This window comes from Streptomyces sp. NPDC046303, assembly GCF_055588085.1.
Map to the genome: position 1 here is coordinate 1 of NZ_JBVJFA010000014.1, position 112,950 is coordinate 112,950.

The 112,950-nt window shown below is 71.0% G+C and carries 99 protein-coding genes, 4 tRNA genes and 3 pseudogenes (1 of these 106 only partly in view); 48 read left to right on the top strand and 58 right to left on the bottom strand.

Annotation, left to right across the window (positions count from 1 at the left end):
• The coding region (locus ACZ6I1_RS16425; protein ID WP_469287966.1) for an aggregation-promoting factor C-terminal-like domain-containing protein at positions 1-90 on the top strand (90 nt) is incomplete at its 5' end.
• Positions 91-244: 154 nt separating this feature from the next.
• Here ACZ6I1_RS16425 and ACZ6I1_RS16430 read toward each other — a convergent pair.
• Positions 245-1,414 (bottom strand): steroid 3-ketoacyl-CoA thiolase, encoded by a 1,170-nt coding sequence (locus ACZ6I1_RS16430; protein ID WP_469287661.1) that lies wholly within the window; start codon positions 1,412-1,414, stop codon positions 245-247.
• Positions 1,415-1,654: 240 nt separating this feature from the next.
• Between ACZ6I1_RS16430 and ACZ6I1_RS16435 the strand changes: the two genes are divergently transcribed.
• Positions 1,655-2,899: a cytochrome P450 gene (locus tag ACZ6I1_RS16435; RefSeq protein ID WP_469287663.1), complete on the top strand. Its 1,245-nt coding sequence runs from the start codon at positions 1,655-1,657 to the stop codon at positions 2,897-2,899.
• A gap of 244 nt (positions 2,900-3,143) precedes the next feature.
• On the top strand, positions 3,144-4,613 hold the full coding sequence (locus ACZ6I1_RS16440; RefSeq protein ID WP_469287665.1) for an FAD-binding oxidoreductase: 1,470 nt from the start codon (positions 3,144-3,146) through the stop codon (positions 4,611-4,613).
• On the opposite strand, the gene ACZ6I1_RS16445 is transcribed toward ACZ6I1_RS16440, so the two are convergent.
• Positions 4,582-6,615 (bottom strand): bifunctional glycosyltransferase 87/phosphatase PAP2 family protein, encoded by a 2,034-nt coding sequence (locus ACZ6I1_RS16445; protein WP_469287667.1) that lies wholly within the window; start codon positions 6,613-6,615, stop codon positions 4,582-4,584. The two genes, ACZ6I1_RS16440 and ACZ6I1_RS16445, sit on opposite strands and share 32 nt — an antisense overlap.
• 119 nt (positions 6,616-6,734) lie before the next feature.
• Here ACZ6I1_RS16445 and ACZ6I1_RS16450 point away from each other — a divergent pair, with 119 nt between their 5' ends.
• On the top strand, positions 6,735-7,094 hold the full coding sequence (locus ACZ6I1_RS16450) for an antibiotic biosynthesis monooxygenase family protein (protein WP_469287669.1): 360 nt from the start codon (positions 6,735-6,737) through the stop codon (positions 7,092-7,094).
• 116 nt (positions 7,095-7,210) lie between these two features.
• Here the strand turns inward: ACZ6I1_RS16450 and ACZ6I1_RS16455 are convergent, their stop codons facing one another.
• A complete protein-coding gene (locus tag ACZ6I1_RS16455; RefSeq protein ID WP_469287671.1) occupies positions 7,211-7,606 on the bottom strand; it encodes a nuclear transport factor 2 family protein in 396 nt (131 codons plus the stop codon).
• 107 nt (positions 7,607-7,713) lie between these two features.
• Here ACZ6I1_RS16455 and ACZ6I1_RS16460 point away from each other — a divergent pair, with 107 nt between their 5' ends.
• The gene (locus ACZ6I1_RS16460) at positions 7,714-8,220 is read left to right on the top strand and encodes a GNAT family N-acetyltransferase (protein ID WP_469287673.1); all 507 of its coding nucleotides are present in this window, start codon (positions 7,714-7,716) and stop codon (positions 8,218-8,220) included.
• Positions 8,221-8,275: 55 nt separating this feature from the next.
• Here the strand turns inward: ACZ6I1_RS16460 and ACZ6I1_RS16465 are convergent, their stop codons facing one another.
• Positions 8,276-10,360, bottom strand: coding sequence for an MDR family MFS transporter (locus ACZ6I1_RS16465; RefSeq protein WP_469287675.1), 2,085 nt, complete (start codon positions 10,358-10,360; stop codon positions 8,276-8,278).
• Positions 10,361-11,429: 1,069 nt separating this feature from the next.
• On the opposite strand from ACZ6I1_RS16465, the gene ACZ6I1_RS16470 reads away from it, so the two are divergent.
• Both ACZ6I1_RS16470 and ACZ6I1_RS16475 read left to right on the top strand, forming a co-directional pair.
• Positions 11,430-11,603 (top strand): peptidoglycan-binding domain-containing protein, encoded by a 174-nt coding sequence (locus ACZ6I1_RS16470; protein ID WP_469287677.1) that lies wholly within the window; start codon positions 11,430-11,432, stop codon positions 11,601-11,603.
• A gap of 578 nt (positions 11,604-12,181) precedes the next feature.
• A complete protein-coding gene (locus ACZ6I1_RS16475; protein WP_469287679.1) occupies positions 12,182-12,868 on the top strand; it encodes an HAD-IA family hydrolase in 687 nt (228 codons plus the stop codon).
• Positions 12,869-13,530: 662 nt separating this feature from the next.
• Here the strand turns inward: ACZ6I1_RS16475 and ACZ6I1_RS16480 are convergent.
• Positions 13,531-13,632: pseudogene (locus ACZ6I1_RS16480) on the bottom strand (Lsr2 family DNA-binding protein); the annotation flags it as partial.
• A 1,024-nt stretch (positions 13,633-14,656) separates the two neighbouring features.
• Positions 14,657-15,238 (bottom strand): TMEM165/GDT1 family protein, encoded by a 582-nt coding sequence (locus ACZ6I1_RS16485; protein WP_469287681.1) that lies wholly within the window; start codon positions 15,236-15,238, stop codon positions 14,657-14,659.
• A gap of 514 nt (positions 15,239-15,752) precedes the next feature.
• Between ACZ6I1_RS16485 and ACZ6I1_RS16490 the strand changes: the two genes are divergently transcribed.
• The 4 genes from ACZ6I1_RS16490 (at position 15,753) to ACZ6I1_RS16505 (ending at position 19,686) form a co-directional block, all read left to right on the top strand.
• A complete protein-coding gene (locus ACZ6I1_RS16490; RefSeq protein ID WP_469287968.1) occupies positions 15,753-16,397 on the top strand; it encodes an HNH endonuclease family protein in 645 nt (214 codons plus the stop codon).
• Between the two features lie 95 nt (positions 16,398-16,492).
• Positions 16,493-18,151: an alkaline phosphatase D family protein gene (locus ACZ6I1_RS16495; RefSeq protein ID WP_469287683.1), complete on the top strand. Its 1,659-nt coding sequence runs from the start codon at positions 16,493-16,495 to the stop codon at positions 18,149-18,151.
• A 217-nt stretch (positions 18,152-18,368) separates the two neighbouring features.
• Positions 18,369-19,001, top strand: coding sequence for a DedA family protein (locus ACZ6I1_RS16500; protein WP_469287685.1), 633 nt, complete (start codon positions 18,369-18,371; stop codon positions 18,999-19,001).
• A gap of 169 nt (positions 19,002-19,170) precedes the next feature.
• Positions 19,171-19,686, top strand: coding sequence for a hypothetical protein (locus tag ACZ6I1_RS16505; RefSeq protein WP_469287687.1), 516 nt, complete (start codon positions 19,171-19,173; stop codon positions 19,684-19,686).
• A 33-nt stretch (positions 19,687-19,719) separates the two neighbouring features.
• Here ACZ6I1_RS16505 and ACZ6I1_RS16510 read toward each other — a convergent pair whose 3' ends face one another.
• From ACZ6I1_RS16510 to ACZ6I1_RS16520, 3 genes are all read right to left on the bottom strand, one after another.
• On the bottom strand, positions 19,720-19,944 hold the full coding sequence (locus ACZ6I1_RS16510; protein ID WP_469287689.1) for a DUF2277 domain-containing protein: 225 nt from the start codon (positions 19,942-19,944) through the stop codon (positions 19,720-19,722).
• 147 nt (positions 19,945-20,091) lie between these two features.
• A complete protein-coding gene (locus ACZ6I1_RS16515; RefSeq protein ID WP_469287691.1) occupies positions 20,092-20,331 on the bottom strand; it encodes a hypothetical protein in 240 nt (79 codons plus the stop codon).
• A 968-nt stretch (positions 20,332-21,299) separates the two neighbouring features.
• On the bottom strand, positions 21,300-22,361 hold the full coding sequence (locus ACZ6I1_RS16520) for an HNH endonuclease (RefSeq protein WP_469287693.1): 1,062 nt from the start codon (positions 22,359-22,361) through the stop codon (positions 21,300-21,302).
• Between the two features lie 296 nt (positions 22,362-22,657).
• Here ACZ6I1_RS16520 and ACZ6I1_RS16525 point away from each other — a divergent pair, with 296 nt between their 5' ends.
• Entirely contained in the window at positions 22,658-23,131 is a 474-nt protein-coding gene (locus tag ACZ6I1_RS16525) for a hypothetical protein (RefSeq protein ID WP_469287695.1), read from the top strand.
• 815 nt (positions 23,132-23,946) lie between these two features.
• Here ACZ6I1_RS16525 and ACZ6I1_RS16530 read toward each other — a convergent pair.
• Positions 23,947-24,021 (bottom strand) — tRNA-Val (locus tag ACZ6I1_RS16530).
• A 105-nt stretch (positions 24,022-24,126) separates the two neighbouring features.
• Here ACZ6I1_RS16530 and ACZ6I1_RS16535 point away from each other — a divergent pair.
• From ACZ6I1_RS16535 to ACZ6I1_RS16545, 3 genes are all read left to right on the top strand, one after another.
• Positions 24,127-25,371 (top strand): hypothetical protein, encoded by a 1,245-nt coding sequence (locus ACZ6I1_RS16535; RefSeq protein ID WP_469287697.1) that lies wholly within the window; start codon positions 24,127-24,129, stop codon positions 25,369-25,371.
• Positions 25,372-25,538: 167 nt separating this feature from the next.
• Positions 25,539-26,267: a DUF4383 domain-containing protein gene (locus tag ACZ6I1_RS16540; protein WP_469287699.1), complete on the top strand. Its 729-nt coding sequence runs from the start codon at positions 25,539-25,541 to the stop codon at positions 26,265-26,267.
• 72 nt (positions 26,268-26,339) lie between these two features.
• The gene (locus ACZ6I1_RS16545; RefSeq protein WP_469287701.1) at positions 26,340-26,573 is read left to right on the top strand and encodes an FmdB family zinc ribbon protein; all 234 of its coding nucleotides are present in this window, start codon (positions 26,340-26,342) and stop codon (positions 26,571-26,573) included.
• 66 nt (positions 26,574-26,639) lie between these two features.
• Here the strand turns inward: ACZ6I1_RS16545 and ACZ6I1_RS16550 are convergent, their stop codons facing one another.
• Genes ACZ6I1_RS16550 through ACZ6I1_RS16565 form a run of 4 tightly spaced genes read right to left on the bottom strand, consistent with a single transcriptional unit; the run spans position 26,640 to position 31,858 of the window.
• Positions 26,640-27,299 carry an O-methyltransferase gene (locus ACZ6I1_RS16550; RefSeq protein ID WP_469287703.1) on the bottom strand — a complete coding sequence of 220 codons (660 nt, stop codon included), beginning with the start codon at positions 27,297-27,299 and terminating at the stop codon, positions 26,640-26,642.
• Positions 27,300-27,303: 4 nt separating this feature from the next.
• Positions 27,304-28,137 carry an HAD family hydrolase gene (locus ACZ6I1_RS16555; protein WP_469287705.1) on the bottom strand — a complete coding sequence of 278 codons (834 nt, stop codon included), beginning with the start codon at positions 28,135-28,137 and terminating at the stop codon, positions 27,304-27,306.
• Complete coding sequence (locus tag ACZ6I1_RS16560; protein WP_469287970.1) at positions 28,134-30,650, bottom strand: phosphoribosyltransferase; 2,517 nt, start codon at positions 30,648-30,650, stop codon at positions 28,134-28,136. Before ACZ6I1_RS16560 ends, ACZ6I1_RS16555 begins: the two co-directional genes overlap by 4 nt.
• Positions 30,651-30,691: 41 nt before the next feature.
• Positions 30,692-31,858, bottom strand: a complete 1,167-nt coding sequence (locus ACZ6I1_RS16565) for an HpcH/HpaI aldolase/citrate lyase family protein (RefSeq protein WP_469287707.1) — start codon at positions 31,856-31,858, stop codon at positions 30,692-30,694.
• A 194-nt stretch (positions 31,859-32,052) separates the two neighbouring features.
• Here ACZ6I1_RS16565 and ACZ6I1_RS16570 point away from each other — a divergent pair, with 194 nt between their 5' ends.
• On the top strand, positions 32,053-32,814 hold the full coding sequence (locus ACZ6I1_RS16570; RefSeq protein ID WP_469287709.1) for a TerD family protein: 762 nt from the start codon (positions 32,053-32,055) through the stop codon (positions 32,812-32,814).
• Between the two features lie 43 nt (positions 32,815-32,857).
• Here the strand turns inward: ACZ6I1_RS16570 and ACZ6I1_RS16575 are convergent, their stop codons facing one another.
• The 6 genes from ACZ6I1_RS16575 to ACZ6I1_RS16600 all read right to left on the bottom strand — a co-directional run bounded on the left by ACZ6I1_RS16575 (position 32,858) and on the right by ACZ6I1_RS16600 (position 37,384).
• Positions 32,858-33,601, bottom strand: a complete 744-nt coding sequence (locus tag ACZ6I1_RS16575; protein ID WP_469287711.1) for a TerD family protein — start codon at positions 33,599-33,601, stop codon at positions 32,858-32,860.
• Positions 33,602-33,724: 123 nt separating this feature from the next.
• Complete coding sequence (locus ACZ6I1_RS16580) at positions 33,725-34,837, bottom strand: DUF475 domain-containing protein (protein ID WP_469287972.1); 1,113 nt, start codon at positions 34,835-34,837, stop codon at positions 33,725-33,727.
• 34 nt (positions 34,838-34,871) lie between these two features.
• Positions 34,872-35,447, bottom strand: coding sequence for a TerD family protein (locus tag ACZ6I1_RS16585; protein ID WP_469287713.1), 576 nt, complete (start codon positions 35,445-35,447; stop codon positions 34,872-34,874).
• Between the two features lie 211 nt (positions 35,448-35,658).
• Positions 35,659-36,234 carry a TerD family protein gene (locus tag ACZ6I1_RS16590; protein WP_008739115.1) on the bottom strand — a complete coding sequence of 192 codons (576 nt, stop codon included), beginning with the start codon at positions 36,232-36,234 and terminating at the stop codon, positions 35,659-35,661.
• A 102-nt stretch (positions 36,235-36,336) separates the two neighbouring features.
• Complete coding sequence (locus ACZ6I1_RS16595) at positions 36,337-36,795, bottom strand: peroxiredoxin (protein ID WP_469287715.1); 459 nt, start codon at positions 36,793-36,795, stop codon at positions 36,337-36,339.
• A gap of 160 nt (positions 36,796-36,955) precedes the next feature.
• Positions 36,956-37,384 (bottom strand): DUF3052 domain-containing protein, encoded by a 429-nt coding sequence (locus ACZ6I1_RS16600; protein WP_069920150.1) that lies wholly within the window; start codon positions 37,382-37,384, stop codon positions 36,956-36,958.
• A 473-nt stretch (positions 37,385-37,857) separates the two neighbouring features.
• Between ACZ6I1_RS16600 and aceE the strand changes: the two genes are divergently transcribed.
• Positions 37,858-40,590 carry a pyruvate dehydrogenase (acetyl-transferring), homodimeric type gene (gene aceE / locus ACZ6I1_RS16605; RefSeq protein ID WP_469287717.1) on the top strand — a complete coding sequence of 911 codons (2,733 nt, stop codon included), beginning with the start codon at positions 37,858-37,860 and terminating at the stop codon, positions 40,588-40,590.
• Between the two features lie 93 nt (positions 40,591-40,683).
• On the top strand, positions 40,684-41,535 hold the full coding sequence (locus ACZ6I1_RS16610; RefSeq protein ID WP_469287719.1) for an ion channel: 852 nt from the start codon (positions 40,684-40,686) through the stop codon (positions 41,533-41,535).
• Here the strand turns inward: ACZ6I1_RS16610 and ACZ6I1_RS16615 are convergent.
• Positions 41,516-41,896, bottom strand: a complete 381-nt coding sequence (locus tag ACZ6I1_RS16615) for a peptidase inhibitor family I36 protein (protein ID WP_469287721.1) — start codon at positions 41,894-41,896, stop codon at positions 41,516-41,518. The genes ACZ6I1_RS16610 and ACZ6I1_RS16615 overlap by 20 nt on opposite strands.
• A gap of 324 nt (positions 41,897-42,220) precedes the next feature.
• On the opposite strand from ACZ6I1_RS16615, the gene ACZ6I1_RS16620 reads away from it, so the two are divergent.
• The 3 genes from ACZ6I1_RS16620 to ACZ6I1_RS16630 all read left to right on the top strand — a co-directional run bounded on the left by ACZ6I1_RS16620 (position 42,221) and on the right by ACZ6I1_RS16630 (position 45,176).
• Positions 42,221-42,919, top strand: coding sequence for a TetR/AcrR family transcriptional regulator (locus ACZ6I1_RS16620; RefSeq protein WP_469287723.1), 699 nt, complete (start codon positions 42,221-42,223; stop codon positions 42,917-42,919).
• Positions 42,920-43,106: 187 nt separating this feature from the next.
• Complete coding sequence (locus ACZ6I1_RS16625) at positions 43,107-44,246, top strand: alpha/beta hydrolase (RefSeq protein ID WP_469287974.1); 1,140 nt, start codon at positions 43,107-43,109, stop codon at positions 44,244-44,246.
• A gap of 75 nt (positions 44,247-44,321) precedes the next feature.
• On the top strand, positions 44,322-45,176 hold the full coding sequence (locus tag ACZ6I1_RS16630) for a DUF4429 domain-containing protein (RefSeq protein WP_469287725.1): 855 nt from the start codon (positions 44,322-44,324) through the stop codon (positions 45,174-45,176).
• A gap of 44 nt (positions 45,177-45,220) precedes the next feature.
• Here ACZ6I1_RS16630 and ACZ6I1_RS16635 read toward each other — a convergent pair whose 3' ends face one another.
• Positions 45,221-46,246, bottom strand: coding sequence for an aldo/keto reductase (locus ACZ6I1_RS16635; RefSeq protein WP_469287727.1), 1,026 nt, complete (start codon positions 46,244-46,246; stop codon positions 45,221-45,223).
• Positions 46,243-46,635, bottom strand: coding sequence for a MerR family transcriptional regulator (locus ACZ6I1_RS16640; RefSeq protein WP_469287729.1), 393 nt, complete (start codon positions 46,633-46,635; stop codon positions 46,243-46,245). The genes ACZ6I1_RS16635 and ACZ6I1_RS16640 overlap by 4 nt, the downstream gene beginning before the upstream one ends.
• Before the next feature lie 51 nt (positions 46,636-46,686).
• Between ACZ6I1_RS16640 and ACZ6I1_RS16645 the strand changes: the two genes are divergently transcribed.
• Entirely contained in the window at positions 46,687-47,508 is an 822-nt protein-coding gene (locus tag ACZ6I1_RS16645) for a serine hydrolase domain-containing protein (protein ID WP_469287731.1), read from the top strand.
• Here the strand turns inward: ACZ6I1_RS16645 and ACZ6I1_RS16650 are convergent.
• Positions 47,505-48,170, bottom strand: a complete 666-nt coding sequence (locus tag ACZ6I1_RS16650; protein WP_469287733.1) for a pirin family protein — start codon at positions 48,168-48,170, stop codon at positions 47,505-47,507. The two genes, ACZ6I1_RS16645 and ACZ6I1_RS16650, sit on opposite strands and share 4 nt — an antisense overlap.
• Before the next feature lie 133 nt (positions 48,171-48,303).
• On the opposite strand from ACZ6I1_RS16650, the gene ACZ6I1_RS16655 reads away from it, so the two are divergent.
• The 5 genes from ACZ6I1_RS16655 to ACZ6I1_RS16675 all read left to right on the top strand — a co-directional run bounded on the left by ACZ6I1_RS16655 (position 48,304) and on the right by ACZ6I1_RS16675 (position 53,164).
• Positions 48,304-49,470, top strand: a complete 1,167-nt coding sequence (locus ACZ6I1_RS16655; RefSeq protein ID WP_469287735.1) for a PucR family transcriptional regulator — start codon at positions 48,304-48,306, stop codon at positions 49,468-49,470.
• 89 nt (positions 49,471-49,559) lie between these two features.
• The gene (locus ACZ6I1_RS16660; protein ID WP_469287737.1) at positions 49,560-50,477 is read left to right on the top strand and encodes an ACP S-malonyltransferase; all 918 of its coding nucleotides are present in this window, start codon (positions 49,560-49,562) and stop codon (positions 50,475-50,477) included.
• 19 nt (positions 50,478-50,496) lie between these two features.
• Entirely contained in the window at positions 50,497-51,501 is a 1,005-nt protein-coding gene (locus tag ACZ6I1_RS16665; protein ID WP_469287739.1) for a beta-ketoacyl-ACP synthase 3, read from the top strand.
• 57 nt (positions 51,502-51,558) lie between these two features.
• Positions 51,559-51,807 (top strand): acyl carrier protein, encoded by a 249-nt coding sequence (locus ACZ6I1_RS16670; RefSeq protein WP_401243698.1) that lies wholly within the window; start codon positions 51,559-51,561, stop codon positions 51,805-51,807.
• A 79-nt stretch (positions 51,808-51,886) separates the two neighbouring features.
• Positions 51,887-53,164 carry a beta-ketoacyl-[acyl-carrier-protein] synthase family protein gene (locus ACZ6I1_RS16675; RefSeq protein ID WP_469287741.1) on the top strand — a complete coding sequence of 426 codons (1,278 nt, stop codon included), beginning with the start codon at positions 51,887-51,889 and terminating at the stop codon, positions 53,162-53,164.
• Positions 53,165-53,224: 60 nt separating this feature from the next.
• Here the strand turns inward: ACZ6I1_RS16675 and ACZ6I1_RS16680 are convergent, their stop codons facing one another.
• Positions 53,225-53,719 carry a DUF3145 domain-containing protein gene (locus tag ACZ6I1_RS16680; protein ID WP_069920163.1) on the bottom strand — a complete coding sequence of 165 codons (495 nt, stop codon included), beginning with the start codon at positions 53,717-53,719 and terminating at the stop codon, positions 53,225-53,227.
• Positions 53,720-53,968: 249 nt separating this feature from the next.
• Between ACZ6I1_RS16680 and ACZ6I1_RS16685 the strand changes: the two genes are divergently transcribed.
• A complete protein-coding gene (locus ACZ6I1_RS16685; RefSeq protein ID WP_469287744.1) occupies positions 53,969-54,868 on the top strand; it encodes an SGNH/GDSL hydrolase family protein in 900 nt (299 codons plus the stop codon).
• Positions 54,869-54,976: 108 nt separating this feature from the next.
• Here the strand turns inward: ACZ6I1_RS16685 and ACZ6I1_RS16690 are convergent, their stop codons facing one another.
• Positions 54,977-57,418 carry a beta-glucosidase gene (locus ACZ6I1_RS16690; protein WP_469287746.1) on the bottom strand — a complete coding sequence of 814 codons (2,442 nt, stop codon included), beginning with the start codon at positions 57,416-57,418 and terminating at the stop codon, positions 54,977-54,979.
• Between the two features lie 196 nt (positions 57,419-57,614).
• Between ACZ6I1_RS16690 and ACZ6I1_RS16695 the strand changes: the two genes are divergently transcribed.
• Positions 57,615-58,193, top strand: coding sequence for a TetR/AcrR family transcriptional regulator (locus tag ACZ6I1_RS16695; RefSeq protein WP_446587652.1), 579 nt, complete (start codon positions 57,615-57,617; stop codon positions 58,191-58,193).
• A 23-nt stretch (positions 58,194-58,216) separates the two neighbouring features.
• A complete protein-coding gene (locus tag ACZ6I1_RS16700) occupies positions 58,217-58,933 on the top strand; it encodes a carbon-nitrogen hydrolase family protein (protein ID WP_469287748.1) in 717 nt (238 codons plus the stop codon).
• Positions 58,934-58,941: 8 nt separating this feature from the next.
• Here the strand turns inward: ACZ6I1_RS16700 and ACZ6I1_RS16705 are convergent, their stop codons facing one another.
• The 3 genes from ACZ6I1_RS16705 to ACZ6I1_RS16715 all read right to left on the bottom strand — a co-directional run bounded on the left by ACZ6I1_RS16705 (position 58,942) and on the right by ACZ6I1_RS16715 (position 62,736).
• Complete coding sequence (locus ACZ6I1_RS16705) at positions 58,942-60,528, bottom strand: DUF2142 domain-containing protein (protein WP_469287750.1); 1,587 nt, start codon at positions 60,526-60,528, stop codon at positions 58,942-58,944.
• A 13-nt stretch (positions 60,529-60,541) separates the two neighbouring features.
• Positions 60,542-62,197, bottom strand: a complete 1,656-nt coding sequence (locus ACZ6I1_RS16710; protein WP_469287752.1) for a hypothetical protein — start codon at positions 62,195-62,197, stop codon at positions 60,542-60,544.
• Positions 62,198-62,400: 203 nt separating this feature from the next.
• Entirely contained in the window at positions 62,401-62,736 is a 336-nt protein-coding gene (locus ACZ6I1_RS16715; protein WP_469287754.1) for a winged helix-turn-helix transcriptional regulator, read from the bottom strand.
• 96 nt (positions 62,737-62,832) lie between these two features.
• Between ACZ6I1_RS16715 and ACZ6I1_RS16720 the strand changes: the two genes are divergently transcribed.
• Complete coding sequence (locus ACZ6I1_RS16720; protein WP_469287756.1) at positions 62,833-63,726, top strand: NAD(P)-dependent oxidoreductase; 894 nt, start codon at positions 62,833-62,835, stop codon at positions 63,724-63,726.
• A 17-nt stretch (positions 63,727-63,743) separates the two neighbouring features.
• Here ACZ6I1_RS16720 and ACZ6I1_RS16725 read toward each other — a convergent pair whose 3' ends face one another.
• The 3 genes from ACZ6I1_RS16725 to ACZ6I1_RS16735 all read right to left on the bottom strand — a co-directional run bounded on the left by ACZ6I1_RS16725 (position 63,744) and on the right by ACZ6I1_RS16735 (position 66,182).
• On the bottom strand, positions 63,744-64,595 hold the full coding sequence (locus ACZ6I1_RS16725; RefSeq protein WP_469287758.1) for an EI24 domain-containing protein: 852 nt from the start codon (positions 64,593-64,595) through the stop codon (positions 63,744-63,746).
• A gap of 77 nt (positions 64,596-64,672) precedes the next feature.
• A complete protein-coding gene (locus tag ACZ6I1_RS16730) occupies positions 64,673-65,095 on the bottom strand; it encodes an organic hydroperoxide resistance protein (RefSeq protein WP_469287760.1) in 423 nt (140 codons plus the stop codon).
• A 64-nt stretch (positions 65,096-65,159) separates the two neighbouring features.
• Positions 65,160-66,182, bottom strand: a complete 1,023-nt coding sequence (locus ACZ6I1_RS16735; RefSeq protein ID WP_469287762.1) for an NADP-dependent oxidoreductase — start codon at positions 66,180-66,182, stop codon at positions 65,160-65,162.
• A gap of 95 nt (positions 66,183-66,277) precedes the next feature.
• Here ACZ6I1_RS16735 and ACZ6I1_RS16740 point away from each other — a divergent pair, with 95 nt between their 5' ends.
• Complete coding sequence (locus tag ACZ6I1_RS16740) at positions 66,278-66,703, top strand: MarR family winged helix-turn-helix transcriptional regulator (RefSeq protein WP_469287764.1); 426 nt, start codon at positions 66,278-66,280, stop codon at positions 66,701-66,703.
• Here the strand turns inward: ACZ6I1_RS16740 and ACZ6I1_RS16745 are convergent.
• Positions 66,700-67,425, bottom strand: a complete 726-nt coding sequence (locus ACZ6I1_RS16745; RefSeq protein WP_469287766.1) for an SCO2400 family protein — start codon at positions 67,423-67,425, stop codon at positions 66,700-66,702. The two genes, ACZ6I1_RS16740 and ACZ6I1_RS16745, sit on opposite strands and share 4 nt — an antisense overlap.
• A gap of 153 nt (positions 67,426-67,578) precedes the next feature.
• Here ACZ6I1_RS16745 and ACZ6I1_RS16750 point away from each other — a divergent pair, with 153 nt between their 5' ends.
• Entirely contained in the window at positions 67,579-68,097 is a 519-nt protein-coding gene (locus ACZ6I1_RS16750; protein WP_469287976.1) for a hypothetical protein, read from the top strand.
• A 17-nt stretch (positions 68,098-68,114) separates the two neighbouring features.
• Here ACZ6I1_RS16750 and ACZ6I1_RS16755 read toward each other — a convergent pair whose 3' ends face one another.
• Entirely contained in the window at positions 68,115-68,825 is a 711-nt protein-coding gene (locus ACZ6I1_RS16755; RefSeq protein WP_469287768.1) for an esterase/lipase family protein, read from the bottom strand.
• A 221-nt stretch (positions 68,826-69,046) separates the two neighbouring features.
• Between ACZ6I1_RS16755 and ACZ6I1_RS16760 the strand changes: the two genes are divergently transcribed.
• Positions 69,047-70,084 (top strand): rod shape-determining protein, encoded by a 1,038-nt coding sequence (locus tag ACZ6I1_RS16760; RefSeq protein ID WP_446587160.1) that lies wholly within the window; start codon positions 69,047-69,049, stop codon positions 70,082-70,084.
• Complete coding sequence (locus ACZ6I1_RS16765; RefSeq protein WP_469287770.1) at positions 70,081-71,604, top strand: sensor histidine kinase; 1,524 nt, start codon at positions 70,081-70,083, stop codon at positions 71,602-71,604. Before ACZ6I1_RS16760 ends, ACZ6I1_RS16765 begins: the two co-directional genes overlap by 4 nt.
• Before the next feature lie 28 nt (positions 71,605-71,632).
• On the opposite strand, the gene ACZ6I1_RS16770 is transcribed toward ACZ6I1_RS16765, so the two are convergent.
• Positions 71,633-72,094, bottom strand: a complete 462-nt coding sequence (locus ACZ6I1_RS16770; protein ID WP_469287772.1) for an Lrp/AsnC family transcriptional regulator — start codon at positions 72,092-72,094, stop codon at positions 71,633-71,635.
• A 69-nt stretch (positions 72,095-72,163) separates the two neighbouring features.
• Between ACZ6I1_RS16770 and ACZ6I1_RS16775 the strand changes: the two genes are divergently transcribed.
• Both ACZ6I1_RS16775 and ACZ6I1_RS16780 read left to right on the top strand, forming a co-directional pair.
• The gene (locus tag ACZ6I1_RS16775) at positions 72,164-72,877 is read left to right on the top strand and encodes a hypothetical protein (protein WP_469287774.1); all 714 of its coding nucleotides are present in this window, start codon (positions 72,164-72,166) and stop codon (positions 72,875-72,877) included.
• 20 nt (positions 72,878-72,897) lie between these two features.
• Positions 72,898-74,241: a carboxyl transferase domain-containing protein gene (locus tag ACZ6I1_RS16780; RefSeq protein ID WP_469287776.1), complete on the top strand. Its 1,344-nt coding sequence runs from the start codon at positions 72,898-72,900 to the stop codon at positions 74,239-74,241.
• A gap of 202 nt (positions 74,242-74,443) precedes the next feature.
• Here ACZ6I1_RS16780 and ACZ6I1_RS16785 read toward each other — a convergent pair whose 3' ends face one another.
• Positions 74,444-75,697, bottom strand: coding sequence for an MFS transporter (locus tag ACZ6I1_RS16785; RefSeq protein ID WP_469287978.1), 1,254 nt, complete (start codon positions 75,695-75,697; stop codon positions 74,444-74,446).
• A gap of 233 nt (positions 75,698-75,930) precedes the next feature.
• Here ACZ6I1_RS16785 and ACZ6I1_RS16790 point away from each other — a divergent pair, with 233 nt between their 5' ends.
• Complete coding sequence (locus tag ACZ6I1_RS16790) at positions 75,931-77,103, top strand: carboxylate-amine ligase (protein WP_469287778.1); 1,173 nt, start codon at positions 75,931-75,933, stop codon at positions 77,101-77,103.
• A 107-nt stretch (positions 77,104-77,210) separates the two neighbouring features.
• On the opposite strand, the gene ACZ6I1_RS16795 is transcribed toward ACZ6I1_RS16790, so the two are convergent.
• The 12 genes from ACZ6I1_RS16795 to ACZ6I1_RS16850 form a co-directional block, all read right to left on the bottom strand.
• Positions 77,211-78,263, bottom strand: coding sequence for an aspartate-semialdehyde dehydrogenase (locus ACZ6I1_RS16795; protein WP_469287780.1), 1,053 nt, complete (start codon positions 78,261-78,263; stop codon positions 77,211-77,213).
• 245 nt (positions 78,264-78,508) lie between these two features.
• Positions 78,509-79,699: an ATP-grasp domain-containing protein gene (locus ACZ6I1_RS16800; RefSeq protein ID WP_469287782.1), complete on the bottom strand. Its 1,191-nt coding sequence runs from the start codon at positions 79,697-79,699 to the stop codon at positions 78,509-78,511.
• A complete protein-coding gene (locus ACZ6I1_RS16805) occupies positions 79,696-80,253 on the bottom strand; it encodes a flavin reductase family protein (protein WP_469287784.1) in 558 nt (185 codons plus the stop codon). The genes ACZ6I1_RS16800 and ACZ6I1_RS16805 overlap by 4 nt, the downstream gene beginning before the upstream one ends.
• On the bottom strand, positions 80,204-81,478 hold the full coding sequence (locus tag ACZ6I1_RS16810) for a methylaspartate mutase (protein ID WP_469287786.1): 1,275 nt from the start codon (positions 81,476-81,478) through the stop codon (positions 80,204-80,206). Before ACZ6I1_RS16810 ends, ACZ6I1_RS16805 begins: the two co-directional genes overlap by 50 nt.
• A gap of 1 nt (position 81,479) precedes the next feature.
• Positions 81,480-81,980, bottom strand: a complete 501-nt coding sequence (locus ACZ6I1_RS16815; RefSeq protein ID WP_469287788.1) for a cobalamin-dependent protein — start codon at positions 81,978-81,980, stop codon at positions 81,480-81,482.
• A 136-nt stretch (positions 81,981-82,116) separates the two neighbouring features.
• On the bottom strand, positions 82,117-83,367 hold the full coding sequence (locus ACZ6I1_RS16820) for an MFS transporter (protein ID WP_469287790.1): 1,251 nt from the start codon (positions 83,365-83,367) through the stop codon (positions 82,117-82,119).
• An 11-nt stretch (positions 83,368-83,378) separates the two neighbouring features.
• Positions 83,379-84,620, bottom strand: coding sequence for an ATP-grasp domain-containing protein (locus ACZ6I1_RS16825; RefSeq protein ID WP_469287792.1), 1,242 nt, complete (start codon positions 84,618-84,620; stop codon positions 83,379-83,381).
• 48 nt (positions 84,621-84,668) lie between these two features.
• Positions 84,669-85,754: an LLM class flavin-dependent oxidoreductase gene (locus ACZ6I1_RS16830; protein WP_469287794.1), complete on the bottom strand. Its 1,086-nt coding sequence runs from the start codon at positions 85,752-85,754 to the stop codon at positions 84,669-84,671.
• Between the two features lie 11 nt (positions 85,755-85,765).
• Entirely contained in the window at positions 85,766-86,926 is a 1,161-nt protein-coding gene (locus ACZ6I1_RS16835) for an amino acid kinase family protein (protein ID WP_469287797.1), read from the bottom strand.
• Positions 86,916-88,136 carry a hypothetical protein gene (locus ACZ6I1_RS16840; protein WP_469287799.1) on the bottom strand — a complete coding sequence of 407 codons (1,221 nt, stop codon included), beginning with the start codon at positions 88,134-88,136 and terminating at the stop codon, positions 86,916-86,918. The genes ACZ6I1_RS16835 and ACZ6I1_RS16840 overlap by 11 nt, the downstream gene beginning before the upstream one ends.
• Positions 88,133-89,536, bottom strand: a complete 1,404-nt coding sequence (locus ACZ6I1_RS16845; protein ID WP_469287801.1) for a diaminobutyrate--2-oxoglutarate transaminase family protein — start codon at positions 89,534-89,536, stop codon at positions 88,133-88,135. Before ACZ6I1_RS16845 ends, ACZ6I1_RS16840 begins: the two co-directional genes overlap by 4 nt.
• A gap of 130 nt (positions 89,537-89,666) precedes the next feature.
• A complete protein-coding gene (locus ACZ6I1_RS16850) occupies positions 89,667-90,953 on the bottom strand; it encodes an ATP-grasp domain-containing protein (protein WP_469287804.1) in 1,287 nt (428 codons plus the stop codon).
• A 513-nt stretch (positions 90,954-91,466) separates the two neighbouring features.
• Between ACZ6I1_RS16850 and ACZ6I1_RS16855 the strand changes: the two genes are divergently transcribed.
• Complete coding sequence (locus tag ACZ6I1_RS16855) at positions 91,467-94,397, top strand: AfsR/SARP family transcriptional regulator (RefSeq protein WP_469287806.1); 2,931 nt, start codon at positions 91,467-91,469, stop codon at positions 94,395-94,397.
• Between the two features lie 16 nt (positions 94,398-94,413).
• On the opposite strand, the gene ACZ6I1_RS16860 is transcribed toward ACZ6I1_RS16855, so the two are convergent.
• The 3 genes from ACZ6I1_RS16860 to ACZ6I1_RS16870 all read right to left on the bottom strand — a co-directional run bounded on the left by ACZ6I1_RS16860 (position 94,414) and on the right by ACZ6I1_RS16870 (position 96,422).
• On the bottom strand, positions 94,414-94,566 hold the full coding sequence (locus tag ACZ6I1_RS16860; RefSeq protein ID WP_469287808.1) for a hypothetical protein: 153 nt from the start codon (positions 94,564-94,566) through the stop codon (positions 94,414-94,416).
• A 194-nt stretch (positions 94,567-94,760) separates the two neighbouring features.
• Positions 94,761-95,078: a hypothetical protein gene (locus ACZ6I1_RS16865; protein ID WP_469287810.1), complete on the bottom strand. Its 318-nt coding sequence runs from the start codon at positions 95,076-95,078 to the stop codon at positions 94,761-94,763.
• Positions 95,079-95,450: 372 nt separating this feature from the next.
• Positions 95,451-96,422: a quinone oxidoreductase family protein gene (locus tag ACZ6I1_RS16870; RefSeq protein ID WP_469287812.1), complete on the bottom strand. Its 972-nt coding sequence runs from the start codon at positions 96,420-96,422 to the stop codon at positions 95,451-95,453.
• A gap of 465 nt (positions 96,423-96,887) precedes the next feature.
• On the opposite strand from ACZ6I1_RS16870, the pseudogene ACZ6I1_RS16875 reads away from it, so the two are divergent.
• Positions 96,888-97,176 (top strand): annotated as a pseudogene (locus tag ACZ6I1_RS16875) (site-specific integrase); the annotation flags it as partial.
• 136 nt (positions 97,177-97,312) lie between these two features.
• Here ACZ6I1_RS16875 and ACZ6I1_RS16880 read toward each other — a convergent pair.
• The 3 genes from ACZ6I1_RS16880 to ACZ6I1_RS16890 form a co-directional block, all read right to left on the bottom strand.
• Positions 97,313-97,386 (bottom strand) — tRNA-Ile (locus tag ACZ6I1_RS16880).
• A gap of 190 nt (positions 97,387-97,576) precedes the next feature.
• Positions 97,577-97,649 (bottom strand) — tRNA-Asn (locus ACZ6I1_RS16885).
• A gap of 5 nt (positions 97,650-97,654) precedes the next feature.
• Positions 97,655-97,727, bottom strand: a tRNA-Asn gene (locus ACZ6I1_RS16890).
• Positions 97,728-97,872: 145 nt separating this feature from the next.
• On the opposite strand from ACZ6I1_RS16890, the gene ACZ6I1_RS16895 reads away from it, so the two are divergent.
• The 4 genes from ACZ6I1_RS16895 to ACZ6I1_RS16910 all read left to right on the top strand — a co-directional run bounded on the left by ACZ6I1_RS16895 (position 97,873) and on the right by ACZ6I1_RS16910 (position 103,504).
• Positions 97,873-98,175 (top strand): YtxH domain-containing protein, encoded by a 303-nt coding sequence (locus ACZ6I1_RS16895; RefSeq protein ID WP_469287814.1) that lies wholly within the window; start codon positions 97,873-97,875, stop codon positions 98,173-98,175.
• A gap of 76 nt (positions 98,176-98,251) precedes the next feature.
• Positions 98,252-99,700, top strand: coding sequence for an FGGY family carbohydrate kinase (locus tag ACZ6I1_RS16900; RefSeq protein ID WP_469287816.1), 1,449 nt, complete (start codon positions 98,252-98,254; stop codon positions 99,698-99,700).
• 151 nt (positions 99,701-99,851) lie between these two features.
• Positions 99,852-101,585, top strand: coding sequence for an ABC transporter ATP-binding protein (locus tag ACZ6I1_RS16905; RefSeq protein WP_469287817.1), 1,734 nt, complete (start codon positions 99,852-99,854; stop codon positions 101,583-101,585).
• Positions 101,582-103,504, top strand: a complete 1,923-nt coding sequence (locus tag ACZ6I1_RS16910; RefSeq protein WP_469287819.1) for an ABC transporter ATP-binding protein — start codon at positions 101,582-101,584, stop codon at positions 103,502-103,504. The genes ACZ6I1_RS16905 and ACZ6I1_RS16910 overlap by 4 nt, the downstream gene beginning before the upstream one ends.
• Before the next feature lie 66 nt (positions 103,505-103,570).
• On the opposite strand, the gene ACZ6I1_RS16915 is transcribed toward ACZ6I1_RS16910, so the two are convergent.
• The 4 genes and pseudogenes from ACZ6I1_RS16915 to ACZ6I1_RS16930 form a co-directional block, all read right to left on the bottom strand.
• Positions 103,571-104,614 carry an RNA polymerase sigma factor gene (locus tag ACZ6I1_RS16915; RefSeq protein ID WP_469287980.1) on the bottom strand — a complete coding sequence of 348 codons (1,044 nt, stop codon included), beginning with the start codon at positions 104,612-104,614 and terminating at the stop codon, positions 103,571-103,573.
• 221 nt (positions 104,615-104,835) lie between these two features.
• Positions 104,836-106,914: pseudogene (locus ACZ6I1_RS16920) on the bottom strand (molybdopterin oxidoreductase family protein).
• A gap of 152 nt (positions 106,915-107,066) precedes the next feature.
• Entirely contained in the window at positions 107,067-107,831 is a 765-nt protein-coding gene (locus ACZ6I1_RS16925; RefSeq protein WP_469287982.1) for a glucose 1-dehydrogenase, read from the bottom strand.
• Positions 107,832-107,904: 73 nt separating this feature from the next.
• Positions 107,905-108,519, bottom strand: a complete 615-nt coding sequence (locus ACZ6I1_RS16930) for a SanA/YdcF family protein (protein WP_469287984.1) — start codon at positions 108,517-108,519, stop codon at positions 107,905-107,907.
• Between the two features lie 503 nt (positions 108,520-109,022).
• On the opposite strand from ACZ6I1_RS16930, the gene ACZ6I1_RS16935 reads away from it, so the two are divergent.
• The 4 genes from ACZ6I1_RS16935 to dnaG form a co-directional block, all read left to right on the top strand.
• Positions 109,023-109,757 carry a sirohydrochlorin chelatase gene (locus ACZ6I1_RS16935; protein WP_469287821.1) on the top strand — a complete coding sequence of 245 codons (735 nt, stop codon included), beginning with the start codon at positions 109,023-109,025 and terminating at the stop codon, positions 109,755-109,757.
• 36 nt (positions 109,758-109,793) lie between these two features.
• Positions 109,794-111,110 (top strand): deoxyguanosinetriphosphate triphosphohydrolase, encoded by a 1,317-nt coding sequence (locus ACZ6I1_RS16940; RefSeq protein ID WP_469287823.1) that lies wholly within the window; start codon positions 109,794-109,796, stop codon positions 111,108-111,110.
• A 93-nt stretch (positions 111,111-111,203) separates the two neighbouring features.
• Positions 111,204-112,469 (top strand): NAD(P)/FAD-dependent oxidoreductase, encoded by a 1,266-nt coding sequence (locus ACZ6I1_RS16945; RefSeq protein WP_469287825.1) that lies wholly within the window; start codon positions 111,204-111,206, stop codon positions 112,467-112,469.
• Positions 112,470-112,512: 43 nt separating this feature from the next.
• Positions 112,513-112,950, top strand: the start of a protein-coding gene (gene dnaG / locus ACZ6I1_RS16950; protein WP_469287827.1) for a DNA primase. 1,464 nt of this gene lie beyond the right edge of the window; only the first 438 of its 1,902 coding nucleotides appear in the window; it begins with the start codon at positions 112,513-112,515; the stop codon falls past the right edge of the window.

Genomic DNA, 112,950 nt, shown 5'->3' on the forward strand with positions numbered 1-112,950 from the left:
CAGATCAAGTGGGGCCTGGACTACATGAACGAGCGCTACGGCAGCCCGGTCGGCGCCTGGAACTTCTGGTCCGCCAACCACTGGTACTAAGCCGCACCACCGACGGCAGCACAGCAGCACGGCAGCACAGCAGTAGCAGACATACGAAAGCCCCGGCGGCCGGCCTCCCCAGGTCCGGCCGCCGGGGCCTTCTGCATCCCATCCCACGGGTCCGTGTGCGGCGCCCGGCGGCGCCGCGCAGCACCTACAGGCGCTGGATGATCGTGCCGGTCGCGAGCGCGCCGCCCGCGCACATGGTGATCAGCGCGAATTCCTTGTCGCGGCGCTCCAGCTCGTGCAGCGCGGTGGTGATCAGCCGGGCGCCGGTGGCGCCGACGGGGTGGCCGAGCGCGATGCCCCCGCCGTTGACGTTGACCTTCTCCAGGTCCTGGTCGAAGACCTGGGCCCAGCTGAGGACGACGGAGGCGAAGGCCTCGTTGATCTCGACGAGGTCGATGTCCTTGAGGGACATGCCGGCCTTGCCCAGCACGGCCCGGGTCGCGTCGATCGGCCCGTCCAGGTGGTAGTGCGGGTCGGCGCCGACCAGGGTCTGGGCGATGATCCGGGCGCGCGGCCGCAGCTTGAGCGCGCGGGCCATCTTGCGCGAGGCCCACATCACGGCGGCGGCCCCGTCGGAGATCTGCGAGGAGTTCCCGGCGGTGTGCACGGCGGTCGGCATGACCGGCTTGAGCCGGGCCAGCGCCTCCATGGACGTGTCGCGCAGGCCCTCGTCCCGGTCGACCAGGCGCCACATGCCCTGTCCGGCGGCCTGTTCCTCCTCCGTCGTCGGCACCTGCACGGCGAAGGTCTCGCGCTTGAAGCGCTCCTCGGCCCAGGCGGCCGCGGCCCGCTCCTGCGAGAGCAGCCCCAGCGCGTCGACGTCCTGGCGGGTCAGGCCCCGGTGGCGGGCGATCCGCTCGGCGGCCTCGAACTGGTTGGGCAGGTCCACGTTCCACTCGTCCGGGAACGGCTTGCCGGGGCCGTGCTTCGATCCCGACCCCAGCGGTACGCGGCTCATGGCCTCGACCCCGCAGGCGATGCCGATGTCCATGACCCCGCCGGAGATCATGTTGGCGACCATGTGGTTGGCCTGCTGGGAGCTGCCGCACTGGCAGTCCACCGTCGTCGCCGCGGTCTCGTACGGGAGCCCCATGGCCAGCCAGGCGTTGCGGGCCGGATTCATCGACTGCTCGCCGGCGTGGGTGACGGTGCCGCCGACGATCTGCTCGACGCAGTCGGGCTGGATTCCGGTACGGGCGAGGAGCTCCCGGTACGTCTCGCCGAGGAGGTAGGCGGGATGGAGGTTGGCGAGCGCGCCCCCGCGCTTGCCGATGGGGGTGCGTACGGCTTCGACGATGACGGGTTCCGCGGCCATGAGCTCGTCCTCTCCTGCACTGCGACAGCGCGGCGGGCCGTCCCGGCGCCCCGCCCGAACTAGTACGCGTTCTAGTTCTCCCCGCAGTCTTATGACCTGAAGCCCCGGCACGCAAGGGTCTTGCACGCGGCCTGCACGGATTCCCCACGCAACAGTTGATGCGCCGACCCTTGTCACTTCTAGAACTCGTTACTACCTTCAAGCCAACTTCTGATGGGCCGTCAGACTTTGGAGTCGCCCATGTCCTGTCCCGCGCTGCCCGAAGGCTTCGACGCCACCGACCCCGACCTGCTCCAGAGCCGGGTCCCGCTCCCGGAGTTCGCGCAGCTGCGGCAGACCGCCCCCGTGTGGTGGTGCCCGCAGCGGCGCGGCATCACCGGTTTCGACGACGAGGGCTACTGGGTCGTGACCCGGCACGCGGACGTCAAGTACGTCTCCACGCACCCGGAACTGTTCTCCTCCACCACCAATACGGCGATCATCCGCTTCAACGAGCACATCCAGCGCGACCAGATAGATGCCCAGCGCCTGATCATGCTGAACATGGATCCGCCCGAGCACACGCGCGTACGCCAGATCGTGCAGCGCGGATTCACCCCGCGGGCCATCCGCGGACTGGAGGAGGCCCTGCGCGACCGCGCCCGCAAGATCGTCGAGGAGGCGCTGGCCGGGGCGGGCGACGGCAGCTTCGACTTCGTCACGCAAGTGGCCTGCGAGCTCCCGCTCCAGGCCATCGCGGAGCTGATCGGCGTACCGCAGAAGGACCGCGCCAAGATCTTCGACTGGTCGAACAAGATGATCGCCTACGACGACCCGGAGTACGCGATCACCGAGGAGGTCGGCGCCGAGGCGGCGATGGAGCTCATCGGCTACGCCATGAACCTGTCCGCCGAACGCAAGGAGTGCCCGGCCAAGGACATCGTGACGCAGCTGGTGGCGGCCGAGGGCCAGGGCAACCTCGGCTCCGACGAGTTCGGCATGTTCGTCCTGCTCCTGGCGGTGGCGGGCAACGAGACCACCCGCAACGCGATCAGCCACGGCATGCACGCCTTCCTCACCCACCCCGAGCAGTGGGAGCTGTACAAGGCGACCCGGCCGTCCACCGCCGCCGAGGAGATCGTGCGCTGGGCCACGCCCGTGGTGTCCTTCCAGCGCACCGCCACCCAGGACACCGAGCTGGGCGGCCAGAAGATCAAGGCGGGCGACCGGGTCGGGATGTTCTACTCCTCCGCCAACCACGACCCCGAGGTCTTCACCGACCCCGGCGTCTTCGACATCACCCGCGACCCCAACCCGCACTTGGGCTTCGGCGGCGGCGGCCCGCACTTCTGCCTCGGCAAGTCCCTGGCCGTCATGGAGATCGACCTCATCTTCAACGCCCTGGCCGACACGCTGCCCGACCTCCGCCTGACGGGCGAGGACCCGCGCCGCCTGCGCGCGGCCTGGCTCAACGGCATCAAGGAACTCCGGGTCAGCCACGGCTGACCCGCGACCCAGGACGGCAGGGGCCCTTCCTCCCACGCCCCGGCCCCTGCCGTCCGCTGGCGACCGTTCGAGTGGCGGCGCCGCCCGAACGGGGTGATCCTTACGACAGCGGCGATCCAGCCGAAGGGGCGCCGGGGCCATCTGCGCCCCGGCGCTCCTTCGGCCCGGCGCCCCTTCGGCCTGCGCGAAGCGTGCGGGGGGCTGCTCGAGTGCGTCCCGCTCCGCCCGGTGCCAGACTGAAGGCATGGCCACGCTCGGTCAGTCCTTCCGGGGGCGGCTCGTGCAGCCCGGGGACCCCACGTACGACGAGGACCGGCGGATCTGGAACGGCTCCATCGACCGCTCCCCCGCCCTCATCGCCTACTGCACGGGCGTCGCGGACGTCAGGGACGCCGTGGGGTTCGCGGCCGGACCGGCGGCGGGGCTTCCGGTCGCCGTGCGGGGCGGCGGGCACAGCTTCCCCGGGCAGTCCGTGTGCGACGGCGGGATCGTCATCGACCTCTCACCCCTGCGCGGCATCCGGGTGGACCCGGAGGCCCGGACCGTCAGGGCGCAGGCCGGGGTGCTGCTGGGCGAGCTGGACCACGAGACGCAGGCGTTCGGGCTGGCCGTACCGGCCGGGATCGTCACGCACACCGGGCTGGCGGGGCTCACCCTCGGCGGCGGCATCGGCTGGCTGATGCGCAAGTACGGGCTCACCGTCGACCAGCTGCTCTCGGTGGACATGGTCCTCGCCGACGGGTCCTTCGTGAAGGCGAACGAGGACGAGAACCCCGACCTCTTCTGGGGTGTGCGCGGCGGCGGCGGGAACTTCGGGATCGTCACGGAGTTCACGTTCCGGCTCAATCCGCTCGGACCGATCGTGCTGGCCGGCCCGATCGTCTGGCCGATGGCCGAATCGGCGCGGCTGCTGCGCTTCTACCGCGACTGGATCACCGGCGTACCGGACGAGCTGACGACGGCCGTCGTCCACCGCAAGGCGCCCGTGGCCCCGTACATCCCGCCCGACCTGCAGGGGAAGCCCGTCGTGATGGTGGTCTGCTGCTACGCGGGCCCGGTCGAGGAGGGGCAGGAGGTGCTGCGGCCGCTGCGCGAGGACGCCGGGCCCGCGCCCGTACTCGACCTGTGTGCGCCCAAGCCGTTCACCGAACACCAGGCGATGTTCGACCCGTCCTTCCCCCACGGCCGCTGGTACTACTTCAAGTCCTGCGACGTCGAGCGGCTCACCGACGAGATCATCGACCGTACGGCCGAGCACGCGGCCCGGATCGTCTCACCGTTCACCGCCTTCCCGATCTTCCAGCTGGGCGGGGCCATCGCCCGCGTCGGGGAGGACGAGACGGCCTTCGGCGGGCGCGGCGCCGGGCACACCTTCAACATCAACGGGACGACGCTGGACTCCGAGGGCTTCGACGCGGAGCGGACGTGGGCGCGCGGCCTGTGGTCGGCGCTCGCCCCCCACCAGACCGGGGTCTACGCGAACTTCCTGATGGAGGAGGGCGAGGAGCGGATCGAGCAGGCCTACGGGGCGGAGAAGTACCGGCGCCTGCGGGAGCTGAAGCGCCGCTACGACCCCGGGAACCTCTTCCACCTCAACCAGAACATCCCGCCCGCCCCGGTATCCGCCCCGGCATCGGCCCCGGCATCCACGCCGCCGCCCGCCCCGGCGTCCGCGGCGCCGGCTACGACGCCCGCGCCCCCGCCGGGGCCCTGACCTCCGGCTGCTGGTCTTCGCCGCCCGTACGTTGCGCGGGCAGGCTCGCCCGCAGCCGCCGCGGACCGGAGAGCAGGTACACGAGCCCGAATCCGGCGCCCACGACGATCGCGCCGCCCACCGCGTCGAGGACCCAGTGGTTGGCGGTGGCGACGATCGCGCACACCGTGATCAGCGGGTGGAGCGCACCGAGCAGTTTCTGCCAGCCCTTCGGCGCCAGCACGACGATGACGATCCCGCACCACAGCGACCAGCCGAAGTGCAGGGAGGGCATCGCCGCGTACTGGTTGGAGATCGCGGTCATGGCCCCGTACGACGGGTTGGCCAGGTCCTGCGGGCCGTGCACGGTGTCGATGAAGCCGAGGCCGGGCATCAGGCGCGGCGGCGCGAGCGGGTACAGCCAGAAGCCTATGAGCGCCAGGACCGTCGCCAGCCCCAGGGAGGCGCGCGCCCAGCGGTAGTCGCCCGGGCGGCGCCAGTACAGGACGGCCAGGATCGTCAGCGGCACCACGAAGTGGAAGGAGGTGTAGTAGAAGTTGAAGAACGCCTCCAGCCAGGGCGTATTGACGACGGCGAGGTTCACGGCGTGCTCGATGTCCATGCCGAGGGCCCGCTCGAACCCGAGGATCTGGTGGGCATTGCCCTCGGCGAGGTCGCGGCTGGTGGGCGCCGCGGCCCTGATGTGCGAGTAGAGCGAGTACCCGACCCGTATCAGCAGGAGTTCCAGCAGCAGGTTGGGGCGGGACAGCACGCGCCGCCACAGCGGCAGCAGCGGCACCCGCTGCCAGCGGGCGGCCGCGGGCTTCCCGTAGGCCGTCGGGACGGGCTCGCGCCAGTACGGCGAGGAGCGCGGCAGGAACGGTACGGCGCATGCGGCGGCCAGCGCGGCGAGGAGCAGCACGTTGTCGCGTACGGGGGCCAGCGCGGCCAGGTTCGGCAGCAGCACCGCACTGGGCAGGGTCATGATCAGGATCACGGCGACGGGCCACACGGGCCGGTCGGCGGCGCGCCTGCCGACCTTGCCCGCGACCGCGAGCAGCACCCACAGCAGCTGGTGGCGCCAGCCGGCCGGGGACACGGCGATGGCCACGCAGCCGGTGACGGCGACGGCGAGCAGCAGCTGCCCGTCCCGGGCGTAGCGGACGGCGCGGCGCAGGCCGATGAAGGCGATGCCGGCCGCGAGGGCCGCGTAGAGCAGGATCTCGAGCGGTCCGGTCAGGCCGAAGCGCAGCAGGGCGCCGTGCACGGACTGGTTGGCGAGGCTGTCGGGGGCCCCGCCGAGGCCGGTGCCGGCCAGATGCTGGACCCAGTACGTCCACGAGTCGCGCGGCATGGCCGCCCAGGACAGCGCGGTGGCTCCGGCGAACGTGGCGGCGGCGGCCCCGGCGGTGGGGCGGCGGCCGGTGAGCCACAGGAAGGGGGCGAAGAGCAGCAGGGCGGGCTGGAGTGCCGCGGCCAGGCCGATGAGGAAGCCGGCCGGGCGCTCGCCGGGGACGCGGAAGACGGCGAGGAGGACCAGGAGCACGGGCAGCACGGCGGTCCGGCCGGGTGAGGAGGCCTCGCGGACGGGCAGCGAGACCATCATCAGGGCGGTCAGCACGGGCGCGGCCAGCAGTGCGGTGCGGCGCGGCACGGGGTCGGGCAGGGCGCGCGCGGCGACGAGTCCGATCGCGGCGACGAACAGCAGCGTCAGGGAGATCCAGGCGACCTCCAGCGACGGCGCGGCGAGGCCGACGAGCGGTTTGAGGACCAGCCCGGCGAACGGCGTGCCGGTGAACTGCCCGGCGTCGTAGAGCGAGCCGGGCAGGCTGCCGGGGAGCTGGAAACCGCTCAGCCACTGGCCCGGTGGGACGCTCAGCACGACGGCGGCCTGTCTGACGGCGAGTGCGCCCGCCAGCGCCCACAGGAGGAGGCGTGCCGCCCCCAGCCTGCCCCCGCCACCGCTACCGCCTATGACTCCGGCATGTCCGTTCGCACCGCTGTGCTCCGCCGCGTTAGCCACGCCTCGCCGGCCTCCCGCCCTGTTGACCGCAACCCCGACTTCGCCTGGCTGCCGCGTTTCGTGCCCCGTTCCATTACCTGGACGACGATATCCCGCGCGAGATACCTAGGATGGCCTGCATGAGCATCGTGAAGATCAACGCGCTGACCGTGCCGGCCGAGCAGCGGGAGGTTCTGGAGCAGCGGTTCGCCTCGCGGGCGGGAGCGGTGGAGAGCTCGGACGGGTTCGAGTGGTTCGAGCTGCTGCGCCCGGTGGAGGGCACCGACCAGTACCTCGTGTACACGCGGTGGCGGTCCGAGGAGGACTTCCAGGCGTGGATGGAGGGGCCGATGAAGGCCGCTCACCAGGGTGGCGGCGCGGCGGGCGGCGGCGCGGCGGGCGGCGGCGAGGGCGGCGGCGAGCGCCCGAAGCCGGCGGCCACGGGTTCGTCGGTGTGGTCGTTCGAGGTCGTGCAGCAGGCGGCGCCGAAGCAGGCGTGAAGCCACGGGAGGCGGCTCGGGGCGCGCGCTCCGAGCCGCCTCCGGCTGCTCTTACAGGCTTACGGGAGCTGCTCTTCGGGGGGCTGCTCTTCCGGGAGCTGCTCTTCCGGGAGCGCTCAGCTCCAGAAGGCGTCTTCCTCGTCGATGTCGGCGGTGCACTGGTCGATGTCGGTGATCTTGTGGCCGACGATGGTGAAGAACAGGCCCTCGCGGATCTCGATGCCCCGGTCGCCCCGGTCGCCGCGTGCCGTGTGGAAACTCATGACGTGGCCGCGGCCGTCGGCGAGGACCGATTCCAGGTGGACCTGGAAGGTGCCGTTGGTCTCCTCCCCGAGCCTGCGGTAGAAGTCCAGGACGTTCTCCCGCCCCTTGTGGTGGCCGGAGAGCGGGTTGTTGCCGGGCACGTGGTGGATGACGTCGGCCGTCATCAGCGCGCTCAGCGCCTCCATGTCGCCCTTGGCGAAGGCCTCGTAGCCGCGGCGGACCAGGGCACAGTCGGGATGCTCGGACATGGTGTTTCACACCCTCCAGGACGCGCGGTTTGCCCTTTTTCCTATCATCAGCCCGTCCCTGTGGATATTGCACGCCAGAGATCCGCGGCGAACTCCACAATGACCTCATGACCACGCACAGCGAACACCGCACACACACCTGGGCCGTGGCGCCCGAGCCGTTCACCACGCCCGACGCCACCGTTCTGCGCCGCGCCTACTACGCCGAGGTCGCGGGCCGTTACTGGAAACGGTCCGTCACGGAGGCCGAGATCGATCAGGGCCTCCTGGACTTCCCCGACGACGGCCTCGTGCCACCCACGGGCCAGTTCGTCGTCGGCCGGCTCGCCGGAGAGCCCCTGGCGTGCGGCGGGATACGCCTGATCGACCCCGTCACCGCCGAGCTCACGAGGGTGTACGTCGACCAGCGCGCCCGCGGCACCGGCGGCGGCGCGGCGCTGCTCGAGGTCCTGGAGGCGGAGGCCCGCGCGCTGGGCGCCGAGCGGGTCCGGCTGGACACCAGGTCGGACCTCGTGGAGGCCCGGGCGTTGTACGCGCGGCACGGGTATGCGGAGATACCGGCCTACAACTCGGGCCCGTACGCGGAGCACTGGTTCGAAAAGCGCCTGGCCTGACACGCGGCCTGACCCGCGGCCTGACCCCTGGCCTGAGCCGCAGCCGGCCCGCGGATCAGCGCGCGGACCAGCGCGCGGCGTGGTCGCGGCGGGGCGCGACGTCGTAGGGCTCCTCGGCGTCGGACCCGCACAGCTCCGCGTTGATCTCCTGGACCAGCTTGACCAGGTCGGTCGGCCGGTCCGGGCCCCACCAGTCGCCGAGGAGCTCGGCGAGGGACTCCTCGCGCGCGGCGGAGAGCCTGGCCGCCGCAGCTCGCCCCTGATCCGTCAGGACCAGCGCCAGCCCCTCGCGGACGGCGAGGCGACGCTCCTCCACCTGGCGGGCGGCCTCCGTGATGGCCTTCAACGGCACGATGGTGCGCTCGGCCAGCAGGGCGGGCTCCGCCGACCCGTACTTGTTGATCCGCAGCAGCAGCCAGCTCGCTGCGGGCAGCAGGTCGTAGCCCGCCTTCGCGGTGATCTTCTCGTAGACGTGCCGGCGGCCCTCCTTGCTGCCGAGCACCGAGAGCGCCCGGGCGACCTCGTCGCGGGAGGACCGCTCGACCGGGTTGGAGGCGAGGGTCTCGGTCACGTCGGGCGCGGTGACCGAGCCGCGGAGCCTGTCCTCCCTGAGGAACCAGGCGATCACGAACGCGATGAGCACGACGGGCACCGCGTACAGGAAGACGTCGGTGATGGAGGTGGCGTAGGCGTCGAGCACGCGGGGGCGCAGCTCGGCGGGGAGTGCGCCGATGGCCCGCGGGTCGGCCTCCAGCTGCGCGGCGCCCGCGCCGGGCGGCAGCGGGACGCCCGCGAGCGCGGCGGCCAGCTTGTCGTCGAGGCGGTTCGTGAAGATCGTGCCGAAGATCGCGACGCCGAAGGAGGCGCCGATGGAACGGAAGAAGGTCGCACCGGAGGTGGCGACGCCGAGATCCGCGTAGCCGACGGAGTTCTGCACCGCCAGCACGAGTACCTGCATGACCAGGCCGAGTCCCGCGCCGAAGACGAAGAAGTAGGCGCTCATCTCCCAGGTGCTGCTGGTGCGGTGCAGCTGGTGCAGGAGGAGCAGGCCGACGGCGGTGACGGCGGTTCCGGTGATGGGGAACACCTTCCACCGGCCGGTGCGGCTGACGATCTGACCGGAGGCGGTGGAGGAGATCAGCATGCCGAGCACCATCGGCAGCATGTGGACTCCGGACATCGTCGGCGAGACGCCCTGGACGACCTGGAGGAAGGTCGGCAGGTAGACCATCGCGCCGAACATGGCGAAACCCACGACGAAGCTGATCACCGAGCAGAGGGTGAAGGTGCGGATGCGGAACAGTTTCAGCGGCAGGACGGGCTCCGCAGCCCTGCGCTCCACGGAGAGGAAGGCGACGAGCAGCACCGCGCCGAGGACGGCGAGGCCGATGATCTGGGCCGATCCCCAGGCCCAGGTGGTGCCGCCGAGCGAGGCGACCAGGACGAGGCAGGTGGCGACGGAGGCGATGAGGAGGGTGCCGAGGTAGTCGATCGTGTGCTTGGAGGAGCGCGCCGGGATGCGCAGCGCGGCGGCGATGACGGCGAGCGCGACGAGACCGATGGGGAGGTTGATGTAGAAGACCCAGCGCCAGGACAGGTGGTCGACGAACAGGCCGCCCAGCAGCGGTCCCAGCACGCTGGTCGCACCGAAGACACCACCGAACAGGCCCTGGTACTTGCCGCGTTCGCGCGGCGGGACGATGTCGCCGACGATCGCCATGGACAGCACGATCAGCCCGCCGCCGCCGAGGCCCTGGAGGGCACGGAAGCCGATGAGCTGGGCCATGTCCTGGGCGAGGCCGCACAGGGCGGAGCCGATGAGGAAGAGGACGATGGCGTACTGGAACAGCTTCTTGCGTCCGTACTGGTCGCCGAGCTTGCCCCACAGGGGGGTGGCGGCAGTGGAGGCGAGCATGTAGGCGGTGACGACCCAGGACAGGTGCGCCATGCCGCCGAGGTCGCTGACGATGGTCGGCAGGGCGGTGGAGACGATGGTCTGGTCGAGGGCGGCGATCAGCAGGCCCAGGAGCAGGGCACCTATGGAAGCGAGGACCTCGCGGGGAGCATGTTCGGCGGCGGGTCCGAAGTTCTCCGGGCCCGGCCGGGGGTCCACGGCATCCGTGGTCACATCCTGAGCCATCGTTCCTCCTCAGGCCGGATCAACATCTCCATCCTGCGTGGTGTGTCCGGTTATGGCCTGTCGGCGGGACAGGGAAAGGGTTGGGAGCAGCCCGACGGGTCTGCATAATGCCTGGCAGGCCCAGGGAGGGATTCCAGTGAACGGTGAGCACTGTCCAGATTGCGGCGCCCTCGGCGCCGCCTGCCGGTGCGCGCCGGGTACGGGCTACGACCCCCTGCGCGTCCGCCCGTACGTATCGCTTCCCGACCCGGGCGAAGCGGACGACGACGCCCCGCTGCCTCCCCTGCCACCCGCGCCGCCAATAGCCCGCGTGGTGACCCCGCCGCCACCCCAGCACGACACCCCGGCGTACGGAACCCCGCTGCCCCCGCACGGGCAGCCGCATCCGTGGCCGGCGGCCCCGGGCGAACATGACGGCCCGAACGACATGGGCGCGCCGGCCGGCCTGGGGCACGTGGGTGACTCGGGACACGTGGGCGGCCCGGGACACGCGGGCGGCTCGGGACACGTGAGCGGCTCGGGACACGTGAGCGGCTCGGGACACGTGAGCGGCCTGGGGCACGCACATGCGCCGCAAGCGGCCGAGACGGCACAGCTGCGCGCCATCCCGGAGTCCGGGGCCGTCCCCGGCACATTCGGAGGCGGGGGGAGGGGAGGGGGAGGGGGCCCCGAGAAGCGCACCGGCCGCACTTTCCGCCGACTCCTCCCGGTCCTGATCGGCGCCGCCGCAGTGGTGGCCCTCGGGGGGACCGCCGTGGCGCTGTGGGTGCTCCCGAGTTCCGCGGGCAACGACACCGCCCTGATGGACGCAAAGGCATCGGCGCCCGTGACGAGCCTGGCCCCGGCCAGCCCGTCCCCCACCCCGGCCAGCACCGGAACGGCCAGCCCCTCTCCCTCGGCTTCGCCGTCCCCGTCGCCGAGCGCGTCCAAGTCGGCTTCGCCGTCCCCGAGCGCGTCCCGCTCGTCGGCACCCCCATCCCCCAGCGCCTCACCGAGCACGAGCCGTCCTACCACCCCCACGCCGCCTGCGGCGGCACCGACCCTGCGGTACGGGGACTCGGGCGCGGAGGTGGAGAAGCTTCAGCGGCTGCTGGCGGCCAGGGGGCTGTTCACGTACAAGATCAACGGAAAGTTCGACTGGCGGGTGGAGAACGCCGTGTCGACGTTCCAGTACGAGAACAACATCGACGACGAAGAGTGGGGCGTCTACGGCCCGATCACGCGCAAGGCGCTGGAGGGCTAGGAGTACGGGGCGGAGGTGGTAGCGGCCAGACAGGGAGACCCGGCCGCCGCCACCTCCGCCATTACCGCGGCCAGCCCGCGCTTCAGTCGTCACTCCGCCGCTGACGCTGCCTCGGCGCTGCCGCTGCCGCCAGGTAAGCCGTCGCCGCCCCGCGCCGCCGTTCGGAGCTGCCCGCAGTGCCCCGACCCGGTCCGCGCCGCTGGCGGGACTGGTCGTACGCTCTGCCGCCGCCCGCATTCACGCTGCCGCCGCTGTCGCCGCTTCGCCCAGCCCGAGCACCCGCTCTTCGAGCGGTGACGTTGCCGGAGGACCCGAGCCACCGACTCGACGTCGCGCCGCACCCGCGCGTCCTGCCCCCCTCCCCCCACAGCCCGCGAACGATGCGCACCCCATCTCACCCCTGCGCCCGCGCCAATCCATCCGTACGAGGCTGGGCTAGGGACAGGAGTCACACCTTCTGCGGTGGCGCAGAGCGCCAGCATTTTGTATCGTGGAGGAACAAAGTGGTTCCGTCCTCACTCCCTGACCGGTGGACGGAACCACTTGTTCTCTTTTCCCGCCTCGTCTGGAGCCCGCCGATGTCGGCCAGCACCACCTCCACCGCACCTGTCGTCCTCACCGCCAAGGCCCTGCTCCTGGACATGGACGGCACCATCGTCAATTCCGACGCGGTGGTCGAGCGATGCTGGCGCGAGTGGGCGGTGTCGCACGGGCTGGACCCGGAGGAAGCCCTCAAGGTGGTCCACGGCCGCCAGGGCTACGCGACCATGGCCGTCCTGCTGCCGGACCGCCCGATGGAGGTCAATCACGCGGAGAACGCCGTGATGCTGGCCCGCGAGACGGCCGACACCGACGGCGTGGTGCCGGTCGCGGGGGCCCCTGAGTTCATGGCGGCGATCGCCAGACTGCCGCACGCACTGGTCACCTCCGCCGACGCGGCGCTGGCGACGGCCAGGATGACCGCCGCGGCGCTGCCGATGCCTGCGGTACGGGTGACCGCCGAGTCCGTGCAGGCCAGCAAGCCGCACCCCGAGGGCTTCCTCAAGGGCGCCGCCGCGCTGGGAGTGGACCCCGCCGACTGCATCGTGTTCGAGGACTCCGCTGCCGGTATCGCTGCCGGCCAGGCTGCGGGCATGCGCGTGATCGGCATCGGCCCTCGGGCAGCCGCCCACGCCCCGACGACCCACGCCCCCGACCTCACGTCCCTCACCGTGGCGACGACTGCAGACGGCTCGATCCAGATCAGGGTCGAAGCGGCGGTGTAAGGGGCGGGATCCCCACAATCCTGATCAGGGAGGGTTTGGGGGTTTCCCGTCAGTCCCACTGTCTCTCCGGGTCGGGCCGGCCTGTCAAGGGCGCTCCCTTCGGTCGCGTCGCTGCGCGATGGCCTTCGGCCACCCTTGACAGACCGTCCCGCCCCGGAAAGCCAAGGACTGTCGGGAAGCCCCCAAAAGAACGGTCCACTGGTTCCACGAGGACCACCCGGGCCCATCAGCGATCCAGGGCCTGACCACGGGTGGCCCATCCCCACCCGGGCCAGCCGGAAAGCCGGAGCCGAGGCACCGCCTACGCGCCAGATCGCTACGCGCTCCTCACGTCTCAGCGTCCGGCGGCCGTCCGGGGTCCTACCCGCACCAGAAGTCGACGAGAAGCACCTGGGGAGCGGGTTGGCGCGTCAAATCGCTACGCGCTCCTCACGTCTCAGCGTCCGGCGGCCGTCTGGGGTCCAACCCCTACCAGAGGGTGACGAGATGCCCCGGGGAGCGGATACCCTCACCAAACAGCGACGAGAAGCGCGGATGAGATCACTACGCGTCGCCCCTAACGCCTCACTTCACTACGCAGCGAGTGATCTGGCGGCGATCAGCCCGGCAGGCGGCGGAAACCAGCAGCCCCATCGGCCGCTTGGGCGAGGTCTGGATCCATGTCACCGGCCGCCATGCTCCTGCTCGTACGCTTCCCTGATGGCCCATGGGACGCGGCCCCGATTGTTGACCACGTAGCCGTTTTCGCGCGCCCAGGCGCGTATCGGCTCCCACTCGGGGCGTTCGACGGGCAGCTCCGGGCCAGCCGCCTTGCTGACCGAGGACTCACCTGCCGTCGCGTCCACCTGCTGACCCCCACCCACCTGCCGCTGATCCGTCATACCCCGACCGTACGGGCCGCCACTGACATTGATACCTGGCCGCCGAGCACGATCAACTCACGGCTGTTCTGGACGACGTGGTCACCGGACACAATCCAGGTCTGCGGTCCAGCTCCTGATCACCGCTGGCGGCAACCGGGACCGCCTCCGCACCGAGGCATCGTTCGTGGCCCTCTATCGGATACTTCGGCGTCTGGCCCGTCGTCATCTCCTGCATCGAACGCGGCACACGCCACAACGACAACCCCGCCGGCGCCTACCGCAACTGGCGCACCGCCGCTTGACGGCCAACAGGAGCTTCATCCACCCCGCGAGGCCCACGCCGCCTCAACTCGCCACCGAGTAGGCACGAACGACCCGCTGTCGCGCGAGGGGGCATCTGCAGCACCGTGGGCGGCCCGCGTCCAGCCCCAGACGGCCGCCGGACGCCGAGAGGGAGGGAGCGCGTAGCGATCTGGTGCGCCCACCGCTTTCCCAGGGGCTTCTCATCACCCTCCGGTGCGGGTAGGGGCCCAGACGGCCGCCGGACGCTGAAACCTGAGGAGCGCGTAGCGATCGGGCGCGTAGGCAGCGCCTCGCCTTCGCTTTCCGGTCGGGCCGGGTGGGGGTGTGCCACCCGTGCCCAGGCCTTGCATCGCTGATGCCCCCTGCCCGTGATCGTGAACCAGTGGACCGTTCTTTTGGGGGCTTCCCGACAGTCCTTGGCTTTCCGGGGCGGGACGGTCTGTCAAGGGTGGCCGGAGGCCATCGCGCAGCGACGCGACCGAAGGGAGCGCCCTTGACAGGCCGGCCCGACCCGGAGAGACAGTGGGACTGACGGGAAACCCCCAAACCCTCCCTGATGAGCCCCGGGGGCATCAGGCCCCCCGAAGCCCCCGCCCGACCAGCCGGACGCCGCCCCCCCCCATCAGCCCGCGATGGCCTCGTACAAGGAGAACGCCGCCAGGGCTGCCATCACGGCGGCGGCGATCTTGGTGATCAGGCGGAGGGGTACGTACTTCATCAGGGTGCGGCCGCCCAGGATGCCGATGCCGGCGACCGCCCACAGGGCGAGCACGGCGCCGATGCCGACGGAGAGCGGGTTGTCGTACCGTGCGGCCAGGTTGGCGGTCATGATCTGGGTCAGGTCGCCGAACTCCGCCACCAGGATGAGCATGAAGCCGGCCCCGGAGACCTTCCAGAAGGACTGGTCGGCGGGCGGCTTGACCTCTTCCTCTCCGTCGTCCTTCTTCCAGAGCAGCATGGCGGCGCCCGCGAGGAAGAGGACGCCGACGACGGCCTGTACGAGCCGGTGCGGGAGCAGCGTGAGCACGCTTCCCGCGGCGATGGCGAGGGCGACGTGCACGGCGAAGGCGGCGGCGACGCCCGCGAAGACGTACGAGGCGCGGTAGCGGGTGCCGAGCATCAGGCCGGCGAGGGCCGTCTTGTCGGGAAGTTCGGCGAGGAAGACGACGCCGAAGGCGATCGCCGTGACGCTGAAGCTGAACACGGGGGTGGAACCTCAATCGGTCGGGCAGGGAGCCGCCGGTACCGAGAGACCTGGAACGCATGTGTCAGGGGTCGCTTCGGCTCGGCGGCGCCCTGGCTTGCGTATGCGCACAGACGTGTGCGCGAACGCGTGAACAGGACACTGCGGCCGAAGGTCTCGCTGGCCGACCGCTGTGCGCGGCCTGCCTCCGGGCGCCGGCTGGGGTGACCCAGCAGTATGTCGACGGTCCGGCGAAGAGCTACTCCCCTTCTGCTCCGTCCAGGGTACGCGACATCGTCGGGTGCCTGGAATAGGCCCTTGGTCCCGGTCCGTCCGGCGGCCCGGCACCCCACCACACCGGAATCTCAACTTCCGCTTGAGGGAAGACCGTTGCGCGACTTGATCTGACGTGCTCATGTCGCCACGCTGTCATCTGGCGCCCATCCCCGTGAAACCTGGCGCCGCAAGCATGGCCGCGCCCCGCCGGGGCCGCACGGTCACACCCCCCGCACCCAGGGAGCCCCTCATGGCACTCATACCCAACGTCTACGCGCGTCGAATTGGCGTGTTCGCATCAGCCGTCGCCCTCGCGTCCCTTACCTCCCTCATCAACGCCCCCGCCGCCCAGGCAGCCCCGCCCACCCCCATCAGCGCCTCCGCCGCCCGCACCTACCTGGCGACGGTCACGCCGCGCGCGGAAGGCTCCAGCACCGGCTACAGCCGCGATCTCTTCCCGCACTGGAGCACCGTCTCCGGCACCTGCAACACCCGCGAGACCGTCCTCAAGCGGGACGGCGTGAACGTCGTCCAGGACTCCTCCTGCGCGGCCGTGAGCGGCAGCTGGTACTCCGAGTACGACGGCGCCACCTGGACCGCCGCCTCCGACATCGACATCGACCACGTCGTGGCGCTCTCCGAGGCCTGGCGCTCCGGCGCCAGCTCCTGGACCACCTCCAAGCGCCAGCAGTTCGCCAACGACCTCACCCGCCCGCAGCTCATCGCGGTCACCGACAACGTCAACCAGGCCAAGGGCGACCTCGACCCCGCCGAGTGGCTGCCGTCGCGCACCTCCTACCGCTGCACGTACGCGCGGATGTGGGTCCACGTGAAGCAGTACTGGGGCCTGAGCATGGACTCCGCGGAGAAGACCGCCCTGGTGAACGTCCTCAACGGCTGCTGATCCGAGCGGCCGGTCATTTCCCCCGCCAGGGGGAGGCGAGGCTCCCCCTCCCCGTCGTACCGTGATCAAAGGGGCTACGGAGGAGGGGGAGTTACATGGCCGGATTGCGTCTGGGTCCGCTGCTGCGCCACGTCGACTGGGACACGGGCGGGTCCGCCACCATATGGGTCGAGGCGGACCGCCCGTGCACGGCGGAGGTGCGGTGCGCCGACGGGGCCGGCGGCAGTGTGCGCACCTTTCAGATCGCCGGGCACCACTACGCGCTGGTGCCGGTGACCGGGCTGACCCCTGGAACCACGACGGCGTACGAGGTGCTGCTCGACGGGATACGCGTGTGGCCGCTGCCGGACAGCGGCTTCCCGCCCAGCACGATCGCCGCCCCGGCAGGGGCGGGCCGCGATCCCGGGCTGCGCGTCACCTTCGGCTCCTGCCGGCAGGCCGCGCCGCCGGCCGGGAAGCACGGGCCGCACGGGGCGGACGCGCTCGACACCCTCGCGGCGCGGCTGGCAGCCGATCCCGAGGCGGTACGCCCCGATGTCCTGCTGCTGCTCGGGGACCAGGTGTACGCGGACGCCCTGTCGCAGGAGACCCGGCAGTGGCTGGCGGCCCGGCGGGACCTGCGGGATCCTCCCGGCGCGCAGGTCGCGGACTACGAGGAGTACACCCGGCTGTACTACGAGTCCTGGCTCGACCCGGAGATCCGCTGGCTGCTGTCGACCGTGCCGAGCCTGCACATATTCGACGACCACGACGTCATCGACGACTGGAACACGAGCGCGGCGTGGCTGGCGGAGATGAGGGCGACCCCGTGGTGGCAGGAGCGGGTGGTCAGCGGGCTGATGTCGTACTGGGTGTACCAGCACCTGGGCAATCTCTCGCCCTCCGAGCTGGCGGCCGACGGGCTGTACGGGGCGATACGCCAGGTTCCCGACGGCACGGATCTGCTGCGCTCCTTCGCGTCGGCGGCCGACGCCGATCCGGCGACGGTGCGCTGGAGCTACCGGCGTGACTTCGGCCGGACGCGGCTGCTGATGGTGGACACCCGGGCCGCCCGGGTTCTCGCCGAGGACGGGCGGGCGATGCTCGACCCGGCGGAGCAGAAGTGGCTGCGGGAGAACGCGCTGGCCGGGCTCGGAGGGTACGACCATCTGCTGATCGGCTCCTCGCTGCCGTGGCTGATGCCGCCGTTGATCCATGACGCGGAGACGTGGAATGCCGCGTTGTGCCGCGGGGAGCGGGGGTCGCGGTGGGCGCGGATCGGTGAGAACCTGCGCCGGCGCAGCGATCTGGAGCACTGGGCGGCGTTCCCCGCCTCGTTCGCGGCGCTGACCGATCTGATCGAGGAGGTGGGGACGGGGCCGCGGGCGCCGGCGACGGTGTGCGTGCTGTCGGGGGACGTGCACCACGCGTATGTGGCGGAGCCGCGAATACCCAGTACGGCGCGGGTGTTCCAGCTGACGTGCTCACCGGTGCACAACTCCATCCACACGGCGGTGAAGCTGGGCTTCCGGCTGGGCTGGTCGCGGTTCGGGCGGTGGCTGGGGCGCGGCTTCTCCCGGCACGGGCGGACGGGGCGGCCGCCGTTGAGCTGGCGGCGTACGGGCGGGCCGTGGTTCGGGAACCAGTTGATGACGCTGGCGCTGGCGGGTCGGACGGCCCGGCTGCGGCTGGACCAGGCGCACAAGGGTGGCAGAAGGCGGGACGGTGCCCGGCTGGTAACGGTGTTGGACCGGGAACTCGCCGGGGCGGAGTAGGGTGCGGGCCTGGCCTCGGTGTGGCACGGGTGTGGCACGGGTGCGACATCGGGCACCGCATGGGGGTCTGACGAGCGGGGGGTGCGGGGGCGCCCCGGGCATCCGGTGTGCGAACGCCGGGCGTACGCTGTATGGCTGTCAAGCCGCTCCTGCCGCTCCCCCGCGACGTCGCGGCGCTTCGTGCCGCTGAACGTCCACCGGACTGGGGAGTCCCGCCTTGTTTGAGACTCTGGGGTCGCTGACCGCGAGCCCATGGATCTACGCCGTGGTGGCGGTGTCCGTCGTACTGGACGTCTTCCTTCCGGTGCTGCCGAGCGGCGTTCTGGTGATCACCGCTGCGGCGGCGGCCGCGGCTGCCGGGGCGGCGGGGCCGGTTCCCGTACCGGCGCAGGTGCCGGACATCCTGGCCCTGCTCGTGATCGCCACGACCGCCTCGGTGCTGGGGGACATGGCCGCGTACCGGCTGGGCCGGCGCGGCGGGGCCCGCCTGGACCGGGCCATCGCCCGTTCCCGCCGGCTGACCCGGGCGCACGAGCGCCTCGGCACGGCGCTCGCCCGGGGCGGCGGCGCCCTGGTGGTGATCGCACGCTTCGCCCCGGCGGGGCGTTCGGTGGTGTCGCTGGGCGCGGGGAAGACGCACCGCAAGGTGAAGGAGTTCCTGCCCTGGTCGATGCTGGCGGGCATGGCCTGGGCGGGCTACAGCGTGGCTCTGGGCTATTTCGGTACCCAGTGGCTCGGTACCCAGTGGCTCGGTACCGCGGTCTCCGTCATCGCCCTGTTCGCCGCGGGCGCCCTGGCGGCCTTCCTGGTGCGTCGTCCGGCTGCGCCGACGGCGGCACCGGCGGCGTAGGGAACCGCCCCGACGGCTCCCCCGGGCGGAGCAGTGGCTCACCCGTTCACCCGGCCCCGATCGCCGCGCCCGGGTTGGGCTCCTAGCGTCCACAGCACGGTGCGCAACCGAATCCGCGTCACATCCGTGCCCTGGCCGCGCCGTTTCGAGGAGCCGAGGAGTTCTCTCCATGCCCGTCAAAGCGCCCGCCACCCCCCGTGTCCTGCCGTCCGCCGCGCCGCGCCGCCTGCTGGCCGTCGCCGCCGCGACCCTGGCCGTCGCCGCCGCCACTCCCGCCGCGATCGCGTATGCCGCTCCCAGCGCCTCCGTCTCCCCCACCACCGTCGCCCCGGGCGGCCGGGTCGCCCTCAACCTCGCGGGCTGCGGCACGAAGGTCGGCCGGGCCACCTCGAGCGCCTTCGGAGAGGCACGCCTGACCCCCGGGAACCTGGAGGCCACCAACCTCTTCGGCAGCGCCACCGTCTACCGCAACGCCGCCCAGGGCACCCACCGGGTCACGTTCGAGTGCGCCCCGGGCGGTGAGCGCGTCACCGTGTCCCTGTACGTCACGCCGGGCGCCGCGCGCGGCGGTACGGGCGGCAGCATGGACTCGGTGAGCCCAGGTCAGATCGCCGTGGGCGGCACCCTCGTCGCGGGTGCGCTCGGCGCCGGGGTGTGGGTCCTGCGGCGCCGCGCGGCCGCCTGACCCCTCACCCGGTCGGGGCGGCCCCGCCGGGGGTCAGGCGGGGGCGGCCTGGCCCCGTACGTGCATTCCGTCGAGGAGCTGGGCAGTGGCCTCGGCGACGGCGTCCACGGCCGCCTCGAACACCTCGCGGTTGTGCGCGGCGGGCACCCGGAAGCCGGACACCTTGCGTACGTACTGCAGCGCGGCGGCGCGGATCTCCTCCTCGGTGGCCTTGTCGGGGATGGCGGGCGGGCGCAGGGTCTTAATGGAGCGGCACATACCCCTACTATCCCGCCAGTGAGCCGCCTCGGCCCCGAAACTCGGGGTCTGCGCCGCCGGGCCGGCCGGCCGGGCCGCTGACCGGCCCGACCGAGCGGATCACGCGGGCCACTCGCCCGTCCCCCGGGTCTCGACGGCATGCGGGCCCTAATAACCCCAGCGCGGCTGACCGCCGTCGTCGCGGCAGTGGATGATGCGCCCGTTCGCGGCGTGCGTGGACCGCCCGACGTCGGCCTTGCGGCAGAACTGGCCCGCGCTGTAGCAGTTCCCGGCGTTGGAAACGATCTCGCACTCGGCGGCCGCAGGCGCGGTAGGCGCCTTCGTCGGCGCCTGGGTGGGGGCCTTGGTCGTGGGCTTCGGCGCGGGCCTGGTGGTGGCCGGGACCACCGGGGCAACGCTGGGCGCTTTCTGGTCGACGGTGGGGGTGGGCGCGGCCGACGGCGTCGGAGTGGGAGTCGCAGTCGGTGTCGGCGAGCCGCTGGCGGCCGGCGCAGCCGAGGTGATGGTCGCCGGCGCCGACACGGCCGGTCCCCCACCCCCGGCAGGCCCACACGCAACGGCAACACCAGCCACCACAAGCGCAACAGCTGCCCGCCGAACGGCCTCCCCCACCCGTCTCCGCCCTCTTCGCCCCTCACACATGCCACTGCTCATCGCTACCCCCACCCAGAAACGGTTCACGGTTCAAACAGGAGCCACATCCTACGAACACCCTTCCGACTCCACCGGGTTTCACCGAAATCGCCCCGCAGAATCCGAAGGCACTCAGTGACCGGTTACCGACCAGTCACCTCCTCGAATTTCGGAGCCCCTTTCCGACGATCAATCGACTACGCACCCTCCCGGTCACCCTGAGCACCTTGGATACCCGACCCGCAAAATGAACAGATGGCGATGTGCGAAAACGATCGCGGAAGCCTCAACCCATTCCAAAAAAGGGCTGGAGCTCATTTCTCAACGCATCATCGCCGCGTCGGACGGGCGGGCGGGCGGGCGGAGAAAGGAGCCACGCCCCGTCCGACGCGCCGCCCGTGACAGGCGACTTGAGGAAGTGCGGAGACCTCACCGCACGAGCCAGAACATCCAGTGCGAAGCAGCCAGGCACCTGGGCCGGATGCCCGGAACACGGGCGGCGCTCCCGGTTCGCTCCCGCGATGGACACAGAAGGCCCCCCGCCATGTCGGCGGGGGGCCTTTGTGCTGGTGGGCGCGGACGGTTTCGAACCGCCGACATCTGCTTTGTAAGCTCGCCCGATGGCGCCTGAGCACCCGAGCGGCCCTGGTGATGGCTGTCGCCCACAGCCCTCCGGGAACTGTCTCTGTGCACCGACGTTGATGTCAGCTGTGGATGTCAGATCACGGGTTCGGCATCTGCTCGTCAGCCGCCCTGCGTGGCCGTGCAATGGCTTCCGCGGCACGCCTGTCAGCTGCATGCTTTCGCTCGATGGACGTCCGCAGCTCCTCAGGGGTCGGCCAGGGCGCCCGGCGGTGGATCATGCGGTGACAGTTGGCGCATATGAGGGCGAGATCGCTGAGCTTAGTCCGCCCCTCGCCCGCTTCGTGCAACGGCACGACGTGATGGCACTCGATGTACCCAGCACCGCGGTCGCCGTAGACCTGCTCGAAGTCGAACCCACACGCCTCACACGCCAGCCGCCCACCGCGCTGAACCACAGAAGCGATCTTTTTCTTCCGCAGGCTCTTGTTCCGCTCACGGGCCTGGTGCCGGCGCATGAGGAGCCGCCCCTCAGGAGCACTGTAGTCGTCGAACTCCTCGTCCTCGGTCGGCCCAAGGTTCTGCAGCTCGCCGGTCGCGATGCCCTGCCGGATGAGCCGAGCGACCTCGGTCATCTCGTCAGGCCGGGCAAGGAACTCCATCAGCACCGCAACGTCGAGGGCGCCGCCGTTCGTGGGCTTGCCCTGGTACTCCGGATGCCGCGTGGCGATGTCGAACGTCTTGCGCGCCACTCCGTTCGGGTTGCGGAACTTCTCGTTGCGCTCTGCGTCGGCGTGGATGGGAAGCAGCTGGAGCAGGCCTGACAGCTCCACTACCCTGGCATCCTGAGCGTCCAGCCCCTTCCAGCCGTTCTCCATCACGAGCTGACAGGCAAGGATGATCTCGTCCCGGGCCCAGTCAGGATTCTTGACGGCTTTGACCTGGAAGCCTGCCCGCTTCAGCCACGCCGCGGCGTGCTCCTTGCCTCCACTGAACTCATCGGGTCTGAGGGCTCGCCCCTGATCCCAATGGTGCGCCACGCCGACTATGGCTTTGGAGTCGTACTCCCGCCCGTCGTGCACCACAACGTATGAGCGAGCCTCGCCGAAGCCGTACTTCGCCAGGAACGCAGCCTGTCCCAACTCGTCGTACTCCGCGATGGCCTTGAGCACGGATCCCTGTGTGATCGCTCCTCTGTGCATGGCGGCAGCGTACGGCCCACCACTGACGTCCACCTGCCACCCGACGCAACCGATGCCGGACAACGTGCGCCTCGTCATGCGCCGTATGCCCTCTTGCGCGGCTCGCACGCAGCCTGCACGGTTTCGTTGAATGCTGCTCGGCACTCAGGTGCCACAAGGGGGAAGGGCGGTAGGTCATGGCAACCATGCCAGGGTGGGCCGAGAAGACCTTCGGCGACGCCGCAGGCCCATTGGCTGGCCTGATCCCCGCCAGCTTGGTTCGAGCCCATGCCCGAGCCCGTAGCGGACACGAGGGAGTGCAGACCCAGACGCTGGAGGCGTACGGACACGGCTTGTACGCCGCGCAGTACGAGGAACTGGAAGTGGGCCTCGCCTCACTCCCAGCGGCCACGCCCGTGCGCTTACAGGGGCGAACGCTCATGATCCTTAGCGACCATGTGATCTATCCGCTCCGCTACGCGAAGAAAGACGTCCCCGTCACAGCGGCACGACTGCGACGCGCCACAGGCTTCCGAGCCGACCTGATACGCCGGCACGGCCCCGAACCCATGCAACAAGCGTTCGACCTGGGCTTCGACGAGTTTGACGACCAAGAACCCCCTCCCGACCTCGCCCTGCTGTCAGAGGACGTCAAGCTCGTGCTCGTCGCCTACGCCTGCTCCATGACTCAGGGCGTCATGCGCATGGAGTGGGGCTCCGCCGAACTGCGCCGCGAGGACCGTTACCTCATCTGGCACCATCACGAGCCACTTCACCTACCGCCGCGGTGAGAACACCCCCTCCAGGCAGGCTTCCTACCGCGTGACGTGACACAGGGTGCGGGCGTATCAGCATGACCTGCCCCTGCTGTCATCCCGTCTGCCGTCGACCCACACAGAGTGATAGCGGGGCAGGCTTCTGGGGCCCAGGTGGAGCGCCCCACTGGACGAACGACCTGGGCCCCAGAAGCCTGGTCTGCTATGGCTTGCCTGGGTCGACGGCAGGCGGGATGACAGCCCCCACCCCCACCACAAACCGGCCCGCAGTCGCACGGCCAGCCCCGGTCATCCCGGAGCCTGAGCGCCCCCGCCGGAGGCATGTCTTTGAGCGGCTGGTGATGGCGGGCCTTGGGGTACCGGTGCTCGGCTCTCGGTGGCCTGGCGCGTTCCGCTGGGGCCTGCGTCAGGGGTTGGGCCTGGTGGTGCTGGGCGGCGTCGTGGTTTCGCTCGGCTCGGGCGTTTGGTGGGCAGGGGCTGGCTTCGTGGGCTCGGGTGCTCAGCCGTACCGCGGTTGTCCCACCATCGAACCCGTGCCGTCTGGCGCGCGGCCGGCGGCTGGGCTGGAGCGGGGCGTAGACAGGAGGCAGGCCCGGGCGACGGGGCGCGCTCGCCGCGCTGTGCGCGGCGGGTGCGTTGATGGAGTAGGGAAACTCTCACCGCACCGTGAGGAGCTGGCCGCCCGTCATGGCTCCGGACGTGCGGCCCGTTCCCGTCCAGGGCGTCCAGGAGCCTGTTGAGGCAGCGCCCCGGCGCCTCTGACTGCACCCGTTGATGTCAAAAGTTGATGCAAAAGACCCCCCGCCATGATCGGCGGGGGGTCTTTTAGCTGGTGGGCGCGGACGGTTTCGAACCGCCGACATCTGCTTTGTAAGAGCAGCGCTCTACCCCTGAGCTACGCACCCGTGGATGAGTGGACAGCCTACATGGCGGGCACACCCCCCATGCAAACCCGTTCCCGTGGGGGAGAATGGTCCGGGGCATTGCGGACGCGGTACGGGAGAGGGATTGTGACAACGGCATCCCGGCGGTGGTTCGGTGGGCGGGACGAGAGTCGGCGGGCCGATGCGCAGGCGGCGAAGGATGCCGCCGCCGCGGCGTTCTACGAGCTGGACAGTGCGCAGCGGGACCTGCGGATTTCGATCGAGACCATCGTCGCGGCCGATGGGTCTCCGGCCGGGCGGCAGGCGAGCGAGGGGTTCGCCGCGCTGGGGCAGCGGATCGACCAGGTCAGCCATGTGTACATCGCGGCCGTGGACGCGCACGACCTGGACCGGGTCGATCTCGAGGCGTCGGCCGCCTCGCGGGCGCGGGAGGAGCTGACCCGGGCTCGGGAGGAGCTGGTACGGGTCAAGGGGGAGCTCGACCGGTTCGCGCAGGGGTTGCAGCCGCTGCTGGACAGGGCCGAGACGCAGCTCGCCCGGGTCGCGCCGGCGCGGGAGCGGGCGAAGGCCGCGCTGCTGGCGGCGAGCGATGCGCTGGATGCCGTACGGGCCAAGGGGATGCGGGCCGATGACCTGGCAGCGCGGCTGGCGGCGCTGGGCCCGGAGCTGACCAAGCTGAACGAGGGCGCGGGCCGGCACGGGGTGCAGGAGACCGTACAGCGTGCCGACCGGATCCTGCGGGACGCGGAGGGCGTGCGGGCGGAGGCGGCGCGGCTGCCGGAGCGGGCGGCGGAGATCGACCGGCGGCTGGTGAGCCTGCGGACGCGGGCCCAGGCGTTGCGCAACCGGGCGGACCGGGTGGATCCGGTGCTCAGTGAGCTGCGCCGCCGGTTCAGCGCGGCGTGCTGGCAGGACCTCCAGCACGTTCCGGACGAGGCGATACGGGATGTGGCGCGGGCCGAGGAGCAGCTCGAGGAGGCCTCGCGGGCCCGGGACGAGCAGCGCTGGGCCGACGTCGGGGTGCTGATCGACGCGGTGCGGGCTTCGCTGGAGGCCACCGACGAGGCGGTGTCGGCGGCGCAGGACCGGCTGACGCGGCTGGAGGATGTGGCGCGGAACCCGCAGGCGGAGGTCGACCGGACCCGGTTCGCGATCCGGGACGCGCAGCGGCTGGCGATGGCGGGGCGCAGTGTGCCCGATCCGCGGCACGCGCGGCCGCTGGACGAGGCGGTGGCCCGGGTGGACCGGGCGATGTCGGGGCTGGAGGGGCGGCATCCGGATTACTGGGCGTTCCTGCTGGAGATGCAGGACGTACGGGTCGCCGTGAACCGCGTGGTGAACGGGATCCGGGCGGAGCGCGGCCAGGCCTGAGTCGGACCGCCGGAGTCAGGGCGCCGGAGTCAGGGCGCCGGGCCGTATCGGGCCGAGCGCAGCAGCCGGGGCCTGGGCGGGACTGCGCGCCCGAGTTGTTCGGGGTTGTCCGCGGGTGGGCATCGGCGGATGCTGGAGGTGCCCGGAACGGAGCAGAGGAGGGCGGTATGGCTGCCCACACGTCCCACTGGCCCCACAGGCAACGCAGGGCCCGCAGGCCCCGGCAACCCTCCGCGCCGCGTGAGTCCTACGCGCCGCATGCGCTCTATGGGTGCACCGAGCCCCATGAGTCCTATGCGCCGTACGTGCCGCATGAGCCCTATGTGACCGAGGCGCAGTCGGACCCCCACCGGAGGCTGCAACGCCTCCTGCATCCCGTCAACGCCCGGCTCGACGAGCACCTGCCCGCCGATCACAAGCTCAGCAAGGTCTACCGGGTCGGCGCCGGACTGACCGGGCTGCTGCTGGTCGTCTTCGGCATCCTGGGGCTCATCGACCGGATCGGGTTCTTCGACACCGGCGGGGACACGGTGCTCGCGCTGAACACCAACGGCGCGCTGAGCGTCCTGTCGATCTGCATCGGCGCGCTGCTGTTCCTCGGGATGGTGATCGGCGGAACGTTCGCCTCCACCCTGAACATCGTGCTCGGCCTGCTGTTCATCGCCAGCGGGTTCGTGAATCTGGCGCTGCTCGACAGCGAGCTGAACTTCCTGGCGTTCAAGATTCCCAACGTGCTGTTCAGCTTCGTCGTCGGCGTGATGCTGATGTGGTTCGGGATGTACGGCCGGGTGGGCAGCGCGCTGCCGCACGACAATCCGTACTGGCAGGCCCGCCACCCCGAGGAAGCCGCCCGGGAGCAGCGGGCGGCGCGGGCACAGGCCCGAGGGCGGATATAGGCCCGAGGACGGATAGAGGCCCGCGCGCCCGCGCCCTCCCGCCGTACGGCCCTGCGCCGTTAACCTGGCCGCATGCCTCGATACGAGTACCGCTGCCGGACCTGCGACGACACCTTCGAGCTGAGCCGGCCGATGGCCGAGTCCTCCGCGCCCGCCGACTGCCCCGCCGGTCACGCCGACACCGTCAAACTGCTGTCGGCCGTCGCCGTCGGCGGCACCAGCAGTGCCCCCGCGCCCGCTCGCGCCATGAGCGGCGGGGGCGGCGGAGGGGGCGGGGGCTGCTGCGGTGGAGGCAGTTGCGGCTAGGCCGGAGCCGCGGCCGGAGCCGGGCCGGGGCCCAGGACGGCCGACGGCCGGCCCGCCGAGCGGGTGCTACCGCTTCCGGGACAGCGTCAGGCCGTCCGAGATCGCCAGCAGTACGGACTCCATGCGCGGATCCGCCGAGACGTGGTCGTTGAACGCGCGGACACCGGCCGCCGAGCCGGTGGCCGACTCGTCGAGGACCGAGCCGTGGAAGAGCGTGTTGTCCGTGACGATCAGGCCGCCCGGGCGCAGCCTCGGCACGAGCTCCTCCCAGTAGGCGATCTGGCTCTCCTTGTCGGCGTCCACGTAGGCCATGTCGATGTGCGGCTCCGCCGGCATGGCGCGCAGGGTGTCCAGTGCCGGGGCGATCCGCAGGTCGATGCGGTCGGCGACGCCCGCCGCCTCCCAGGCCTCCCTGCCGTACGCCGTCCACTCCTCGGAGATGTCGCAGGCGATGATGCGGCCGCCGGCGGGCAGTGCCTGGGCCATCGACAGGGTCGAGAAGCCGGTGAAGGTGCCCACCTCCACGATGTGGCGGGCGCCGGTCAGCCGGACGAGGAAGGCCAGCAGCGGCCCCTGCTCCTCCGCCGACTGCATCCCGGCGACGTCCGGGAACTTCGCGTACGTCGTCTCCACCAGCCCCCGCTGGAACGCGTCCAGCGGGGGGTTGTGGGCGAGCATGTACCGGTAGAGCTCATCAGTGATCTTGGTGCTGTTGCCCTTGGTCATACGGTCAGTCTCGCAACGGTCCGGCCGCCCGTCCGGCCGCTCGTCCAAATGCGCGGACGATTTCCTCGCCCGCCAGCACGCCCGCCGTGGACAGGGCCGACACGTGCGGCGCGTGCCACTGCGCGTCGGCCAGTTCGCCGTGGCCCGGGCGCCACGCCTCGTCCGCCGCGAGCAGCAGGTCGGCGTCCAGGAGGGAGTCTCCGGCGGCGAGGGTCCGGGTGGCGCCCGTACGGCGGGCCACCTCGTGCATCGCCGCGCTCTTGGTCAGCGGGCGCGGCACGGCGTAGATCTTGCGGCCCTGGAGGGACACGGTCCAGCCGCGGGCCTCCGCCCACTCGGCCAGGGCCTTGAGCCATTCGTCGGGGACGAGGGCGCGTTCCACGACGAGGTACGCGAACAGGTCCTCCGCCACCCGTGCCTTGCGCAGCCACGCCGGGTCGGCCGTCGCCAGCAGGTGGGCGTGGACCTCCTCCAGCGTGGCGCACTCCTGCGCCAGGCGGGCGGCGACCTGCCGCCGCCAGTCCCGGTCGGGCGCCCCGTCGACCAGCAGCTGGCCGCCGTTCGCGCAGATCGCGTACGGGGCGGGGCGGCCGGGGAAGCGGATGCGCTGGTACTGCTTGCGGGTCCGCGTCGTCGTCGGGACGAAGACGACCGAGGGGTCGGCCGTCAGTTCCGCCAGCAGTCCCGCCGCCGTCTCCGTCATGTAGGACAGCGGCTTGCTCTCGTGGACCTCGACGCACAGCAGCCGGGGGGCCGCCGGGTCGGGCATGGTCAGGGCGAGGGCCGCCGTCGAGTAGATGAGCGTACGGTCGAGATCACTGGCTACCAGGACAGTCACTTCGAGGCCACAGCCTTTCCGTCGGCGCCGGTGGCGCCGCGCGTGAATCGGGGGTGGATGAGTCCGACGCAGGTGTAGGGCAGTCCGTCGACTTCCTCCACCGGGACCCCGCGCTGCTCGGCGAGCAGGCGTACGTGGTCCAGGTCGGCGCCCGCGCCGCGCTGGGCGAGGATCTTCCACGGCACCCGGCGCAGCAGCACGCGGGTGGTCTCGCCGACTCCGGGCTTGACCAGGTTCACGTCGTGGATGCCGTACTCCTCACTGATCCGCTCGACGGCCGCCCAGCCCTCCCAGGTCGGGGTGCGGTCCGCGGAGAGGAGTTCCTTGACCTCCTCGTCGACGGCGCCGGCCACCTCCTCGAAGTGGGCGGCGACGGTGTCGACGAACGCCGTGGAGACGTCCGCGCCGGCGAGCTCGCGGTAGAACTTCGCGCCGTGGAAGTCGGCGGGCCCGACCAGGTCGGACCTCAGGACGGTACGCGATATGAGGCCGGAGACGGTGGAGTTGAGGCAGGCGGAGGGGATGAGGAAGTCCTCGCGGGTGCCGTAGGTCTGCACGCACGAGCCGGGGTCGGCGAGGACCACGATCTCCGGGTTGAACCCGGGGTACTCGGCGAGGGCGGCCGTCAGCTCGCGCGTGATGGCGCCCTTGCCGGTCCAGCCGTCGACGAAGACGACGTCGGCCGGGTCGTGCCGGGCGGCCAGCCAGCGCAGGGCGTTGGCGTCGATGCCGCGGCCGCGCACGATGGAGACGGCGTAGTGCGGGAGGTCCAGTCCGTGCCGGGCCTGGGCCCAGCGGCGCATCAGGACGCCGACGGGGGTTCCGGCGCGGGCCAGGGAGACCAGCACCGGGGAGGGTGAGCGTTCGGCGAGGACGGTCTCGGTGACCGTGCCGACGGCGCGGGCGATGCGGGCCGCGGAGGCGGTCAGGGCGTTCTGGTACAGCTCCTGGTACTGGGGGGACGGCTGGTACTCGACGGGCAGGGACTCGGCGTAGTGCGCGCCGCCCGCCTGGATCGCCTCCTCGCGCTCCTCGGTCGGGGCCTCCAGCTCGACGTCGGAGAAGTCCTGGAGCAGCCAGCCGACGTCCTCGGCGGCGTACGAGGAGAAGGCGGGCCCGCGCAGGGGCTCATGCCTGATCGGCTCGTGCGGGGTCGGCTCGTGCGGGGTCGGCTCGGTCATGATCGGCTTCTGCTCCTGCCGGTCGGGTACGTAGGACGGTACGGCGGCCAGCAGGACACGGCCGGTGTGCGGGGCGAGGCTCGCGAGCAGTCCGGCGTGCAGCTCGGGGGTGTCGCCGGCCGAGTCGACGACGGCGACGACGGCGTCGAAACCGGCGCCCGCGACGTTGTAGGCGTACCGGTCGCCGGGGCCGTCGGCCGGGGCATCGTGGGCGGGGAAGACGAGCCGGGTGCGGATGGCGTAGCCGGGGTCGTCCACGGCGAGCACGGGTGAGCGGGTGGTGGTGGAGAAGCGGACTTCGCGGGCCGCGCCCGCCTCCTCCAGGGCCTTCGCGAGGCGCAGGGGGGCGTACATCAGCTCTTCGTTGCCGAGTACGAGGACCCGTCCGGGTTCGTCGCCCAGCGCGGCCGAGATCTGGCCGGTGAGGGTGGGCAGCGCCGCCTCCAGGGCTGCGCGGTGGGCTGCCGTGAAGCCGTGCCGGCCTCCGTCGGGGAGACCGGTGGGCCAGTCCAGGGCGATGCGCGTGATCGGCTGCGGGCCGTCCGCTGGGGCTCCGCCCCAGACCCCGCGCCTCACACGCCGGCGAGGCTGAATGTGCCCGGGTTGGTCAGCGGCCTCGTACTGCTCCACCAGGGCCTGCCCCTTGGCGAGGACTCCCTCCGGGAGGGTGACCGTGCCGGAGGCCAGGGCAATGAGGTCGACCCGGGCGCCGAGCTCCGCGGCGAACGCGGTGAGGCGGTCGCGGTCGGCCGGGGAGCGCATGTCGACGAGGGCGACGACCACGTAGTGCGCGCGGGGGTGGCGGGCGTGCAGGTCGCGGATGGTGTTCAGGACCGTGTTGCCGGTGGAGAACTCGTCGTCGACCAGGACCAGCGGGCCGCTGCCCGCGAGCAGCTCGGGGTCCTCGGGCAGCAGCAGGTGCGAGGTGGCGTGCGAGTGCGCCTCCTCGAAGCCGCCGGCGGGCCGCACTCCGGGTACGGGCCGGCGGGTGGAGTGCAGGTAGGGAGCGGCGCCCAGGCCGTCGGCGACGCAGTGGCCGAGCCCGGTGGCCGTCTCGGCGTAGCCCAGGACCACCGCCGAGGCGGCGCCGTCCGCGCCCAGCAGCGTCCGGACGCGCTCGCCGAGCCCGTATCCGGCGGCGTAGACGGTGGCCGGGGACTGCGGGACGTGTTTGCCCAGCACCTGCGAGACCAGCAGGTGCGCCCGCTTGGGGTTGCGCCGCAGCGCGAGCCCGAGCAGCTCCGCCAGCGGCGGCGAGCCCGGCGCACCGGCCTCCTCCAGGCTGACGCCCAGCCGGTCCGCGACCCAGGTTCCCGACCACACTGCTTCGATCGTCTTGCCTTTCCTCGTCGTCGACGCCGTCACCAGGAGATTCACACCTGGAGTCCGGCCGTGAGCAGGTCGACGAAGCCGACCTCCTCCTTCGCCACACCGAAGACCTCCGCGCGCTGCATGGTGCGCTCGGCCCAGGCCCGGTGGGGCTTCACCTCGTTCATTTTGTTCGTATAGGCGGACCGCATGACTCCGCCGCCGCCGCGCTCGGGGCGCAGGATGTCCTCGGCGTCGCAGAACTCCTCGTGGGAGACCACGGACAGGGCGTGGACGGGCGTGACGTGGGCGGGGTGGATGCAGGTCTTGCCGAGGAGCCCGTTGGCCCGGTCGAGTTCGATCTCGCGCAGCAGCCCGTCCAGGTCGTGTTCGATCAGGGCGGTGCGCAGTTCCTCCACGCCCTCCTCGAGGAAGGGGCTGCGGCGCAGCTGCGGTTTGAAGAGGCGCTGCTGGCTGCGGAAGTACTCCCAGACGGGTCCGGTGACGGTGAAGCCGGTGCCGTCGGCGCGGCTGAGGACGTTGACCACGTCGGCGATGACGCCGGCCACGATCTGGACGTCGTAGGCGGTCATGTCGGGGGTGCGGCGCAGGCCGTACGCGGAGCAGAAGTCGGTGACGCCGAGCCGCAGGGCCAGGACCCGCTCGCGGTGGCTGTTGACGGTGCGGGAGATGCCGGCGAGCGTGTCGACGCGGGTTTCGAGGTGGAGCAGGTCCGGGGTCTCCAGGACGGGCATGGCATACAGACGGGAGTGGCCGCCGACGGCTTCCGCCCGGGCCACGGCCTCGAGGAAGGCGGTGCCACTGCTCTCGTTGAATTTGGGAAGTACGAATCCGGACAGCCGGCGCGCGGAGCCGCCGAGCCGGCGCACCAGGTCGGGTATCTGCTCGGGGGTGCGGACGCGGATGAACAGCAGCGGGAGCTCGTCGGTGTCGGCGTCGAGCTCGGTGAACTGCCGGACGAGGTTCTCCTCGGCCCCGGCCACGTCGCCGTCGCTGATGGAATCCTCCAGGCAGAGGACCATGGAGACGACTCCGCGGCCGGCCTGCTTGCGGATGTCGCGGGCGAGCTGGGGGCGGGTGGCCGGGCTGTACAGCGTGGCCCCGAGGGCCGCGGCGAGGGTGCGGGCGGGCGAGGCTCCGGTGAATTCTGCCGGTTCCTGATGGAAGAGGTCCTTACGGACGGTGGGCGATACGTGCCCAAAGTGACGCATGTGCTTCCCCCGTACTGCCTCGGCGGCCCAACTGGCGTGGCCGGTAATAGTACGTACGAACGTGAGTCAAGAGTTCCTCAAGCACATGAAGTTCAGGTAACCCTCTTGCACCATGCCCAGCTCTCGCGTTCGAGACAAGGCCCTACGGGGGGCCGCATTGTCCCGGTCCACCCGGGGAGGGCAGGATGACGTGCATGACGCACGCGATGCAGAAGGGCTCGAACATCCCGGTGACCGCCGCAGCGGTCCGGGCGGTGCTGCGCTGGTCCACCGGCCCGGAGGTGCCCGACGTGGACGCCTCCGCACTGCTCGTGGGCTCCGACGGCCGGGTGCGTTCGGATGAGGACTTCGTTTTCTACAACCAGCCCCGGCACCCCTCGGGGGCGGTCTGGCGGCTGGGCAAGAAGCAGCTCGGCGAGGCCGTCACGGACGCCGTGCAGGCCGACCTGCGGACGGTGACCCCGGCCGTGGACCGGATCCTGGTCGTCGCCTCCGCCGAGGACGTCCCCTTCGAGCGGGTCCGCGACCTGCGGATCCTGCTGTACGACGCCACGGCCGCCGGCGGCTCCGAGCCGCTGGCCTACTTCGACGTGCGGCCCGAGACCGGCGCCGAGACGGCCCTGATCTGCGGGGAGCTGTACCGCCGCGGCGAGGGGTGGAAGTTCCGCGCGCTGGGCGAGGGCTACTCCAACGGGCTGGTGGGGCTCGCCACCGACCACGGGATCTCGGTCGACGAGAACGCCCCCGACCCCGCCGGAAGCCCGGCGGCCGGCAGCCCGGCGGCCGGACCCACCTCGGAGCAGACGGCCGCCATGGCCCCGCCCACCCAGGCCCCGCCGCCCGTCCAGCCCGCCTACGGGTATCCGCAGCCGGTGTCCCCGGCCCCGCTGCCGGGTCCGGGCGGCGACCCGTCCTTCCGGCTGCCGGTGCAGGGCCCGCAGTTCATCCGGCGCTGACGCCGCAGAGGTACCCGGCCCCCGGCCCCGCCCGGGGCTCCGGTCAGGCCTTGGTGCTCTTGTAGCCGCGCCCCCACTGGAGTCCCCAGCCGTACAGCCGGTCGAGCTCGGCCTGGAACCCGTACACGAACTTCACCTCGCGCCGTACGACGAACTCGCCCTTGACGTGTTCGAGGGAGACCACCGCGCAGGAGCGGGCCTGCGGCTGCCGCTCCTCGAGGGGGATCTCGATGCGCGGCCCGGTGACCGGGAACAGCGTGACCATGGCGTGGGTGCGGTCGAAGGCCGGGGTCTGGTCGTAGATGTAGACGAAGACCAGCATCCGCTTGATCTCTTCGGCGTGGTCGAGGTTGACGTAGAGCGTCTCCCCGGACGCCGAGCCGAACCGGTCGTCCCCGCTGAGCTTCACGTACGGCGGGTCGTTGATGTCGCCCAGCAGGTTGCCGAGCGGCTGGACGACGCCCCGGGTGCCGTCGGTCAGCTCGTACAGGCAGCCCATGTCGAGGTCGACGTTGACCATGCCCTGGGTGTGCGCCTGCACCATGTCGGGCTTGAACAGCTTGAACGGATGCCGCAGGAGCCGTCCGCTCTGCCCGTGGCTGCTGCCGCCTATGTCCGAGGTGCGCATGCGCCAGGACAGGTTGACGCGCAGATTGCCGTGGACCGCCCCCTGTTTGGTGAGCGACACCGTCGGGTGCCGCTTGGTCAGCTCGATCGCGTTCGACGAGGCGCTGCCCGACTGGAACTGCACGGCGCGGCTGCCCATGATGCCGTCGAAGAAGCCCATTCCCCTACCCCCCTGTTCCCCTGGTCCCCTGGTCCCTCAATGCCTACGCGAGCGGGGCGGCCCGCCGGGTCCGTGGACCCCGCAGGCCGCCCCGCCATGGAGCGTTCCGCATTACCGCCGCCGTCATGCCTTGGCGGCGGAATCCTCCAGTTCCAGGCGCTTGTTGCGGCGCACCGAGGACCAGAAGGAGGCGGCGATCAGCACCACGCCGATGAGGCCGGTGATGATCTCGCTGATCTCGTGCTGGATGGTGATCAGCAGGATGACCGCGAGCGCGCCGATGGCGTAGTGCGCGCCGTGCTCCAGGTAGACGTAGTCGTCCAGGGTGCCCTGGCGGACCAGGTACACGGTGAGCGAACGGACGTACATGGCGCCGATGCCGAGGCCGAGCGCCATCCAGAAGATGTGGTTGGTGATGGCGAAGGCGCCGATGACCCCGTCGAAGGAGAACGAGGCGTCGAGGACCTCCAGGTAGAGGAAGAGGAAGAACGCGGCCTTGCCGGCCAGGCCGACGGCGGAGACGGGCTTGCCCGCGGCCTTGGCCTTCTCCTCCTCCTCGTGCTCGCGCTCCTCTTCCTCCTCCAGCTTGTTCTCGAAGTACGAGGACAGGCCGCCGACGATGAGGTACGTGATCAGGCCGGCGACGCCGGCGAGCAGCACGGTGGCGGACTTGTCCGCGTGGCCGGTGCTGGTGTGGGCGTTGACGGCGAAGGTCATCGCCGAGACGAGCAGCGCGATCAGGGCGATGCAGACCGACAGCATGTCAACCTTGCCGAGCTTGGCCAGCGGACGCTCCAGCCAGGCGAGCCACTTGTGCTCGCGCTCGTCGAAGATGAAGTCGAGGAAGATCATCAGCAGGAACATGCCACCGAAGGCGGCGATGGCCGGGTGGGCATCAGTGACGAGGGCCTCGTACTGATCGGGGTTGTCCAGCGCCAGCTGGATGGCCTCGATGGGGCCGACCTTGGCACTGATGGCCACGATCGCCACCGGGAAGACCAGCCGCATTCCGAACACGGCGATCAGGATGCCGACGGTGAGGAAGATCTTCTGCCAGAAGGCGTTCATCTTCTTCAGGATTCCGGCATTGACGACCGCGTTGTCGAAGGACAGCGAGATCTCGAGGATCGACAGGATCAGTACGACCCCGAACGCCTCCCACCCCCACTGCCACGCGGCAAAGGCGAGGCCGAGCGCCGTGATGGCGAACGACCAGCCGAAGGTTTTCAGAACCACTGGCACCTGGCACCCCATGCGTCTTGTTGCGGCTTTACGAAACGTTGACCCCGAAGTCTAGAGCGATGCCCCTGAGACCCGACGCGTACCCCTGCCCCACTGCGCGGAACTTCCATTCACCCCCGTACCGGTAGACCTCTCCGAAGATCATCGCGGTCTCGCTGGAGGCGTCCTCGGAGAGGTCGTAGCGGGCCAGTTCCTGGCCGTCCGCCTGGTTCACCACGCGGATGAAGGCGTTGCTGACCTGGCCGAAGCTCTGCCGGCGGGCGTCCGCCTCGTGGATCGAGACGGGGAAGACGATCTTGTCGACGCGGTCCGGCACCTTGCTGAGGTCGATGATGATCGACTCGTCGTCGCCGTCGCCCTCGCCGGTGAGGTTGTCCCCCGTGTGTTCGACGGAGCCCTCGGGGCTCTTGAGGTTGTTGTAGAAGACGAAGTACTCGTCCCCCAGCACCCGGCCGCTGTTGCACAGCAGCGCGCTGGCGTCGAGGTCGAAGTCCGCGCCCGTGGTCGAGCGCGCGTCCCAGCCGAGGCCGATGAGAACCCGGGTCAGGTTCGGTGCGGCCTTGGAGAGGGAGACATTGCCCCCCTTGGCGAGTGTGACGCCCATGTTGTGGTCCTCCCCGGACGACGGTGTGCCTGCGTGACGGTGTGCTGCGCGTGGTGCGTATGGTGCGCGTGGTGCGCTCTGCGTGACGGTGTGCGGTGCCGTGCGGTGCGGCCCGGACCGGGCCGGCCGTGGGACCGGTCCGTACGGGCCGCAAAGCCGGTCCGGCGCCGTACACACAGTGCACGGCGCCGGACGGGTGACAGCTGGTGGCTCAGACGTTGACGCCGAAGTCCTGCGCGATGCCGCGCAGGCCCGAGGCGTAGCCCTGGCCGATGGCGCGGAACTTCCACTCCGCGCCGTTGCGGTACAGCTCGCCGAAGACCATGGCGGTCTCGGTCGAGGCGTCCTCGGAGAGGTCGTAGCGGGCGAGCTCGGTGTTGTCCGCCTGGTTCACCACGCGGATGTACGCGTTGCGCACCTGGCCGAAGCTCTGCTGGCGGCTCTCGGCCTCGTAGATCGAGACCGGGAAGACGATCTTGGCGACATCGGCCGGGACACCGGCGAGGTTCACCTTGATCGCCTCGTCGTCGCCCTCGCCCTCACCGGTGGTGTTGTCACCGGTGTGCTCGACCGAGCCGTCGGGGCTCTTCAGGTTGTTGAAGAAGACGAAGTTCGCGTCGCTGGCGACCTTGCCCTGGTCGTTGGTCAGGATCGCGCTGGCGTCGAGGTCGAAGTCGACCCCGGTGGTGGTGCGAGCATCCCAGCCCAGACCGACGATGACCGCCGTCAGGTTAGGCGCGGCCTTGGTCAGCGAGACGTTGCCGCCCTTGCTGAGGCTGACTCCCACGGGTCCTCCATTGGGTTCTGTGTGGGGCGGTGCCCCGTCGTGCGATTGCTATCGGATCAACGTTTCGATCCTAGTGACGGGTTCCCGTCCCACAGGGGGTTTTCAGAGGCTGTCGAGCGCCTTGATGTACTCGTTGAGGTCACGCGCGTCGGGCAGTCCGTTGACGACAGTCCAGCGCACGACGCCGTCCTTGTCGATGATGAAGGTGCCGCGGACCGCGCAGCCCTTCTCCTCGTCGAAGACCCCGTACGCGCGGGAGGTCTCCCCGTGCGGCCAGAAGTCGGACAGCAGCGGGTAGTCCAGGCCCTCCTGCTCCCCGAAGACCCGCAGGGTCGGCACGGAGTCGTTGGAGACGGCGAGCAGCTGGACCTCGTCGTTCTGGAAGCGCGGCAGCTGGTCGCGCAGCTCGCACAGCTCGCCGGTGCAGACGCCGGTGAAGGCGAACGGGTAGAAGAGCAGCACCACGGCCTTCTCCCCCCGGAAGTCGGAGAGCCGCACGGTGGCGCCGTGGTTGTCCTTGAGCTCGAAGTCCGGGGCCTTGTCGCCGACCTCGATCGCCATCTCTCGCATCCCTTCGTTCCCGCAATTCCTGGATCGCCCGCAGTGGGCCGTTCGGGTGAGGCACAGCCTAGGCGGGGCGGGGCCGGGAACGCACACACCCCGCCGACCGCGGGTCGACGGGGTGTGTGCGTGATGTCCGCTCGGCAGCGGGGCGCGCGGCTTAGCGCTTGGACTTGACGGCCGTCTTGGGCGTCACCAGCTTGGTGGCGGCCCACTCCTTGCCCACGGGAAGACCCTTGGCCAGCGAGAGGCCGGCCGTCTCTGCGGCTTCCTTGATGTCGCTGGCCTCGACGTAGCCGGGGCGGCCCGTCTTGGGGGTCAGCAGCAGGATCAGTGCGCCGTCCTCGATCAGCTCGGTGGCATCGACCAGGGCGTCCGCCAGGTCGCCGTCGTCCTCACGGAACCACAGCAACACGGCGTCCGCGACGTCGTCGTAGTCCTCGTCGACGAGATCGCCGACGAGCTCATCAACGACATCACGGAATTCCTGATCGACGTCGTCGTCGTAGCCGATCTCCTGGACCACCTGTTCGGACTGGAAACCCAGCCGGGCGGCCAGGTTCTCCGCGTGGTCCGCGGTCGCGCTCACGGGGTGCCTCCTGCTCATGTTCGGTGAATGTCTTCGGCGGCGCGCGTACGCGCAGCATTGGACGTAGTCCACACGGGCGCGGCGGATCGCGCAAGTACCCGGCCGCCGAGACCGTCGAAACGGTGACGATTGCGGCCGTCTCGCCGCAACTTTCAGCCTCCCCGTGCGGGGCTCTGGTGATTCATCCCACACCATTGCGGTTCATTCGGCATCATCGGCAACGCCTTGGGACTTTCCTACCTGTTTGAGGGACGAACGTCCTTACGAGTTCCTCCGCGGGGCCTGACCGACTCGCGCGTAAGGTTGCGATTTGGCCGGGGCGCCCTCGGATGGCCCACCCCTGACTTCCCGCCGCCTCCAGGGATTACCCAGCGGTAAAGATGACGATTTCGGCCGGGCGTAAGACCATGGGAGGCGGCGAACCCAAGGCACGACAACCCAAGGCACGACTCCCCCGACAGCGAAGGAACAGCGTGGTTTCCGCATCCGATCGCAATCCGATCATCATTGGCGGCCTGCCCAGTCAGGTCCCGGACTTCGATCCGGAGGAGACGCAGGAGTGGCTCGACTCCCTGGACGCGGCGGTCGACGAGCGGGGCCGTGAGCGTGCCCGTTACCTGATGCTGCGGCTGATCGAGCGGGCCCGCGAGAAGCGCGTGGCCGTGCCCGAGATGCGCAGCACGGACTACGTCAACACGATCGCCACCAAGGACGAGCCGTTCTTCCCCGGCAACGAGGAGATCGAGCGCAAGGTCCTCAACGCCACCCGGTGGAACGCGGCCGTCATGGTCTCGCGCGCCCAGCGCCCGGGCATCGGGGTCGGCGGCCACATCGCGACGTTCGCCTCCTCCGCCTCCCTCTACGACGTGGGGTTCAACCACTTCTTCCGGGGCAAGGACGAGGGCGACGGCGGGGACCAGATCTTCTTCCAGGGCCACGCCTCCCCCGGTATCTACGCGCGCGCCTACCTCCTGGACCGGCTCTCCGAGCAGCAGCTCGACGCGTTCCGGCAGGAGAAGTCGAAGGCCCCGTACGGCCTTTCGAGCTACCCGCACCCGCGGCTGATGCCGGACTTCTGGGAGTTCCCGACCGTCTCGATGGGCCTGGGCCCGCTCGGTGCGATCTACCAGGCCCGGATGAACCGGTACATGGAGGCGCGCGGGATCGCGGACACCTCCAAGTCCCACGTTTGGGCGTATCTCGGCGACGGCGAGATGGACGAGCCGGAATCGCTCGGCCAGCTGTCGATCGCCGCCCGCGAGGGCCTGGACAACCTGACCTTCGTCGTCAACTGCAACCTGCAGCGCCTCGACGGCCCGGTGCGCGGCAACGGCAAGATCATCCAGGAGCTGGAGTCGCAGTTCCGCGGCGCCGGCTGGAACGTCATCAAGCTGATCTGGGACCGCTCCTGGGACCCGCTGCTGGCCCAGGACCGCGACGGCATCCTGGTCAACAAGATGAACACCACCCCCGACGGGCAGTTCCAGACGTACGCCACCGAATCGGGCGCGTACATCCGCGAGCACTTCTTCGGGGACGACCAGCGGCTGCGGGCGATGGTCGAGAACATGACCGACTACCAGATCCAGCACCTGGGCCGCGGCGGGCACGACCACAAGAAGGTCTACGCGGCGTACGCGGCGGCCAAGGCCCACAAGGGCCAGCCGACGGTGATCCTGGCCCAGACGGTCAAGGGCTGGACGCTGGGCCCGAACTTCGAGGGCCGCAACGCGACGCACCAGATGAAGAAGCTGACGGTCGACGACCTCAAGCGCTTCCGCGACCGCCTGCACATCCCGATCACCGACCAGCAGCTGGAGAACGGCGCTCCGCCGTACTACCACCCCGGCCGCAACTCCCCCGAGATCCAGTACATGCACGACCAGCGCAGCTCCCTGGGCGGCTACGTGCCGACCCGTGTGGTGCGCGCCAAGCCGCTGCAGCTGCCGGACGAGAAGACCTACGCGGCCGCCAAGAAGGGCTCGGGCCAGCAGTCGATCGCGACCACGATGGCCTTCGTCCGCATCCTGAAGGACCTGATGCGGGACAAGGAGATCGGCAAGCGCTTCGTGCTGATCGCGCCCGACGAGTACCGCACCTTCGGCATGGACGCGTTCTTCCCGAGCGCCAAGATCTACAACCCGCTGGGTCAGCAGTACGAGGCGGTCGACCGCGACCTGCTGCTCGCGTACAAGGAGTCGCCGACGGGCCAGATGCTGCACGACGGCATCTCGGAGGCGGGCTGCACGGCCTCGCTGATCGCGGCGGGTTCGGCGTACGCCACGCACGGCGAGCCGCTGATCCCGGTGTACGTCTTCTACTCGATGTTCGGTTTCCAGCGCACGGGTGACCAGTTCTGGCAGATGGCCGACCAGCTGGCGCGCGGTTTCGTACTGGGTGCGACCGCCGGCCGGACCACCCTGACGGGTGAGGGGCTCCAGCACGCCGACGGTCACTCCCAGCTGCTGGCGTCCACGAACCCGGGCTGCGTCGCCTACGACCCGGCGTACGGGTACGAGATCGCGCACATCGTCCAGGACGGTCTGCGGCGCATGTACGGCCCGGACGCGGAGGACGTCTTCTACTACCTGACCGTCTACAACGAGCCGATCCAGCACCCGGCCGAGCCGGCGGACGTGGACGTGGACGGGATCCTCAAGGGCATCCACCGGGTGTCGGAGGGCACCTCGGGCACCATCGGGGCGCAGATCATGGCCTCGGGCGTGGCCGTGCCGTGGGCGCTGGAGGCGCAGCGGATCCTCGCGGCGGAATGGGACGTCCGGGCGGACGTCTGGTCGGCGACCTCCTGGAACGAGCTGCGCCGCGAGGCCGTCGAGGCGGAGGAGCACAACCTGCTGCACCCGGAGGAGGAGCAGCGCGTCCCGTACGTGACGCGCAAGCTGTCGGGTGCGCAGGGGCCGTTCGTGGCGGTCTCCGACTGGATGCGGGCGGTGCCGGACCAGATCTCGCGCTGGGTGCCCGGCCCGTACACCTCGCTGGGCGCTGACGGTTTCGGCTTCGCGGACACCCGTGGTGCGGCCCGGCGGTTCTTCCACATCGACGCCCAGTCGGTGGTGCTGGCCACGCTCACCGAGCTGGCCAAGACGGGGCAGATCGACCGGTCGGCGCTGAAGCAGGCCGTGGACCGGTACCAGCTGCTGGACGTCGCGGCGGCCGACCCCGGCGCGGCGGGCGGCGACGCGTAGCCGGTCGCCGGCCGGCCGGTCCGCGAGGGGGCCGAGGTGCCTCCGGCTCTGCCGGGGGCACCTCCGCTTTACGGGTTCCTTACGATGCTCGGCATGAAGGAACCCTCCCGCCAGCTGCTCTGGGAGCGGCGGAGCCAGACCCCGCTGCTCGTCCTCGCCGTCTGCTTCGCCGTCGCGTACGCCGTGCCGATCATCGCCCCCGACGCGAGTGCCCAGGTGCACCGGGCGTGCACGCTCGCGGAGTGGGCGGTGTGGGGGGCCTTCGCCCTCGACTACCTGGTCCGGCTGGGTCTCGCGAGCGACCGCCGGCACTTCGTACGGACGCACTGGCTGGACCTGTGCGCCGTGGTGCTGCCGCTGGTGCAGCCCCTGCGGCTGCTGCGGCTGTTGTCGACACTGCTGCTGGTGGGCCGGCGGGCCCGGATGGCTCCGCAGGTCCGGCTGACGACCTATGTGGCCGGAGCCGTCGTGGGGCTGCTCATGTTCGGCTCCCTCGCGGTGCTGAGCGTGGAGCGGGACGCCCCGGGCGGCAACATCAAGAACCTGGGCGACGCGGTGTGGTGGTCCTTCACCACCATGACGACGGTCGGGTACGGCGACCACTCCCCCACCACCGGCCTCGGCCGGGTGCTGGCCGTCGGGCTGATGCTGTCCGGGATCGCCCTGCTCGGTGTGGTGACCGCGAACATCGCCGCCTGGTTCATCGCCCGCTTCGAGCGGGACGACCAGGTGGAGCGGCTCCAGCTGGCGGCCGTACGGGAACTCCACGCGGAGGTACGGGCGCTGCGCGCCGAGGTGGCCCGGCTGGGCGGCGCTCAGGCCGGGCAGCCCGGGGCCCCGGCGCCGCGCGAGGCGGTGGCAGGGCCCCCGGACCGGCCGCAGGGCCCGGCCGTGGTGCCCGTAGCGCCCGTAGCGCCCGTGGTGCCTAGTTCTCCCACACCTTGAACGCCCTTACCTGGTAGGGCGACTGGGGCAGCCAGACTCCGTCCCCCGGGTAGGTCTGGAACTCGCCTGTCTCCGCGCAGACGGCCGACTGGTAGGTGGTGACCGGGCGCCCGGTGCGGTTGACGAGCGACTGCGCGCTGGTTCCCTCGGGCAGCGCGGTGCAGCTGTTGATGTCCACGGTGCTCAGTTCGCGGACGTGCCGGGTGCCTTTGAACTCCGGTTTCGCCCACAGGCACAGCTGCCCGGTGGCGCATGGCCCGAGGGTGGCCGGGCCCGCGGCGTGGGCGGAGCCGGCCGTGCTCGGGATGAGGGCGGTCAGGGCCAGGGCGACGGCGGCGAAAGTGGTGCTCCACGTACGCATGACGGGTCAACTCCTTGTGGACGGGCGGCACCCGGACCGTTTCCGGGGCTCCGCTGACACCACGCTGACCTGCGGATACGGGAGGGCGGAAGGGGGCCCGGCCGGGTCCACCCTGATAGGCGACAGCCCCGCCGGAACCGTCCGGCGGGGCTGTCGTACCTGCGGAGTTGACGCCTCCGGCACGGCCCGCCCGGCCCGTTCCCGGGCGGGGGCGTGTCCCCGAACGAGTTGCCGTCGCTTCACCAACGGCTTAACGGGACGGCCGGTGTGAGGGGGGTCACAGGTAGCCTGACCGCCCACTCGGCGTCAGAGAGGAGCCCCGCGGTGAAGACTGACGAGCGGACGGCACCGGCCGGACCGGCGGTGACGGGACTGCGCGAGCGCAAGAAGCGGCGCACCCGGGACGCGCTGCTGCGCGCCGCCCTGCTGCTCTTCGTCTCCCAGGGGTACGAGGCCACCACCGTCGACGAGATCACCGACACCGTGCACGTCTCGCAGCGGACCTTCTTCCGCTACTTCGCGAACAAGGAAGAGGTCGCGTTCGCCGTCCAGGACCTGGTCGAGTCGCGGTTCTTCGCCGAGCTTCAGGCCCGGCCGGCCGCCGAGGGCCCCCTGGAGGCGATGCGCGGCGCGGTGCTCGCCACCTGGGACACCCTCGAGCAAGCCCTCTGCGACGTGGTCCCCGTCGACCTCTACATGCGCAGCTACCGGCTGATCGAGTCCACCCCGGCCCTGCTCGCCGTGCACCTGCGCCGCTGCACCGGTCTGGAGGAACGGATCTCCGCGCTGGTCGCCGCCCGCGAGGGCCTGGACGTGGACGCCGACCCGCGCCCGCGCGTGGCCGCCGCCGCCTTCTGCGGCGTGATGCGGGTCACGGGGCGGCTGTGGGGGCAGGGCGAGGACACCAGCGTGGCCGCGATCCGGCGGATGACCGAGGCCTATCTGGACCAGATCGGCCCTGCTCTGGCCGGAAACTGGCGCCGCGCGCCCACAGGAGAGGGGGCCGGCCCGGCTGACCGTTGATCAGCAACCGCCGCTGCGGCGGCACCCGGACGGCCGTGACACCCGTCACCCTGCGCGCCCCCGCCGGAACCGGTCTCCTAGGCTGGTCCCAGTGAACCTGTCCGGCCATGCCCTTCCCCCCGCCCACGGCGCCGACCCGCGCCCCGCCGCCCTGCGCACCCTGCTCGCGCTCGCGGTGGTCTTCGTCATGCTGGCGACCACCGGCTGGACGGCCGTGCACCGCCCCGAGGGCGGCACCCCGCTGCGCGCCGCCGCCCTCGCCGCCTGGGCCAAGGCCCGCATCGACGGACGGCCGGTTCCGCCCGCGGACGCCCCCGCACGGACGGTGGCCCGCTTCTTCGACGGGCTCGACGCCGCCCAGCGGGCCCGGCTCGCCGACGGCTACCCGCTGGTCGTGGGCAATCTCGACGGGGCGCCCGCCGCCACCCGCTACCGCGCCAACCGGCGCGGCCTGGAGCAGGCCGGGCAGGTCGAGGAAGCCCGCAGCCGCGACGTGGCGCTGGCCCCGGCCGACCGGCTCACGGCCACCCGGCGCTCCCACCGCTTCGCCTCGCTCGCCGAACCCGACCGGCAGATCCTCGCCTTCGACCCCACCGGCGGCGGCCTGGTCGCCGAGGTCTTCGGGGACCTCGACCGGGCCCGCCGGGTGTCGGTGGTCGTCCCCGGCGTCGACACCGACGCGATCACCTTCGAGCGCACGCAGCGCAGGTTCAGCGCCCCGGTCGGCATGGCCCAGTCCCTGTACGACGCCCAGCGCGCGGCCGCCCCGGCCGGCCGGACCGCGGTCATCGCCTGGGCCGGGTACGACGCGCCCACCGGGGTCGGCGTGGACGCCGCGACCGGCCGCATGGCCTTCGACGGCGCCGTCCGGCTGAAGTCGCTGACCACCGCCCTGCCCGGGCGCTCCAGCGTGGCGCTGTTCTGCCACAGCTACGGCTCGGTGGTGTGCGGGGTCGCCGCGCACGAGCTGCCGGACCGGGTGACGGACGTGGTGGTGGCGGGCAGCCCCGGCATGCGTGCTTCGAACGTCGCCGAACTGCGCACCTCGGCCCGGGTGTGGGCCACGCGGGACGAGGGCGACTGGATCGCGGACGTGCCGCACCTGGAGTTCGGCGGGCTGGGCCACGGCGCCGACCCGGTCTCCGCGGAGTTCGGCGCGCGGCTGCTGTCCTCGGCCACCGCCAAGGCCCACACCGGCTATTTCGAGCCAGGGACCGACTCGGTGGACAACTTCGCCAAAATCGGAACCGGCGCATTCGGTTCCGTCGTGTGCGCGACCGGGAACGATGCCTGCCGGGACGGTATTTCGGGCGCGGAGACCGGCTGACGCGCGTAGAGGGCCGGAAACCGGGCCTCGCAGCGAGGGGGACGCGCGAGGGCCCCTCCCTTTACCATGTGGCCCATGGGTGACGTACTGGCCGGAAACCATGCCGTCTGGGAGTTCGACTCGGACTCGGTGCTCATCCGCTTCGCACGGGGGATACGAACGCCGAGGCAGCCGAGGCTCTTCCATGTCCTGGGCTCGCGCCGGATCCCCCTGGAAGCGGTGTCGGGGGTGAGCGTGACCGCCGGGAAGCGGGACACGGTGGTGCTGCGTGTCGTCCCGCGGCCGGGCGCGGATCCGCTGATGGAGGCCGCCGCGGGGCAGCTGAGGGAGGCCTGCGACCCCTACCGGCTGGTGCTGCCGGGCGAACGGGCGCCGTACGCGGCCGCCTTCGCCGACTCGCTGCGCTCCCGGCTCGGTCCGGAGGCCGCCGAGCCCGCCGAGCACTTCCTGGTCGACGTCCCGCAGCCGCCGCTCCAGCTGAAGGCGTACGACGCGCGCGTGGCCTTCGACGGCTCGGCGCTCACCTTCCACTGGTCCCGTACGGGCGCGACCAGCACCAAATGGAAGGCGGGCGACCAGCGTTACCCCCTGGCCGCCCTCACCGGCGTGCAGTGGAGCTCCCCCGACGGCCCCGGCGGGCACCTGCGGCTGCTGCTGCGGGAGCCCCGGCTCACCGGAGCCGACCCCCGCCCCAGCCACGACCTCGCCGCGGCCGTCTTCGGCATGGGGTACGGGGCGGTGCACGAGTCGCTGCCGTTCGCCGCGGCCGTCCTCGCCGCGCTGCGCGGGCGCACGCCGGTCGCGGCCTTCCCCTCGCCCCGGCCGTCCGACGACCGGCTCGAGCACCTGAGCGAGCTGCACTCGGCCGGCCTGCTGACGGACGCGGAGTACGTGACGCTGCGGGACCGGTTCACCGCCGAGCGGCCCTGACCCTGCGGCTCGGCGATCCGCGCTCCGCGCTCCGCTCCCGCGCCTCAGCCCTCCCGGGAGGCCGAGGTGAAGGTCATGTCCGGGTAGCGGTCCCCCGCCACCCGGGAGGCGATCGGCTCCAGCAGCGCCAGCTCCTGCGCCGTCAGCGTGATCCGGGTCGCCGCCACGTTCTCCCGCAGCCGCGCCGCCTTGCGGGTCCCCGGGATCGGGACCACGGTCAGCCCGTGCACCCGCGCCCGCTGCTGCACCCAGGCCAGGGCGATCTGCGCCGGGCTCGCCCCGTGCGCCGCGGCGACCTCCCGGACGGGGGCCAGCAGCGCCGCGTTCGCCCTCGCGTTCTCGCCGGTGAACCGCGGCTGGTGGCGGCGGAAGTCCCCGTCCGCCAAGTCCGTCGACGCGTCGGCGAAGGCCCCCGTCAGGAAACCCCGGCCCAGCGGGGAGTACGGCACGAAGGCCACGCCCAGCTCGGCCGCCGCGCCCACGGCGCTGCGCTCCACGTCCCGGCTGAACAGCGACCACTCCGACTGGAGCGCCGCGATCGGGTGCACGGCGTGCGCCTCGCGCAGCTCCGCGCCGGTGACCTCGCTGAGCCCGAGGTGGCGCACCTTGCCCTCGCGCACCAGCTCCGCCATGGCGCCCACCGACTCGGCGAACGGCACCGCCGGGTCGCGCCGGTGCATGTAGTACAGGTCGATGACGTCCACGCCGAGCCTGCGCAGGCTGCCCTCCACGGCCCGCCGGACGTAGGCGGGGTCGTTGCGGACACCGCGATAGTGCGGGTCCTCGTTGCGCTCTATCGCGAACTTCGTCGCGAGGGTGATCTCCTCGCGGTGCGCGGCCACGAAGGGGGCGAGGAACTCCTCGTTGCGCCCCAGCCCGTAGACGTCGGCCGTGTCGAAGAGGGTGACCCCGGCAGCCAGCGCCGCCTCCAGGGTCTCGCGGGCCGCCGCCTCGTCGGTGTCCCCGTAGAACTCGCTCATGCCCATGCAGCCCAGGCCCTGGACGCCGACCAGCGGACCGCCCTTGCCCAGTTCGACCCGCTCGATGGTGGTGCCGTCGTGCTCCGTCATGGATGCGCCTTCCCCGCGACCGCGTTCATCGCATAAAAATCGATCTTGTAGTCCAGTACGGCGAGCGCGTCCGTCAGCTCCGCGAGCCGCGCCCGCACGTCCCGCCGCGTCGCCTCCAGCAGCTCGCGGCGCTCGTCGAGGGTGTGGTCCCCCTCACGGACCAGCTCCGCGTAGCGGACCATGTCCGCCACCGACATCCCGGTGGCCCGCAGCTTGCCCACGAACGCCAGCCAGTCGAGGTCCTTGTCGCTGAAGCGCCGCTGCCCCGAGTGGGACCGGTCCACGTGCGGCATCAGGCCGATCCGCTCGTACCACCGCAGCGTGTGCCGGCTCAGACCGGTCCGGGCCTCGACCTCGCTGATCGTGTACCGCGTCTGCGTCAGGCTCATGGCCCCACGCTAAAACCCTCGAGTGCACTCCAAGCAAGTAGGCTCGACGCCATGGAGAGCTTGCGGATCATCGAGAACTGGCCGGTGCAGACGGCCGCGGCGGCCGTCGTACGCGCCGACGGCGGAACGGCCGGCTCCCACGGACCCGTCGGCCACCGCTTCGCGCTGGCCTCGGTCACCAAGCCGCTCGCCGCGTACGCGGCCCTCGTCGCGTACGAGGAGGGGGCGATCGAGCTGGACGAGCCGGCCGGGCCCGAAGGGTCGACGGTCCGTCACCTGCTCGCGCACACCAGCGGGCTGGCCTTCGACGAGCACCGGGTGAGCGCCCCGCCCGGGCAGCGCCGGCTGTACTCGAACGCCGGTTTCGAGGTGCTCGGCGACCACATCGCCAAGGCCACCGGCATCCCGTTCGCGCAGTACCTGCACCAGGCGGTGTGCGAGCCGCTGGGCATGACCTCGACCACCCTGGAGGGTTCGCCCGCCAAGGACGGCGTCTCGACCGTTTCCGACCTCGTACGGTTCGCCGCCGAGCTCCAGGCGCCCCGGCTGCTCGACGTCCGCACGGTCGCGGCGGCCACCTCCGTCGTGCACCCCGGCCTCAAGGGCGTCCTGCCGGGCTACGGGCACCAGTCGCCCAACGACTGGGGTCTGGGCATGGAGATCCGCGACGGCAAGGCACCGCACTGGACGGGCACTTCGTCCTCCCCGCGGACCTTCGGGCACTTCGGCCAGTCCGGCACCTTCCTGTGGGTGGACCCGGACGCCGGCGCCGCGTGCGTGGCCCTGACGGACCGCGCGTTCGGCCCGTGGGCGGTGGAGGCGTGGACCCCGTTCACCGACGCGGTCCTCGCCGAGCTCCGCGCACAGCGCTAGGCGGTCTGTGCGGGCAGCTCCCAGATCAGCAGCTCGCCCGGGGATCCGGCGACGACCTCCAGGTCCTTCTCGCCGGTGATCCGCGCCGCGTCCCCGGGGCCGAGCTCCTGCCCGTCCAGGCGCAGGTCCCCGCGCACCACGTGCAGGTACACCCGCTCCGCCGCCGGCAGGGGGACCCGCTCGCCCGCGCCCGGCCGCCGGACGTGCAGCACGGCGCCCGCCGCGGGGACCGGGTAGGGCGCGGCGTCGGCGAGGCCCCGGACCACCTCGTACGAGGGCTCGCCGCCCGGGGTGAGCGGCGCGAGCCACGTCTGCACGAAGCGCAGCCGCCCCTCGCCGTCGTTGCGCTCCACGTGCCGGGCGCCCGATCCGGCGCTGAGCCGCTGTACGTCGCCGGGCCGGACCACGCCCTCCTCGCCGGTGTCGTCGCGGTGGGTGAGCTCGCCCTCGACGACCCAGGTGACGATCTCGGTGTGGCTGTGCGGGTGCTCGTCGAATCCGGCGCCCGGGGCGAGGGTCTCCTCGTTGCAGGCCAGGACCGGGCCGAAGCGCAGGTTGTCCGGGTCGTAGGAGGACCCGAAGGAAAAGGCGTGCCGGGTGGTGATTCCGGCGGCCGGATCCCCGCCCTCGTACCGGTCGGCGCCGCGGCGTACATCAATCATGGGGGCCACCGTAGCCCCCGGGCCGGGGCCGGGCACGGGGACCGGACTCCGCGCTGCCGTCCCGATAAGGCAGTCTTGTCACGTGCCCCAACCCGAACGTGAGCATTCCCCCGCGACACACGCCGCGCATCCCGTGCCCGCCCATCCGCACACCGCGACGCTGCGCCGGCTGGAGAAGTCCTCCGGCCGGCTCGCCGCCAACGCGATCGCGCGGATGGACGAGACCCTGCCGTGGTACCGGGCGATGCCCCCGGAGAACCGGTCCTGGATCGGCCTGGTCGCCCAGGCCGGCATCGCCGCGTTCACCGAGTGGTTCCGGCACCCGGAGACCCCGCAGGCGATCTCCACCGACGTGTTCGGGACGGCTCCGCGGGAGCTGACCCGGGCGATCACCCTGCGCCAGACCGTCGAGATGGTCCGCACCACGATCGAGGTCATGGAGACCGCGATCGAGGAGGTGGCGGCCCCGGGCGACGAGCAGATCCTGCGCGAGGCGCTGCTCGTGTACGCCCGGGAGATCGCCTTCGCGACGGCCCAGGTGTACGCGCAGGCCGCCGAGGCGCGCGGGGCCTGGGACGCGCGGCTGGAGTCGCTGGTCGTCAACGCGGTGCTGTCCGGTGAGGCCGACGAGGGCGCGCTGTCGCGGGCCGCGGCCCTGGGCTGGAACTCCCCGGAGCACGTGTGCGTGGTGCTGGGCACCGCGCCGGAGGGGGACAGCGAGCTGACGGTCGAGGCGATCCGGCGCGCGGCGCGGCACCACAAGCTCCAGGTCCTGACGGGCGTGCTCGGCGACCGGCTGGTCGTCATCGCGGGCGGCAGCGACAACCCGATGCAGGTGGCGAAGTCGCTGATCGGGCCGTTCGCGGCCGGTCCGGTGGTGGCCGGCCCGGTGGTGGCCGATCTGCTGAACGCGACGAAGTCGGCGCAGGCCGCGGCGGCCGGGCTGAAGGCCTGCACGGCGTGGCAGGACGCCCCGCGCCCGGTCCTGGCGGACGATCTGCTGCCGGAGCGGGCGATCGCCTCGGATCCCGCTGCCCGGGAGCAGTTGGTGGAGGAGATCTACAGACCGCTCGAAGAGGCGGGGTCGGCGCTGCTGGAGACGCTGAGCGTCTACCTGGAGCAGGCGAGCAGCCTCGAAGGGGCGGCCCGCATGCTGTTCGTGCACCCGAACACGGTGCGCTACCGGCTGCGACGTGTGACCGACGTCACCGGCTGGTCCCCTTCTGATGTCCGCTCGGCGTTTACGCTGCGGATCGCCCTGATTCTGGGGCGTCTGGCCGACGGTGACGGCCAGTCCTAGACTTTTGTCGGACATCAACAATTACCCCGACGGTTCTTGGTCCCTGTCCCCACGGGCGGCAGGGACCCTCCACAAGAGAGAGTGTGAGGGTGCTCGTACTCGTCGCTCCCGGCCAAGGCGCTCAGACGCCCGGCTTCCTGACTCCCTGGCTCGACCTCCCCGGTGCCGCTGACCGCGTCGCCGCCTGGTCGGACGCCATCGGGCTCGACCTCGCCCACTACGGCACCAAGGCCGACGCGGACGAGATCCGCGATACGGCCGTGGCGCAGCCGCTGCTGGTCGCGGCGGGTCTGCTGTCCGCCGGCGCACTCGGGCCGGCCTCGGCCTTCGGTGCCGTCGCGGGCCACAGCGTCGGCGAGTTCACGGCCGCCGCGTACGCCGGTGTCCTGTCCGACGCCGACGCGCTGTCGCTCGTCCGTACGCGCGGTCTGGCGATGGCCGAAGCCGCCGGCGTCACGGAGACCGGCATGGCCGCGGTGCTCGGCGGTGACCGCGACGTGGTCGTCGCGCACCTGGAGGCGCTGGGTCTGACCCCGGCCAACATCAACGGCGCGGGCCAGATCGTGGCCGCCGGCACCACGGAGCAGATCGCCGCCCTGGTGGCGGAGAAGCCCGAGGGTTCCACGAAGGTCGTCGCCCTCAAGGTCGCGGGCGCCTTCCACACGCACCACATGGCCCCCGCGGTCGATACGCTGGCGAAGGCCGCCGCGGCCCTCTCTCCGGCGGACCCGGCGCTGAAGTACGTCTCGAACAAGGACGGTCTTGTCGTCACCACGGGCGCCGACGTCGTCGCCCGACTGGTCGGCCAGGTCGCGAACCCGGTCCGCTGGGACCTGTGCATGGAGACGTTCGCCGAGCTGGGCGTCACGGGGATCATCGAGCTCTGCCCCGGCGGCACCCTGACGGGTCTGGCCAAGCGTGCGCTGAAGGGCGTACCGAACGTGGCGCTGAAGACCCCGGACGATCTCGACAAGGCCGCGGCGCTCATCGCCGAACAGACGGCCTGAGAGAAGGAGCCCACACAGCATGTCCAAGATCAAGCCGGCCAAGGGCTCCCCCTACGCCCGCATCCTCGGTGTCGGCGGCTACCGCCCGACCCGTGTGGTGCCCAACGAGGTCATCCTCGAGACCATCGACTCGTCCGACGAGTGGATCCGGTCCCGTTCGGGCATCGCGACCCGGCACTGGGCCTCGCCCGAGGAGACCGTCGCCGCGATGTCGGTGGAGGCCTCCGGCAAGGCGCTGGCCGACGCCGGTGTCTCCGCCGAGCAGATCGGTGCCGTGATCGTCTCGACGGTCTCGCACTTCAAGCAGACCCCGGCCGTCGCGACGGAGATCGCGCACCGGATCGGCGCGGTCAAGCCCGCCGCCTTCGACATCTCCGCGGGCTGCGCCGGTTTCGGCTACGGCCTGACGCTGGCCAAGGGCATGGTCGTCGAAGGCTCGGCCCAGCACGTCCTCGTCATCGGCGTGGAGCGGCTCTCGGATCTGACCGACCTGGAGGACCGCGCGACGGCCTTCCTGTTCGGTGACGGCGCCGGCGCCGTGGTCGTGGGCCCTTCGGACGAGCCGGCCATCGGCCCCACGGTGTGGGGTTCGGAGGGCGACAAGTCGGAGACCATCAAGCAGACCGTGCCGTGGGACGAGTTCCGCAGCAAGGACAGCGCCGAGAAGTTTCCGGCCATCACACAGGAGGGCCAGGCGGTGTTCCGCTGGGCCGTCTTCGAGATGGCCAAGGTGGCCCAGCAGGCGCTCGACGCCGCCGGGATCACCGCGGACGACCTGGACGTCTTCATTCCGCACCAGGCAAACATGCGGATCATCGACTCGATGGTGAAGACTCTGAAGCTGCCGGAGCACGTCACGGTCGCCCGTGACGTGGAGACCACCGGCAACACCTCGGCCGCCTCGATCCCGCTCGCGATGGAGCGGCTCCTGGCGACCGGAGCGGCGAAGAGCGGCGACACCGCGCTCGTCATCGGCTTCGGGGCGGGACTCGTCTACGCCGCGACGGTCGTTACCCTCCCCTAGGGCCGGGATCCGATCCCAGCCCTGTTCCACCTCAGTTAGCTATAGAAGGAGCGCCACATGGCCGCCACGCAGGAAGAGATCGTCGCCGGTCTCGCGGAGATCGTCAACGAGATCGCGGGCATCCCGGTCGAGGACGTCGAGATCGACAAGTCCTTCACCGACGACCTGGACGTCGACTCGCTGTCCATGGTCGAGGTCGTCGTCGCCGCCGAAGAGCGCTTCGACGTCAAGATCCCGGACGAGGACGTCAAGAACCTCAAGACGGTCGGCGACGCCGCGAAGTACATCCTGGACAACCAGGCCTGAGCCTGACGAGCGTTTGTCGCCACCTGGCGGTGGCGCCGTGACAATTCAGCACCCCCTGAGACGTGGAGAAAGAATTCCTGTGAGCCCGACCAATCGCACCGTGGTCGTCACCGGTATCGGCGCAACCACTCCGCTGGGTGGCGACAGCGCTTCGACCTGGGAAGGTCTGCTCGCCGGCCGTTCCGGCGTAAAGCCCCTCGAGGGCGAGCGCTTCGCCGAGCTCCCGGTCCGCATCGCCGCACCGGCCGCCGTGGACCCCAGCGAGGTCCTGCCCCGGCCGCTGGCCCGCAAGCTCGACCGCTCGGCGCAGTTCGCCGTCATCGCCGCCCGGGAGGCGTGGGCCGACGCCGGCTACACCGACCCGGCCGGCGCGGAGGACACCACGGGCGCTTCCATCGCGCCCGACCGTCTGGGCACCGTGATCGCCTCCGGCATCGGCGGCGTGACGACCCTGCTCGACCAGTACGACGTGCTGAAGGAGAAGGGTGTGCGCCGGGTCTCCCCGCACACCGTCCCGATGCTCATGCCGAACGGGCCGTCCGCCAACGTCGGCCTGGAGATCAACGCCCAGGCGGGCGTGCACACTCCGGTCAGCGCCTGCGCGTCCGGCGCCGAGGCCATCGGCTACGCCGTCGAGATGATCCGCAGCGGCCGTGCCGACGTGGTCGTCGCGGGCGGCACCGAGGCGGCGATCCACCCGCTGCCGATCGCCGCGTTCGCCAACATGATGGCGATGTCCAAGAACAACGAGAACCCCGAGCAGGCTTCCCGCCCGTACGACAAGGCCCGTGACGGCTTCGTCCTCGGCGAGGGCGCGGGCGTCGTCGTCCTGGAGTCCGCCGAGCACGCCGCCGCGCGCGGTGCCCGGGTCTACTGCGAGGTGCTGGGCCAGGGGCTGTCCGCGGACAGCCACCACATCGCGCAGCCGGAGCCGACCGGCCGCGGTGTCGCGGCCGCGGTGCAGAACCTGCTCGACAACACCGGACTCGACACGGCCGAGCTGGTGCACGTCAACGCGCACGCCACGTCCACCCCGCAGGGTGACACGGCCGAGCTGAAGGCCCTGCGCAAGGTGCTGGGCGACGACCTCGACCACATCGCGATCTCCGCGACCAAGTCGATGACCGGTCACCTGCTGGGCGGTGCGGGCGGCATCGAGACCGTCGCGACCGTACTGGCGCTGTACAACCGGCTGGCCCCGCCGACGATCAACGTCGACGCGCTCGACGACGACATCGACGCGGACATCGTGCGCGGTGAGCCGCGCAAGCTTCCGGCCGACGGCCCGATCTCCGCGATCAACAACTCCTTCGGCTTCGGCGGCCACAACGTCACCCTGGCGTTCCGTACCGTCTGACCCGTACACGCGAAGGGCCCCGCTCGGCATCTGCCGGGCGGGGCCCTTCGCGTGTACGGGTCAGACGACCTGGTGGAGCCAGCGCACCGGGGCGCCTTCGCCCGCGTAGCGGAAGGGCTCCAGTTCGTCGTCCCAGGGTTTGCCGAGCAGCTTGGCGATCTCCGCCTCGAGATCCGTTTCGCCGCGGCCGGAGCGGGCCAGGGCGGCGCGCAGCCGGTCCTCGGGGATCAGGATGTCGCCGTGCATGCCGGTGACGGCGTGGAAGATGCCGAGCTCCGGGGTGGAGCTGTAGCGCTCGCCCTCGGCGGTCGGACAGGGTTCCGCGGTCACCTCGAAGCGCAGCAGGTGCCAGCCGCGCAGTGCGGAGGCGAGCTTCGAGGCGGTGCCCGCCTCGGCCTGCCAGGAGAACTCGGCTCTCCAGGTGCCGGGGGAGGCGGGCTGCCTGATCCAGTCGAGGTTCACCCGCACCCCGAGCACGCCCGCAACAGCCCATTCCACGTGCGGGCAGAGCGCGCGCGGTGCGGAATGCACGTACAGAACTCCACGTGTCGTCACCGGGACCTCCAGTGTGGGACGAGGTCGGGAATAAACTCCAGAAAACGGACAGTATGTGACGTGATGTAATGTAACGGAAATTATTTGACATTGCGCTACGGGACCTGCGGCCGAAACGCCACGGGAAAAAGCTACCGTGCGTCAGGGGTCATGATGTGACGTACGGTCGCTCCGAGGCCGGTAAACACAGAGCTTTCACTCAGCAGGACCCCCCGGACGACGCAGGGGTGTCAAGGAGGGGACCATCCGATGCGCACCACCGCTCCGCGCCGCCGCCGCGCGCGCCGGACCCTCGCGGGCGCGGGAGCGGCGGCCGTCCTGCTGGGCGGGGCGCTGACGGGGTGCGGGCCGGCCGATTCGGGCGGGGAGGGCGAGCGCGGGGCGCAGGCCGCGCCGCGCTGGAACACGGCGCCCGCCTCGATCGCCGCCGTCGGCGACTCCATCACCCGTGGTTTCGACGCCTGTTCGGTGCTGGCCGACTGCCCGGAGGTCTCGTGGGCCACCGGGAACGATCCGGAGGTCCGCTCCCTGGCCGCACGGCTGCTGGGGGACGCCGAGGCGCCTGCCCGCAGCTGGAACCTCGCGGCGACCGGCTCGCGGATGGCCGACCTGCCGGGGCAGCTGTCCCAGGCCGCCGCGTACAAGCCCGACCTGGTCACGGTCATGGTGGGCTCGAACGACGCCTGCCGGCCCACGGCTTCGTCGATGACTCCGGTGGCGGAGTTCCGGGCCGGGTTCGAGGCCGCCCTCGCGGGGCTGCGGGCCGCTTCCCCCACCACCCAGGTGTACGTCTCCAGCGTCCCGGACCTCCAGCGGCTGTGGGAGCAGGGCAAGGACGACCCGATGGTGCGCAAGATCTGGAGCCTGGGCATCTGCCAGTCGATGCTCGCCGATCCGCTGTCGGCGGGCTCGGGGGCGAAGTCCCGGCGCGAGCAGGTGCGGGCGCGGGTGGTCGAGTACAACGAGGTCCTCCGCGAGGTGTGCGCGAAGGACGCGCTGTGCCGCTACGACGGCGGGGCGGTCTTCCAGTACCCCTTCTCGGCAGAGCAGTTGAGCCGCTGGGACTGGTTCCACCCGGGCAAGGACGGGCAGGCGCGGCTGGCGGAACTGGCGCACCGACAGGTGACGGCGGCGCAGCCGCCACGTTGACGCGGCGGACCGGAGGCGGTGTCAGGTCCGCCTCCGGTCCAGTCCGAGAGGACGCGGCAGGGGGTTATTTCCGGCCATTTCGTCCTTGCGGCGTGTCGTGACGCTGTGTCACGCGATGTCGAGCGTGGCCGCCAGCCGCGTGTCACCGTGCGAGTGGCTCGCGCGGACCTCGTAGCTGCCGCCGATCCGCTGCCAGCCGCCGGCCTGCTCGTCCCAGATCTCGAAGGCCCGGGCGGGCAGGGGGATCTCGGCCTCGACGCTCTCGCCGGGGCCCGCCTCGACGCCCGCGAAGGCGGCCAGCCAGCTGGCCGGGCGCTCGACCGTGTCGCCGACGGGGGCCAGGTAGACCTGCACGACCTCGCGGCCGGGCCGGGTACCGGTGTTGGTGAGGCGGACCCGGGCCGTGGTGGCGGTGGCCTCGAGGGACTCGTACGCCCAGTCGGTGTAGCCGAGGCCGTGCCCGAAGGGGAAGGCGGGCGTGACGCCGTGCTTCTCGTACGCCCGGTATCCGATGAAGAGCCCCTCGCGGTACTCCAGGCGCCCCCCGGTGGGCACGACCTCGGTGACGGGCGCGTCGGCGAACCGCGCCGGCCAGGTGGTGGGCAGCCGCCCGCCCGGCTCCACGTCCCCGAGGAGTACGTCGGCCAGCGCGGCCCCGCCCTCCTGTCCGGGGAACCAGGTCAGGAGCACGGCGGCGACGTCCTCGCGCCACGGCAGCTCGACCGGGGAGCCGGCATTGACGACGACCACGGTGTTCGGGTTGGCGGCGGCCACGGCGCGCACCAGGTCGTCCTGACGGCCCGGCAGGGCCAGGTCCTTGCGGTCGAAGCCCTCGGACTCGACACGGTCGGTGGTGGCGACGACCACGACGGCGGTGTCGGCGGCGCGGGCGGCCGCCACGGCCTCGGCGATGAGCTCCTCCGCGTCGCGCCGAGGGCCGAGGTGGAGCAGCGAGAACATGATCGCCTTGAGCGGCATCGCGGTCATGTCGGGGACGTGGAACGTCAGCGAGACCTCGACCGGCTCGCCCTCGGTGAGGTCGATCCGGGCGCGTTCGGCGGGGGCGCCGAAGAAGGCCTCGAAGGGGTCGGCCTCGTCGCCCATCTGCTGGACGCCCTCCCAGAGGGTCCGCCCGCCGACGGCGAGGGTGAAGGCGCCCAGGCCCCGGGTCCCGAAGACGTGCTCGCCGCTCTCGCGCGGCAGGAAGGTGCCGGTGACCTCGATGGTCGCCATCGTCTCGTAGGTGGCGCCCGCGGGCAGGTCGTCGCCGATCCACTGGACCTGGCCGGACGGCAGGCTGCCCTCGCCGAGGACGGCGCCGGAGGCGTCGCGGCAGACGGCGCGGAGCGCGAAGCCCTTGTCGGCGGGGGCGGGTTCGTCGGACGGGTCGGCGCCCAGGCAGTAGGTCAGCGCGCCGTCCGGGAGCGCGGCGGTGAGCCCGTCGAGCGGGGAGACGATCCGTTCGGGGAAGACGGTGGCGGAGCCGCCGCCGAGGACCCGGGCGTCGCGGGCGGCGGCGCCCATGAGGGCGACGGTGCGGCCGTCACCGGCCTGCAGGGGCAGGGCGGCGTTCTCGTTGCGGACGAGGACGAAGCCGCGGGCGGCGAGTTCGCGGGCCAGCGCCTCGCCGTCGACCGGGGCGGGGGCCTCGGGGACGGCGGCGGGGGCGCCCTCCAGGATGCCGACGCGGGCGGCGAGGCGCAGCACGTTGCGTACGGCGTCGTCCACGACGGACTCGGCGACCTCGCCGGCGCGGACGGCCTCGGCGAGTGCGGATCCGTAGACGGTCTGGGGTCCGGGCATGGCCACGTCCAGGCCGCCCTCGATGTCGCCGGTGGTGGAGCGGGCGGCCATCCAGTCGGAGACGTTGTAGCCGTCGAAGCCCCATTCGCCGCGCAGGACCTCGTTGACCAGGTACCGGTGCTCGGTCATCGTCGTGCCGTTGACCTGGTTGTAGGCGGTCATGATGCCCCAGGGGTGGGCGTTCGCGACGATGGCCTCGAAGGGTGCCAGGTACAGCTCGCGCAGCGGCCTGGGGGCGATGACGTTGTCGACGGTGAACCGCTCCGTCTCGGCGTCGTTGCCGGCGAAGTGCTTGACCGTGGTGCCGACCCCGCCGTCCTGGACGCCGGTGACGTACCCGGCTCCGACGGCGCCGGTCAGGTACGGGTCCTCGGAGTAGCACTCGAAGTGGCGGCCGCCGAGCGGTGAGCGGTGCAGGTTGACGGTGGGTGCGAGGAGGACGTGGACGCCCTTGCGGCGGGCCTCCTGGGCGAGGAGCCGGCCGGCGCGGCGGGCGAGGGCGGGGTCCCAGGCGGCGGCGAGCGCGGTCGGGGAGGGCAGCGCGATGGACGGGTCGTCGGCGGTCCAGCGCACGCCGCGGACCCCGATGGGGCCGTCGGACATGACCAGGGACTGCAGCCCGATCTCGGGGACGGCGGGCAGCGACCACATGTCCTGGCCGGCCAGCAGGCGGGTCTTGGTGTCGAGGTCCAGCTTGCCGAGCGCCGCTTCCACGACGTTGTTGCGGACCTGATCGGCATCGGTCACGGCCGTGCCTCCTCGTTGAGTGCGGTGCGAGTGCGGTGCGGATGCGGTGCGAGTTGGTGCGAGTGCGGTGCGGGTGCCCCCATCGTGGACCTGTTGCCTGTAGAGCGGTAGGTCTCGTAATCTTTTCGTGATATTCGAATGCCGTACGGTGCCTACGGTGCTGCCGACGGGCGACAACGGAAGGGGTGCCGGGCCGATGGCCAGGGCGAGGAGCGAGGAGCGGCGCGAGGACATCGTCCGCGCCGCCGTCGAGGTGATCGCGGAGCGCGGGTACCGGGGCGCGTCCCTGGGGGCGGTCGCCGAGCGCGTCGGCCTGACCCAGCAGGGACTGCTGCACTACTTCCCGACCAAGGAGGCCCTGCTGGTCGCGGTGCTGCGGGAACGCGACCGCTGGGACACGGGCGGCGGCTCGCGCGCCTCGGCGGACACCTGGCGCCTGGACCTGCTGGCCTCACTGGTGGAGTACAACGCCATGCGCCCGGGCATCGTGCAGACCTTCTCGGCGCTGCTGGGCGAGAGCGTCACCGACGGGCACCCGGCCCGGGAGTTCTTCACCGAGCGCTACGCGCAGGTGCGCGGCGAGATGGCGGCGGTCCTGCGCGCCGAGTTCGGCGAGCGCCTCCCCTCGGGCCTCACCCCGGAACAGGCGGCCCCGCTCCTGACCGCGGTCATGGACGGCCTCCAGTACCAGTGGCTCCTCGCCCCCGAATCCGTGGACATGCCCGCGGCGTTCCGCTCCTTCCTGACCCTGCTGCGCGGGCCTGCGGAGCGCTGACGGCATGTCCTAGGGTGAGCCGGATGAAGATCGCCGCAGCGCAGCTGACCTGCGTACCCGCCGATGTCCGCGCCAACGCCGCGCAGGCCGCCGCCCTCGCCGTCCGGGCCCGCGAACGGGGCGCCGCGCTCGTGGTGTTCCCCGAGCTCGCGCTCACCGGCTACGAGCTGGACGCGCTGGCCGCCGACCCGGGGCTCATGACCCCCGCCGACGACCCCCGGCTGGATCCGCTGCGCTCCGCCGGCATCGCCACGGCCGTCAACGTCGCACTGCCGGCCGGCGACGGGCGGCCCGCCATCGCGACGCTGGTCCACGACGCGGACGGGGCGCACGTGACCACGTACCTGAAGCAGCACCTCTACCGGCACGAGCAGGACGTGTTCCGGCCCGGAGACCGCGACGGGCGGTTCGAACTCGGCGGGATCCGCTTCTCCTTGGGCATCTGCTACGACAACCACTTCCCCGAGCTGTCCGGCCGGGGCGCCGCCGACGGCTGCCGGGTGCACCTCGCGTCGTCCCTGTACGGGACGGGCGAGGGCGTCCGCGAGCGCGCGGGCGTCCACCCGGGGATCGCGGAGGAGCACGGCCTGTACGTCGTCCTCGCCAACCACGTCGGCGCGGCGGGCCCGTGGACCGGCTGCGGCGGCGCGGCCGTGTGGGCCCCGGGCGGCGCGCTGCTGGCCGAGGCGGACGACCGTACGCCGTCGGTGGTGTGCGCCGAGATCGGCGCCACCACCTGACGAGTGCGTCAGGCGGGCTCGGGGACCCGCGAGTGGCGGCCCGGGCTCGGGGTGTCCAGGTCCGGGGGCAGCGGCGGCGCCGGCTTGCGGTCGGACATCAGGGCCGCCACGACGATGGCGAGGGCCGCCACCGTGTACACGCCGGTCCACAGGACCCACCCGCCGGGCGGTGCCCAGTGCGCGTGGGTCGCCAGCCACGAGCCCTTGGTGCCGACGGCGAAGCGGCGCAGCGTCCAGTAGAACGCGGCCGCGTTGGCCAGCGCGAGGCCGGCGACGGCGAAGCCGACCAGCCGCCGCCACGGGAAGCCCCGTTCGGCGGCGCGCGTGGCGCAGATCAGCACCGTCATCAGCGGCAGGCCGACGGCGAAGGGCAGCAGGTAGCGGCCCTGCCACACCATGCCGATCCGCTCCGCTTCCGAGGCCTGGGCGGCCACCGGGACCAGCACGATGGCCGCGAGCATGCCCAGGACCGCCACCACGTCGCGCGTGCGGCCGTAGACCAGCGCCAGCACGGCGAGGGTCCCGAGCACGGCCATCCACACCACGTACGTGAGGGCCGGGCCCGGCGTGTCCAGCCAGCCGAAGAACCCGATCATCTGCTTGATGTACCACTCGGTGTTGCCCAGGGTGCGCTTCGCCGCCACGCCCGCGGTCAGCGAGTCGGGGATGTCTATCTTCGAGTGGTCGGGGTGCCGCGCCGCCCAGAACAGCGCACCGGCCGTCGCCAGCCCCAGCAGGGCCGCCCACATCCACAGGGCCTTGCGGCGCAGCACGGATCCCAGGACGCCGCGCCGCTGCGTGAGCAGCAGGCAGAAGACCACGGCCCCGGCGAACCAGATCAGTCCGAGCGGCCGGATGTTGATCAGTACCAGTCCGCCGATGCCCAGCCGGGCGAGCCGGCGGTTCAGCAGCCGGGGGTCGGGCGCCAGCACGATCGCCAGCAGGGCCGTCCACACCAGGATCCCGGCGGCGATCTCACCGCCGCTGGGGTTGACCATGCCCCCCATGTACAGGGTCATCGGCGTGGCCGCGGCGAGCACGCCCAGCATCGCCAGGGAGCGCCGCCGCCATTCGGCGGCCGTGACCACCGCGCTGGCCAGCAGCGCCGAGCAGAGCAGCGCCGAGACGAAGCGCATGAGGTACAGCCCCTTGGGGCCGTCGACGAGCAGGCTCGGCCAGCCGGTCGCCAGGTAGTAGGCCGGGTGGTAGCGGCCGGCGGCGGTGGTGGCCTGCGCGATCTTCTCGGAGTTCCCGAGCGGGGGCGCGCAGGACGCGGGCCGTGACTGGTGCCAGGAGTAGCACTCGTGGACCGTGGGCAGGTTCCGGTACCACTCCGGGAGCTGCACCCCGGCCTCCGCGAACTGCCCCTCGATGCCCGCCACCGTGTGCGGGACCATGACCTGGGTCCCGCCGATCTGGCCCCGGGCGACGGCCGCGGCACGGATGAAGTGCGCGTGCTCGTCGGGGGAGCTGCCGAGCGGGCTGGCCGCGGACCAGGAGCCCGCCAGCGCGAAGAACAGTGCGAACGCGATCAGCCAGAGCCGCTTGGGGGTTCTGGCCGACCAGTCGGCCAGCCGCGTCAGTGCGGAGATCATCGGTTCCCTCGAGTCATCGGATGAAGCTCAGCCAGCTCTGGTCGCCGTCCTTGGAGCACGTGCCGCCGGGTGCGTACTTCGGGCAGCTGCCGTCCTGCTCCGTGATGGTGTGCGACACCCAGGGCAGGATGCGGTAGGTGTTCTCCTTGGCCGGCATGTAGCGGTCGGCCATCGAGGAGGACACGGTGCCGAGGAGCAGCAGCAGGGCGCACAGCGCTCCGATCACCGCCCCTTCGCGGGCCGGGAAACCGGTGCCGGCCCCGGCCTCGGCCTTGCGCGCGGCCATCCGCTGCGAGACCAGGTGGGCGACGAGCGCGCACAGCAGCAGCCCGCAGTAGAGCAGCTGGTTGTTGGTCCGGGTGTACAGCTGGACGGTCTGCGTCTCGTACATGTGCGAGGCGATGTACATGCGCATCACCCACGCGCTGATGAACATGGCGGCGATGGTCACGACCATCGGCTTGCGGATGCCCAGCCAGATCGCGGCGCCCAGGCAGACGAAGGTGACCAGCGCGAACAGCCCGACCCCGCCGTACTCGCCGGGCGGCGGCCACTCCCCCACCTTGCCGGGCATGTCGGTGCGCCACATGAGGTAGTACGCCGGGTCGGTGAAGTTGTCGAACCGGAAGTTGTAGTCCTTGGTGGTCTGGCCCTCGGTCAGCATGACCATCAGGTAGCGCCCGGCGACCGCGAGGAAGGCCGCCACGGTGGTGCCGAGGAAGGCCGCGCCCTTGAGCCGGCCGAGCCGGCCGGTCCGCCACGGGAAGTACAGCAGCGCGGCGAAGAACACGCCCGCCGCGCTCCACAGGAACCAGCCCGAGTACGTGAGGAACAGCACGCCGAGCAGCGCGCCGAATCCGGCGGCCTTGACCAGGAGCGGCCGCCAGGCCTGCGCGGCGCTGCGGCTCAGCGACACCACCAGCGCCACCAGGACGGGCACCAGCAGCACGAGGACGGTCTGGCTGTACGGCTTGTACGCGTCGATCAGCGCGAAGGCCGGGGCCACGCCGAAGGCCAGGGCCCGGACCGGGCTGAGCAGCATGCGCCAGCTGAGGTAGACCAGCGGACCGAAGGCGGCGGCCCCCAGGATCTGGAGGTCCTTGAAGGCGTACGCGGTGTTGCCGCCGCGGAACCATTCGGCGTAGTGGCCGAGCGTGTAGAGGGGGGCCGGCGGGTAGACCGGGGAGCCCGAGGGGCGGCCGTCGGCCACGGCGTGGGCCCACTCGACGATGCGGCCGCTGTCGCCGTTGAGGCCGAACATCGGCCAGGGCGTGCCGTGCAGGGCGAGGACCGCGCCGGCGGCGACGAAGCCGCTGGCCAGACCGGCGAGGGCGGCGGACGCGATCCGGGCGGCCAGGTCGAAGTGCCGGCCCTGGCGCAGCCGCAGGGCCAGCGCCGCCGCGGCGATGAACAGCAGCCCGACGAGCGCGAACCGCAGCTGGATCGCGGCCAGGCCGCTGACCTGGGCGATCCGGTCCAGGGGGTCGAGCTTGAAGCCGCGGGCCAGCAGTGGGAGCACGAGCGCCGCCGCGAACGCGACGACGGCTTCGAGCAGCAGGAGCGTGCCGCGGGAGCCCGGCCCGCGCCGGACGGCCGGTATCGGGCGGGCGGACGTGGCCGGCCCGCCCGGGGGCAGCACGGTCGCCGTGCCCTCGGTACTGACTGTCACTGCTCTGTGTCCCTACTGCTGGTCTGGTCCTCGGCCCGACGGCCGGTCGTTGCTCGGCAAGCCGCTGCCCGGCTCCGGACCCGGCGCCGAAGCTCGGGGCCAGGGCGAACTCAAGGGCAGTGAGAGACAGCCTTGGCAGTTGCTGCCATGCATACTACGGGCCCAGTGGGGGTAAAAGGGGGCCCGGAACCGAGGACCGGGACCTACGCGGAATCCGGAAGCAGGTGCTTCGCACCCCATTGCCCCAAGGACTCCAGGGCCTCGTTCAACTCCTGGCCCAGCGGGGTCAAGGAGTACTCGACCCGCGGCGGGACCTCCTCGAAGACCTCGCGGTGCACGATGCCGTCGCTCTCCAGCTCGCGCAGCTGAGCGGCGAGGACCTTTTCCGAGACGCCGGGGACGAGCCGGCGCAGTGCGCCGAAGCGGCGCGGGCACTGCTCCAGCTCCCACAGGAGCGAGACCTTCCACTTGCCGTCGATCACGGACATCGCCGCGGCGATCCCGCAGTGGTCCGCACCGGGCCTCCGTGCCACCGCCATCGCACACCCCTCCCACCTGCTCGCTCACCCCGGGGTAACCACCCACTCCAAGGTGCGTACTTGAGCGCCTCCTGGCCTGCCACCAGGCTAAACGCCATGACCGACACCACACTCCCGCAGAACGCGCTCACCCTGCTCGGCCTCGGCGACATGGGCACCGCCCTGGCCCGTACCTGGCTCGCCGCGGGTCACCACCTCACCGTCTGGAACCGCACCCCCGCCAAGGCCGGACCACTGGCCGCCCTGGGCGCCGTGGTCGCCGGCACCCCCGCCGAGGCGGTGGCCGCGAACCGGCTCGTCGTCGTCTGCCTGCTGGACGACTCCAGCGTGGGCTCCGCCCTGGACGGCATCGACCTGACCGGCAAGGACCTGGTCAACCTCACCACCGGCACCCCGGCCGAGGGCCGCGCCCGGGCCGCCTGGGCCGAGGAGCGCGGGGCCCGGTTCGTCGACGGCGGCATCATGGCCACCCCGGCGATGATCGGGGTCCCGGAGACCGGCGGCTACGTCTTCTACAGCGGCTCGCGCGGGCTCTTCGACTCCCACCGGGCCGTACTGGAGGTCCCGGCCGGCGCCCGCTTCGTCGGCGAGGACCCGGGCCATGCCGCACTGCACGACGTGGCACTGCTCAGCGCGATGTACGGGATGTTCGCGGGCATCTCGCACGCCTACGCCCTCATCGAGGGCGAGGACGTCTCGCCGAAGGACCTGGCCCCGCTGCTGTCCGAGTGGCTCGGCGCGATGGGCTTCTTCGTGGGCGAGGCCGCCGAGCGGCTGAGCTCGCGGGACTTCACCACCGGGGTGGTGTCCAGCCTGGCCATGCAGGTCGCGGCCGGCGGCACCCTGCTGCGGACCGCCGAGCAGCAGGGGGTGAGCACCGAGCTGCTCTCCCCGTACCTGGAGCTGATGGGCCGCCGGCTGGCCGCCGACCCGGCCGTCCACGGGGCGGAGGACACGGCCGGGGCGATCACTCTGCTCAAGCGCCCCTGATCACAGGTGCGCGGTGATCACGAGTACGCGGGCGGCGGCGGGCCGAAACTCCCCGTGCCACCGCTGGGCGGCGCCTCGCCGGCCGTGGTCCCCGGCCCGGCTCCGTCCCCGCTCTGCGCCGCCGGATCCCCGTCGGCCCCCGTCAGGTCGCGTGCCATCAGCGTGGCGCCGGCCACCGCCCCCGGCATCAGGAACACCGCGACCAGCGGGATCAGGAACGCCAGCACCAGCGGCACCCCGAAGCCCAGCACCAGCGCCCGCCGCGACCGCAGCAGCGCCAGCCGCTCCGGCAGGTCCACCTTGCGCCGCTGCAGGGCGACGGCGGTGAGCTCCTGGGCCAGGAAGAACCCGGAGACGCAGAACCCGAGGACCGGGACCGCGGTCTGCCCGATCACCGGGAGGAAACCGAGGGCGAAGAGCGCGATCCCGTACAGGAGCACCCGGCCGAGCACCTTCACGCTGTCGCGGGCCGAGAACCACAGCTCCAGCCACAGCGGGAGCCCGGACTGCGGGACGTCGCCGCCCTGGGTGCGGTCGACGTGCTCGGAGAGGGACTCGTAGAAGGGCTGGCCGATCAGCAGGGTCACGGCCGTGAAGGTGATGACGGAGAGGAAGAGGCCGAGGCAGAAGACCAGCGCGGTCAGGAAGCCCCGGAAGAGTTCGAGCCACGGCGCGGACCAGCCGTCGGCGAACGGGGTGATCCCGTCGGCGAGGTCGTCGGCGCCGTAGCCGAGCCCGATCAGTGCGCCCGCGTACAGGACGAGGGACACCAGCGCGGGCAGCAGCCCGAAGCCCAGCCACCGTCCGTGCCGCAGCACCCACCGCTGCCCGGCCAGCAGATACCGGAATCCCCCCGCAAGATCACGCATGGGGGCAGTTTAGGACCCCTCTCACGGCGAAGGCCGCACCCCCCTCGGGGTGCGGCCTCCGGCGAGCGGGTGCCGGATCAGACGGCGAGCTCGACGGTGATGTTGCCGCGGGTGGCCTTGGAGTACGGGCAGACCTCGTGGGCCTTCTCGATGAGCTCCTTGGCGGTGGCGGCGTCCACGTTCGGGATCACGGCGGAGATCTTGACGATCAGGCCGAAGCCCTCGTCGTTCTTGCCGATGCCGACCTCGGCGGTGACCGTGGAGCCGGAGATGTCGGCGTTCACGTTCTTCGCGACGACACCCAGGGCGCCCTGGAAGCAGGCGCTGTAGCCGGCGGCGAACAGCTGCTCCGGGTTGGTGCCGGCGCCGCTGCCGCCGAGCTCCTTCGGCGGGTTCACGACGACGTCGAGCGAGCCGTCGTTGGTGGCGACGCGGCCGTCGCGGCCGTTCTCGGCGGTGGCGACAGCGGTGTACGCGACGTCGGACTGCGTGATGGACATGAAGAAAATCCTCCAGGTGAATCGCCGTGACTCGCGCCCACGACCACAGCGGTGTGGGGTGAGCCTAACCGGTGAAAGAAACGATCATCTTTCCGGTGTTCTCGCCCCGCAGCATGCCGAGGAAGGCCGAGGCCGCGTTCTCGACCCCTTCGACGACCGTCTCGTCGTACCGGAGCTCGCCGGAACGGAGCCATCCGGCCACGTCCTGGACGAACTGCGGCTGGAGGCCGGCGTGGTCGTTGACGAGGATGCCCTGGAGGCGCAGGCGCTTGCCGATGACCTGCATCAGGTTGCGCGGGCCCGGGGCGGCCTCGGTGTCGTTGTAGTGGGCGATCGCGCCGCACAGGGTGGCACGGCCGTTCACGTTCAGGGAGGAGATCGCGGCCTCCAGGTGGTCCCCGCCGACGTTGTCGAAGTAGACGTCGATGCCCTCGGGGGCGGAGCCGCGCAGCTGCTCGGCGACGGGACCGTCCTTGTAGTTGAAGGCGGCGTCGAAGCCGTACTTCTCCGTGAGGAGCGTCACCTTCTCCTGCGAGCCGGCGGAGCCGATCACCCGGGAGGCGCCCTTGATCTTCGCGAACTGGCCGACGAGGCTGCCGACCGCGCCCGCGGCTCCGGAGACGAAGACGGCGTCGCCCTCCTTGAAGGAGGCGACCTCGAAGAGGCCGGCGTAGGCGGTCAGGCCCGGCATGCCGAGCACGCCCAGGTAGGCGGAGAGCGGGGCGAGCGAGCCGTCCACCTTGGTGGCGTGCTTCGCGTCGAGCTCCGCGTACTCGCGCCAGCCCAGGCCGTGCAGGACGTGGTCGCCGACCGCGAAGCCCTCGGCGGCCGAGGCGACGACCTCGCCGACCGCCCCGCCGTCCATCGGCCGGTCGATCTGGAAGGGCGGGATGTACGACTTCACGTCGTTCATCCGGCCGCGCATGTAGGGGTCCACGGACATGTGGAGGTTGCGCACGAGGATCCGGCCGGGGGCGGGCTCGGCGGATACGGGGACCTCGCGCAGGGCGAAGTCCTCGGCGACGGGCCAGCCCTGCGGGCGACGGACGAGGTGCCACTCACGGCTGACGGCAGGGATCTGGGACATGCGGCGCTCCTGGTAAGAACGAAAATGCTTCACTAGGTGAAACAACCATGCGCCTGGATATTTCATGTTGTCAAGTAAATGGGTACCCTGGTTCCATGCCCAGTCGTCGCGTAGACCCAGTGACCGTCGAGGTCGTCGAACTCATCGGCGACGTCGTGGCCCGCTATCACATGGAGTACGAGCACGCGGCCGCCAGCCACCAGCTCACCGGCGCCCAGGCCCGGGTCCTCAACCTGCTGGCGCTCGAGCCGCTGCCGATGCGCCGGATCGCACAGAAGCTCAGGTGCGAGCCCTCGAACGTGACCGGCATCGTGGACCGGCTGGAGACCCGCGGCCTGGTCGAACGCCGCCCGGACCCCGCCGACCGGCGGGTCAAGCTCGCCGCCCCCACCGAGGAGGGCATGCAGACCGCGGACCGGCTGCGCGAGTCGCTGGACTTCGCGCGCGAACCGCTGGCCGGCCTCTCGGCGGAGGAGCGGACGGCCCTGCGGGACCTGCTCAGGCGGATGCTCGGCGGCTAGTCACCCCAGCACAGCACGCCGAGGAAGCCGCAGTCCTTGGTCGGCGAGGGCTTCGGCGGAGCCGGAGGCGGAGGCTGCGCGCTCCCGGAAGCGGTCGGTGAGGGCTGTCCCGACGAAGTCGGCTGTACGGAACCCCCCGGACCGGGAGTACCGGAGGCCGGTCCCGATGTCGCCGGCGCGGGGGCGGACGCCGAGGGCCCCGGCTGCGTGGCGTCCGCGGAGGCCACCGCGGGCCCGCCCGTCTTCGAAGCGGTCCCGGTGGCCTTCGCGGCCCCGGGGGCCTTGCCCGTCCCGGCCGGCGCCGGGGCGCGCGGAGTCGAGGCGTTCGGCAGTGGCGCCGGCTGTTGCGGGCCGTCGTCGGTCAGCACCACCGTGGCGGCCCGGTCGGTGCGCTGCCCGTCGGTGGCCATGTTCGCCACCGCCAGCGTGCCCGCGGTCGCGAGCAGCAGCCCGAGCCCCGTGGTCACCACGGTCCGGCGGCGCCTGCGGTGGGTGGCGCGGCGGCGCGCCCCGGCCCGCCGCTCGTTCGGCGCGGACAGCACGACGAGCGAGTCCGCGTACACATCGGCCAGGGTGGACTGCGGCGCGGGTTCGGCCACCATGGCAGGCGGTGCCACGGGCGCGGCGGGCGGCGCGGGCATCAGGTATTCGGCCGGGGTTCCGCACCCGGCGCACGCCAGTGCGCCGTTGAGGTGCCTCCGACAAGCGGGGCAGTAGTTCATAGCGCCCGCAGGCTACGTGGTCCCCGGCAACATCCGGATCCCGGGAACGTAAGGATCCTGTGTGGAATTGTTGACTCCGTGACGTCGAACCGCCCTCCGGCATCCCGGGGACCCTTCGGGCCGGCCGCCTTCCAACTGGTGCTGCTGCGCCGGATGGCGGACTTCCAGCCGGACCTCGCCGACGAGGCCCGGCGGCGGCTCGGCGCCTCGCTCGCCGAGCAGCGGGAGGCCAACAAGCGCTGGCAGGCGATGGTCCGCTCACCCCGCGCACGCGGGGCCCTGGCCCGCTACCGCTCGGTGCTCGGCCCGCCGGAGTCCGCCGGCCCCCGCCGGATCGGGGACCTGGAGTGCGAGGCGCTGCTGTGGCCGCTGCCGCTCTGGCCGGACCTGCGCTTCGAGGTGCTGGCCGCGCCGGACGGGGCCGTGTGGAACGAGTGGCTGGTACGGGCCCCCGGCGCGGAGGGACCCGTACTGGAGTCGGCGGACGATCTGCGGCCCTGGTCGGCGACGGTGGACGAGGTGGCGCGGGCCTTCGCTCCGGTGCGGCCGATGGAGGGCACCGCGCCGACCCGCTGGCGCCTCGCGTTCACCGACCGGGGCAGGCCCTGCGTGGCGGAGTTCACGTACGGGCTGCTCCAGCGGGTCGCCGTGGCCGACGCCCCGACCCGGTGAACCTTCCGGCCACCCCGCTAGGAGGCGAGGAAGGCCCGGACGCCCGCCGAGGTGGCGTCGTCGCCGAGCAGGTCGTTGTGCTTGAGGCAGCCGACCGGCGTGTTGGCGGCTCCGGTCAGCGGGACGCTGTCGTCCGGGTTGACGACCTCGTCGCAGTTCGACCAGAAGGTGGCGTACCGGACCGCGCCCGGGGTCTCATCGCCGCCGTTCAGGTTCTTGACCACGTACGAGCCGGGGGTCATGTCCCTGCACGCCTGGTCCCACAGGGCGCAGGCCCAGGCGGTGGAGGTGCCGCGGTTGGGTCCGGCCAGGGAGGCCCAGTGGTCCACGGTGGCCGCGCCGCCGCCGAACTTCACGTACCAGCGGCTCACCAGCGAGCCGAAGGAGTGCGCGACGACGTCGACCTTGGCGGCGCCGGTCTGCCGGCGGACCTCGTCGACGTACGCGCCGAACCGTCCGGCGAGGACCTCGTTGACCGACAGGTGGGTGTCGTAGCCCCAGGAGAAGAGGTCCGAGTCGGCGTACCCGGCGGCCCGCAGGTCCTCGCGCAGGCTTCCCCAGACCCCCGGATCGGCGTTGTAGCCGTGCACGAAGACCACGGGATTGCGCGATGACGCCTGGTCAGAGGCAGACACCGTCCCCCGGTCGGCGGCATGGGCGGAGAGGGGCGCCAACAGCGCCAGGCAGAGCGTCAAGAGGGCCAGGAATCTCTGGCGGGCCGTCAGCATCGGGTCCCCTTTACCTTGTTACGGGTGAGTAGCGCGTGCGGTGCGCGCATGCTGCTGCCTGTCGGTACAGAAATCCACCCCCATGCAGGCGCGAAACGGCACCGCGGCCCCCCCGGCCGGAGCAGCTCAACAGGCGGTAAGTCCGAAAAGCCCGAGATGATATGCAAAGCGACCGGCATCCCGCCGGTCCTCTTGCGTCAGTGCTCTCGGGAGGATCTGCCGTGACCGTCAGTCTTGAGCAGTTGCGCCGCTGCCACGTCGCCGTCGATCTGGGGGCGGCCCGTACCCGCGTGTACGTCAAGGGCGCCGGCCTCGTCGTCGACGAGCCCAGCGTCGCCGCGGTGAACACCCGGACCGGGGCACTCATCGCCGTCGGAACGTTCGCCGAGCGGATGACCGGCCGGACGCCCGACTACATCCGGGTCGTGCGCCCCGTCTCCGGCGGCACCGTCGTCGACATCGAGATGGCCCAGCGGATGCTGCGCCACCTGCTCGGCGAGAAGCTGCGGCGCGCCCTGCGCCGCAAGCCGCGGCTGCGGGCCGCCGCCTGCACCCCGCACGACGCCGATCCGCTGGCCCAGCGGGCAGCCGTGGAGACCCTCGTCGGACTCGGCGCGCGCCGCGTCGAACTGGTCGACACCCTGATCGCGGCTGCCGTCGGCTGCGGACTGCCCGTGGAGCAGCCGACCGCGACGATGATCATGGTGTGCGGGGCCGCGGCGACCCAGGTGGCCGTCCTGTCCCTCGGCTCGATCGTCACCGCCGAGCGGATCCCCGTCGGCGGTGAGGCCATCGACCACGCGGTGGTCCAGCACCTGCGCCACGCGCACGAACTGATGCTGCCCAGCCAGGCCGTGCGGCCGCTCCAGCTGGCCCTGCACGGCAACGGCATCACCGCCGAGGGACCGGCCTCCACCCTCATCCACGGCCGCGACGTGGCCACCGGACTGGCCCGTTCCGTCCAGGTGGACACGGCGGCGGTGCGGGACGCCATCCACACCCCGCTGACCGCCGTCCTCGACGGCATCGGCAAGGTGCTGCGGGACTGCCCGCCGGACCTGGTCGCCGATCTGACGGACAAGGGGATCATGATGGTGGGCGGCAGCGCCCTGCTGCCCGGCCTGGACCAGATGCTCCGCGACGCCACCGGGATGCCGGTCGCCATCGCCGAACGGCCGGACGTGTGCGCCGTGCTCGGTCTCGGCGCGATGCTGGAAGGGAAGATCGCCCCGATGGTCCTCAACCCACTGGCCGAATGACCCGTCCCGAGCCGCAGCGGGCCAGCCTCCCCGTACTGCTGGAGGCGGTGCTCGGCGTCGGCTCCGAGCTGGAGCTCCACTCGACCCTCCAGCACATCGTGGAATCCGCGGCCGAGCTCTGCGAGGCACGCCACGGAGCGCTCGGGGTCGTGGACCCCGAGCGCTCCCGGCTGACCGAGCTGTTCACCACCGGGATGACCGAAGCGGAGCGGGCCGCGATGCCCCGCCGGCCGGACGGGCCCTGCGGCCTCCTCGGCGACCCGGCCGGCGACCCGCGACCGCTGCTGCCCGACGACTCCGCCCAGGACCAGGGCCCGCGCACGTCTCTCGTCGTGCCGATCCGCGTGCACACGGAGGTCTTCGGCAACCTCTGCCTCACCGAGAAGCGCGGCGGCGGCCCCTTCACCGACACCGATCTCTCCCTGCTGCGCGTCCTGGCCTCGCAGGCGGGCATAGCGATCGGCAACTCCCGGCTCTACGAGACCGCGCGCCGCCGCGAGCGCTGGATCGAAGGCGCCGCCGCCGTGACCACGGCCCTGCTGACCGGGCGCCCGGCGGCGGACGCGCTGATGTGCGTGGCCGAACGCGCCCGGCTGCTGGCCGACGCGGCGGCCGGAGTGGTGCTCCAGCCGACCCCCGAGGGCGGCATGGAGATCGTCGCGGCCTCCACGCACGGGGATCCCGGGGACCTGGTGGGGACGGTGATCGCCCCTGGTTCACCCGTGCTCGAGCAACTGCTGGGCGGCGAGCCGGTCTTCATAGAGGACTCGGCCACGGACCCCCGGATGACCACGCACGTCCGGGAGCGGTTCGGGCCCAGCATGATGCTCCCGCTCCAGAGCAGCGGCCGGCTGATCGGCACCCTCGCCCTGCCGCGTGAGCGGGGCGGCCGCCCGTACGACGCCGTGGACCGGCTGCTGGCCTCGCAGTTCGCCTCCCAGGCGGCGCTGGCCCTGGTCCTGGCGGACGCACAGCACGACCGCGAGCAGCTCGCCGTGTACGAGGACCGCGACCGGATCGCCCGGGACCTGCACGACCTGGTCGTCCAGCGGCTGTTCGCGACGGAGATGATGCTGGAGAGCACCCGGCGGCGCTCCTCGAACGCCCCTTCCGGGGACCTGGTGGGTGACGAGCTGAGCCGCGCCGTCGACGAGCTGGACTCCACCATCCAGGAGGTCCGGACGGCCATCTTCGCGCTGCAGCAGCCGCCGGCCGACGCCCCGGCGACGTTCCGGGGCCGGGTCCTGCGCGAGACGGGCGGCGCGGCGGCGCTGTTCGGCTTCCCGCCGTCGGTGAAGTTCGCGGGAGCGGTGGACGCGCTGCTGCCGGAGCCGGTGGCGGGCGACCTGCTGTCCGCCCTGCGGAGCGCCTTGGCGGCGGCCCACCGCCGCTCGGAGGTCACCTCCGTGGAGGTGGAGGTGGACGCGACGCCCACCGGGGTCCGCCTGACGGTGGCGGACGACGGCCGTGCGGAGTCGGGGACGCGGGGCACGACCATGACGTGGGAGTCGGCGCTGTAGCCCTCCGGGCCGGGCCGGCCGCGCCGCGCTACGGGGGGCCGGGGAGGGGGTGCGCGCGGGGCGGCCCGGTGGCGGCGCGGAGGGCGAGGCGGGTGCTGGACTGGGCGACCCCGGCTTCGCGCTTGAGCCGGCGCAGCAGGGTGTCCAGGGCTGCGGGGTCGGCGGCCCGGGCGCGTACGAGGTAGTCGTGCTCGCCCGTCACGTGGACCACCTCGGTGATCCCGGGGAGCGTGGAGGCCTGCCGTTCGAACTCCTCGTTGGTGGTGTCCTGGCGCAGAGTGACGTCGATGAACACCACGAGCCCGCCGGAGGTGTCGGCGGCCGGATCCACCACGACCGTGAAGGCGCGGATCACCCCGTCCCGGCGCATCCGGCGCACCCGGTCGGCGGTGGCGTTGGCGCTGAGGCCGACGCGGACGCCGAGGTCGCGGTACGAGATCCGCGCATCCTGCTGCAGGATGCCGAGGATTTCCCTGTCGAGGCGGTCCATACCGCGATTGTCGCAGCCGGGGCCGATATGCGTGCCCGTCCGGCGGCCCGCGGGCCGGACCCTCCCCTCATGAGCGAACTGATGACACCGGCTCTTGCGGGTACGGCCGCGGGCCTGGGCGTGGCGATGCCGATGGGTGCGATGAGCGTGCTGCTGCTCCAGGAGGCGATGCGCCACCGCCGCACGGCGGTGGCGGCCGCCGCGGCCGTCGCGATGGTCGACCTCGGCTACGCGGCCCTCGCCACCGCCCTGGGCCCCTGGGTGGCCTCGCACGTCTCCCCGGTCGAGGCCTGGGTCCGGCTGGCCTCGGCGCTGATCCTGCTGGCCATCGCCGCCCACGGCCTGACCAGGGCGCGGGGCCAGGCCCCCGCCGGGGGGTCGGGAACCGGAACCGGAACCGAAGCCGGATCCGGATCCGGGACCGGGACCTGGACCGGGACCGGAACCGCAACCGGGGCCGGCCACCCGGCGGCCGACGCACCGCACCCCCGGCCGGCCAGGGCCTTCGCGCGGTACGCCGGTCTGACCGCGGTCAACCCCACCACCGCCCTCTACTTCGCCGCCCTGACCACCGCGCAGGGCGCAGCCCTCCGCACCGGCGCGGCCGGAGCCGCCTTCCTCGCCGGTGCCGGCGCCGCCTCCCTCCTGTGGCAGCAGACCCTCGTCGCGCTCGGCGCACTCGCGGGAAGCCGGATCTCCGCGACCGCCCGGGCCTGGACCTTCCGTCTCGGCTACGGGCTGGTCGCCGCGTACGCCGTCAAGATCGCCCTTCCGCTCCCGTGAACAGCGCCTAGGGTGGCCCCGTGACGACCCGCCTCTCGGCCCGCGCGGCCATCGCCTCCGTGACCGACCCCGGCAGCTTCACCGAACTCCCCCCGCCCGCAAGGACATCGCCGGCCGACGGGCCCCTGGCCTGGACCGGCTACGACGACTCCCGGGCCCGCGCCGAAGCGCGCACCGGCGAGCGGGAGTCCGTCGTCACCGGCACCGCCCGCATCGGCGGCTGCGAAGCCGCCCTGGTCTCCTTCGAGTTCGGCTTCCTCGGCGGTTCGCTGGGCGAGCGCACCGGGGACCGGCTCGAAGCCGCGTACACCCACGCCCGCGAGCACGGCCTCCCGCTCGTCTCCCTGATCGCCACCGGCGGCTCCCGCATGCAGGAGGGGATGCTCGCGCTGACCCAGCTCCAGCGCGTGGCCCGCCAGTGCGTCCTGACCCGGGCCGCGGGCCTGCCCCAGATCGCCGTGCTGCGCGATCCGACCACCGGCGGCGGCTGGGCCACCCTCGGCGCCGGGGCCGACGTGGTCCTGGCGCTGCCCGGTGCCCAGGTCGGCTTCGCCGGCTCCCGGGTGCGGCCGGCGGACGCGGACCCGGCGGCGTACTGCGCCGAGGGCCAGTACGCGTCGGGGCACGTGGATGCCGTCGTGGACCCCGCACGGCTCCCGGGGGTCCTCGCCGACTGGCTGCGCGTGCTGGCCGCGCCCCGCTCCGACGGCCCGGTCGAGCCCCCGGCCGCTTTGGCGGACGTACCGCTGCCCGTCACGGGCTGGGACGCGGTGGTCGGGGCGCGCCGTCCGGACCGGCCGCGTGCCGAGGCGTACCTGGACGCGTACTTCACCCTCCGGCTGCCCCTCTCCGGGGACCGGGCGGGCGGCACGGACCCCGGAATGCTGTGCGGATTCGGGCTGCGGGAGGGCCGGGCCGTGGCGTACGCCGCCCAGTGCGGCACGGCCACCCGTCCGGCCGGATACCGTACGGCCGCCCGCGTGATCCGCCTCGCGGACCGGCTCGGCGTCCCCGTGCTCACCCTGGTGGACACCCCGGGGGCGGCCAACGACGCCGCTGCCGAACACGCGGGCGCGGGCGCGGCCATCGCGGACACCTTCGCCGCACTGGCCGCGGCCACCGTCCCCGTCACCACCCTGCTGATCGGCGAGGGCGGTTCGGGCGGCGCCCTCGCACTGGCCGCGCCCGGCAACACCTGGGTCACCGCGGACAGCTACTTCTCGGTCATCGCCCCGGAACTGGCGGCGGCCATCCTCAAGCGCCCCCCGTCGGACGCCCCCGCCACCGCGGACCAACTCCGCATCCGTCCGCAGGACCTGGTGGCCCTGGGCGTGGCCCGCGGAATCGTCACTCCCCGGGACTAGGGGGTGTCGGCCGTGGCCTCAGCGGTTCACCGTGTACGGGTGGGCCCGGCCCGCCCCTTCCCTTCACCACCGCGCGGGGTGGAGCACTGCCCGGCCGCCGACGAGGAGGCGGCGATCGTGATGTTCGGACCGGCCGGAACGGTCAACACCGGGGACGTGGGCGGCGCCCGTACCCGGGAGCCGGTGGACGCGTGGGGCGGCCTCAGGCCTGTGGGGAGCGGGCGTCGTAGCGGGCGAAGCCCCGCCACCGCAGCGCGAGCAGGCCCAGTACCAGTACGCAGGCGAGGCCGCCGCCGGTGATCGCCGCGGCCGGGGAGGCGAGGTCCGCGGCGGTCCCGGCGAGGAAGTCCCCGAGCCGGGGGCCGCCCGCGACGACCACGATGAAGACGCCCTGGAGGCGGCCGCGCATGTCGTCCGGGGTGGCGGCCTGGAGCATGGTGGTCCGGAACACCATGGAGACGGTGTCCGCGCAGCCGGCCAGGGCGAGGAAGAACAGCCCGAGCCACAGGTTCCGGGTGAGCCCGAAGACCACGATGGCCAGCCCCCACGCGCCGACGGCGCACAGGATCGCCAGCCCGTGCCGGCGGATGCGGCCCTGCCAGCCGGAGAACAGCCCGCCGAGCAGCGCCCCGACGGCGGGCGCGGCCACCAGCAGGCCGACCGTCTTGGCGTCGCCCCCGTACCAGAGCACCGCGACGGCCGGGAACAGCGCCCGCGGGTGCGCCAGCACCATCGCGGCCAGGTCGGTGAAGAAGGTCATCCGGATGTTGGGCCGGGTCCCGAGGAACCGCAGGCCGTCGATGACCGAGGCCCTCCCCCGCGCCCCCTCCGCCCGGTCGGGCTTCATCGGCGGCAGCCGCCACATCGCGTAGAGGGCGGCGAGGAAGGTGACGGAGTCGATCAGGTACGCCGCCTGGTACCCCCACCAGCCGACGATCAGCCCACCCAGCATCGGGCCCGCCATCATCCCGGAGGTCATGGTCACGGAGTTCAGCGCGTTGGCGGCGGTCAGCTGCCCGGCCGGCAGCAGGCGCGGGATCATGGCGGACCTGGCCGGCCCGGACAGCGCCCCGCACACCGCCTGGAGTGCGACGACGGCGTAGAGGAACCACACGCGGTGGTAGTCGAGCAGCGCGGCGGCGGCGAGCGCGACCGACAGGGCGGCGGCGCCCAGCGAGCTGTAGAGGCCGAGCTTGCGGCGGTCGACGGTGTCGGCGATGGCCCCGCCGTAGAGCCCGAAGACGACGAGCGGGACGAGCGAGAACAGTCCGACGAGCCCGACGGAGAAGCTGGACCGGGTGATGTCGTAGACCTGGAGCGAGATCGCGAGGGCCGTCATCGCCTGGCCGAGCCAGGAGATGGTGCCGCCGATCCACAGCCGCCGGTAGTCGGGGGACGTGCGCAGCGGGGTGAGGTCGGCGAACAGGCGCCGCTGTTGGCGTGGGGGAGCGGCGATAGGGGGCACAGCGGATGGTAACCGGCGGCCTTCGGCGACCTCACGGGGTTTTTTTCCGTGTGCACGCACCGCACGCACCGGCACCAGTCACCCCACCCGGAACCCCGGCCCCACACCGGACCGGTCTTTGCCGCTAACTCGCCACTATCACCTGGTTTTTGACCGAATCGACGTGCGCTCCTCGCCTGGTGTTCAGCTCATGATGAAAAGACTCGTATGTCCAGGGAGGCGTAGTGATCGAACCTGGCAACAGCACCACGAGCACCGGCACCACGAGCACCGGCACCGGGCAGCAGACGGTGCGCCCCGCCGTTCCCCTCACCGTGGGCGTCGAGGAGGAGTTCCTCCTCGTCGACGCCCGCACCTTCCGGGTGGTCCCCGCCGCCCAGCTCGTCCTCGGCACGGCCGGCGGGCTGCCGGGCGAGCTGCACCCCGAGGGCACCCGCTACCAGGTGGAGATCTCCACCCCGATCGCCCATTCGGCGGACTCGCTGCGCGAAGAGCTCGCCGAACTGCGGCGCACCCTCGCCCGGGCCGCCCGGGCCCACGGCTGCCGCCTGCTGGCCGCCCCGTCGCCGGTCGTGGCCGTGGAGGGGCCGCTGCACCTGACCGACGACGAGCCGCGCCAGCGCGAGCAGCACCGCCGCTTCGGCGCGCTCACCGACACCCTGGTCAGCTGCGGCCGGCACATCCACGTGGGCACCCTCGACGTGGACACGGCCGTCGCGGTGTCCAATCGGGTCAGACCATGGCTGCCGACGCTGATCGCGCTGGCCGCCAATTCGCCGTTCTGGGGCGGCCGTGACACCGGCCACGCCAGTTGGCGGGCGATGGCCTGGTCGGGCTGGCCCTCGGCGGGGCTGCCCCCGCACTTCACGTCCACGGCGGACTTCCGGCGCTCGGTGCAGACGCTGCTCGGCTCGGGCGCGGCGCTGGACACGAAGATGGTCTATTGGGACCTGCGCCCCTCGGGGCACTGGCCGACCCTCGAGATCCGGGCGCCCGACATGTCCCCGTACCTGGACACGGCCATCCTCCAGGCCGAGCTGGTCCGGGCGCTGGTGTCCACGGCCCTGCAGGAGATCGCCGAGCAGCGTCCCGATCCACCCGTGCGGGACGACGTACTGCGCCTGGCGCGCTGGCGGGCGGCCCACGACGGCCTGGAGGGCTTCGGCCTCGACCCGTACACGGGCGCCGAACTCCCGGCGGCGGACCTCGCGGAGGCCCTGCTGGACCTGGTCGCCCCGGCGCTGGCCGCCTCCGGCGACCTCGACCACGCGGCGAAGACCCTGGCGGGCCTGCTCCGCGACGGCTCGGGCGCCCATCGGCAACGCGCCGCGTTCGCCCGCCGCCAGGACCTGACGGACGTACTGCGCCACCTCGCGGACGAAACGGAGAACTTCTAGCCCGGAACTCCCGGAGCCACAGCATTCCCTGCACCCCGCAATACACCAAAGCCGCAGGTGCAATCGTTTCTGCACCTGCGGCTCGCGGTGTGGCGCTCTACGCCCTACTACGCGTTGATCAAGTTCGCCGCGACGAGCTCGGCGACTTGGACAGCGTTGAGGGCCGCACCCTTTCGCAGGTTGTCGTTGCTGATGAAGAGTATGAGGCCACGCCCCTCCTCGACGCTCTGATCCTGGCGAATCCTGCCCACGAAACTAGCGTCCTGGCCGCACGCTTGGAGCGGGGTCGGAATGTCGGACAGCTGGACACCAGGGGCGTGCTCAAGCAACTCGGATGCGCGTGCGGCGGAGAGAGGACGGGCAAACTCCGCATGCACCGCGAGGGAATGGCCGGTAAAGACCGGGACCCGGACACAGGTCCCGGCGACACGCAGCGAGGGCAGGCCGAGAATCTTCCTGCTCTCGTTGCGCAGCTTCTGCTCCTCGTCAGTCTCGGCGGATCCGTCGGTCACAATCGAACCGGCCATCGGCACCGTGTTGAAGGCGATGGTTCTGGCGAATTTCACCGGAGGCGGGAAGTCCACCGCCGCCCCGTCGATCGCCAAGCCGGCTGCTCGGTCGATCACTCCACTCACCTGAGACCTGAGCTCTTCCACTCCAGCGACCCCACCGCCGGACACCGCTTGGTAGGTGCTCACAGTGAGCCGCACCAGACCAGCCTCGTCATGCAACGGCTTGATCACTGGCATCGCGGCCATCGTCGTGCAGTTGGGATTGGCTATGATGCCGCGTCGCGCCTCGGACACGGCTTCCGGGTTGACCTCACTGACCACCAGTGGCACATCGGGATCCCTCCGAAACGCCGAGGAGTTGTCGATGACGACGGCTCCGGCCGCCGCGAACCGGGGTGCCAGTTGCAGTGCTGTTGCTCCTCCGGCGGAGAAGATGACGATGTCCAGGCCGGATGGGTCTGCCGTTTCGGCGTGTTCCACCACGATGCTGTCGTCGCCCCATGGAAGCCGTAGACCCGCCGATTTCGCAGAGGCGAAGAAGCGCAGCTGTCCGATCGGGAAATCACGCTGCCGAAGGATGCTGCGGATCACTACTCCGACTTGCCCGGTCGCGCCCACTACGCCGACTCGGAGGCCTTGAGTGGCCATGACTGCCCTACTTTCTTGTCTTGGGTTCGAACTGGTCACTCGTAAGATCAGCGGGACCCGGAGGCTCCGGGTATGGCTGTCATGGCGGCGCCGTGAGACTCGATCGCTGTGGAGGGCAACGTCGGCGAGGTCGTCTGCCGGGCTGTGAACGCGAGACGAGCCGGCGCAGGTGGCCGCAGCGCCGACCACGCCGCTTTCACCGCGCACTGCATGGGGAAGCCTTCCAGCTGTACAGCGGTGTTGGTCTACGTGGAATGCGGCGAAATGGTGGTGACGACCAGTGTCTGCTGGACGAACGTGATGGCACTCTCGAGCTCGGGGGCAGACGGAGCGGCCAGCACGATCTCGCCCGTCCGATGACCCGAACTCCGCACCGCCAGGACCGTGTCCCCGGGCTCGACCTCCACGCCCGCCTGGAGCACCAACGGGTGACTCCGCACTGCGTCCAGACCGCGGATGTCCTGCACCACACCCGGTTCCGAGATGGTGAATATGCTGGCGGCATGCCGGAACGGGCCGACTGGCGGTTGGGGCAGCGGCATCCCCACCGCCATCCGGACCACCATCTCGTACCAGTCGATGCCGTACGTGGCACCAAGGAGATCCATCAGATAGTCGCCTGGAGTTCGGACCGCAACCTCGATGGGAACCGGCCCAGCGGCGGAGAGGCGAAACTCCATGTGCACCAAGCCGGTCCGCATCCCCAGCGCGCGCAGCACCCGGGCGCCGGTATCGGCTACCTGCCTGGCACTCGGTTCCGGCAGGTGTACGCCCGTGCGATGACCCACCTCGACAAACTGGGGCGGCCCGGTGGTTTCCTTGGCGGTGATGTTGGCGAACCACACCTCGCCGTCGCGGACCAGTGCCTCCCAGCTGTACTCCGGGCCGTCGATTGCCTCCTCCACGATGACCCGCTCACCGGCGCGGGCCTGCGCCACGGCACGGAAGCTCTCGGCATCGGTCACCAGTTCCACACCGTCGCTGCCGGCGGAGGACAGCGGCTTGACGATCACCGGCCAGCGCTCGGCGGCCCAGGCCATCTCCTCGGCGAGGGAGTCGGTGACGGTGTACGCCGGCTGAGCGATCCCGGCCGCGGTGAACAGCGCTCTTTGCAGCGCCTTGTTCCGAGAAGCCGTCGCGGCGTGCAAGGACGGCCCAGGAAGACCGAACCGATCCTGGATCATGGCTGCGACGATGACCTGGGGCTCGTTGAAGGCGATGACGCCGTCGAACGGGCCGTTTTCAAGGGCGAGGCAGGCGCCCTCCATCCAGTGCTCGTCGAGCTCGCCCCGGGCCTGCGCCACACTCGCCGTACCCGTCACCTGATCGGCACGGGAGGCCGCCTCGACAGCATGGACGCTCACCCCGAGTCGACCTGCAGCGGCGACGTACGGCCGGCCCATCTGGCCGACCCCGATCAGCATGAGCTTCTTCACAGGGCTCCCTCCAATACGGGCAGCGACGCGTCATGGTGAGATGACCAGGCGCTGTATTCGCCGCGGCGATACAACAGCGGGACGCGGGGAAAGACAGCGGTGCCTTCCACCCGGGCGGTGAAGAGCCAATGGTCGTCAGCACGGGTGGTGCTGACGATCCGGCACTCGGCGTAGCTCAGGGCGATATCCGTCAAGAGCGGTGCCCCTGCCGCGAGGGCGGAGGGCTCCCAATCCACGTGCGCGAACTTGTCGGCCGCCTTGCTCGCGAACAGCTCCGATGCCGCCTGGCCTTCCACCGAAAGGAAGTTCACCGCGAACGCCTGCGAGGCGACGATCGCCGGCAGCGTCCGCGAGCCCGCACCCACCGAAATCAGTAGCGATGGCCTCGCTGCCGACACCGCGCACACCGCATTGCTGGTGAAACCGTACGGGGTGCTGTCCGCGCCCATCGCAGTCACGATTGCGACCGGGGTGGGAAAGGAACCGAAGAGTTCCCTGAAGCGGTCAGAACTTTCCATCATCGCCCTTCTCTCTGTTTGGCTGACCGTGGTCATAGCGATGGGCGACATGATTCAACATACGGTAGAGCTCGCTCGACTGGAGCCGCCCCATCGCATTCTGCCGCACCGATCCCCGGAATGGTAGATTCCCAATGTCGCCCCACTTGAGAGCACCCTGATCGTCCAGCACACACGTTGTTCTGTTCTGGTTATCGGCGTGCAGACAAAAGGGAATGTCGAGCAATCCCAACGCGAAGGCACGGGTGAGTGCCGCGCCAACATCGGGGTCCAGATTGAGGACTTCCTCAATCAGGCATCGGGCTTCTTCCATTATTTCATCGAAGTATTCCTTTTCCTGCGGGCCGGCAGCTGCCGGCGGCCCACCGGCGGCAGCGGATGCCACCCGCAGTGCGTCCAGGTTTTCGGACACGCTCGGTATTTGCCACGCCTCGGACACCGTTTTCACGATGAGGCGTTCACAGTGCGTATCACGGGCTAGCCGCGCGCTGCTGCGAATCAGCTCCGTGGCACCATCAGGAGTACTCGGAAACAGCCCCATGTAGGTGTAGAGGACGACATGCCACGTGACCGAGGGAAGATATTCCTGCGCCAATGCCCGCAGTACGCGCACAGCCGCTCTGTCCTGATCGTCGTGCGTCCCCTGGGCGTAGCTCAGCGACATGGACCGCACGCCGTGCTGTGCGAAGAACAGTCCTTCGAGCACCGTCATGGCGATCAGCAGCGACGGCGGGCACAACTGCCCCAGCAGGCACCCTCCGAAGCTCTCGATATGCCCGTGCTCCACCTCGCCGACGAGGTAGCGGCAACTCTCGGCCCACGCCGATACCGCTTGCTCAAGCGGGAGACGGCTGTACGGCAAGCAGTAGGAGACCGGCCCGCCTTCCGTCGTGTCCAGGCCGGCGAGCACCAAGCTCTCGATCACCCGCAACGGCAGGGCAGTGCCGTGCCGGACTTGAATGGGAAACCCGGGCCCGTACAATCCGGCGAGCATTTCTCGGGTTTTGTCCATCGGGTGGGAGACGATGGGGTATCCGTTGAGTTCCTCCCCCGCCCTCAGCCGCTCGAGTGAGCTCACATGGTCGCCGACGCGGGTATAACTGTCGACGGTGATGGTTCCGACGACCGGGATATCGAGGTCATGTACGTCGCGCAGGCCCGCGCGCATCGCAGCGATGTTGCCGAACCCCATCCGGGGCTGCACCACCAGGGTTTCGCGCCGGCGGGCGTCGGCAATGAACCGATCCATGTAGCCGGACATGCTACGGGGCCCCGGACAGGCTGGCGACGCGTCCGTCCCACGGCGCGACCACCGGCATGCTCGGCTGCCAGGCAGCGAACCCGTAATGGACGCCGAAAGCCAGGAATTCCCGGAAGCGATCGATGGAATTCTCACCCAGGAAGACGTCGGTGCAACCCTGGGAGAGCAATTCCCGCCGCACCCGGTCATTGTCTGACGGTGCAGTGGTGAGTTTGCCGCCCGCGACACAAGGAACGTTGATGCCGGCTCGCTTGAGCTCCGTCAGCACGACGCTGGTGCCGTAGTAGCCATGACCGTTGATGCTGGAAACCACAAGCAGATCCGGCTGAAAGGCGTTGACCTCCTTGACGACGAGATCCGCGGGCGTGCAGCCGCCTAGATTGCGAACCTCTCCGCCATTCTCAGCAATGAACTTCTCCAGATAGATGAGGTTCCAGAAATGGGAGTCGGATTCGACAGTGGTCAGCAGGCAGCGAAAGGCTCTGCTTTCCCCAATGCTCATGGTACGGGCTTCCCCTCGTGTGGAAAGTGCGAAACTGAGCGAACGTATCGTCAGCAACGAATGAAATAGAGCCGACCGCATCAAGCGCGACCGCGGAGATCCCCATTGATGGCTGCATCCAGCGGCTGGACGGTGCCTAACCGTTCAATGCGCGATGGAAGGAACGCATCGTCAGCGGGAGCAGGACGGCGGCAACTCCACTCAGCGCGATCGCGGAAATCGCGATCAGCGATTGCGGCCCGAGTCGGGTGCCGAGGCCGGCCAGCAGCAGTCCACCGAGCGGTGCCGCCAAGAGATTGATCATGTAGAACGGCCCCATGACCTTGCCCAGATGCTCCGGCTCGATCACCCTGATCCGCTGGGTGCGGTTGTAGACGTTGAAGTAGGTCACCCCGACCATCGCCACGACAAAAGCCGGACCGTAGATCAGCAGCGACGGCGCGAAGCCGAGCCCCACCAGACAGGCACACAGGATGGCGAGGCCGACCGCCCCGATCACCCTGACGTCGAAGAAGCGCAGCAGGAACGGGATGACCAGCAGGTTGGCCAACCCGACCACGCCGATACAGACATTCAGGAGAGCGAAGGCCGATTCCGGGCCGTCGAATACGTCGGTCACCAACGCCGCATTGGCGCTGAGCGCCGTGCCGAAGACCAGGTTGATCGAGAAGTTCAGACCGGCCAGCAGGACCAACGGCTTGCTCCTGGCCAGAAGTTTCCAGCCCAGGCCGAGTTCGGCCATGGTTTCCCTCGCGGTGCCGGGCTTTGCGGCCCTCGGTCCGCGGGGTATCGGCAGCCAGCAGCAGGCAGCGGCCATGAACACCGCTGCGGCGACACCGAGGAGCATGGTCTTGTCAAGGAACATCGCGCCCAGCAGCGCGAGCGCGGGGCCGACGGCCATCGCCGAAACCTCCATGCTCTGGACCAGCCCCTGCGTTTTCGGCAGGTCTTTGCCCGTGGCCACTTGTGGCACGACCTTCTCGATCGCCATGTGAACCGGCGCCAGGAGCAGGGCGAGGAGCGCTCCGCAGGACATCAGGATCGGAGTTTGCCAGTCCGACAGCAGCAGGCAGCCGGCCAGGGCGAGGAGGAGAACGACCGACCGGCCGGCGGTGACGACAGAGAACAGCCGGGGACCCCCGTCCCGGTCGGCTATCAACCCCGCGAACGGATATGCCAGCAACGCCGGAAGCCATTCGATGGCATAGGCGAGGCCCAGGAGGGCGACATCGTTTGTCTTCTGGAAGATGAGCAGGGGAAGGGCGAAGAGCACGACCTGTTCTGCCACAGCACCCAGCAAGACCCCGGTCAGGAAGAGGGGGCGTTGCCGGTTGGCGCGCTTCGCCACTGGCGGAATCGGCGTGACGGTCTCTACTGGCGACGACATCAGTCTCCCCTTCACACCGGAAGCAAACTGGTCTCGATGCGGAAGTTTTCAATGATGTGCTGAATATCCGCTTCGACTTGTGCTTCGTCCCCGACGAGGATGTACCGCCCGCTGTGGATGGCGTCATAACTGCCGTCCGGGTCCAGCACCTCCCCCGGGCTGGGCACGAGTTCGCGCCAGACCGTCGGGACCGAGGACCGCATCGAGGTCCGATGGAGCACCTTGGCAGGAAGCCGGTCACGCTTGGGAATGATTAGCCAGCCACCGGACGGGTCCGACGTTTTGGCCGGGAGGGAAACGGGCTCTCCGCAGATCGCCTGCAGCCAGACCCAGCTCAAGTTGACGCCGAAGAGCCGGTTGATGAGATGCGGCACCTCGGCACCACCGACACGCCCGGCGATCTCCAGGAAGACGATCTCCTCGTCCTGGGTCACGAAGAGTTCCAGGTGAATCGCCATCGACCTCATGTTGAGCGCGGCGACACAAGCCCGGGCGAACTCTTCGACTCGCGCCCTCAGCGCGGATTCCTGCACGACCACCGAACCGAGTGGTTCTCCCGACGTCTCGAACGCAAGGCAGTCGTTGATGTAGCGGGACACCACCTGGAAGGGCACCCGCGCCTCGTGGTCGGCGAATCCGTCCACGTGGTAGACGGTCCCGTCGATCAATTCTTCGATCTGGTAGTCGGCACTGTCGACGCTCGCCAGCCACGACCGGAGCGACGCTTCGTCCGCCACACGGTGTACGCCCTTGCTGGCCGCCCCGGCGACCGGCTTGAGGATCAGGGGATAGCCGATGTCCCGGGCGATCCGCGTGGTCGTCTCCACATCCGCGCAAGGGGCGAACCGAGGCACCCGTACGCCCGCGTCGGCGAGGAGCTGCTTCATGGTCAGCTTGTTTCGATAGGTATCGACCTCCGCCGGACGCGGACCGGGGATCTCCAGTTCCTCGCGGACCCGGGCAGCCACATCCAGCAGATACTCCGACAACGCCACCAGCTGATCGACAGGTCCGACGCGGTCGGCTATTCCCCGTACGGCGGCACATACCGCGGCGAGATCTGTCAGATCTTCGAGAACGACGAAATCCGCGATGCGCGAACGATCGGCAAGGACTCCGGTAGCCCCTTCTGCGTCGACCACATAGCTGATCTGGTGCCGGTCGTGGTCGAGATCCTCGAATCGCTCAAGTTCATTGTCCCAGCGCCGTTCGTCGGAGAACCTGGGCCAGCGGTTGAGAATCACGATGTGCATGGGGATCCGTCTTTCAGTGAGTTGAGTTCAGCGGGCTTGAGCGAGCAGTCACGACTGCGGCTGCGCGTCACGCTCCAGCTCACGGATGAGGGGCACCACGTGGGTGAAGAAGGTCCTCATTTCCGGCCGGGTCGGCCAGCCGGAGAAGATGAACTCGCTGATGCCGGCGAGCTTGTACTGGAAGAGGTAGTCGGCCACCTCTTGGTAGCTACCGACCAGGCACAGCGCCGGGCCTCCGCGGTAGGGGACGGCGCCGGTGTAGATGTAGGGCGAGAGCCACTTTCCGGAGGCCTGGTCGGCGAGCCGGAAGGAGGACTTCACCGCTTCGGAGTCCACGTTCTTGACGAATTCGCGGATCCACGCCTCGTGTTCGGCGTCGGGATCGCCCATCAGCTCGGCGAGTTCGGCCAGCGCCTCCTCGCGCGTCTCCCGGGCGAGCACGTGCATCCGGGTGCCGACCCGGCAGCCCCCCTCGATCAGCGGCAGGCTTGCCTGCCGCATCCCTTCCGGGGTGTCGCCGTAACGCATCCAGCAGTCGCCGTAGCTGAGGGCGGTCTGCTGCGCCACTTCCGAGGCACCGCTGATGTAGATCTCCGGACGCTTGCCGCCCTTGTAGCCGAGGTGCAGTTCCGCGTCCTTGATCGAGTAGTGCTGCCCGTCGAAGGTCTGCGGGACCTCGCCCTCCCAGAATTCCCGGAGGATGTGCAGGAACTCGCCCGACCTGGCGTACCGCTGGTCGTGGGCCAGGTAATCGCCGTAGCCGGCCTGCTCGGCCACCGAGATCCCGGCGACCACATTGAGGGAGAGGCGGTCGTCGGACATCCAGGAAAGGGTGTTGACGATCTGCGTGAAGAGCGTCGGCGAAAGGAGCCCCGGGCGGTACGCGAGCATGAACTTGACCCGCTCGGTCTGCTGGGTGAGGGCCGCGATGATCGGCACGGGATCCGGCAGGTAGTGCCCGATCCCGAACAGGAGGCTGTCAACGCCGAGTTCCTCGGCCTCCTGGACGAAGTCGGTGATCTCGCCCATGTCCAGGGCGCCCAGCTTGTACTTCTCCGTGGGCTTGGCCTGGCCGCCCCCGTCCGTCGGTACGTCCCAATGAATGCGCAGCGGTTCCACTGTTGTTCTCCTCATTCCGGAAGGTTTTACGAGTTGGTTCCGGCGGAACCGATGAGCAGTCCGCTGTTGGCCGAGCGGGTCTTCGGTACGAGGCGCGCCGGAGCCGTGGAACCGGACTGCTGATACAGCAGCGCGTGTTCGCGCCGAACGTGGGCGTCCACCTCGTCCAGGGGGGCCAGCCACCGCCGGGCGGTGCCGTCCGGTTCGACGACCGACATCAACCCGGTTCCGTGCACGGCCTCGGCCGTCACCCCGGCGCCGGCCAGGGCTTCGGCCACACCACGCTGGTCACCTGTGAACGCCAGGACGGGCTCGGCGGAGGGCACTGCCACGGAGACGAGTCCCGTCTCCCGCATCAGCGTGGCGACCTGGTCGGGATCGACGCCGGTGGCGAGCCGGAAGACCTGGGCCTTGCGGTCACCGACCACCGTGGTCGTGCCCGTCCCCGGACCCACGACGGTTCCTCGGCCGTCGCCCAGCGACCGGCACGCGATGGCAACGCCGTACCGCCTGGCCGCCGCCACCGACCCGCCGAACAGGACCTTGGCCCCGCTGTCCGACATCGCTTCGCACTGCGCATAGGACAGCTCCGGCATCAGCCGAGCCGCGGGTTCGGTGTAGGGGTCGGTGGTGTACACACCGGGGACATCGGAGTAGATCTCACACTCGGTGACGCCGAGTGCCCCGGCGATGGCGACCGCGGTGAGGTCCGAGCTGTTGCGGCCGAGCATGGTGATGCGGCCATCGGGCCGTACCGCCTGGCCACCGGCCAGCACGACGACCTGATGCTCGGTCAGCGCCTTGAGCACGGGCGCGGGGTCGATCGTGACGATCTGCGACCGGGTGGCGGTGTCGTCACCGACGATGCCCAGCTGGTGCGCCCAGAGGTCGATCGCCGTACTTCCCTGTGCGTGAAGGGCGGCCCGGAGCAGAGTGGCGCTCAGCATTTCGGCGGTGGCCAGCGCCTGGTCCTGCACCTCCGGCTTCAGGTCCGGATCAACCGCCAACGCCGCCTCGAGCAGACGCCCGGTGGAGCCGGACATCCCGCTCACCACGGCGATCACCCCGGTGTCGCCATCGTTGGCCATCTCGATCAGATGAGCAGCGACCCGGGCGTAGTCCGCCAGCTCCAGGAAGGACGATCCACCGAACTTGACGACACGCAGGTCCTTGGAGTCACGCGGCATCGCTCACCATCCTCGACGACGAGTTCGCTGCCTGCGTGCCCTCGGACGTGCGCCTCTTCTCGCCGCCGAGCCCCCATTCGGTGGGCTTCTCCTGGCTCAGAATCGTGAACACCCGGCCGATGGCATCGCCCATGCCCCAGACGTCGGTGTACGCGGGCCACTTGGGGTGTCCGGCGTCGATGTCGTGCTGACGGGCGTAGGCCGCGCGTACCCACTCTCGGGTCGAGGGCCGCCGGTGGTGGAAGTCATGCTGAGCGAGATCGCCGGGCACGACGAGGAGTCGAGCCGGGATGTGGTAACCGACGAGGCGGACGCTCCAAAGGAACCAGGCGCGCATCGCGGCGGTCCCGCCAAGGCCCTTCGGCGGCAGCGGATCACCGCAGAACCGTCCCCAGGAATGCGACACGTGGAAGGCCCGGCCGCTCAGGCTGCCGTCCTTGGCCTTGAACCAGGCGTGCTCGCTGAGGAACTCCAGCAGCGCGACGATCTGGTAGAGCGGGATCATCGGTACGAGCACGGCGACGGTGAACTCCCACCACACGCCCTGCCAGGTCACCAGGCCGAAAACGCTCGCCAGGTAGGCGAACCCCATGACCCGTCGGTACGGCGCACAGCGGACGAGGTTCTGGGCCAGCCGGGTGTACAGGAACTCGGCATGGAACCGCGGGGACACGATCATCAGAGCCAGCCGGCGCCACAGCGCCTGGGTGGACATCCCCGGCCGGAAACCGAGCATGAGCAGGTGCTGGATGGTGGGATCGGCGAGGGTCGCGAAGGTTTCCTTGCGATGGTGGAGATTGATGTGGTCCTCGTAGTACTGATCCGCGTCGTCGGTGCAGACGAGCGTGGACAGCACCTGGTGGATCAGTCGGTCCTGCCGTATCCGACCGGTGAAACGGGTGTGGATGGCGTGGTGCGCGATCACCGTCGAGCACACGCGCGCCGCGGACGCGGTGAGGGCCCAGGACAGGGGCAGCAGGACAAGCGTCCAGAGCGGACCCCGTGCGACGATCCACCAGGCACTGCCGATACCGGCCGCGAGTGCGACGAGGTCGCAGAGCAGGTAGGTGACAGGGTTCAGGCGAACCAGCGGCTGCTGGCCGGGAAGCGCCTTACCGGTGATCCACGTCCAAGCGTGTTGCGTCCACCGGGGGAAGCGCTGATAGGAAGCTCTGATCTCTTCCGAACGTACCGAGGATGTTTCCGTCATGCGTGGATCCCTTCCTGCTCGTGACTACCGTCTTGGCGGCTGACGTGGGCATCGAGCGCTTCGGCGCTCACTTCGGCGAAGGCCGCGCCCAGGATGTCCAGGGCCTCCTGAGCTTCCTCGCGGCTGAGGTTCAGGGGCGGCAGGAACCGGGCGACGCAGTCGTCCCGTCCTGCGAGCTCAAAGAGCAGCCCCCGGTGGAGCGCGGCCTTCCGGACCCGGCCGGCGACTTCGCTCGCGGTCCAGCTGCCGACCGGGTTCAGCTCGACACCGAGCATCAGCCCGCGCCCCCGGACCTCGCCGATCATGGGGCTGATGGCGGGGTTCAGCTGCAGCGCATCGAGTCCCGCACGGAGGAACTCCCCGATCTCGAGCACGTGCGGCAGCAGCTCATCGCGCTCGACGATCCGCATGAAGGCGGCACCCGCGGCGAAGGCGAGCTGGTTGCCGCGGAAGGTTCCGGTGTGCGCGCCGGGCGCCCAGCCGTCCAGCCGCTCGTCGTAGATGATCACCGAAGCCGGGTGGCCGCCGCCCAGGGCCTTGGACGAGACGATGACGTCGGGTTCGATCCCGTACTGCTCGAAGGCGTACCACGTACCCGTCCGCCCGCAGCCGGTCTGTACTTCGTCGACCACCAGCGGGATGTTGCGCTCGCGCGTGATCCGGCGAAGCTCGGTGACGAACTCGGGCCGGGCCGGGACCACCCCGCCTTCGCCCTGAACCATCTCGAGCACCACAGCGGCCGGGAGGCGTACGCCGCCGTTCGGATCAGCCAGCAGATTCTCCAGGTAGCGCACGCAGTTGACCTGGCAGCTGTCCGGGTTCAGAGCCAGCGGGCACTTGAAGCAGTACGAGTACGGGAAGAACGTCGTACCGGGCATCAGGTTGTGCAGGTGCTCCTTTGAGCCACGCAGCCCGGTGATCGCGAGCGTGCTCTGCGTGCTGCCGTGAAAGCCGCCGTGGAACGAGATCACATCCGCCCGCCCGGTCGCGGTCTTGCAGAGCTTCAGCGCAGCATCAATTCCGTCCGCACCGGTCGGCCCGCAGAAGTGGATCTTCATTCGGTCCCGCATTGCCTCGGGCAGCATCCCGAGGAGCCGGGTGGAGAACTCCGACTTCGCTTCGGTGGGGAAGTCGAGCATGTGGGAAGCGACATTCAGCTGAGCCTGTGCGGCGGCGATCAGTTCGGGATTGCTGTGGCCGAGAGCAAGCACGCCGGCCCCGGACAGAAAGTCGAGAAACCGGTTTCCGTCGACGTCGTGCAGATACGAGCCCTGTCCGCCGGCGACCGCGATCGGCGTGTGCCGCGGATAGGTACGGGCCGAGGACTCATCCCGCTCCTGCTGCTCCAGCAACCGCCGCGAAGCGGGCCCCGGGAGACTGGTGACAACGGACGCACTCACGACGAATTCCTTTCGCCCCACTCAGGAGCCTGTTTTGACTGCTTGATGCCCTGGTCGAGAGGGGCGACGAATGCGAGGTGGAGCGGGTCGCGCGCAATCCCGGTGAGCCGTTCCGCTCTGCTTTCCGCTATCACGGTTCAACGCTGAAGAGGTTCTGGCTGTGTGCCGCCGCCAGCTCCGCCACCCGCGCCTGGAATTCTTGGGAGTCACCAGGACCGCGCCCGTGCTCGAAGCACTCGATGACGCCCTCGCGCCCCAGGTAGGAGGTCGGCGGGCGGGAGTGGTCGCCGGGCTTCGCCGTCACATAGAGCGCGCGCTCGACCGGATCGAACCCATCCGGCTGGTGCACACCGGTGATCGTGCCGCCGGCGGCCTTGAGGAAGCCGGTCGCCGCGATCCCTTGGGGCATGTCGGGGATCGGCGGCAGCTGTTCGATCGTCCGGCGGTACGCCGCAATGTGCAGGTCGTACGGGCTGAAGCCGTAGACCCGATCGATCAGGTCCATGATGCCGTCGCCGCCAGGACGGGCCCCGACCTCGACCACGCTCAACTCGTCCCCGTTGACCAGGATCTCGACGTGGGCGATGCCGCGGTCGATGTGGAGCGCCTCGCATGCCTTGAGCGCGAGCTCGCGCAGTGCTGCGTTGTCGCTCTCCCGGCTCGGCACCAGCTGGCCGGTCTCGGCAAAGTACGGGGGTGCGCTCTTGTTCTTGTCGGTGACGGCCAGCACCGCGCGGCTGCCCTCGTAGTTGATGACCTCGACAGAGACCTCGTGCGTCGAGACGAAGAACTCCTCCACCTGGAAGCGTCCGTCCGTGAGATCGAAGGTCCCGGCGACCTCCATGAGAGAGGAACGGCAGTGCTCATAGGCGTCGTCGAGTTCGTCAGCCGAGTCGACCCTGATGATCCCGACGCTCCCGGCGAAGTCCCTCGGCTTCAGCACCAGGGGGAACTCCAGCTCCGCGGCTATTGCTCGCAGCTCCTCAGCGGTGGAGAACAACCGGTGCCGGGCGCAGGAAACACCAGCTTCTTCGAACGCCACCTTCATCGTGTGCTTGTCCCGCGAGCGCCGGAGCGCTTCGTCGGAGAGCGCCGGCAGCCCGTAGTGGTGGGCAATCGTCACCGAGGCGTGCAGGTTCATCTCGTAGATGGGGACCACCGCGTCCGGCTTCAGGCCGGTCTGCCGCTCGAATTCCTCCACTGCCTTCAGCGCGGGCTTGGCTTTGTAGCTACTGGCCGGGAGGATGTGGTCGAAATACCGGTTCGCACCGGAAACGGGATCCTCCGTCATACCGATCACCGGGCCGGGATAGGTACGCAGGGCGGAAACGATGGCTCGCTCACGCAACATCAGATCCGCACCGAGCAGCAGAAGGTACCGGTCCCCGTTAGCGTGGGCACGCTTCAAACTGAACATGGACTTCCTTATCGCGTCGTCACCATGATGTGGCGAGGTTGCCAGTGGTGGTTCCCGAAACGTTCCCCCTCTGGTACTCAGGGCTTCGGCCTAGTCGCGTGACGTCCGTTGTGTGATCACGCGAGGCCGAGGAGGACGAGGGGCCGGGTGGCGTCGCGGGCGTTGCGTTGCCTCGGCGAAGGTGGTGTCCCTAACGTGGTGCAGGGCTTCGATGTGCCGGCGGCCGCGGATCAGCTGCGCGAGGTGGACCGCGGTGGCCCTGTTCGGCGGTCAGGCTCGTGACGGCGTAGACGGTCTTTAAGTGCTGTGACCGGCGCGGCAGATGGCTTATGATCCCCAAACCAAGGCTTTGACCTTGGGTTCTGCATGGGCGATAGAGGATCGATGACAGTCTCAGGCTCGGGAAAGGATGGGTTTCCGTCCGCACAGGAACCCCGGTTCCATGTACTCGGCTCGCTTGAGGTATGGGCCGGCGGCATACGAGTGCGTCTCGGCGGAACCGTCCAAGAGCGAGTGCTGGCCACCCTGCTCCTCGAACCCGGGCGGGTAGTACCGATTGCCAGACTGGTCGAGGCCGTCTGGGAGGAGGACCCGCCTGCGACTGCGTCGCACCAGGTGCGCAAGGCTGTCGCCGATCTCCGCCGACGCCTGCCGTCCGGTAGAGAGGTGATCTGCACGGACGGCCCGGGCTACCGGGTGATCACGTCGGTCAGCCACCTTGATCTTCTCGATTTCAACGCACGGATCCAGACAGCGGCACAAGCCGTGGGCGTCGGGAGGCTAACCGATGCCTGCGCAGAGCTGCAGGGCGCTCTCGATCTGTGGCGGGGACCCGTCCTCGCGGGTGAGGGCGGCCCGGTCATCGGCCGCGCGGCAACTGCGCTGGAGGAGCGCCGTCTCGCCGCGGCCGAACAGCTCCACGAACTGCGCCTCGAGCTCGGCGCAAGCAGCGAGCTTGTCGCGAGTCTGCGGGCACTCGTCGACGCACACCCCTTGCGTGAGACGCTGCGCGGCCAACTCATGCTTGCCCTGTACCGCTCGGGACGACAGGCGGACGCCCTGGAGGAGTACGGGAAGGTACGCAAGCTGCTCGGCGACGAGCTCGGCATCGATCCGGGGTCTCGACTGGTCAAGCTGTACGAGGGGATCCTGCGGGAGAGTCCGGAGCTGGCCCCGCAGGGTGGGCCGCCCGCCACTGCCTCCGGAACGCCGGCTGAGCAACGCGGTCCGGTTTCCACACTGCCGTATGCACTGCCGGATTTCACGGGCCGGGACAAGGAGCTGGCCATCCTGCTCAGCCGGGTCCGGGCCGAGAGATTGCCAGATGAGCACAGCGCCCGGGTGGTAGCCATCGACGGGATGGGCGGCGCGGGCAAGACCTCGTTGGCTGTACGCGCCGCTCACCAGCTGACCGAGGAGTTCCCCGACGGGCAACTCTATGTGGACCTGCGCGGGTTCACCCCCGGTGAGCAGCTCCCCATACCGGCATCGACAGCACTGGACATCCTGCTGCGCGCGATCGGTACGCCGAGCGAGCACATACCCGAGGACCTGCCTGGCCGCACCGCCACATGGAAGTCCGCACTGGCGGGGCGCCGGATGCTGCTCCTCCTCGACAACGCCTCCGACGCCGCTCAGATCCAGCCGCTGTTGGCGGCTCCCCCCGGCTGCCTTGTGCTCATCACCAGCCGGGTGCGGTTGCTCGACCTCGACGGCATCGAGTGGATCTCCCTGGGGTTGATGCCACCCGAGGACAGTGCCACGCTGGTGGCACGGACGCTCGGCCCGGCCCGTGTGAAAGCCGAACCAGAGGCGGCCGCCGAGCTCGCCGAGCTGTGCGGCCATCTCCCGCTGGCGCTGCGTATCGCCACCGCACGGCTGCGCAACCGGCCCCGGTGGACCGTGCGGCATCTCGTCGAGCGGCTGCGGGACGAGAGCCGCCGGATGGACGAGCTGAGCTCAGGCGAACGCAGCGTCGCAGTGACACTTCAGTTGTCCTATCTGGCCATGGACAACAGGCACCGCGCCGCGTTCCGCGCCCTCGGGTTGCACCCTGGTGATGGCATCGACGCATATTCGGCGGCCGCGCTGCTCGACACCGATGTCCGGGAAGCCGAGGACATTCTGGAGCTTCTGCTCGACGTACATCTGCTCCAACAGCCCGGACTGGGCGAGTACACCTTCCACGACCTCGTACGCAGCTTCGCCCAGAGCCAGCACGGACCGATGACGGAACAGACCGACGCGGACGCCGTCGAGCGGTTGCTCAGCTACTACCTGACAGCCACCAACGTAGCCTGCGACGTACTGTTCCCAGGCCGTACCGCCCGCTCGACCGGGATCCCCCGGTATCAGGGGGAGCTCCCGGAACTGGCGGAAGAGAAGACCGTCAGCCTCTGGTTCCGTCGCGAACATCAGCGACTGCTGGCGGTCGTGGACCTGGCCGATCGGCTCGGCTACGACCGGCACACCGGCTGGCTGGTCCGCGACCTGGTCTTCCATCTGAATGCGGGTGGTTATTTCGAAGAGTTCCGAGCACTCGGCCGCCTCGCGGTCCAAGCCGCGCGCCGGCTCGACGATCCGGTCCTGCTGAGCATCAGCCTGTCCAGTCTTGGCGCCGCTTGCTGGAAGCTCGGCTACTTCGAGGAGGGCATCAACGTCGCCCGCGAGGGACGCGAGATCGCGGTACGCCTCGGCGACCGTGACGCCGAGGCGAACAGCGAGTCCACTCTCGGGCTGCTCATGTCGATGCTGGGGCGGTACAACCAGGCCCTTCCCCTGTTGGAGCATGCGGTCGAACTGGCCAGGGAACTGGGCACCGCCCGCGCCGAAGCGGAGACTCAGACGATTCTCAGCTCGCTGTACGCACGATGGGGCCGCTATCCGGAGGCTGCAGCGTCCGCCCTCCGGGCCCTTGAGCTGGAGCGGGACACCGCGAACTCGGTCAACGAGGCCATGGCTCTGGCCGATCTGGCTTTCGCCCAGCTGGGCATGGGTCAGTACGCAGATGCCGAGGCGAGTCTGAGACGGGCCCGCGAGTTGTGTGACGAGAGCGCGCCGCAAGGCGATGTCGCCCTGGTGCTGGCTCTGTCCGCCGAGGCAGCGCACGGTCTCGGCGACAGTGATGCGGTGTCTGAGCTCGCGGAACGTGCCCAGATCCTCGCACGGTCCGGTGGTACGCCGGTCCGCCAGGCGAAGGCCGAGAACATCCTCGGTCGGCTGCATACCGCACAAGGGCAGTACACATCGGCGACGGCGTCGCACGCCCACGCGCTTGAGGTCGCCTCGGCCATCCAATTCCGCTCTGAGCAGGCGTCCGCGTACCTGGGTCTGGCCCAAGCGGCCGAGGGACTTGGCGACGGCGCGACGGCGTGGAAGAACCAGCTGGCAGCAGCCGAGTTGTTCGACCTCATGGAGATTCCGGAGGCCGGCCGCAGTCATTGAGGAAGGTGGCGCGACCTCATGGCCTGGTGATGGCCGGCCCCTTGTCCTCCGCGAGGATCTGCTGCTTGGCTGACGGGCCGGTTGCGGCGGCCTGCACGGTCGCACTGAGCCCGAGCGCCAGGGCGGCAGCCGCAATGATTCCAGTCAGTCTGATCAGCTTGGTGCGCATGGTTCGTCCCCCTGTGTATGCGGACGGATATGGCGCCGTGTGGCGTTGTATCCGTGCTCGACGTCCGTAAAGGTGTCGCAGGCCGATCCCGGAACGTTCCCGCCCGCATACCGTGGAGGGAAGCACCTGGTTGAGGTTCCCCGGGATGCGGAGGGGCCGCTCACGAGTGAGATCGTGAGTGAGTCGTATTCATCCTAAACGTGCAGGTCACGGGGGTGGCGTGGATGGGTGATGCGCGAACGCGTGCTCACACACCGCCCGTTCCGAGCGGCGATCAGCTGCTTACCCTTGGGCTCTTTTAAGCCTGTGATGACCGCCGGGTCGGCGTCCGGACCGCCGCGGTCGTCGTAGAGGCCGACGAAGCCAAGGTCGGCGATCGCGGCCAGGCCCGCTGCGCGCAGCCGACCGACCGCACGTCGGTCAGGACGATGACCGGCAGCCCGTGCCGGTTGTGCTTCGCCGACCACGTCGGCCAGGCGATGGTCATGCCGCAGCGCGGCCAGCACGATCACCGCGATCCGCCCCGCCGGCAGCTTCCGTCAGCGGGAGCGGATCCTCTTCGGGTGGGCGGTCAGCAGCCCGGTCAGCAAGCGCGGGGTCCAGCATCCGCTGGTAGCGGACGTCCCGCGACCTGCACCAGCCGCGGCGTCCCGGCGTTCTGCTCGGCCGCGGTGGCCTCGGCCTACTGCTCGTACAGCCGCCGCAGCACCCGCTCCGCAACCACTGCGGTCTTCTCCGGCGACGACACGATTTCCCCTCCCGAACGACCGGGCACCCCGCCGCGATCGTAGGAAGCCCGCCGCTTACGGCGCGGCCAAAGCCGGAAACTCCCACCCGCGCCAGCACCGCTGACCAGCCCGGATTCCTTGGAGCGATAGCGATGGTCAGGGGATGAGCAGCACCTTCCCGGCGGTCTTGCGAGCGTGCAGGTCCTCGTGGGCCTGCCGCGCGTCGGTTAGCTGGTATGTGGCGCCGATCCGTACCTTGAGGGAGCCGTCGACCATCGCTGCAAAGAGCTCGCCGATCCGCCACTCCAGCTCGGCGCGGGTCTGGACGTAGTCGTCGCTATTCGGGCGGGTCAGATACACCGAACCGGCCTTGTTCAGCTGCTGCGGGTCGATCGGCGGCACTGGACCGCTTGAGGCGCCGAACAGCGCCAGCAGGCCTCGCTTGCGCAGGCTTGCCAGGCTTCCGTCCACAGTGGACTTGCCGACCCCGTCGTAGACGACGTGAACGCCCTCACCGTCGGTGAGCTTCCGGGTTGCATCGGCGAAATCCACTTGGTCGTAACGGATCACTTCGTCGGCCCCAGCCTCGCGGGCAAGCGCCTCCTTCTCGGCGGTCGACACCGTGCCGATCACCCGCGCTCCCCGCGCCTTGGCCAACTGGATCAGCAGCAACCCGACTCCCCCGGCCGCCGCGTGCACCAGGATCGTTTCGCCCTCCTTGACCGGATAGGTCGATGTGACCAGGTAATGCGCGGTGATCCCCTGCAACGGCACAGCAGCGGCGATCTGATCGGTCACGCCGTCCGGTACGCGCACCGCCGCATCGGCTGGCACCAGCGCCCGCTGCGCGTAACTGCCCGGCACGCCCTGCCAGGCCACCCGGTCCCCCTCGGCGAAACCACGCACGTCCGAGCCGACCGCGACGACCGTCCCGGCGCCCTCCAGGCCAAGGATGTAAGGCAGCGGGACCGGGTAAAGCCCAGACCGTTGGTAAGTGTCGATGTAGTTCACACCCGCAGCCGCCACGTCGACCAGGAGCTCGCGGGGCCCCGGCGCGCCGATCTCCACCTCCGCGACCTCGAGCACCTCCGGACCTCCGGTCCGCCGAACCTGCACTGCTGTGGGCATGCGTCCTCCTCACTTCGGGTCACGTTCTCGGCCGCTACGACTGTAGCTGTCAAAGGTTTTCCAGCTGACCGGAGGTGGGAGTGGCAATCGGCTGGGTACGGGGCCCAAGCCGGCACTGGGCTGTGGGGACACTTTCGTGCGCTCCGGGCCTCGGCTCGGTGTCAGCTCGGCATGCCGTCGCGACATCAAGGCGCTCAACTGGCTGCAAGACCATGGTGATTGTTCTCCGGACCGCTGCCCTTCTCGCCGCTACTGGTCTCCACGCGCCTGTGGTGAACGACGGCGATCCTCGGCTCTGTCAAAGATCTTGTGATGCCAGGCTGCTGAACTGGGCATTCAACGGGTGGGAAATCCAGGGAACTTGGGGCCATTGCTGGCCCATCTGGCGGGTGTGGTCGTGGAGTCGGCCGAGAGGATGGCGGGAGCGGTCACGCTTCGCAGCAGGTGCGAGGCGCTCCCGGCCAGAAGGTCTTCACGCAGGAGGACGGGTCCTGGCTGCATCCGGAGACGGTGTCCGAGACCTTCCTGCGGGTCCTGCGACGACTGATCTGCCGCCGATCAGTCTTCGTGATCTACGTCATGTGGCTGCGACGCTGACGCATGCGGGCGGGCGGGCGGCGGAGACCTTCACGCGATCAAGGAGACGCTGCGGCACTCCACGATCACGCTCACCTCGGACACGTACACGAGCCTGCCGCCCGAGGTGGACAGGGCTGCCGCGGAGGGAGCTGCTCGGATCACGCCGCGGGCACGGTGGCCGCTGGCTCGGAAACCGCCGCTCACGCATCGCTCACGCACGAGCGGGTAAACGACAAGATGCCCCGACCCGGCAAGACCGGGCGGGGCACCAAGCTGGCAGGTCAGAACGTTTCTGCTGACCAACCTTACGGTGGGGCGGGTGGGACTCGAACCCACGGCCGACGGATTATGAGTCCGCTGCTCTAACCGGCTGAGCTACCGCCCCTTCACGGCGTGGCGCGTACATGTGTGCGCGCCGTCTGCCGCAGCATAGCCGCTCATACGATCTCCTGCCTCGGATGCCCCGCATGATCGGCTTCGCTGTTCAGAGAGACCGCGCTGAGGCCTGCCCGGTTCCAGGACGGGGCGACAAAAAGAAAAGAAGAGGACCCACCTGGGCCCTCTTCTTCTCGTTGCTCCCCCGGCTGGACTCGAACCAGCAACCCTCCGGTTAACAGCCGAATGCTCTGCCAATTGAGCTACAGGGGATCGCGCTCCCCCGACTGGACTCGAACCAGTAACCTGCCGGTTAACAGCCGGCTGCTCTGCCAATTGAGCTACAGGGGATTGCTGCGGTGCATCGAACGGCCCACCTCCGGCCTTGCCGGAGGGCGAGCGCCCGCTGCGAGTCATAGATTAGCGCAAGCAGGGGGGTGCTCCGCCAATCGGTATCGACAGCAGGCCGGGCACCACACGACGAAGGGTGACAGGCATGCGTTACAAGGTCACGTTCGCGGTTGGACTGGCCCTCGGGTACGTGCTCGGAACCCGGGCCGGGCGCGAGCGCTACGAGTCCCTGAAGAAGTCCGCGCGGGAGATCGCGAACAATCCCGCGGTGCGCAACGCCGCGGAGACCGCCGGGCACACCGGGCGGGAGTTCGCGGGGAAGGCCTTCGCCGCCGTGAGCGACAAGGTGGGCGACGCGGTACCCGCATCGCTGGCCGGGCGGGTGCGGGGATTGCGCGACCGGGTCGGGGGCGGCGGCGAGGACGAGTGGGGCACCAGCAACACCTGAGACCCCTGAGACACCTGAGACATCCGAGGCGTACGAGGCGGCGGAGACCGGCCCGGCGTGCGGCAGAATTCTCCGCATGGGGATAGTCGCCGGGCTGGACAGCTCTTCCGCCTTCACTCGCATCGTCGTCTGTGACACCGACACCGGTGCCGTGCTGCGCCAGGGGTACGCACCGCATCCGCAGCCCACGGGCGACCACGACGGCGCGAGCCCCTACGAGACGGACCCGCAGGCCTGGCTGCTCTCGCTCGGCGAGGCCGCCGGCGGCGGGCTCCTCGAAGGGGTCCAGGCCATCGGGGTCTCCGCGCAGCAGCACGGCCTGCTGCCGCTCGACACGCAGGGCGGACTCGTACGCCCGGCCCTGGTCGGCAACGACAAGCGCGGGCAGGTGGCCGCCGCCGACCTCGTCGACGCCTTCGGCGGCCGGCAGGCGTGGGCCGAGGCGGTGGGCTCGGTCCCGCACGCCGCGCAGCCGCTCGCGAAGCTGGCGTGGCTGGCCCGTACCGAGCCGGAGGCCGCCCGCCGGGTGGCCGTGGTGATGTCCCCGCACGACTGGCTGGTGTGGCAGCTGCTGGGCCGGCCGGCCCGCCGGACCACCGACCGGGGCGGCGCCTCCGGCACCGGCTACTGGTCGGCGGCCACCGGTTCCTGGCGGCCCGACCTGGTGGAGCTGGCGCTCGGACACATGGCGCTGCTGCCCGAGGTGCTCGGTCCGGCCGATGCCGCCGGAACCACGCCCGAGGGACTGCTGATATCCGCCGGCACCGGCGAGACGATGGCCGCGGCGCTCGGGCTGGGGCTCGGCCCCGGCGACGCGGTGGTCTCGCTGGGCGCCTCCGGATCGGTGATGGCGGTGCACCACGAGGCGCTGTCGGAGCCGGGCGGCCTGATCACCTCGCTGGCCGACGCCAGTGGCATGCACCTGCCGGTCGTGAACACCTCCAACGCCGTACGGGCCCTGCGCGGCACCGCCGAGCTGCTGGGCACCGACCTGGAGGGGCTGTCCGAGCTCGCGCTGAAGTCGACGCCGGGCGCGCACGGCCTCGTCCTCCTCCCGTACCTGGAAGGTGAGCGGACGCCGAACCTGCCGCACACCGCCGGCACCCTGTCCGGGCTGCGCCGGGACTCGATGAAGCCGGAGCACCTGGCCCGGGCCGCCTTCGAGGGCATGCTGTGCGGGCTGGTGGACGCACTGGACGTGCTGCGCTCGCGCGGGGTCGAGATCCGCCGGGTGTTCCTGCTGGGCGCGGCGGCCGAGCTGCCCGCCGTGCAGGCCGCGGCCCCGGGCCTGTTCGGGACGCAGGTCGTCGTCCCCGCGCCGGCCGACTACGCGGCGCTGGGCGCGGCGCGCCAGGCGGCGTGGGCGCTCGGAGTGGCGCAGGGCACGCTGTCCCCGCACACCCCGCCGGTCTGGCCGGCCGCGGCGGCGCAGGTGTTCGAGCCGGGCGAGGAGTTCCCGGCCTGGCAGGCCGTGCGCCAGCAGTACGTCGCGACGCGGGAGCAGATCCACCCGGGCGCGTTCTAGCGCCGGGCTCCCTCCGGGCGCAGCACTAGGGCCGGCGCCGCAGGGCGGTCTACTCCTTTTGACCGGCCTTTGCGAAAACTGCTGGGGATCGGGCCCCCGGTTGGCAGAAGATGGGGTGAACCCCCTCGATCATGCCGACCGGAGCCTGCGCGTGCTCATACGACTTCTGCGGAGCCATTTGGGTCCGTACCGCCAACCCATCGCCCTGCTGGTGCTGCTGCAGCTGCTCCAGACGAGTGCGAGCCTCTACCTCCCCACCCTCAACGCGGACATCATTGACAACGGTGTCGTCAACGGTGACACCGGCTACATCCTGCGCTTCGGCGCCCTGATGCTCGGTGTCTCGCTCGTGCAGCTGGTCTGCAACGTCGGGGCCATCTACTACGGCGCCCGCACGGCGGCGGCCTTCGGCCGGGACGTGCGCGCCGCGGTCTTCGACCGCGTGCAGAGCTTCTCGGCGCGCGAGCTCGGCCAGTTCGGCGCCCCGTCGCTGATCACCCGTACGACGAACGACGTCCAGCAGGTCCAGATGCTGGTGCTGATGACCTTCACCCTGATGGTCTCGGCGCCGATCATGTGCGTCGGCGGCATCGCCATGGCGCTGTCGCTGGACGTGAAGCTGTCGGGCGTCCTGCTCGCCGTGGTTCCCGTGCTCGGCCTGTCGGTCGGCGCGATCGTCTTCCGGACGCGGCCGCTGTTCCGCACGATGCAGGAGCGCCTGGACACCGTGAACCGGGTGCTGCGCGAGCAGATCACCGGCAACCGGGTGATCCGCGCCTTCGTCCGCGACGACTACGAGAAGGATCGTTTCCGGGACGCCAACGCCGACCTGACCGGCGTCTCGCTGGCCACCGGCAAGCTGCTGGCGTACATGTTCCCGACCGTCATCGTGGTCGTGAACGTCTCCAGCGTCGCCGTCATCTGGTTCGGTGCGATGCGGGTCGACAGCGGCGGCATGGAGGTCGGCCAGCTGACGGCCTTCCTCGCCTACCTGATGCAGATCGTCATGTCCGTGATGATGGCCACCTTCATGTTCATGATGGTGCCGCGCGCCGAGGTCTGCGCCGAGCGCATCCAGGAGGTCCTGGACACCGCTTCCAGCGTGGCGCCGCCCGCCGACCCGGTGCGCGAGCTCACCCGGAGCGGCCGCCTGGAGCTGCGCGGCGCCGACTTCCGCTACCCCGGCGCCGAGGCCCCGGTCCTGCGCGGGATCGACCTGCTGGCCCGCCCCGGCGAGACCACCGCCGTCATCGGCTCCACCGGAAGCGGCAAGTCCACGCTGCTGGGCCTGGTCCCGCGGCTGTTCGACGCGACCGGCGGTGAGGTGCTGGTCGACGGGGAGGACGTGCGGCGGCTCGATCCGGCACTGCTCGCCAGGACGGTCGGCCTGGTCCCTCAGAAGCCGTACCTGTTCTCCGGAACGGTCGCCTCCAACCTGCGCTACGGGCGCCCGGACGCGACCGACGAAGAGCTGTGGCAGGCGCTGGAGGTGGCTCAGGCCAAGGAGTTCGTGTCCGCGCTGGAAGGCGGCCTGGAGGCGCCGGTCACCCAGGGCGGAACCAATGTCTCCGGCGGGCAGCGCCAGCGTCTGGCCATCGCCCGCACCCTGGTGCAGCGCCCCGAGATCTATCTCTTCGACGACTCCTTCTCGGCCCTGGACTACGCGACGGACGCGGCCCTGCGCGCGGCGCTCGCCCGCGAGACCGAGGACGCGACCGTGGTGATCGTCGCCCAGCGGGTCTCCACGATCCGCGACGCCGACCGGATCATCGTCCTGGACGAGGGGCGGGTCGTGGGCGAAGGACGCCACCACGAGCTGATGGCCGGCAACGAGACCTACCGGGAGATCGTGCTCTCCCAGCTGACGGAGGCGGAGGCCGCATGAGCGGGCCCGGAGGACGGATGATGGCGGGACCGGTCCAGCGGTCCATGGATTTCAAGGGGTCGGGCAAACGGCTGCTCGGCCAGCTCGCGCAGGACCGGGCCAGGCTGTGGGGCATGGTCGCGGCCGTCTTCGGCAGCGTCGGCTGCGCGGTCGTCGGCCCGAAGATCCTGGGCGAGGCCACCGACCTGGTCTTCGCGGGGATCGTCGGCCGGCAGATGCCGGACGGGCTGACCAAGCAGCAGGCGCTGGACGGGCTGCGCGCCAAGGGCCAGGACGGCATGGCGGACATGCTCTCCGGCACCGACTTCACGCCGGGCCGGGGCATCGACTTCGGTGCGGTCGGTGTCGTGGCGATCTGGGCGCTGGTGGTCTTCACCCTCGCCGGACTGCTGATGCTGGTCGCCACCAGGCTGTCGAACCACGTCATGAACGGCACCCTCTACCGGATGCGCGAGGAGCTCCAGGGGAAGCTGTCGCGGCTGCCGCTGTCGTACTTCGACCGGCAGAAGCGCGGCGAGGTGCTCAGCCGGGCCACCAACGACATCGACAACATCGGCCAGACGCTCCAGCAGACGATGGGGCAGCTGCTGAACTCGCTGCTGACCATCGTGGGCGTGCTCGCGATGATGTTCTGGATCTCGCCGCTGCTGGCGCTGGTCGCGCTGGTGACCGTGCCGATCTCGGTCTACGCCGCGGCGAAGATCGGCAAGAGGTCCCAGCCGCAGTTCGTGGCGCAGTGGAAGACCACCGGTGCGCTCAACGCGCACATCGAGGAGATGTACTCGGGCCACGCGCTGGTCAAGGTCTTCGGCCGGCAGAAGGAGTCCGCGGCCGTCTTCGCCGAGCAGAACGAGGCGCTGTACCGGGCCTCCTTCAAGGCGCAGCTGGTCAGCGGCATCATGCAACCGGTGATGTTCTTCATATCGAACATCAACTACGTGCTGATCGCCGTGGTCGGCGGGCTGCGGGTCGCCTCGGGCAGCCTGTCGATCGGTGACGTGCAGGCCTTCATCCAGTACTCGCGGCAGTTCTCGATGCCGCTGACGCAGGTCGCCACGATGGCGAACCTCATCCAGTCCGGCGTCGCCTCGGCGGAGCGGGTCTACGAGCTGCTGGACGCGGAGGAGCAGGAGCCGGACGCAGAGGTTCCGGAGCGGCCGGAGACCGTGCGCGGCCAGGTCACCCTCGACAAGGTGGCCTTCCGCTACGAGCCGGACAAGCCGCTCATCGAGAACCTCTCGCTGTCCGTCGAACCCGGGCACACGGTCGCGATCGTCGGCCCGACGGGCGCGGGCAAGACCACGCTGGTCAACCTCCTGATGCGGTTCTACGAGGTCACGGGCGGGGAGATCGCCCTGGACGGGGTGGACATCGCGAAGATGACGCGCGAGGAACTGCGCGGCTCCATCGGCATGGTGCTCCAGGACACCTGGCTGTTCGGCGGCACCATCGCGGAGAACATCGCCTACGGTGCCTCGCGGCCGGTCACGCGCGCCGAGATCGAGGAGGCGGCGCGGGCGGCCCACGCGGACCGCTTCATCCGCACCCTGCCGGACGGCTACGACACGGTCCTGGACGACGAGGGCGCGGGGGTCAGCGCGGGCGAGAAGCAGCTGATCACCATCGCCCGGGCCTTCCTCTCGGACCCGGTGATCCTGGTCCTCGACGAGGCGACGAGCTCCGTGGACACCCGTACGGAGGTACTGATCCAGAAGGCGATGGCGCGCCTGGCGCACGGCCGTACGTCCTTCGTGATCGCGCACCGGCTGTCCACGATCCGCGACGCGGACGTGATCCTGGTGATGGAGAGCGGCTCGATCGTGGAACAGGGCACGCACGAGGAGCTCCTGGCGTCGGGCGGCGCGTACGCGCGGCTGTACGCGGCGCAGTTCGCGCAGGCGGTGGCCGAGGTCGACTGACCGGACGGCGGAGGCCGGAGGGTGGGTGGGGGCGTCCTTCGGGGCGCCCCCTTCCGGTGTCCCGCCTCAGTCCAGGTAGCCCCGCAGCTGGTCGGCGAAGGCGTGGTCGCGCAGCTTGTTGAGGGTCTTGGACTCGATCTGGCGGATCCGTTCGCGCGTCACGCCGAAGATCCGGCCGATCTCCTCCAGGGTGCGCGGGCGCCCGTCGTCGAGTCCGTAGCGCAGCTGGACGACCTTGCGCTCGCGTTCGCCGAGGGTCGACAGCACGGCTTCCAGGTGTTCGCGCAGCAGGAAGAACGCCGCGGATTCCACCGGGGAGGCGGCGTCGCCGTCCTCGATGAGGTCGCCGAGCGCGACGTCGTCCTCCTCGCCGACCGGGGCGTGCAGCGAGACCGGCTCCTGGGCGAGGCGGAGCACCTCGAGGACCCGCTCCGGGGTCAGTTCCAGGTGGGCGGCGACCTCTTCGGCGGTGGGCTCGTACCCGCGCTCCTGGAGCATGCGGCGCTGTACGCGCACGACCCGGTTGATCAGCTCCACGACGTGGACGGGGACGCGGATGGTCCGGGCCTGGTCGGCGAGGGCCCGGGACATCGCCTGCCGGATCCACCAGGTGGCGTACGTGGAGAACTTGAACCCGCGGGCGTAGTCGAACTTCTCGACGGCGCGGATGAGCCCGAGGTTCCCCTCCTGTACGAGGTCGAGCATGGTGAGCCCGCGGCCCACGTAGCGCTTCGCGACGGAGACGACGAGGCGCAGGTTCGACTCGATGAGCCGGCGTTTGGCCATGCGCCCCATGACGACGAGTTTGTCGAGGTCGAAGGCGAGCTGGGAGTCGAGGTCCGGGGTGCCGGCGAGCTTCTCCTCGGCGAAGAGCCCGGCTTCGACGCGGCGCGCGAGGTCGACCTCCTCGGCGGCGGTGAGCAGCGGGATCCTGCCTATCTCGCGCAGGTACTGCCGGAACAGGTCGGCGGACGGACCCGCTCCGCCCCCGCTGTCCACGCGCTTGCGCGGGGCCGGCACCTTCTCGATCTGTTCGATCTGCTCGGCCAGGTCGAGGGGCTCCGGCTCGTCGTCCATGGCCTCGGCCTCGGGCTCGGGCTGATCGGTCACGGTGAGGGTGACGGTCGGGGGCTGCGTCTGGGTCTGCACGGGGACGACCTCCAGGGGTCCGAGGACTCAGGCACCGCAACTCAGTGTGGGGTACGACACATCGCTGCCACGAGGGGCGTGCGAGCACTTTCTGAGTCCGGTGCGTGACCGGATGGTTACCCGCCGGGGGACCTCGCGAAGCCGTCCGCACCCATGTCCGATCCCGTGTTCGTGCGAACCGCTCAGGCCGGCTCGACGCGGACCGCGCAGACCTTGAACTCCGGCATGCGGGACACCGGGTCCAGGGCCGGGTTGGTCAGGGTGTTGGCGCGGCCCTCGCCCGGCCAGTGGAAGGGCATGAAGACCGTGTCCGCGCGGATGGTGTCGGTGATGCGGGCCGGGGCCACCGCGCGGCCGCGGCGGGAGGTGACCGCCAGGGGGCTGCCGTCGACGGCGCCGAGGCGGGCGGCGAGGCGGGGGTGGAGTTCCACGAAGGGGCCGGGGGCGGCGGCGTTGAGCTCCGCGACACGGCGGGTCTGGGCGCCGGACTGGTATTGGGCGACGACGCGGCCGGTGGTGAGGAGCAGCGGGTAGTCGGCGTCGGGGACTTCGTCGGCGTCCCGGTGGGAGACGGGGACGAAGCGGGCCAGGCCGTCGTCGGTGGCGAAGCGGTCCAGGAAGAGGCGGGGCGTGCCGGAGGAGCCGTCCGGGCACGGCCAGAAGACGCCCTGTTACGCCTCGATGCGGGTGTAGCTGATGCCCGAGTAGTCGGCCGGGCCGCCCGCGGAGGCGCGGCGCAGTTCGTCGAAGACCTCCTCCGGGGCGGTGGGGAAGCCCTTCTCGACGCCGAGGCGGGCGGCGAGGCCGTGGAGCACTTCCAGGTCGGTGCGGACCCCGGCCGGCGGGGTGAGGGCGCGGCGGCGGAGCAGGACGCGGCCCTCCAGGTTGGTGGTGGTGCCGGTCTCCTCGGCCCACTGGGTGACCGGGAGGACCACGTCCGCGAGGGCGGCGGTCTCGGAGAGGACCACGTCGGCCACGGCGAGGAAGTCCAGGGAGCGGATGCGCTCTTCGACGTGGGCGGCGCGGGGGGCCGAGACCACCGGGTTGGAGCCCATGAGGAGGAGGGCGCGGACGTCGGTGCCGAGGGCGTCGAGGAGTTCGTACGCGCTGCGGCCCGGGCCGGGGAGGCTGTCGGGGTCGACGCCCCAGACCCCGGCGACGTGCGCCCGGGCAGCCGGGTCGGTCAGCTTGCGGTAGCCGGGGAGCTGGTCGGCCTTCTGGCCGTGCTCGCGGCCGCCCTGGCCGTTGCCCTGGCCGGTGAGGCAGCCGTAGCCGGAGAGCGGGCGGCCGGCCCGGCCGGTGGCCAGGCACAGGTTGATCCAGGCGCCGACGGTGTCGGTGCCCTTGGACTGCTGCTCCGGGCCGCGGGCGGTGAGGACCATCGCGGAAGCGGGCGCGCAGAACATCTCGACCGCCTCGCGCAGCTTGGGCACGGGGACGCCGGTGATGCGTTCCACGAGCTCGGGCCAGTGGGCCATGGCGGCGGCGCGGGCCGCCTCCCAGCCGCTGGTCCGGTCGGCGATGAACTCCTCGTCCGTGTGCCCCTGCGCGACGACGAGGTGCAGCATGCCGAGGGCGAGCGCGAGGTCGGTGCCGGGCCGCGGGGCGAGGTGCAGGTCGGCCTGTTCTGCGGTACGGGTCCGGCGGGGATCGATGACGATCAGGGTGCCGCCGTTCTCCTTCAGCTCGGTCAGGTAGCGCAGGGCGGGCGGCATGGTCTCGGCGAGGTTGGAGCCGACGAGGATCACGCAGCCGGTGCGGGGGATGTCCTCCAGCGGGAAGGGCAGGCCCCGGTCGAGCCCGAAGGCCCGCTGGTGCGCGGCGGCGGCCGAGGACATGCAGAAGCGGCCGTTGTAGTCGATCTGCGAGGTGCGCAGGGCGACCCGGGCGAACTTGCCGAGCGCGTACGCCTTTTCGTTGGTGAGCCCGCCGCCGCCGAAGACTCCGACGGCGTCCGGCCCGTGCGTGCGGCCCGTGCGGGCGAGGCCCTCGGCGACCTTGTCGAGGGCCTCCTCCCAGGTGGCCGGTTCGAGCCGCCCGGCGTGGGTGCGGACGAGCGGCCCGGTCAGGCGTACCCGGGAGGAGAGCACGGCGGGGGCGGTACGGCCCTTGCCGCACAGCGCGCCCCGGTTGACGGGGAAGTCCGCCCGCTCCTCCACCGCGACGCCTTCGCCGCCCGGCTCAGGGCGGAGGTTCATACCGCACTGCAGCGCGCAGTACGGACAGTGCGTGGCGGTGGCGGCTGCTTCCGGGGTGTGCATACGGCCCAGCCTGCGACGGCGGTGTTACGCGGGCCGCCGCCCCGCGTTACAAGTCGGCCAGCTACGGCTCAGCAGCCCCCGACCGCTCCTGTGAGGCCCGGCGCATCGCGGGGCGGCCGGGGATCTCCGCGTGCACGATCGTTCCGCGGGGATCACTGGCCCGTCAGGTGCTTCGCGGTCAGGCCGGCCGTCCAGCCGCCGTCGACGGCGAGCTCGGCGCCCGTCATGTAGCCGGCGGCGTCCGAGAGCAGGAACGCGACGGCGGCGGCGATCTCCTCGGGGGCTCCGACGCGGCCCATCGGGGCACCGGGGTAGTTCCCCTCGCCGGCCTGGATCCCGACGGGGGCGGTCATCGGGGTGAGTGTCATGCCGGGGTGGACGGAGTTCACGCGGATCCGGGCCTCGGCGAGCTCGACCGCGCCGATCTTCGACAGGCCGCGCACGCCCCACTTGGACGCGCCGTACCCGGCGGTGAGGGCGAGGCCGGTCAGGCCCGCGGCGGAGGAGATGTTGACGATGGAGCCGCCGCCGTTCGCCCTGAGCAGCGGGATCGCGGTCTTGATGCCGATGAACACGCCGACCAGGTTGACCTCCACGACCTGGCGGAAGTGCTCGACGCTCTCGTGCTCCAGGAACCGGCCGGTGGCTATCCCGGCGTTGTTCACCAGTCCGTCGATGCGGCCGAACTCGGCGACCGCGTACTCCAGGGCGTCATGCCAGTCGGCCTCGCTCGTCACATCGTGCCGCAGGAAGCGGGCCGGTCCGCCGAGCTTCGCGGCCGTCTGCGCGCCCTCCGCCTCCAGCACATCGGTGACCAGCACCCGGCCGCCGCCGTCCACCACGGCCTGCGCCGCCGCGGCGCCCAGACCACGGGCTCCGCCGGTGATGACCACGACCTTGCCGCTGAGATCCGCCACAGCCACGTTCCCCACCCCTGACGCTCGTCCGGACCGACCCTGTATATGACTAACCGTCATAGCCGGCGCCGCGTCAGTCTGCCAGAGCCCCCAGAGCCCGCGACACCCCGTGCTCCTTGGGTCCCAGGAAGTGCGGGTCGGGCTTGAAGGCCGCGTCCAGCGCCGCCTTGCCGGCCGCGAAGACCTCGCGGGTGCCGCCGTAGTACCAGGTGGCATCGTGCTCATCGGGCACCCCGACCCCGTACGAGTCCACGCCCGCCGCCTGGCACAGGGCGACGGCCCTGCGTATGTGGAAGCCCTGGCTGATCAGCACGGCCCGGTCGACCCCGAATATCCGCTTGGCCCGGACGCACGAGTCCCAGGTGTCGAAGCCCGCGAAATCGCTGACGATCTTCCCGTCCGGCACTCCGTGCCCGGTCAGATAGCGGCGCATCGCATCCGGCTCGTCGTACTCCCTGCGGCTGTTGTCCCCGGTGACCAGGACCACCTTCACCTTGCCCGCGCGGTAGAGCTCGGCGGCGGCATCGAGCCGGGTGGCCAGGTACGGGGTCGGCTGCCCGTTCCACAGGCCCGCCCCGAACACCACGGCCACCTCGGCGGACGGCGCGCCGGCCGTGGTCCGCAGCCGGTCCGCGGCCGACGCGTGCGTCCACGCCGCGGGCAGCAGCGCCAGCGCGCAGCCCGCCATCACGACCTGCACGGCCCGCCGCCTCGCCCGCACACCGCGCGGCAGCCCCGGACGCCGGCCCGCCACGGCCCGCGCCGCCGCCCGACCGGCCGTCCGAGCCGCGGCCCGCGCCCCCGACCGCACCACCGCCACCGCCACCGCCACCGCCGCCCGAGCCCAGCTGTCCTTCTTCATGACCGCCCCCCTTGCACCCCGCTGCACCACACCTCGTTCGCACGGATTGACGAGTGGGCCGCGGCCCCAGTTCCGTCCTCCCCTCCTTTCACCCGCACGAATGACCGAGCCGACCGGTGAGCACCCGGAAAACACCCGTCACCCCGGCGCAACGCGGCGGCAACCTCCGGCGCGCAGGATCGGTTCATGACGGAGCCGGTGCACCCTCCCGACACCCTGCCCCTCCCCTTCGGCAGCGCCGCCGAACTGCTGTCCCGGATCACCGCCCAGCTCGGCACGCAGCTCAGCGGAGTGCGCCCGCCGCGCGCCCGGCCCCACGGAGCCCACCCATGCACCAGCCCACCCTCGTCGCCGTGGCCCACGGCAGTCGCGACCCGCGCGCCCTGCACACCGCCCTCGCGCTCCTCGAACGGGTCCGCGAGCTCCGCCCCCGGCTCGACGTCCGGCTCGGGCACATCGAGCTGAACCTCCCGCTCCTCGGCGACACCCTGCGGGAGCTCGACGGCGGGGCGGTCCTCGTCCCGCTGCTCCTCGGCCGCGGCCACCACGTCAAACGCGACCTCCCGGCCGCGGCGGCCGCCGCCCCGCACCTGCGGGTCGCCGTCGCCGCGCCGCTCGGCCCGCACCCGCTGCTCGTCGAGGCCCTGTACGAACGCCTCCTGGAGGCCGGCTGGGGCTCCGCCCACCACGCGAGTACGGCCGTCGTGCTCGCCGCCGCCGGTTCCCGCGATCCCGAGTCCGCCGCCGACACCCGCCGCACCGCCGCCCTGCTCGGCGAGCGCCTCGGCGGCGTGCCGGTGCTCCCCGCCTACGCCTCCGCCGCCTCCCCCACCGTCCCCGAGGCCGTGCGCACCCTGGCCGCCCGCGGCCACCACCGCCCGGCCGTGGCCTCGTACTTCGCCGCGCCCGGCCGGTTCGCCGCCCAGGCCGCCGCCGCGGCGCCCGCCGTCGCCGCCGCGCCCCTGGGCGACCACCCGGCCCTGGCCCGGCTCCTGCTCCACCGCTACGACCGGGCGTGCGCCCTGCCCCGCAGCGCCGAACGGCCGGAACTCCTCTCCGCCTGATCCCGGTTTGTCAGAGGTTCCGGTTACCGTCTCTTCATGGAAGGCACCGCGTACGTCCCGGCAGACGACCTGTACGACCCCACCGCCACCGAGCGCTGGGCCGTCGAACCGGACAAGCGGCCCGGGCGGACCGCCTTCCAGCGCGACCGCGCCCGCGTACTGCACTCCGCCGCCCTGCGCCGCCTCGCCGGGAAGACCCAGGTGGTCACCCCCGGCACCCGGTCCTACGACTGGGACGCGAGCCCCCGTACCCGGCTGACGCACTCCCTGGAGTGCGCCCAGGTCGGCCGGGAACTCGGCGCGGCGCTCGGCTGCGACCCCGACCTCGTCGAGGCCGCCTGCCTGTCCCACGACATGGGGCACCCGCCTTTCGGCCACAACGGCGAGGAGGCGCTCAACGAGTTCGCCAAGGACTGCGGCGGATTCGAGGGCAACGCCCAGTCGCTGCGCCTGCTGACCCGCCTCGAGCCCAAGCGGTTCGTGCCCGATGCGGAGAGCGGCGAGCTCGTCAGCGTCGGCCTCAACCTCACCCGGGCCTGCCTGGACGCCGCCACCAAGTACCCGTGGGCCAGGGGACAACACCCCACCGACCCCGGCTCGGTCAAGTTCGGCGCCTACGAGGACGACCTGCCGGTCTTCGAGTGGCTGCGCCTCGGCGCGCCCGCCGACCGCAAGTGCTTCGAGGCCCAGGTCATGGACTGGGCCGACGACGTGGCGTACTCCGTCCACGACTTCGAGGACGGGCTGCACGCCGGCCACCTCGACCCCAACCTCCTCTTCGCGGAACCCGAGCGCACCGCGATCTGGCGGGTCGCCATCGGCCGCTACGTGCCGGCCGACACCGAGCCCGAGGAGCTGCGGGCCGCCCTCGACCGGCTGATGGAACAGGAGTGGTGGCCGCACGGGTACGACGGCTCGGCCGTGGCCCAGGCCCGTCTGAAGGACGCGACCAGCCAGCTCATCGGCCGTTTCTGCCTGGCCGCCGAGGGCGCCACCCGAGAGGCGTACGGCTCCGGCCGCCTCACCCGGTACGCCGCCGAACTGGTGGTCCCCCGCGAGGCGCGCCACGAGTGCGCCGTCCTCAAGGCCGTCGCCGACCTGTACGTCATGCAGCGCGACGAACAGGAGCGGATCCGCGCCGACCAGCGCATCGTCCTGGCCGAACTCGCGGAGGCGCTCAGCGCCCGCGCCCCCGAGGGCCTGGACCCGCAGTTCCGGGCCATCTTCGACGCGGCGCCCGACGACAAGGCCAGGAAACGTGCGGTCATCGACCAGATCGCGTCGCTCACCGACGCCTCCGCCCGTTCCCTGCACGCCCGCCTCACCCAGCGCACGCGACGCGCCGGGGGGTGAGCCGATCGGGCCACTCCCCCTTCACGCGGCAGGCTCATTGCGGGACGCTCGCATGTGGTCGCATGTGGCGGAGAGGTTATGAGGAGGCATCAGGTGGTCGACGCACACCGGACGTTCGTCATCGTGGGCGCGGGGCTGGCCGGGGCAAAAGCGGCCGAAACGCTGAGGTCCGAGGGATTCACGGGGCGGGTGATCCTGATCGGCGACGAGCGCGACCACCCCTACGAACGGCCCCCGCTGTCCAAGGGGTACCTGACGGGCAAGGACGACCGCGACAGCGTCTTCGTCCACGAGCCGTCCTGGTACGCGGCCTCCGACATCGAGCTGCACCTCGGCCAGCCCGCCGTCCACCTGGACCGGGACGCGAAGAAGGTGGTGCTCGGCGACGGCACCGCCCTGCACTACGACAAGCTGCTGCTGGCCACGGGCGCCGAACCGCGCCGCCTGGACATCCCGGGCACGGGCCTGGCCGGGGTGCACCACCTGCGGCGCCTCGCGCACGCCGAGCGGCTGAAGGGCGTCCTGGCCGGGCTCGGCCGGGACAACGGCCACCTGTTGATCGCGGGCGCCGGATGGATCGGCCTGGAGGTGGCCGCGGCGGCCCGCGGGTACGGCGCGGAGGTCACCGTCATCGAGCCCGAGCCCACCCCGCTGCACGCGGTGGTCGGTCCGGAGATCGGCCGGCTCTTCGCGGACCTGCACGCCGAACACGGGGTCCGGTTCCACTTCGGGGCCCGGCTCACCGAGGTCGTCGGCCACGACGGCATGGTGCTGGCCGCCCGCACCGACGACGGCGAGGAGCACCCGGCGCACGCGGTGCTCGCCGCGATCGGGGCCGCGCCGCGCACCGCGCTCGCGGAGACCTCCGGCCTGGCGCTCGTCGACCGGGAGCACGGCGGCGGGATCGCGGTGGACGCCTCGCTGCGCACCTCCGACCCGGAGATCTTCGCGGTCGGCGACGTGGCCGCCGCCCACCATCCGGTGCTCGGGACCCGGCTGCGGGTCGAGCACTGGGCCAACGCCCTCAACGGGGGTCCGGCCGCCGCACGGGCGATGCTGGGGCAGGAGGTCTCGTACGACAGGGTGCCGTACTTCTTCTCCGACCAGTACGACGTGGGTCTGGAGTACTCGGGCTACGCGCCGCCCGGCGGCTACGACCAGGTGCTGATCCGCGGCGACGCGGGCAAGCGGGAGTTCATCGCCTTCTGGCTCTCGGAGGGGCGGGTGCTCGCCGGGATGAACGTGAACGTGTGGGACGTCACCGATCACATCCAGGCCCTGATCAGGTCGAAGGAGCCCGTGGACCGCGAAAAGCTGGCCGACCCCTCGGTTCCGCTCGCGTCGCTGCTCACGGCATAGGGCTGGCGGCGGGTTTGCCGGCGGGCGGCCGTAGACTTCACGCGTGGCAGGACGGATCAACGACGACGACGTGAAGGCGGTACGGGACGCGGTCCCGATCGACGCCGTGGTCTCCGACTACCTCCAGCTGCGCAATGCGGGCGGCGGCAACCTCAAGGGTCTGTGCCCCTTCCACGACGAGAAGTCCCCGTCTTTCCAGGTCAGCCCCAGCAAGGGCCTCTACCACTGCTTCGGCTGCCAGGCGGGCGGGGACACCCTCGACTTCATCATGAAGATCGACCACCTCTCCTTCTCGGAGGCGGTCGAGCGCCTCGCCGGCCAGGCGGGCATCACCCTGCGGTACGAGGAGGGCGGCTACACCGCCGGCACCAGCGGCCGCGGTGAGCGGATCCGCCTGGTCGAGGCGCACAAGGCGGCCGCGCAGTTCTACGTGGACCAGCTGGGCAGCCCCGAGGCCGAGATCGGCCGCAAGTTCCTCGCC

What these genes read in the sequence shown, in the direction of transcription:
- ACZ6I1_RS16430 (WP_469287661.1), bottom strand. Translation starts at nt 1,414, where the DNA reads ATGGCCGCGGAACCCGTCATCGTCGAAGCCGTACGCACCCCCATCGGC.
- ACZ6I1_RS16435 (WP_469287663.1), top strand. Translation starts at nt 1,655, where the DNA reads ATGTCCTGTCCCGCGCTGCCCGAAGGCTTCGACGCCACCGACCCCGAC.
- ACZ6I1_RS16440 (WP_469287665.1), top strand. Translation starts at nt 3,144, where the DNA reads ATGGCCACGCTCGGTCAGTCCTTCCGGGGGCGGCTCGTGCAGCCCGGG.
- ACZ6I1_RS16450 (WP_469287669.1), top strand. Translation starts at nt 6,735, where the DNA reads ATGAGCATCGTGAAGATCAACGCGCTGACCGTGCCGGCCGAGCAGCGG.
- ACZ6I1_RS16455 (WP_469287671.1), bottom strand. Translation starts at nt 7,606, where the DNA reads ATGTCCGAGCATCCCGACTGTGCCCTGGTCCGCCGCGGCTACGAGGCC.
- ACZ6I1_RS16460 (WP_469287673.1), top strand. Translation starts at nt 7,714, where the DNA reads ATGACCACGCACAGCGAACACCGCACACACACCTGGGCCGTGGCGCCC.
- ACZ6I1_RS16465 (WP_469287675.1), bottom strand. Translation starts at nt 10,360, where the DNA reads ATGGCTCAGGATGTGACCACGGATGCCGTGGACCCCCGGCCGGGCCCG.
- ACZ6I1_RS16475 (WP_469287679.1), top strand. Translation starts at nt 12,182, where the DNA reads ATGTCGGCCAGCACCACCTCCACCGCACCTGTCGTCCTCACCGCCAAG.
- ACZ6I1_RS16495 (WP_469287683.1), top strand. Translation starts at nt 16,493, where the DNA reads ATGGCCGGATTGCGTCTGGGTCCGCTGCTGCGCCACGTCGACTGGGAC.
- ACZ6I1_RS16505 (WP_469287687.1), top strand. Translation starts at nt 19,171, where the DNA reads ATGCCCGTCAAAGCGCCCGCCACCCCCCGTGTCCTGCCGTCCGCCGCG.
- ACZ6I1_RS16510 (WP_469287689.1), bottom strand. Translation starts at nt 19,944, where the DNA reads ATGTGCCGCTCCATTAAGACCCTGCGCCCGCCCGCCATCCCCGACAAG.
- ACZ6I1_RS16520 (WP_469287693.1), bottom strand. Translation starts at nt 22,361, where the DNA reads ATGCACAGAGGAGCGATCACACAGGGATCCGTGCTCAAGGCCATCGCG.
- ACZ6I1_RS16540 (WP_469287699.1), top strand. Translation starts at nt 25,539, where the DNA reads ATGGCTGCCCACACGTCCCACTGGCCCCACAGGCAACGCAGGGCCCGC.
- ACZ6I1_RS16545 (WP_469287701.1), top strand. Translation starts at nt 26,340, where the DNA reads ATGCCTCGATACGAGTACCGCTGCCGGACCTGCGACGACACCTTCGAG.
- ACZ6I1_RS16550 (WP_469287703.1), bottom strand. Translation starts at nt 27,299, where the DNA reads ATGACCAAGGGCAACAGCACCAAGATCACTGATGAGCTCTACCGGTAC.
- ACZ6I1_RS16565 (WP_469287707.1), bottom strand. Translation starts at nt 31,858, where the DNA reads ATGCGTCACTTTGGGCACGTATCGCCCACCGTCCGTAAGGACCTCTTC.
- ACZ6I1_RS16570 (WP_469287709.1), top strand. Translation starts at nt 32,053, where the DNA reads ATGACGCACGCGATGCAGAAGGGCTCGAACATCCCGGTGACCGCCGCA.
- ACZ6I1_RS16575 (WP_469287711.1), bottom strand. Translation starts at nt 33,601, where the DNA reads ATGGGCTTCTTCGACGGCATCATGGGCAGCCGCGCCGTGCAGTTCCAG.
- ACZ6I1_RS16585 (WP_469287713.1), bottom strand. Translation starts at nt 35,447, where the DNA reads ATGGGCGTCACACTCGCCAAGGGGGGCAATGTCTCCCTCTCCAAGGCC.
- ACZ6I1_RS16595 (WP_469287715.1), bottom strand. Translation starts at nt 36,795, where the DNA reads ATGGCGATCGAGGTCGGCGACAAGGCCCCGGACTTCGAGCTCAAGGAC.
- ACZ6I1_RS16610 (WP_469287719.1), top strand. Translation starts at nt 40,684, where the DNA reads ATGAAGGAACCCTCCCGCCAGCTGCTCTGGGAGCGGCGGAGCCAGACC.
- ACZ6I1_RS16615 (WP_469287721.1), bottom strand. Translation starts at nt 41,896, where the DNA reads ATGCGTACGTGGAGCACCACTTTCGCCGCCGTCGCCCTGGCCCTGACC.
- ACZ6I1_RS16625 (WP_469287974.1), top strand. Translation starts at nt 43,107, where the DNA reads ATGCTGGCGACCACCGGCTGGACGGCCGTGCACCGCCCCGAGGGCGGC.
- ACZ6I1_RS16630 (WP_469287725.1), top strand. Translation starts at nt 44,322, where the DNA reads ATGGGTGACGTACTGGCCGGAAACCATGCCGTCTGGGAGTTCGACTCG.
- ACZ6I1_RS16635 (WP_469287727.1), bottom strand. Translation starts at nt 46,246, where the DNA reads ATGACGGAGCACGACGGCACCACCATCGAGCGGGTCGAACTGGGCAAG.
- ACZ6I1_RS16640 (WP_469287729.1), bottom strand. Translation starts at nt 46,635, where the DNA reads ATGAGCCTGACGCAGACGCGGTACACGATCAGCGAGGTCGAGGCCCGG.
- ACZ6I1_RS16645 (WP_469287731.1), top strand. Translation starts at nt 46,687, where the DNA reads ATGGAGAGCTTGCGGATCATCGAGAACTGGCCGGTGCAGACGGCCGCG.
- ACZ6I1_RS16650 (WP_469287733.1), bottom strand. Translation starts at nt 48,170, where the DNA reads ATGATTGATGTACGCCGCGGCGCCGACCGGTACGAGGGCGGGGATCCG.
- ACZ6I1_RS16665 (WP_469287739.1), top strand. Translation starts at nt 50,497, where the DNA reads ATGTCCAAGATCAAGCCGGCCAAGGGCTCCCCCTACGCCCGCATCCTC.
- ACZ6I1_RS16670 (WP_401243698.1), top strand. Translation starts at nt 51,559, where the DNA reads ATGGCCGCCACGCAGGAAGAGATCGTCGCCGGTCTCGCGGAGATCGTC.
- ACZ6I1_RS16685 (WP_469287744.1), top strand. Translation starts at nt 53,969, where the DNA reads ATGCGCACCACCGCTCCGCGCCGCCGCCGCGCGCGCCGGACCCTCGCG.
- ACZ6I1_RS16695 (WP_446587652.1), top strand. Translation starts at nt 57,615, where the DNA reads ATGGCCAGGGCGAGGAGCGAGGAGCGGCGCGAGGACATCGTCCGCGCC.
- ACZ6I1_RS16700 (WP_469287748.1), top strand. Translation starts at nt 58,217, where the DNA reads ATGAAGATCGCCGCAGCGCAGCTGACCTGCGTACCCGCCGATGTCCGC.
- ACZ6I1_RS16705 (WP_469287750.1), bottom strand. Translation starts at nt 60,528, where the DNA reads ATGATCTCCGCACTGACGCGGCTGGCCGACTGGTCGGCCAGAACCCCC.
- ACZ6I1_RS16715 (WP_469287754.1), bottom strand. Translation starts at nt 62,736, where the DNA reads ATGGCGGTGGCACGGAGGCCCGGTGCGGACCACTGCGGGATCGCCGCG.
- ACZ6I1_RS16720 (WP_469287756.1), top strand. Translation starts at nt 62,833, where the DNA reads ATGACCGACACCACACTCCCGCAGAACGCGCTCACCCTGCTCGGCCTC.
- ACZ6I1_RS16725 (WP_469287758.1), bottom strand. Translation starts at nt 64,595, where the DNA reads ATGCGTGATCTTGCGGGGGGATTCCGGTATCTGCTGGCCGGGCAGCGG.
- ACZ6I1_RS16730 (WP_469287760.1), bottom strand. Translation starts at nt 65,095, where the DNA reads ATGTCCATCACGCAGTCCGACGTCGCGTACACCGCTGTCGCCACCGCC.
- ACZ6I1_RS16735 (WP_469287762.1), bottom strand. Translation starts at nt 66,182, where the DNA reads ATGTCCCAGATCCCTGCCGTCAGCCGTGAGTGGCACCTCGTCCGTCGC.
- ACZ6I1_RS16740 (WP_469287764.1), top strand. Translation starts at nt 66,278, where the DNA reads ATGCCCAGTCGTCGCGTAGACCCAGTGACCGTCGAGGTCGTCGAACTC.
- ACZ6I1_RS16745 (WP_469287766.1), bottom strand. Translation starts at nt 67,425, where the DNA reads ATGAACTACTGCCCCGCTTGTCGGAGGCACCTCAACGGCGCACTGGCG.
- ACZ6I1_RS16750 (WP_469287976.1), top strand. Translation starts at nt 67,579, where the DNA reads ATGGCGGACTTCCAGCCGGACCTCGCCGACGAGGCCCGGCGGCGGCTC.
- ACZ6I1_RS16755 (WP_469287768.1), bottom strand. Translation starts at nt 68,825, where the DNA reads ATGCTGACGGCCCGCCAGAGATTCCTGGCCCTCTTGACGCTCTGCCTG.
- ACZ6I1_RS16765 (WP_469287770.1), top strand. Translation starts at nt 70,081, where the DNA reads ATGACCCGTCCCGAGCCGCAGCGGGCCAGCCTCCCCGTACTGCTGGAG.
- ACZ6I1_RS16770 (WP_469287772.1), bottom strand. Translation starts at nt 72,094, where the DNA reads ATGGACCGCCTCGACAGGGAAATCCTCGGCATCCTGCAGCAGGATGCG.
- ACZ6I1_RS16775 (WP_469287774.1), top strand. Translation starts at nt 72,164, where the DNA reads ATGAGCGAACTGATGACACCGGCTCTTGCGGGTACGGCCGCGGGCCTG.
- ACZ6I1_RS16795 (WP_469287780.1), bottom strand. Translation starts at nt 78,263, where the DNA reads ATGGCCACTCAAGGCCTCCGAGTCGGCGTAGTGGGCGCGACCGGGCAA.
- ACZ6I1_RS16805 (WP_469287784.1), bottom strand. Translation starts at nt 80,253, where the DNA reads ATGACCACGGTCAGCCAAACAGAGAGAAGGGCGATGATGGAAAGTTCT.
- ACZ6I1_RS16810 (WP_469287786.1), bottom strand. Translation starts at nt 81,478, where the DNA reads ATGTCCGGCTACATGGATCGGTTCATTGCCGACGCCCGCCGGCGCGAA.
- ACZ6I1_RS16815 (WP_469287788.1), bottom strand. Translation starts at nt 81,980, where the DNA reads ATGAGCATTGGGGAAAGCAGAGCCTTTCGCTGCCTGCTGACCACTGTC.
- ACZ6I1_RS16820 (WP_469287790.1), bottom strand. Translation starts at nt 83,367, where the DNA reads ATGTCGTCGCCAGTAGAGACCGTCACGCCGATTCCGCCAGTGGCGAAG.
- ACZ6I1_RS16825 (WP_469287792.1), bottom strand. Translation starts at nt 84,620, where the DNA reads ATGCACATCGTGATTCTCAACCGCTGGCCCAGGTTCTCCGACGAACGG.
- ACZ6I1_RS16830 (WP_469287794.1), bottom strand. Translation starts at nt 85,754, where the DNA reads ATGAGGAGAACAACAGTGGAACCGCTGCGCATTCATTGGGACGTACCG.
- ACZ6I1_RS16835 (WP_469287797.1), bottom strand. Translation starts at nt 86,926, where the DNA reads ATGCCGCGTGACTCCAAGGACCTGCGTGTCGTCAAGTTCGGTGGATCG.
- ACZ6I1_RS16840 (WP_469287799.1), bottom strand. Translation starts at nt 88,136, where the DNA reads ATGACGGAAACATCCTCGGTACGTTCGGAAGAGATCAGAGCTTCCTAT.
- ACZ6I1_RS16850 (WP_469287804.1), bottom strand. Translation starts at nt 90,953, where the DNA reads ATGTTCAGTTTGAAGCGTGCCCACGCTAACGGGGACCGGTACCTTCTG.
- ACZ6I1_RS16860 (WP_469287808.1), bottom strand. Translation starts at nt 94,566, where the DNA reads ATGCGCACCAAGCTGATCAGACTGACTGGAATCATTGCGGCTGCCGCC.
- ACZ6I1_RS16870 (WP_469287812.1), bottom strand. Translation starts at nt 96,422, where the DNA reads ATGCCCACAGCAGTGCAGGTTCGGCGGACCGGAGGTCCGGAGGTGCTC.
- ACZ6I1_RS16895 (WP_469287814.1), top strand. Translation starts at nt 97,873, where the DNA reads ATGCGTTACAAGGTCACGTTCGCGGTTGGACTGGCCCTCGGGTACGTG.
- ACZ6I1_RS16900 (WP_469287816.1), top strand. Translation starts at nt 98,252, where the DNA reads ATGGGGATAGTCGCCGGGCTGGACAGCTCTTCCGCCTTCACTCGCATC.
- ACZ6I1_RS16910 (WP_469287819.1), top strand. Translation starts at nt 101,582, where the DNA reads ATGAGCGGGCCCGGAGGACGGATGATGGCGGGACCGGTCCAGCGGTCC.
- ACZ6I1_RS16930 (WP_469287984.1), bottom strand. Translation starts at nt 108,519, where the DNA reads ATGGCGGGCTGCGCGCTGGCGCTGCTGCCCGCGGCGTGGACGCACGCG.
- ACZ6I1_RS16935 (WP_469287821.1), top strand. Translation starts at nt 109,023, where the DNA reads ATGCACCAGCCCACCCTCGTCGCCGTGGCCCACGGCAGTCGCGACCCG.
- ACZ6I1_RS16940 (WP_469287823.1), top strand. Translation starts at nt 109,794, where the DNA reads ATGGAAGGCACCGCGTACGTCCCGGCAGACGACCTGTACGACCCCACC.